Source organism: Arcobacter lacus (genome assembly GCF_003063295.1).
Classification (GTDB): Bacteria; Campylobacterota; Campylobacteria; order Campylobacterales; family Arcobacteraceae; genus Aliarcobacter; species Aliarcobacter lacus.
Window position 1 is genome coordinate 57672 of sequence record NZ_MUXF01000005.1, and the last position, 115343, is coordinate 173014.

Consider the following 115343-nt stretch of genomic DNA (forward strand, 5'->3'; position numbering starts at 1 on the left):
CTGCATTTTTAATTGAAAATGGTTTAGAATCATTTGAATTTGAAGGTTTAGGATATAACGATTTATTGGATTTATTCAAAATTGTTTCAAAATATAGAGCTATGTTAGAACAATTAGGAAAAAGATACTCTTTACTTGAAGTTTTAAAACACTTGATTGAAAATAGTGATTTAGTAAATTTAGAGTTTAAAGATTTATATGAAAATATAAAAACTTTTATTGAAGAAAAAGGTTATAACATTTTATCTAAAACAATACTTGAAGATAGAATTCAACTTTTTGTACAAACAAATGAAGGTTTAGAAGAATTAATAATTGATGAAGAATTATTTGCATCACCATATTTTAGTGAAGCAACTTATATTTTTAGTAAATTAAAAGAGAGAGATTTATCTGTATTTGAAGGTAAAGATTTAATAGAATTATTAGAAGAAATTGAAACTCTAGCTAAAAAAGGTGCTTATATTCAAAGATATAAAGGTCTTGGAGAGATGAATCCAGAGCAATTATGGGAAACTACAATGATTCCTGATAATAGAAGACTTTTAAGAGTTAAAATAGAAGATGCTGAAGTAGCTAGTGATACATTTACTCTATTTATGGGTGATGAAGTAGAGCCTAGAAGAAATTATATTGAATCTCATGCAAAAGATGTTGAACACTTAGACGTATAGAAATTTTCTATACGTTTTTATTCGAAATATTATTTATTATATGATAACCATGATTTAAAGCAATAGCAATAGATCCTTCACCTTTAGAAGCTATATCACCTGCAATATAGATACCTTTTGTAGTTGATTCGAAATTTTCATCACAAATAGGATGAGAGTTTTTATCTATTTTTACACCACAGGATTTCAGAAAATCAATTGGTGTAGTTCCTCCAATAGCGTATATTATTCTATCAAAAACTTCACTACTTTCATCAGTGTATATAACTTTTACTTTTTCATTTTCATCTTCTAATTCTTTTATCTCTTTATTCATTTTTATAGTTAATTTTTTATCATTTTGATATTGCATAACAAATTCTTCATTTATAGAATTTAATCTTGTAAAAACTGGTTTTCTACATGCTAAAGTTACATTATTTTTTTCATCGGATAAAAAACAGGCATATTCAGCTGCACTATTTCCTCCACCAACAATTAAGATTTTTTCATTTGTTGTACAATCATCTAAGTTGAAATTGATATATTTTTTTATATTTGTTGGAATTTTATAATCAGGTTTATTTGGTTTTCCCATTTTGCCTATACAAATAATGGCATATTTTGTTTGATAAATTTTATTTAAAGTATGAACTTCAAAAAGATTTGTATTTTCATTTTTTATGATTTTTTCAACTTCAGTATCATAAATGGGTGAAATATTATATTCATTTAATAATTCATCAAAATAGTTAAGTGTTGATTCTTTTGTTCCATCAATAAAATCAATATTTCCTTCTAGATTAGTTATTTGATTTTTCCAATCTTTATCTACTCTTTTACCATCTTTATAAAATTTTCTAATAGTTTCTGAATGATTTGAAGTTTTTTCAATAAGCAAAGTATTTTCAATATTTTTAAGTTTTGCTTCAATAATACAGGCTATTCCTGCACTTCCAGCTCCAATAACTATAATATCATAAATTTTTTCATTCATTTAGAATCCTTAACCATTTAAAACTATCTTACAATTATATCTGATAAAGCTTAGTAATCTTTATAAGTGAGTTTTGGGTAAAATAGCCACTTAAGACAAAAAATAAGGTTGTAAGATGGAAATAAAATATGGTGAAAAAGAGATATTAGAGTTTGATATTAATAATGAAGAAAATTTTTGGCCAAATGAAAACTCAAAAAATTATATTATAGATATTGAATTACCAGAATTTATGGCAAAATGTCCAAGAAGTGGTTATCCAGATTTTGCAACAATAAAAATACAATATACTCCAAATAAAAAAGTTATAGAGCTAAAAGCACTAAAAATTTATATTAACTCTTTTATGAATAGATATATTTCTCATGAAAATTCTGCAAATGAAATATTTGATACTCTTTATACTAAATTAGAACCAAAATGGCTTAAAGTAATTGCTGATTTTAAACCAAGAGGAAATGTTCATACAGTTATTGAAATAGATAGCGCAAAGTTATAGGAAATAGTTTTGGAAAGATTAGTTACAACAGCACAAGCAGCTGAAATCTTGGGCTTATCTTTACAAGGAATACACTATCGTATAAAAAAAAATCAACTAAAATCTTTGAAAAAAGATGGAAAAGTGTATGTTTATGTTGATGATACACAAAAATATAATTTTGAAGAAAAAACAGAAAATCATAAACAACAAAATAATATAAATGAGATAATTGAAGTTAAAAATGAACAAATAGAACTTCTAAAAAAATCTATAAAATGGATGAAAAAACAATATATTTCAGAAATTTATAGACTTGAAAAAAATCAAAAAAGGATTATTGAAGTTTTTAATAGTGAAATAAAATTACTTCAAAGTGCTTTTAATGAAATGAAAGGTATTTATAAACCAAAATTAGAAAATAAAAATCAAACTAATAGTAGTGATTTTTTACCTTTAAAAGAGTTTTTTGTTATTATGAAAAGAGCAAATAAAACAGATGCTGAAATAAAAAATATTATATTTAAATCTATAAAAAATGGTGATAAAAGATTTATTTATAACAAAAAAGAAAAAAAACTTTTGATTTTAAATGAAGATTTTAGTGATTTGATATAAAGAGTACTAAAAGTACTCCTCTCCAGATACCCAAACACAACACTAAAAAAGGTGCCTTGCTATGTTCCCATCCTGGGGCGGTGTCTTTAGAAATGCTTGAAAGGGTCTAAAGAAGAGCATTCAAAATATCAAGATATTCTCAATGTTCTTCTTTAAAGGCTCGAATTATAACTTAGCAATGTTTAATCTATTATAAAAGAAGTATATTTATGGTCTATTTAACACTATTTTTCGTAAGTTTTATATCTGCAACTTTGTTTCCACTTGGAAGTGAAGCTTTATTAATTTATGATATAAAAGAAGGTTACAATATTTATTTATTGCTATTTTTTGCTACATTAGGAAATAGTTTAGGTTCTATTGTAAATTATTATTTAGGTTTAAAAGGTGAAGAATATTTAATAGAAAAAAATCTTATAAAAGAGAAATATATAAATATTTGTAAAAACTACTTTGATAAATATGGATTTATAACTATTCTTTTTTCATGGTTACCAATAATTGGCGACCCAATCACTTTTGTTGCTGGTATTTTAAAATATGATTTTAAAAAATTTGTAATTTTAGTTACTATTGCAAAGTTATCAAGATATATATTTATAGTTGCAATTATTTAAATTTAATAATTGATTTTAAAAAAAGTTATTAAATAAATGGTATTATTTTAAGATTTTAGAAAGGAACCTAAATATATGGATATAAATTTACTTTTAACGTATTTTATTTTAACAACAGTTTTTAGTTTTTTAATAGGTTTGGAATTAAAAGCGTATAAAATGAAGTTTCATGCCAATGATTCAAAAATATTTTTAGGAACAACAAGAACTTATACTTTTATAGGAATTATTGGATTTATATTTTATAAAATTGAGCCAAATAATTTTTCAGTATATATTGCTGGATTTTTAGCTATTACACTACTTTATTCAATGCTTTATTATAGACTTTTAGCAGAAAAAAATAGCATCGTGTTATATCTTGTTGCTGTTGTTGTTTATAGTTTTGGACCTTTAACAAATCTTTTTCCTTTTTGGCTTAGTTCATTAATCTTTGTGGTTACTATATTTTTATTAAATGCCAAAAAGAGATTATTAAATTTTAATTTGAAAATAAATATTTATGAAATAGAGACTTTAGGTAAAATGATACTTCTTTCAGCTGTTGTTTTACCACTTCTTCCTGAAGAAAAAATCATTCCTTATTTAGGGATATCTTTATATAAAATTTGGCTTACTGTTGTTGTAATTTCTGCTATTTCTTATGCAGGATATATTGTACAAAAGTATCTTTTCCCTTCAAAAGGTATTTTTTTAACAGGAATTATAGGTGGTATTTATTCATCAACTGCAACAACTGTTGTTTTATCAAAAAAAGCACAAGGTTTAGAAAAAAATCATCTAATAACAGCTTCAGTTATTGCTGCAACTTTGATGATGTATTTAAGACTTATAATAATTTCATATATTTTTAATGTTGAAGTTGTAAAAACAATATTAGTACCTTTTTTAGTTTTGTCTTTTATTTGTTTAATAATTACTTTTATATATTATAAAAAGGCTTCAAGTGGTGTAAGTACAATTGAAGTTGAAGATTCAAATCCTTTAGAGTTAGGAACGGCATTTATTTTTGCATTTTTATTTATTATTACTATGTTAATTACAAATTTTGTTGTAGATAGTTATGGTTCAACTGGATTAAAATTTTTATCAATAATTATTGGATTTACAGATATTGACCCTTTCATTTTGTCTTTATTAACAGGAAAATATTCTATTGATTCATCAGTTATTGCTTCAGCTATAATAATTGCTGCAGGAAGTAATAATATTTTAAAAGCCGTATATACAATTTGGTTTGGGAAAGATAAAACAATTTCTAGCTTTGTTTGGCTCTCAATTTTAGGTATTTTGACAATTTTAGTAGGCTTTTTTATATAATTCCTTACTAAAGTGTTACCATTTGATAAAATTTTTAAATTAAACTTGAAAACTAATCAAAAATAAATGAAAAATAGATATAATCACTCATACAAAAATATTGATAATCGATGAGTATAAAACTTACAGCAGAAGTTTAACTAAAACACCTATACTCATCGCTTATTGATTACTATTTAGATAATTCTTTTATATATTTTACATAATCTTCTTCATATTTATTTAATACTTCATCACTTAGTTTATATTCTGTTCCATAAGTTATAAATGGTTTTTTATAATCCATTTTTATATAATTTGCTGTGCCAAAGAATGGAAAAAGATACTCTTCAACACTTTTTTTATCTTTTCCTGTTTCACTAAATGCTTTTTCATCTCCTCCACAACTAACAGCAACAGCAAAAGCTTTATTTTCTAATTTATAATTAGCTCCATAAGCAAAATCATATTCAAGAACAAAATCAAACCACTCTTTTAAAAGTGCAGGCGAACTAAACCAATACATTGGAAATTGAAAAACAATAACATCATGATTCAACAATAACTCTTGCTCTTTTTTTACATCTATTTTAAAGTTTGGATAGTTTGTATATAAATTGTTTATAGTTACATTTTCTAATTTACTAATTGCATTTATAAGTTTTTTATTTACAACTGAATTCTCAATATTTGGGTGAACTAAATTTACCAATATTTTTTTCATTTTAAAGCCTTTTTTTATAAATTTTGATAGGATTATATATAAATATAAAATAAAATGTAAGTATGTACTTTTGTGTAATATACTATCAATTAGGAAAGTATCTATGAAAAAAAATGAAGAAAATAATATTACAGAAACGCCATTTGGTTATACTTTATCTTTAATCTCTGGAAAATGGAAAATGATAATTTTATACTTATTATCAGAGTATGAAGTTATAAGATACAATGAACTACAAAGAAAAATAGGAAGCATCACTTATAAGATGTTAAGCTCCCAATTAAAAGAATTAGAAGCAGATAAATTAATCACAAGAAAAGAGTATCCAATGATTCCTCCAAAAGTTGAATATAGTTTAACACAAAGAGGAAAATCTCTTATTCCTATTTTAGATGCGATGTGTTATTGGGGTTCAAAGGAAAGACCTGAATTAAATCTTTGTGTAAAGTAGGATATTTTATAATTCCAAATTCTTTAAATAGTCACTAATTTTTGGAATATAATCTTTTCTACAAACTAAACAAGTAGGTATGTAAGCCTCTTTTTTAGGTAAAACAGTGATTTTTATATCTTTATCATAACCCATCTTTTTTACAATACTTGTAGGAAGTAAACTTTTTCCCATTCCTACTTTTATACAAGAAAGAATTGTTTCTAAACTTCCAAAAGATAGAGATTTTTCTACATAAATATTTTTTTGTTTGTAATAATCTTTCAAGAATTCATCATAAATACAGCCTTCTTTAAAAGTTAAAGTTACATTTGGAGTATTATCTCCTTGTGGTTCAAGTATCGCTATTTCTTCTTCATATTTTTTTAAAACCATTAAAGAATCATTTTTTGGTTCACCACTAATAAATGCAATATCAACTTTATAATCTAAAATAAGTTGAGTAACACTTTTTGTAGTTCCTGTAAAAAGTTCAAGTTGCATTTGAGGAAAATCTTCATGAAGTTTTAATAAAAAAGGAGAGATTCTTACAACAGCATTACAATCAGTTGAACCAATTTTCAAAGAATTTATCTCATTTTCATTCGTAAGACTTGAAATACAATTTTCCATTTTATGTATTAGTTCTATTGCTTGAGGATAAAACTTTTCACCTGATTTTGTGAGAATCACACCTTTTGGAACTCTATGAAAAAGTTCTAAGTTTAAAATCTTTTCTAATTGTTTTACTCTTGAAGTTACATTTGATTGAGTACATTTTAATTCATTTGATGCAAGAGAAATACTTTTATTATTTGCAACACTTACAAAAACTTTTAATAAATTCAAATCCATATCATTTTTCCTTATATCACCTATCATTATTGATTATTTGACACTAGATTACTATTCGTGATATTATAACAAAATTTGAGAGAGATAGGATTTTAAGATGAGTAGATTGTTTGATAGGAACGATAATCTAGCAATTTTAATTGCAGGGATTTTTTCAATTATTATAGGAATTGGAGTAGCAAGATTTGCTTTTACAGGTCTTATTCCTCCAATGCTTGAAGATCATTTAAGTATTAAATTTGTAGGTATTTTGGCTTCATTAAATTTTGCAGGATATTTAACAGGTTCGATTTTATCTGTATTTTTAAAAGATATAAATCAAAAAGTACTTTTTTATAGAATGGGAATAGTTTTAGCAATAGCAACTACTTTTGTTTTAGGTTTTAGCACAAATGATACTTTTTGGATGATTTCAAGAGTTTTAGGTGGATTTGCAGGAGCAATGGCTTTAGTAGTTGGTTCAGCTATTGTTATGACAAAACTCAAAATGGAAAGTAAAACGAAAGCTATGGGAATTCATTTTAGTGGTATAGGATTTTCTATTTTAACAACAGATTTAATAGCAAGATATGTTTTGAGTTTGGGATATACTTGGCAAGATTCTTGGATAGTTTTATCAATATTTGCAATAGTTTTAGCAAGTTACGCAATGTATATTTTATCTTTTGATAAAGAAGTTAAACAAAATGTTGTAAAACATAAATTTGATTTTTCTATTTTTACTTTTTTTGTGATTTTATTGATTATGGCTTATTTTACAGAAGGTGTAGGATTTGTAGTTCAAGCAACATTTTTACCTGATATTGTAAATACTCTTCCTGGACTTGAAGGTTATGGAAGTTTAACTTGGACTTTAGTTGGTCTTGCTGGAATACCATCTTGTATAATTTGGATGAGATTAGCTCATAATTACGGAAGTATAAATATGATTATTATAGCTTTACTTCTTCAAGCAATTGGTATTTTAATTCCGGCATTTACAAGTAATATTTATTTAAATTTATTAAGTGGGGTTTTGTATGGTGGTACTTTTATAGGTTTAGTGGCGCTTTTTATGAATTTAGGTGGACAATTATCTCATGGAAATCCAGTGATTTTAATGGGTGCTTTAACTACTTCTTATGGTGTAGGACAAGTTATTGCTCCTTTATATAGTGTATATTTAATTGAAAAGTTTGGCAATTATGATTATGCTTTATATCTTACTGCTCTTATTGTTTTGGGTGGAATATTGTTATTATTTATTGCAAAAAAGTTCGAAAAAGAGAGAATTTAATGTAAATATCACCCTAATGGGTGATAGACAAAGCAAAAAAAATAAAATATAATCTTACTAATAAATTAACAAAGGAGAGCTTATGTCTCAAGTAGGAATAGTTAAAACTTTAGAAGGAGGAGTATTTTATGCAAAGGATTCTTCTGGAAATATTAGAGAACTAAGTATTGGAGATATAATATCTGAAAATGAAATCGTATTTGGCGATAGCTCAAATTCTCCATCTGCAAAAGCAGAAGTGGAATTATCAGAAAATGATGTAATAGTTTTAAACCAAGCACAACAACAATTGATAGACGCTTCTTTAAATGAAGTAACTTTTGGAAATGAAGAAGTAACTTTTGCAAAAAATGATGTACAGAATGCATGGAATAACACAGCAGATGATGTAAGTGATGATATGGAAACAGCTGCAGGTGATCCAACACAACAAGAGACACAAGCTGGACAAGAAGAACCAACAGAAGAAGGAAGAGTTTCTGCTAGATTTAGCTCTAGAGATGGAGATTCTACAAACGTTGTAAGTGATTTAAGAGATGCTTCTTGGACAGAAGAACAAACTACTATTATTCCTGATTTAGAAAATAAATTAATAGAACAACCATTACCAGTTGCTTTTACAATTATTGATGGAGATAATATAGTATGGGAAGGAAATACTGCAACTTATACTGTAAAAGTTGTAGATGCTGCTGGAAATCCAATTATTGTTAATCAAGATACAATAGTATATGTTAGATATACAAATATAGAAACAGATGACAATGATACACAATACACACATAACACAACAATAGCTGTTGTTGTTAAAGCAGGAACTAGTGAATCTACATTTACTGTAGAAACGAAAGATGATTATCTAGCAGATAATGGTGAAAGATTTAATCTAGAAATCACAGGTAATAATTCTACAGAATTTGATATGAGAACAGGAAATCAAACTGGTGGACAAACAAATGTTGATACTGCAATATTAGATAATTCAAATCCAACAACTCCAGGAGGAGAAGATAATGGTTTTGGAGCAGAAGATACAGTTTTTGCAATAATAGAAGGAACAGCAACAGTAAATGAAGGTGATTCAGCTCAATATGTTGTAAAATTAGTAGATAAAGATGGAAATCCTGTAACTGTAACAAAAGATACAGAGGTAACTATAAAATATACAAATAAAACAACTCAAGATGGTGATACAGAATATAATAACAACGATACAATAAAAATTACTATTAAAGCTGGTGAAAATTCATCAGATAAATTTGATGTTGATACAATTGATGATTATTTAGCAGATAATGGAGAAAAATTTAATTTAGAAATTACAAATGTTGATGATCAAGGACAATTTGAGAAAGTAAATATTGGTGATATAAATGGCGATAAAACAAATGTTGATACTACAATCTTAGATAATACAACTGATAAACCAAATGAAAATAGTACAGTAGAAAGTAATCAAGAAAATGTAATTTTAAAAATAGTAGCAGTTGGAGAAGATGGAAATCCAATAATTAAAGATGGTAAATATACATTTGAAAATAATGTAGCTGAAGGTTCAAATGCAAAATATATGGTATTAGCATTTAAACCAGGTACAACAGAATTTAAAACAACAGATGTAGTTGATACTCAAGGTGGAACAGTTACTATAAAAACAACTGATGATACAGCAAAAACAACTGGAACAAAAGATAATGCAGAACTTGATTATGTATCTGAAACTTCAAAAATTGTAACTGTTGGAGAAGTATTTGAGATAAAAACTTTAGATGATTATTTATCAGATGATGGAGAAAAATATAAAGTATCAATAAATGATAAAACTTATGAACATCCAGCATCAGGTGCAATTTATGAAAATGTGGTTACAAATACTGATCCAGTAACAACAACAATAAAAGATAACACAACACCAAATACAGAAACAAATGTAGAAGATGTAAAAATAGTACTTGTAGCTGTATCATCTGCTACAACTACAATTGCTGATATTACAGATACAACAACTGGAAAATTAATAATTGATAATACAAATGAAACGCCAGAAGGTGGAAAATTATATTATATTGCAGTTGCAGTTGATAAAGATGGAAAACCTTTAGCTACTCAAGGTGGAGATGTTACAATAAATTATGGAACTACATCAACTACTTCAGATAAAGATGCAACAGCTGACATAGATTATGATACTACAAAATTAACTACAAAAGTAGGAGAGGTATTTGAAGTAAAAACAAAAGATGATTATTATGCTGAAGGAGATGAAAACTTTACTGTAAAAATTACAGATTTAGAGAATTCACCATATGAAACACCATCTATTGATACAACAAAAGATACTGTAACTTCAACGATAAAAGATAATGCACCAACAATAAATGGAACAGTTGTTTCAGGTGGTGAAGATACAGATGGAAATACTTATGGAGCAGAAGATACAGTATATGCAATCATTACTGGAGAAACAACAGTAAATGAAGGAGGAGAAGTTACATATACAGTTAAACTAGTTGATAAAGATGGTAATACTGTAATTCCAACAAAAGAAACGACAGTTACTGTAACTTATACAAATATTGGAACAACATCAACAGATGATACAAATAAAACGAATAATCAAGAAATAGCTGTAAAAATAGATGCTTCAGGGAAAGGAACATTTACTGTAGAAACAAAAGATGATTATTATGCAGAAGCTGATGAAAACTATAATGTAAAAATTACAAATGTACAAAATACGGGTGAATTTGAAAATGTAAAATTTGATAGTTATCCAAATACTATTCCAAATAGTCCATCAAATAATGTTACTACAACGATTAAAGATAATCCATCAAAAGTTGAACAACCAGATACTGGAACAGGAAATGATGATCCAATAAATGGAAGTTATGGAAAAGAAGATACCGTATATGTAAAAATTGAAGGTAATCCAACTGTAGTTGAAGGTGGAAAATTATCACATACTGTAACACTTGTAGATAAAGATGGAAAAGCTGTAACTATTCCAGCTGGAGAAAGTGTAACAGTAACATTAACTTATACTATTAAACAAGATGGTGGTAGTTCAGATGATTATGTTACAAAAGAAGAGACAATTATTATAAAAGGTGGAACATCTTCAACAACTTTTGAAAATATTACAAAAGTAGATTTTGTGACTGAAGGTAAAGAGATTTATGAAATCACAATATCAAAAGTTGAACAAAGTGGTGCTTTTGAAAATGTTGCTATTGATTCTACAGCAAATAAAGTAACAGATACAATCCTTGATGGTATTACATTAACAAATCCTCAAAATGCTTATGTTGATGAAGATAACTTCTATACAAATAAAAATGATGGAACAAATTCAACAACTAAAAATAGTAATATAAATGATACAAAAAGTTTAGGATTTACAATTCCAGCAAATTATGAAACAGAAGTTGGAACTTTTAGTGTTAATTTTGTGAGTGCACCAACAGTTACAGTTGATGGAAATAATTATCCATTGACTTCAAATGGAGTAGCAATTACATATACAGTTAATGGAAATACAATTACTGCAAACGCAGGAAGTACAAAAGTTTTTGATATTGTTTTAAGCAAAGACGGAACATACACATATAAACAATATGCAAATATTGACCATCCAAACAGTGGAAATGCAAATACAGATTATGAAAATGTTAATACAAATGATAATATAAATTTAAATTTTGAATTTAATATTACTACAACACCTAAAAATGGAGAACCTTCTACAACAAGTCCTACTCAAGGCTTTACAGTTACAGTAAATGACTCTACTCCAGATGCAGGAACAAGAACAGAAACAGTAAATGAAGATGGAACTTTAACTATTGTTTTAAGTGATGAATCATTTAAAAATGGATCTATTGAAATAGATAATGGAAAAGATGGATATCAAACTATTGCTAAAAATGGAACAGTTAATATTTATGATGGTGATGAAATTATTGGAACACTTACAAATAAAGGAAATGGGACTTTAACTTTTAAACCAAATGCAGATTATAGTAAATATGAAGCTGATAATGGTTATTTACCAAATTTTAAATATAAAGTTAGTGATACTGATGGAGATTATGCGCAAGGACAAATCAATATTCATGTTAAACCAGTAGCTGATGGTACAACTATTAAAGTAGAAAATGTAACAACTCATGAAGATAATAAAAATACTCAAGAAGGGCAAAATTCTGTATCTTTAGGATTAGTACAACCAACTATTAAGGATAATACAGATAAAAATGACACTGCAAAAGGTGACCATGGTGAAAGAGTTGATTATATTACACTTAAATTTACAAATGGAACTTCTGTAAAAGGTGCCGTTTTAGAAAAAGCTGATGGTACTGATATTGCTACAATTTCTAATAATAATCAAACTGTTAAAATAGTTATTGTTAAAGATGATGGAACAGGAAAAATGATAGTAGACACAGATTTCCATCATTCAAATATTACTTTGGGACAATCTGGAGTAGTTTATCTTACAAAAGAGGAATATGAAGGATTAAAAATCCAACATGCTGAAGATAATGATACAGATATAGTAATTAATATCTCAACAAGAAGTTATGAAGTTAATGATAGTGGAGAACCTTTATCTGGTGTAAATTCAAAATCAAATAATTCAAATATGACTGTAGTTATTAAACCAGTAACTGATGATATTAGTTTAAAATGGAATGATGAGAGTGCAGGAACAATATCTGATAGTGGAAAAACTTACACATTTAATGATATAGATGAAGGAAATCCTACTATTGATTTAAAAGCACTTCTTACAAAAACAAGTGGAACAGAACTAAATGATGAAACGGCTGGAAACAAAGCTGATTTAGATGGAAGTGAAAAAAGAACATATACAATTTCTGGTATTCCAGAAGGTACAGTTGTAACTTTAGGTGGACAAACTGCTGTTGCAAATGATAAAGGTATTGCAACTATAGTATTTAATGATACAAATAATAAAAATGCAGATCCAGATTTCTCTATGAAATTCCCTGAAAATTACTCTGGAACAGTCGAAGGAAAGATTACTTTAAGTGTTTATGATAATGGTGTAGAATCTGGACAAAGAGATACAACAGATTATGGAAATGGTGCAAATGGCATTAAAACTGCTGAAGTTGATTTTAAAGTAAATGTGTATCCTGTTGCAAATGAAGCTACACTTAAAGTTAGTCAAGCTGTAGGTTATGAAGATGCTGGAAGAAGTCAAGGAAATATTTCAAATGGAAGTGATGCTTCAAAAGTTGATCAACCAGAAAAAGGAATTTCACTTGATATAAAAGTTAGTTCTACTGATACAGATGGAAGTGAAACAATTACTATCAATATAAACAAAATACCAAGTGGTGGATATATCTACTATAAAGGTGGATTGTATGATGAAAATGGTTTTGTAAGTGGTACTAAAACTGATGCTATAAGTATTACAAAAACAGGAAGTACTTGGTCAATAACTGTTCCTGAATACAACAATGAAAGTCCAAAATTTATTCCTCCTCATAATAGTGATGAAGAATATAATTTAGAAGTTACAGCACAAACAGTAGATACTGCTATTATTGATGGTCAAGAAGTTGTTGAAACTTCAACTATTTCATCTCCTAAAATTATAGAAGTTATTGTAAAAGGTGTAGCAGATATTCCTGTTGGAACAGAATTAAACAATGATGGAAATGAAAATGCTTATACTGTTGGTGAAAATGATTTAGATAGTAGTGGAAATAAATTTGATTTAAAAGTTATTTATAAAGATGCTTCTAAATTAGATTCTTATGATAATGATGGTTCTGAAGAACTTTCAATTGTAATAAAAGGTCTACCAGATGGATTTAGCGTAGAGGGAGCACTACCTACAGGTGATGGAGAATGGGCATTTAATGCAAAAGATTTAGATAAAATCAAAATTACAACACCTTCAAATTTTAGTGGTGAAGCTTCATTTACGTTAACTTATGTGACAACAGAAAGAGAAGGAAACAGTAAAGTTCATTATACTCAAGATGTAAATATCTACATAAATCCAGAAATTGATTCAACACTTAATGGTCAATCAGTTGGAAATGAAGATGAAGTAGTAACTATAAATTTAAATCTTATTCATAATAATGGTGATGCTGATGAAACTTTAGAAGAAGTAAAAATTAGTGTAGATGATGTTACTGGAAAAGATTTTACCTTATTTATAGGTGGAGTAGATATTAAAGATGCTGGACTTACAATAAAAGATGGTTATTATGTGTTAACACCAGCTCAAGCAAAAACTATTACAGCTCAAGGAAAAGAAAATATTTCTGGTGAATATGAATTTGATGTAAAATATACAGTTAAAGATGTAGCAAATGATGGTAAAGCTGAAATAAAAGAATTTGATGCAACTCATAATTTAGTTATTAATCCTGTAACAGATCAACCAACTATTGATTTTGGAACAATAGAGGTAACAGGAAGTAATATAACTGTAAATGGTACAGATATAAAAATCGTTGGAGATAAAAAATCAACTATTGAAATTCCAGTTGAAACAACAAGTCTTGATACAGATGGTTCTGAAAAAGTTGTAGAAATTAGAATAGAAGGAGTTCCTGCTGGAGTAAAAGTTGTAGGTGGTGAATCTTCAACTGAAGCATTAGAAATTAGCCAAAATAATGGTGTTTGGACAATAAAAGTTGATGAAACTATAACAGATATCAATGAAATTATCAAAAATATAAAATTCGAAATAGATTCAGACGCAAAATTCTCACATAGAGAAATCACTATTACAACTGTAACTCAAGATAAAAATGCTGAAACTAAAGAAGCTAGTAAAACTATAACTATTGATTACGATAAAGCACCTGGAACTGGTGGTGGAACAGGAGAAGCTGCAAACTTTAGTTTAGTAGCAAAAGATTTTATAGTTACAGAAGATAAAGAGTTTAGATTAACAAATTTATTTGATATAAAAACTAATGGTGGAGAGGTTGAAGGTACAAGTTGGACTATTACGCTTACAGATTTACCAGAAGGTACTATTATAAATGGAACAGTTATTGGAGCAGACGGTAAATATGTTATAGAAAGTAAATTAGATGGTCAAGATATTTATGATATAGAATCAATTATCTCTAGTATCAAAATAACTCCACCAGCAAATTTAAATGATTATGATAATAGTACAAAATCTATGACAATTACTGCAACAATTGAAACAAAAGTAGGTCAAACTGTAATTTCTACAAGTGAAGTAGAAAATGATTCTACAATTTTACCGGTAACAGATAAAATGACGGTTACTGTTGATGCAGTAAATGAAATAGATGAAAGTGGAAGCTTTGAGTTTGGAATTACTTTATCAAGTACGGGTGATAATGAATCTAGAACAGATATAGTTGGAGAAACTATTGTTATTACAGTTTCTGAAAACTTCGAATCAGGAGAAACAGCAACAGGTGAATTGCTTTACAATGGTCAAGTATTAACACCAAATACAAATGGACAATATGAGATAGAAGTTCCAACTGGATATAAATTTGGTGATAAAATTGAAGGATTAGAGTATAAATCAGGTGAACAAAGACATGGTAATGTAACTATTACAGCTTCAATTAAACATCAAGAAACAGAAGCACATGATAATTATGAAACAAATGTAGAAAATGCAAGTGGAAGTGCAACTGTAAATGTAAAACCAGTTTTAGATGCAAATCCAGATGATATAAAAATAACAGCAAATTCTGTTGAAGATACTATCATTGATGTTAAAATTGAAGATACTCAGTTTATTACAGATAATTCTGAAAATTTAATAAATGTAATTTTTAATGATATACCAAAAGATTTTATAGTTTACTATAAAGATGCAAATGGAAATACAAAAATGGCTGTAAACACAGGAGATGGTAAATGGTTAGTTCCTGTTGTTAATGGAAACCTTCCTGATGGAATTCAAATCAAAGCACCAGAGAATTATAGTGGTGAATTTAAATTTAATATGGATTTCTATATCAAAGAAGAAGGATTAGATTTACAAAAAATTACAAAAGAGGCAACAGTTAATGTAACACCAATAGCGGATGGTGTTACTATTGACCCTACTCTTTCAGGTATTCAAGATGATGGTAGTTACGCAAAAGCATTTGAATGGACAGATTTAAATTTAAATGCGAATATGAAAGATGTTGATGGAAGTGAAACTTTAACTCTAAAATTTGATGGTTTAAGTCAAAATGCACAATTTAGAATTTTAGCTGAAGATGGAACAGCAAAATCAGTAGATGCTCTTTATGAAAATGGAGAATGGACAATCAATGGAATAAACGTTGATGATATAAATAATATTCAGTTATTACATGATAAAGAAGCAACTGTAAAAGTTACAGCAAGCACAGTTGATACAGCAACTGATGAAAATGGAAATCCAGTTGGAAGTTCAAGTACATCAACAGAAGTAGAAAGCACATTTGATTTAAGAATTGATTCATCTGATATTGATAATGGTAAATTTACTTTAGGAAAAGAAGTAAATATAGATTTCTCTAAAATTGAAAATGGAGATATAAAAGATATAAATACAATTGATTTAGGTGCAGAAGGTAAAAATGAACTTTTAAATCTTACACTTCAAGATGTATTAGATATAGGTGAAAAAGATGGAGATGGAAATATCAATCTTACAATTCTTGGAGATGATAAAGATGGTGTTTCTTTTGCGAAAAATGATGGTTGGCAAAAATCTGAAATAACACAAACTATAGGTGATAAAACATTTGAAGTTTGGTCAAATACAGGAGATAATACTGTTACGGTTAAAGTAGAACAACCAATTTCAGATGGAATTACAAACTAATTTCATCTTGAAGTATTGTTTTTAAAGGTAAGGATTTTTTCCTTGCCTTTTTTTATTTTAGAAAAATTCTTTATATAAATCTTTATTTTTAGAATATATTTTGTAAATAATACCTTTATATTCAAATTCTAAATAATTTGCATGAAGCCATAATCTATGTGATTTTGTGACTTTAAATCTATCCTCTTTACTTAAAGTTTTATTTAGATAATTTTCTGCATTTTCATCATCTACTCCATAAATTGGATCACCTAAAATTGTATGTCCTATAGAGTGAAGATGAACTCTTATTTGATGTTGTCTTCCTGTTAGAGGAAGAGCTTCTACTAAAGTTAGATTTTTTTCTTTATCATAAATTATTGGTTTTATTATAGTTACTGATTCTTTTCCACCCTCTTCTTTTGTACAGACTTTCATTCTTACTCCAATAGCTTTTCCCTCTCTATCTAGAGCTTTATCTATTTTTATTTCTTCTTTTATTTCTCCTTGAACAATAGCTAAATATGATTTATGATATTTTTTTTCTTGAAACATATCTTTTAATTCTATTTCACTTTTTTTATTTTTTCCAACAATTACAAGACCAGAAGTTTCTGCATCTATCCTATGAATTAGGTTTGCATTTTCACCAAAGTGGTATCTAATCTCATCAAGTAAAGAATAAGAAGTATTTTTTGAAATTGGATGAACCATAAGATGAGTTGGTTTATCAAAAATAGCAAAATTTTCAAATTCTAAAAGTGGTTTTAAACCTTTTGTTTGACCCTCAAAAACAGCTATAAAAATGTGCTCTGTTGGGATTTCATCGCCTGCATTTATTTGATTCATATTTTCATCAAAGATTCTTCCTTTTGAAGTCAGCCTTTGCCCTATTTTAGGCTCAATCTTAAGGTTTTGTATTAAAAAAAGTTGTATTTTTTTGCCTTTTATTGCATCATATTTTCTAAGTGTGAATGCCAAAATTTATTTCCTATTTTTATCTTATATTTTGTTCTGATTAGATATAGTTCAAATTCAAAATAACAACAATTTTATAATAAAATTTATACAAATATGATTATAAGGGATTTTTTATGGTTGAGAGATATGCTAGAAAAGAGATGAGTTCAAAGTGGACTCAAGAAGCAAGATATGCAGCTTGGCTTGAAGTAGAAAAAGCAGCAGTTAAAGCTTGGAATAAACTAGGATTAATTCCTGATTCTGATTGTGAAAAAATTGTAAAGAATGCAACTTTTTCAGTTGAAAGAATCGAAGAAATCGAGGCTATTACAAAACATGATTTAATTGCATTTAATACAAGCGTATCTGAATCATTGGGTGAAGAATCAAGATGGTTCCATTATGGTATGACATCTTCAGATGCTGTTGACACAGGTGTTGCACTTCAAATGAGAGATTCTTTAAAAATTATCATTGATGATGTAAAAATGTTAATGGAATCTATTGAAAAAAGAGCAAAAGAACACAAATATACACTTATGGTAGGAAGAAGTCATGGTATCCATGGTGAACCTATTACTTTTGGTTTAACTTTAGCTGTTTGGTATGATGAAGTGGCACGACATCTTAAAAATCTTGAAGATACTATGGATGTTATTGCTGTTGGACAAATTTCAGGAGCTATGGGTAACTTTGCTCATGCACCACTTGAACTTGAAGAGTATGCAATGGCAGAGCTTGGTTTAAAACCAGAACCTTGTTCAAATCAAGTAATTCACAGAGATAGATATGCTAGACTTGCAACTGCTTTAGCACTTTTAGCATCTTCTGTTGAAAAATTTGCAGTTCAAGTAAGACATTTACAAAGAACAGAAGTTTATGAAGCTGAAGAGTATTTTGCAAAAGGGCAAAAAGGAAGTTCGGCTATGCCTCATAAAAGAAATCCAATTTTAACTGAAAATATAACTGGACTTGCAAGAATGATTAGAGCTTATGCAATTCCAGCTATGGAAAATGTTGCACTTTGGCATGAAAGAGATATTTCTCACTCTTCAACTGAAAGATTTTGGTTGCCAGATGCATTTATAACAACAGATTTTATGTTACATAGAATGAATAGTGTAATTGCAAACTTAACAGTTATGCCAGAAAATATGATGAAAAATCTTAACTTAACTGGTGGATTAGTATTCTCTCAAAGAGTTTTACTAGAGTTACCACTTGCTGGTGTTAGTAGAGAAGATGCTTATAGAATTGTTCAAAGAAATGCTATGAAAGTTTGGGAAGAGATTCAACAAGGAAAATCAACTACAAATGAAAAAGGTGAATCTTTATATCTTCAATATCTATTAGGTGATGAAGAGTTAAGAGCATCTTTAAGTGAAGAGCAAATTAGAGAGTGTTTTAACTTTGATTATTATACAAAAAATGTTGATGCAATATTCAAAAGAGTTTTTAAATAAAGGGTAACCAATGTCAATTATGATTCAAAAAAGAAATGGTCGTAAAGAACTTTTAGACATTACAAAAATTCAAAAAATGTCTATGGAAGCAACAAAAGGTTTAGAAGGTGTTAGTCAAAGTGAACTAGAACTTGATGCACATATAAAATTTATTGATGGTATGCACTCTAAAGATATTCAAGATGCATTAATTAAAACTGCAGTTGAAAAAATCGATATTGATGTACCAAATTGGACTTTTGTTGCAGCACGTCTATTTTTATTTGATTTATATCATAGAGTAGGAATTGCAACTCATGGTGTAAAAGGTGAAGCATATTGTCATTTTAAAGATTATATAAAATATGGAATTGAAGCTGGAAGATTAATACCAAGTATTGCAGATGGTTACGATTTAGATGAACTAAATGCATATATTGACCCTTCAAGAGACCTTTTATTTAACTATTTAGGAATAAAAACTTTATATGATAGATATTTAATAAAAAATAGAAAAGCTGAACCAATAGAGTTACCACAACAAATGTTTATGGCAATAGCTATGTTTTTAGCTCAAAATGAAAAAGATAAACAATCAAAAGCAAAAGAGTTTTATGATGTAATTTCTAAATTTGAAGTTATGTTAGCAACTCCAACTTTATCAAATGCTAGAACAAATAGACATCAATTAAGTTCTTGTTACATTGGTTCAAGTCCTGATAATATCGAAGGTATTTTTGATGGTTACAAAGAGATGGCACTTCTATCTAAATATGGTGGTGGAATTGGTTGGGATTGGAACCAAATCAGAAGTTTAGGTGGAGTTATTGATGACCACAAAAGTGCTGCTGGTGGAACTGTACCATTTTTAAAAATTACAAATGATTTAGCTATTGCAGTTGACCAATTAGGTACAAGAAAAGGAGCAATTGCTGTTTATCTTGAGCCTTGGCATATGGATATAGTTGATTTTGTTGATTTAAAGAAAAACTCTGGAGAAGAAAGAAGAAGAGCACATGACTTATTCCCTGCTCTTTGGATTTCTGATTTATTTATGGAAAGAGTAATGGAAGACTCTTATTGGACTTTATTTGACCCTTATGAAGTAAGAGATTTAAGTGAAACATTTGGTGATGAGTTCAAAGCAAAATATATAGCTTATGAAAATGATGAATCTATCACAAAAGATAGAATGAAAGCAAAAGATTTATGGAAAAAAATCTTAACTTCATATTTTGAAGTTGGAAGTCCATTCTTATGTTGGAAAGATACAGCAAACAGAACAAATCCAAACTCTCATGTAGGACATATTAGAAGTTCAAACCTTTGTACAGAGATTTTCCAAAATACAAATCCAAACCACTATAAAATCAAATTAGAGTTTGAAGATGGTACAGTTTCTACTTATGAAGAGACAGATTTAGTAGTTGTTGATGGTGGAGTTACTAAAAAAGCAAATAAAGTTTCTGCACTTGATAGTGTAAATGGTAAAAGAGTATTTATTGTTGAAAAAGAGAAAATTGATGGAGATACAGCAGTTTGTAATTTAGCTTCTATAAATCTATCAAAAATAAATACAAAAGAAGACATAGAAAGAGTTGTTCCAACTGCAATAAGAATGCTTGATAATGTAATAGATTTAAACTTCTATCCACTTAGAAAAGTAAAAGCAACAAACTTAAAATCAAGAAGTATTGGTTTAGGTGTTATGGGTGAAGCAGAGATGTTAGCTCAATATCAATTAGCTTGGGGTTCAACTGAACACTTCAAAAAAGTTGATCAAATTATGGAAGCAATTTCATATAATACAATTAAATCAAGTTCAGATTTAGCAAGTGAAAAAGGTGTATATCCTACATTTGAAGGTTCAAAATGGAGTAAAGGTATTATGCCTCATGATTTAGCTCCTCAAGCTGTTAATGCACTTGTAGATAAAGATTTATTTGATACAAGTTATGATTGGGATAGTTTAAGAGAAAAAGTTAAAAAAGACGGTATGAGAAATGGTTACTTAATGGCTATTGCTCCTACTTCTTCTATTTCTATTCTTGTAGGAACTACACAAGCAATAGAACCTGTTTATAAAAGAAAATGGTTTGAAGAGAACTTATCAGGATTAATTCCAGTTGTTGTTCCAAAATTAAGTCCAGAAACATGGGCTTATTATACACCTGCTTTTGAAATTGACCAATTACAAGTTATCAAAGCAGCAGCAATTAGACAAAAATGGATTGACCAAGGGCAATCAACAAATATTTTTATGAGTTTAGATAAAGCAAGTGGAAAATATTTACATGAAATTTATACATTAGCTTGGAAATTAGGACTTAAATCGACTTACTATTTAAGAAGCCAAAGTCCAGAAGCAAAAAATGATGTAGAAGATAGAAGTATGGAGTGTGCAGGCTGCCAATAATTGCCTGCTTAAAAAAATATAAAGGACTTTAAATGGAAAGAAAAACTAATTATAACCCTGATTCTAAAGAGAGCTTAAACGATAGAAGAGTTTTTGGTGGAAATAGTGATGGAATGATCAATTTCACTAGAATGAAATATCAATGGGCTTTAAATCTTTGGGATACAATGGAGGCAAATACTTGGTTTCCAAGAGAAGTTCAAATGACAGGTGATGCAAAAGATTATAAGTTTTTAACACCTGCTGAAAAAAGAATGTATGATTTAGTTTTATCTCAACTTATCTTTATGGATTCTTTACAAACAAATAATCTAATGGATAATATAAATCCTTATATTACTGCTCCTGAAATAAATGCTTGTTTAGCAAGACAATCTTACGAAGAAGCAAATCATAGTAAATCTTACGCAGTTATGGTTGAATCAATTTCTGATAACACAGATTTGATTTATGATATGTGGAAAAATGATGCAAAATTAAGAGAAAAAAATACATATATTGCTGAAGTTTATAAAAATCTTTCAGGTGAAATTGATGATAGAAAAATTCTTTTAGCACTTTTTGCAAATCAGATTTTAGAAGGTTTATATTTTTATGCTGGATTTGCAGCTATTTATGCTCTTGGAAAATCAGGAAAGATGCTTGGAAGTTCTCAAATGATTAGATTTATTCAAAGAGATGAAGTAACACACCTTTTATTATTTCAAAATATGATAAATAGTGTAAGAAAAGAAAGACCTGATTTATTTACAGATGAAGTAGAACAAACTGTAAGAGCTATGTTTAAAAAAGCTGTTGATTTAGAGGCTTCTTGGGGAGCATATATCACTCAAGGACAAATTCTAGGATTTACAGATGGAATTATTAGACAATATATTGAATATCTTGCTGATAGAAGACTTGAAGCTGTTGGATATAAACCAGAATATGGAGTAAAACATCCAATTCCATGGGTTGATGGTTATGCTTCATTTAATGACCAAAGAACGAATTTCTTTGAAGGGAATGTTGTAAATTATTCTAAAGGTTCTATTGACTTTGACGATTTTTAAAAAAAGAAGATTTTCTAATCTTTCTTTTTGCCAATCTCTGCGTTGGCACTCGTATTTTAAGGACTCACTTACACCAGTAAGCTCATCCCTAAAATCCAATCACCGCCTTGACCTTAACAAAAATAAAAATCATAAAATCTCTTTTTGGAGGAATTGAAATGAGAAAGAAATTTTCTGAAAGAAATGGCTATAAAAATCCAAGAGATGCTTTACAAGTAGAATTTATAAATGACGATTTGAGAAATAGATTATGGAATAATATAAAAATGACATATCTTGATGGTTTGAGTACTCAATATAACTCAGAGGATTTAAATTTAAATGATAATTTAGAAATATATAAAATTAAACAATTATATGATTCTTTCTTTAAAACACATGAAGAACCACCTAGGAATAGGAGACAATTAAAAAAAGATATTAAAAATAAATATTTCTTGTTAAAATGGTTTGAAATCTATGATTTAGTAGAATATTTACCTGAATTATTTAAAAGAGAATTTTCAACTTTTTGTGAAGATATTAATGAAGTTTTAGAGGAAGAGAATTCAGGATATAGATTTGTAGAAGGCTTAATTGTACAAATTATCGATGAAGTTGAAATAAAAGAAATTGAAGAAGTTTTTGAATCTAAATATGTTACTGCAAAAGGGCATTTATCAAAAGCTTTAGAGCTTTTAAGTGATAGAGAAAATCCTGATTATCAAAACTCAATAAAAGAATCTATAAGTGCAGTAGAATCAATTGTAAATTTAATTTCAGGAAAAACAAATGTGGCATTAAATAAATGTTTTCAATATATTCCTTTTGAAATTGATGAAAATTTTCAAAGTGGGATGATGAAACTTTATAATTGGACTTCTTCTTCTGATGGAATTAGACATGCTTCTAATGGAAATGAAATTAAAAGTTCATTTGCTGAAGCAAAATATATGGTAGTTTCATGTTCAGCTTTTATTAATTATTTAATATTAAAACAAGAAGAAATTAAAAATTAAATTTATATTTTTCGATTGGAGAGAAATAATGTTAACACAAAATATAATGCCAAGATTTAGCGAAACAGATGCTTTAGGACATATAAATAACAATACTTATGGAGTTTGGTTTGAAGCAGCAAGGGAGCCAATATATAAGCTATTTTTACCAAATTTAAATATAAAAAAATGGTGTTTAGTTATGGCACATAGTTCAAACGACTTTTTAAAAGAAGTTTTTTGGGGTGATGAAGTTATTGTAAAAACTGCTGTTTCAAAGATAGGAAATTCATCTTTTGAGCTAAAACACGCAGTTTATCAAAAAGGTGTTTTATGTACATCTTCAAAAACAGTTTTGATTCATTATGATTTTGATTCAAAAATAGCTATAAAAATTCCAGATAACATAAAAGCAAAATTAGAAGAGCATATTTTTACAGATAACTGGGATTTAAAAATATAATAAAAAGGAATAATTAATGCCAATTTCAAGAGTAAAAGATTTTTTAGAAAATGAGTTAGAAAATTTAGACAATTTTTCTTATACAATAGATAAAGATGATAATCATATTTATGTAATATTTTCAATAATTTTAGGTGAAAACTCAAATAAAGAGTTAACTTTTAAACTTTTAAATAATATTTTATATTTGCACTCTATAACTTATGGATGGAAGCCTGTAGAAAAAGGAAGTGCAAATAAATACTTTTGGATAGAAGTTTTGAAATAATTTTTAACAAAATTTTTATAATTATGATATAATAAAATAATTTACTGTGAGGTTTTCCTAATGTCAATTTTTGGTAAGATTATTTTATTATTATTTATATTTTTACTTTTAAATTTTATATCTATTTTCACTTTCGATTACGATGAATATTTTAAAGATAAAAGTCATAATCTTTCTTTTGAAAATAAAAGTAATTTTGAATTTTTTCATAAAACAGAATATAAACCTTCAGATTTTACTATAACAAAAATTGATAATCTTATTGAATTAAGTGGTACTTTTGAAAATCACAATATTGTGCTAGATGTTATTCAAGCCTTAGGAATAAATAAAGAAGGTACATTAACTTATGAAAACAATGTTGTAGTTGATAAACAAGTATTAGAAACAATTTTTCTTTTAATCGTACCATTTAAAGATTTTTTTGCAGATAACTCAAAAATATCAGTTGTAAACAACGAAATATTACTTTCTGGTGAGTTAAAAAATAAAATGTATAAAAATCTAATCGATACAATTATTTTACAAAAAAGCAATAACATCACATTAAATACACAAATCTCTATTCCAGAAGAAAATCCAATAAATAATGAACAAAATGAAAATAATAACGAAGAACATATAACTACTGGCACAATTTTAAAATTATCTGATATTCAGTTATTAATAAACAATATTTTAAAAGATAAAAAAATAAGTTTTGAAAGAAAAAGTTCTATTCCTACTACAGAATCACAAAATACTCTTCATGAAATTGCGAAAATTTTAAATGAAAATCCAAATTTTAAAGTTGAAGTAGCAGGACATACAGATTCAAGAGGAGAAGCTGCTTTAAATAAACAAATTTCTCAAGATAGAGCAAATAGTGTAAAAAATATTTTAGTAAGCAATGGAGTAAATGAATCTAGAATCACAGCAATTGGTTATGGAGAAGAATTTCCTATTGCAAAAGATGATGAAAATGGATTGTCGGAAATTAATCGTAGGGTGGAATTTATTATAGGAGAGTAGTAAGTGTTTGAAATTGTGCCATTTATAGTTATTAATCTAGTTATTGCTTTGATTATAGGAGTTTTGATTGGTTATTTAATAGGAAAAAGAAACAATTCTTTTAAAACTATTAAGTCGGATAGTGATGAACAAGTAGAAAATAAAAAAGTAAGATTTAAAATAAATCCTATTTTTAATAAAAGTTCATCTTTAGATTATAAACCAATGGTTTTGAGTTCATCTAGTAAAATAGATAATTTCAAGAAAATAAAAGGAATTAATTCTCAAATTGAGAAAAACTTATACAGTTTAGGAATTTTCCATTACGAACAAATATCAAATTGGACAAATAAAAATGTAGAATGGATAGAAAGCTTTTTAGAGTTACCATTCCATGTAAGAAATAACCAATGGGTTGAACAAGCAAGAATCTTAAAAAATGGAAATGAAACAACTTACAGTCAACAAGTTGAAAATGGTGAAATAGAAGTAGATTAAATAATCTACGATTCTATTTTTACTACATATCTTCCAGTTACTTCTCCTGAAAGTAGTTTTTGACAAACTTCTTTTATTTCATTTAAAGTAATTTCCGTTGTAATCTCTTTTAAGTTATCTATTTTCCAACTAGCTGCAAGTTTTTCCCAAATTAGTTGTTTTTTTGACAGTTTGCATTCAACTGAATCGATACCTATTAATCTAACACCTCTTAAAATAAATGGATAAACATTTGTATTTAGCTCATAAGATGCTGTAAGACCACAACAAGTAACCACTCCATCATATTTTACTTGTTTTAGTGCTTGAGCAAGAATATCTCCACCAACAGTATCCACAATACCAGCATATTTTTCTTTTAATAATGGTTTTTTGATATTTTCAAGAAATTCATCTCTAAAAATTACTTCATTTGCACCAATGCTTTTTAAGTAGTTAGCTTTTTCTTTTTTTCCTGAAAGTGCAACTACATTGTAACCCAATTTATTTAGTATAGATACAGCAATAGAACCTACTCCTCCTGTTGCTCCTGTTACTAAAATATCTCCTGATTCTGGTGTTATATCATTTAATATTAGTTCATTTATGCTAAGTGCAGCTGTAAGCCCTGCTGTTCCATATATCATTATGTCTTTATCACTAATAGAATCAGGAATTCTAGCTACCCAAGAAGCTTTAACTTTTACATATTCACTATGTCCACCATCACTATTCATTCCTAAATCATAGCCAGTAACTACGACTCTTTCACCAACTTTAAATATTGAAGAATTTGATTCAAAAACTGTTCCCGCTACATCAACTCCTGTAATATGAGGAAAATTTCTTGAAACTCCAGGATGTCCGATTGAACTTAATGCATCTTTATAATTTAAGCAAGAATAAGTAGCCTTTATAATGATTTCATCTTTTTCACATTTTGGTTTAGCTATATCTCTCACATCACAAATAAATTTATCATCTGATATTTTATCAACTACGAAAGCTTTCACAATCTCTCCTTTGTTTTACTTTGTATGAAACTTTAGCTAAAATGATTTATAATAGCAAGAACTATCTTTTAAGAAATGTACTTACTAAAAAGATACTTTTGGAGTAAAATATGACTAAAAAAATAAACCAAGATAATATAGATACTGAGTTTAAATGCCCTGTAGAAACGGCTCTTGATGTATTAGCAGGAAAGTGGAAGATATTGATAATTTGGTATTTAAAAGATGAGAAAAAAAGATTTAATGAATTACAAAAATTATTACCAAAAGCTACTCAAAAGATGTTAATACAAAAACTAAGAGAGTTAGAAAATGATGGAATAGTTCATAGAGAAGTTTATCCAGTTGTTCCTCCAAAAGTTGAGTATTCTTTAACTGAATATGGAAAAAGTTTAAAACCAATTATAAAACAGCTTTATCTTTGGGGAGATAACCATAAAAAAAGATAGATTAATTTTTAAGTAAATCTTTTAAACTATCTTTAGGATTTTTACCATTTAGTATGAGTTTTACCTCATTTGCTATTGGTGTGTAGATTTTATATTTTTTTGAAAGTTTATCGATTGCATCAGCAGTTTTCACACCTTCTGCAACTTCTCCTAGTTCTTCTAAAATATCTTCTAATTTTTTATTTTGTGATAGTCCAAGCCCTACTCTAAAGTTTCTACTCATTGTAGAGTTTGCAGTTAAAAATAGATCACCAGCTCCACTTAATCCTAAAAAAGATGATTTTTTAGCACCAAAATATTTTCCAAATCTTTGCATTTCTACAAGTCCTCTTGCAATTAGTGAAGCTTGGGCATTTTTACCAAGTTGTAATCCTTCACAAATTCCACTTGCAATTGCTAAAACATTTTTATATGCTCCTGCTATTTCAGCTCCTATAACATCTTTACTATAATAAGTTTTGATAAAATTAGGGAAAAATGGTTGAAATAAGTCATATAAATTTTTTGATGTAGAGTTTATTACCAATGCACAAGGTAACCCTTTTATCACTTCAGCTGCAAATGAGGGACCAGATATAAATCCTATGTTTTCATCTGGAACAAATGAGGCATAAATTTCATTTAAAAACTCACCACTTGAGGCTTCTATTCCTTTTGAGGCAACAAGTATTTTTTGTCCTTTAAATACAAAGTTCTCTTTTAACCAAGTTCTTATCTCTTGTGCTGGAATAGCAATAACTAAATACTCACAATCCATTGCAGTTTCTAAATCAACAAAATTGTCAAGTTCTCTTTTAGTTCTTGAAGTTATATAACATTTTTGTTTTTGGTTTAGTGCAAAATGAAGCGCTTGTCCCCATTTTCCTGCACCAATAACTGCAATAGAATTATTTTGCATTTTAAGATAATCTTTCTTTTAACAAATCATTTACTCTGTTTGGATTTGCTGTACCTTTAGAAGCTTTCATTGTTTGCCCAACAAAAAATGCAAACATTTTTTCTTTACCAGCTTTATACTCAGCTACTTTGTCTTGATTTGCATTTAAAATTTCATCAATAATAGCTAATAAAGCTCCATCATCACTTACTTGTTTTAAACCTAATTTCTCAATAGCTTCATCAACACTTGAGCTATTTTCCATTAAATAATCTAAAACTTCTTTTGCTGCTTTTCCAGAGATTGTATTATCTTCAATTCTTTTTACAATAGTTGCTAAAGTTTTTGAAGTAATAGGAGATTGTTCAATAGTAACACCCTCTTTTAATCTTCCTTGTAATTCAACAGTTAGCCAAGTAGTTGCATTTTTAGCACTAATTCCTTCTTTCATCATCTCATCAAAGTAGTTTGCCATTTCAAGCGATGATGTAATAACAGAAGCATCGTACTCTTTTATTCCATACTCTTTTACAAATCTATCTTTTTTCTCATCTGGAAGTTCAGGAATTTTTGAATATTCACTTATCATCTCATTTGTGATGATTAAAGGAAGTAAATCTGGGTCTGGAAAATATCTATAATCAGCCGCATCTTCTTTTCCTCTCATACTTCTTGTTTCACCAGTATTTGGATCAAAAAGTCTAGTTTCTTGAACAATTTCAGTTGAGTGAACACCATCTTCCCAAGCTTCAATATGTCTATTTACTTCATAATGAATAGCTTTTTCAATAAATCTAAATGAGTTCATATTTTTGATTTCACATCGTGTATATAAGTTTGTATCACCTTTTGGTCGAATAGAAACATTCACGTCACATCTAAAACTTCCCTCTTGCATATTAGCATCACTAATACCTAAATATCTTACTATTGAATGAAGTTTTTTAAGATATAAAATAGCTTCTTCTGCACTTCTCATATCAGGTTCACTTACTATTTCAAGCAAAGGAGTTCCCGCTCTATTTAAATCAACTTGAGAAACATTTCCACTATGAATATTTTTTCCAGCATCATTCTCTAAATGTGCTCTTGTAACACCAATAGTTTTTTGTCTTCCATCTGGAAAATCAATAGTCAATTCTCCAAGACCAACAACTGGTACCTCAAATTGAGATATTTGATAACCACTTGGTAAATCTGGATAAAAGTAATTTTTTCTATTAAAAATTGATTTTTGGTTGATTTTTGATTTTAAAGCAGTTCCAAGCATAATAGCTTTATGAACAGCTTCTTTATTTAAAACTGGTAGTGCTCCAGGTAATCCTAAACATGTTGGACAAACATTTGTATTTGGTTTTTCACCAAAACTTGTTGCACAAGAACAAAATAGTTTACTTTTTGTATTTAGTTGTGCGTGAACTTCTAAACCAATTATTACTTCAAACATACTTGACATCTATACCCTTTTTTATCTAATTACTTTTATATCTGCTGTTAATTTTTGTTTTTCAAAATAGTCTTTAAGATATTTTTGTTCTCTATTCATCATAATATCGTTAAAAATTCTAGCTTTTACACTTTCGTAAGCTAAAGGTGCAGTTCCCTCTTTTTTTGTTACGAAGAAAGTTATATACTGTTTGTTAGCTGTAAATATTGGTGTAAATGAATTTACTTTTGTACCATTTAACAAATATTGTAACTGAGCTTGAATTTCTGCTGTATTTAATTTTAGAGAAGTTCTTTGAACATTACTCGGAATAATTATTGGATTTTTTGCAACTTCTACTAAAGATTCTTTACTTGTAGAACTATATTGTGTTACATCAAAAGTTTTTGCAGTAAGGTATTTATTTTGATTTTTTTCATAATATAATTGCATATCTTCATCAGTTGCAATTGCTAATTGACCTTTTACAAGTTTTTGAACAAGTTTTTGTCTAATTACAGTATTTTTTGCTTCATTCTCAAAAACAGAATAATCAGGATATTCTTGTTTTATAATAGCTTTGAAAGCATAAATATCCATACCATTTGAGTTTGCAAGTTTCTCAATATAATCATTTATTTCAAAAATATCAGCTGTGATATTATACTCTTGAACTAATTGGTCGTACAAAATTTTGTCTATTAGATAACTAACGGCTTCATTTTTAGGTATTTTGTTTACAACCATAGTTCTTTCTATGTCATAAAGTGTAATAGGTTCTTCATTTACTAGTATTGCTACACCATTTACCATTGAAGCAAAGCTAAGAGTTGAACCTAAAAGTAGTGATAATAAAAGTTTGTGCATTTTTATTCCTTTTTTAATAAAGTAGATATTTTACCAAAAAAAATGTAAATATCAAGTTTGAAAGGAATAAAGATTTTTAACTCCTTTCTTTTGTAACTCTATTTATTAGATAAAAAATAGAGTTATAATCAAGCCCAGATTTTTCACTCAATCCTATTTCACAAGTTTTACTTGTAGAAAATGCCATTTTAGCACCATTTGTTTGCTCTTTTAAATATCTAAGCGCTGAATCATTTAATTCTGGGAAATTAAATCCTCTATCACCTGCAAATCCACAACATTTTACATCAGCAGGAATTATTACATTTGTTGAACATAAAAGTGCTAGTTTTTTGAACTTCTCTTCAAGTCCCATTTTTCTTGAACTACAAGTTGTATGAATAGTAATTGCTTCATCTATTGGAGTAAACTCTAAATCTTTTGTTAGGAAAGTTAAAGCAAAATCTATTGGTTCATAAATCGATAATTTATGAGAGAAACTCTCCATCATTTTTTTAGTACATGGACTTGTATCACATAAAATTGGATACTCTCCAAATTCACTTGCATTTAAAAGTGCTTCTTCTAACTCACTTGATTTTGTATGTGCTGCATCATTAAATCCTTTTGAACTAAAAGGCATTCCACAACAAAGATTTGATAAGTTTTGTGGGAAGATGATTTGGTAACCAGCTTTTTGTAAAAGTTCAGTTGTTACCTCAAAAAGTTGTTTTTCTTCTTTTGACATATCATTTAATCCCATAGTTCTACTAATACATGATGGGAAATATACAACTTTTTTATCTTTTACTTGTTGTTCAAAATTTAAATCAACATTTGTACCTTTTGGCATATATGTTGACCATTTAGGGAAACTCTTTCTACTTAAATCTCTCATAGTTTTAGTAAATACTTCCATACTTGGAGTTCCTAAAACTTTGTGCATAAAGTTTGCACTATGAAGACCAAATCTTATACCTTTTAATGTTCCACTAAAATTATTTGCAACAAAATTAGAAATAGAAATAGCCCCGTTAGTTAATTGTTCAGCTCTTAAATGTTTTGTTAAACTTCCAGTATCTATTTTAACTGGACATGCGCTTGAACATAAACTACAAGTTGCACAAGTCTCTATTCCATCATATTGATAAAGTTTTTTATACTCTTTTGCCTCTTTATGATTTCCAATACTTTCTAGTCTTGAAATCTCTCTATTTATTACAATTCTTTGTCTTGGTGTTAGAGTTAATTCATTTGAAGGACATGTTGGTTCACAAAAACCACACTCAATACATTTATCAACAATTTCATTTGTAGCTGGAAGTGTTTTAAGATTTTTTAAGTGGGCTTCTTTATCATCATTTATAATTACCCCTGGATTTAATAAACCTTTTGGATCAAATAATGATTTGATTTTTTTCATTATGGTATAAGCTTCTTTACCCCACTCTACTTCAATAAATGCAGCCATGTTTCTTCCAGTTCCATGTTCAGCTTTTAAGCTCCCTTGGTATTTAAGAGCAACTGAATTAACAACTTCATTCATCAAATCATCATATCTTTTTACTTCTTTTATATCTGAAAAATCTTGAGTAAATACAAAGTGGAAATTTCCTTCTAAAGCGTGACCAAAGATTAAAGCTTCAGAGTAACCATATTTTTGGAATAATCCTTGAAGTTCTAACGTAGCTTCAGCTAAAACTTCAATTGGATAAGCAACATCTTCAATAATAACAGTCGTTCCTGTAACTCTTACAGCTCCAACAGCAGGAAATAATCCTTTTCTAATTTTCCAATAAAGTGTATATTCTTGTTCATCTTTTGTAAAATATAAATCTCTTACAACACTAAACTCTTTTAAAAGTTCTTCAATTTGTTCTATTTGAGTATTTAGTTTTTCATCACTTATTGCTCTAGTTTCTATTAAAAGTGCAGTTACATTTTCATCAAAATCTTTGATAAATTTTGGCATAGCTGGATCTTGTTCAATACTTTTTAAAGCTGCTCTATCCATAAGTTCAACTGCATCAACAACAATTTGTTTTGAATCACGAGCAAGTTTTAGTTTTGTAACCGCATGACAAGCTTCATTCATATCTTTAAAGTAAATAAGTGCACTTGCTTTATCTTTTAAATCTTCAACTGTATAGTAAGTTATCTCTTCAATAAATGCTAAAGTTCCTTCACTTCCTATGATTAAGTGTTGAAGAATTTCAAACTCATCTTCAAAATCAATCAGTGCATTTATTGAGTAACCACATGTATTTTTAATTTTAAATTTTTTCTCTATTTTTGCTCTTAACTCTTCATTTGATTTTGTCTCATCTGAAAAGCTTTTTAAATCTTTTAAGAAATCTCCATGAGTTTTTCTAAATTCATCTTTGCTATTTTCATCTGCTGTATCAAGTTTTGAACCATCTGCAAAAATTAGTTTCATAGATTTCAGAGTTTTGTATGAGTTTTGTGAAATTCCACAACACATTCCTGAAGCATTATTTGCAGCAATTCCACCAATCATAGCTGCATTTATACTTGCTGGATCTGGACCTATTTTTTTAGAATAACGTGCAAGTAATCCATTTGCTTGAGCACCTGTAAGGGCAGGTTCAAGACTGATTGTACTAGCATCTGGAGCTATTTTAAAGTTTGAGAAGTTTCTTGAAGTTATAACTAAAATAGAATCACTAATTGCTTGCCCTGAAAGTGAAGTTCCACCTGCTCTAAAAGTGATACTTAAATTCATAGAGTTTGCAAGTTCAATAATGTCTTGAACCTCTTTAGAATTATCAGTTTTGATTACAATCTTTGGAATTAATCTATAAAATGAAGCATCAGTTCCATAAGCTAAAGTGTGAAGTTTATCTGTGAAGATTTTATCTTTTGAGATTTTTAATGAAATTTCATCAAAAAATTTTTGGTAACGACTTTCTAACATATTAGTTCTCCTAGGATTCATAAAATATAAATTTTAACTTTACGAAATGATAATAATATGATATTTATAAAAGAATAATTTTATTTAGGAAAAATACCTAAATAAAATTAATATATAGTTATGGAATCATCCATGTTAAAACGTAAGCTTGAGTCATAGTTATAAGTCCCATAATTACTACAAGAATTAAACTATGTTTAACTGTAAATCTAAATAAATCAGACTCTTTTCCAACAATTCCTGTTGATGCACAAGCAATAGAAATTGATTGAGGAGAGATCATTTTTCCACAAACCCCACCAGTTGTATTTGCTGCAACCATCAATGTTTCATTAAGCCCTAATTGTTGAGCAGTTTGTTGTTGTAATCCGCAGAAAAGTGCATTTGATGAAGTATCTGAACCTGTTAAGAATACTCCAAGCCATCCAAGAAACGGAGAGAAAAATGGGAATAAGAAACCTGTATTTGCTAAAACTAATGCCATAGTTGAAGACATACCTGAATAGTTCATTACAAATGCGAAACCAAGAACCATACCAATTGATACGATAGCCCATTTTAATTCAAATAGTGTTTCACCCATTGTTTTTGTAGCTGTTGATATATTTAATCTAAAAATAAATAAAGTGATAATAGCTGTTAAGAAAATAGCTGTACCTGTTGCTGAAATAGGATTAAATGTATATACAACATCAAAAGACTTTGGTGCACTAGTAATTGGAGGCATTTTGAAAATCATATTATGAATAGCAGAGAATTCAAATTTGAAAATAGTACTTGCTAAAACTTGACCTTTTGCAAAAAAAGCTTTAAACCAACCTGTTGTCCAAATTGTAACCATTACAGAAAGAATAATAAATGGAGACCATGCTTTAAATACTTGAGCACTTGTATGTGATGATGAAACAACCTCATCTAATTCTACTGTTTTCATAATATTTTTTGGTTTCCAGTATTTTAAAAAGATTGTTGTTGAAACAATAGAAACTATAGCAGAAGTAACATCTGGTAATTCTGGACCTATAAAGTTTGATGTGAAATATTGAGAAATAGCAAAACTTGCACCTGCAACTAAAGCTGCTGGCCAAACTTCTTTTATACCTTTCCATCCATCCATTATTGCAACTAACCATAAAGGAATAATTAAAGATAATAGTGGTAACTGTCTACCTGCCATTGCTCCAATTGTAAAAGCATCAATTGAAGTTACTTGTCCTGCAACAATAATTGGAACTCCAAGTGCTCCAAAAGCAACAGGTGCTGTATTTGCAATAAGACATAATCCAGCTGCATATAATGGTTTAAATCCAAGTCCTACTAAAATTGCAGCTGTAATTGCAACAGGTGCACCAAAACCAGCAGCACCTTCTAAAAAAGCACCAAATGAGAAACCAATTAAGATAACTTGAATTCTTTGATCTTCAGTTATTGAAATAATTGAATTTCTAATAATTTCAAATTGTCCACTTTTTACAGTTAATTTGTATAAGAATACTGATGCGACAATAATCCAAGCGATTGGCCATAAACCGAATAAGAAACCATATTCAGCAGATGCAAATACCATATTAACTGGCATTTCAAATCCAAAAACTGCTACAATCATCGATAATGCTAATGTGATGATTGCTGCATAGTGACCTTTCATTCTAAATACAGCAAGCGCCAAAAAGAAAAAAACGATAGGAATTAGTGCTACAAGTGCAGATAAACCTAAACTTCCTCCAATTGGTGCATATACTTGTTGCCAAGTTTGCATATAAACCTCCTTAATTAAAATAATTACAAGGATATTAATAAAATGATATGAGATTTATATGATTTTTAATAGCTTAAAATAGAAGAAAGAACTAAATATTTTTAAAAATATAGCCTGTATCAATAACTGTTTGAATAAACTCTTTGTCTAAGATTTTTCTTAGCCTTCTTATTAAACTTCTTATAGATTCTAATGTTACAAAGTTTCCTTCCCAAACATAGTTCTCTATTGTTTCGTAAGTAATAACTTGATTTTTTTTACTAAGAAATAGATTCATAAGAAGTTTCTCTTTTTTTGTTAATCTTATTTCTTCATCATTTATAGTTATTGTTGCAGAGATAAAGTCAAAATATGAGTTTTCATCAAAATAGATTTTATCATTTTTTATTTGACAGAGTTTTTCTATTTTTATCTCTAATTCATCTATAAAAAAAGGCTTTTTCAAATAATCATTACAGCCAAAATCGTAAGATTGTTTTATGATATCTAGTTCAACACTTGCACTTATTATAATAACTGGAACAATTTCATAAAACTCTCTAATTTTTTTTAAAATATTTATTCCATCAACATTTGGAACATTGATATCTAATATAAAACATGAAAAACCTTCTGTTATTTTTTCATAAGCTTCTGCTCCATCTGTAAAAGATATTACATTGTAGTTTTTCATTTTTAATCTTTTAGTGATAGTTTCATTTAACTTTTGGTTGTCTTCTAAAAGTAAGATTTTCATTTTAAGCCTTTTTAAACGGAAGTTTTATTGTAAAAATAACACAATTTTTATCATTTCGAACACTAATAGTGCCTTTCATTTTATCTTCAATAATTATTTTTGCCATATAAAGACCTAAACCCATTCCATTTTCTTTTGTTGTAAAATAAGGTTCGAAAATTGAATTTATGATTTTTTCATCAATTGCTCCAGCATCATCAATAATTTCTATCATATTACAATTTTCACATCTTTGAATGTTTATGTTTATTTCTCCTTTTTTATTTAAAGGAAGATTCTTTTCAACAATTTTATTTTTTGCATTATTTATAATGTTTAGTAAAACTTGTTTGAATTCGTTCTCATATCCATAAATTAGAAGTTCTTCATTTTTATTTTTATAGTTAAAATTCATATTTATATTTGAATAAAAAACTTGTTTCCCTATAATTTCATTTATTTCATTTAAGGCTTTTGAAATTGAAAAAAGGACTTTTTTTGTTGAAGGTTTTAGAAAATTTCTAAAATCACTTAAAGTTTTAGACATATATTTTATTTGAATCATAGAATCATTAACAAAATTTTTTACATCATTATCTTTTAATTCATTTAGCAAATAAGATGTTTCAATATCTTGAACAAGTGCAGATAATTCAACTAAAGGCTCATTCCATTGATGCGCAATCGCTGCAATCATATCTCCCATCTCAGCCAATTTACTTTGTTGGATTAAAAATTGTCTTTGTTGCGTTCTTTCGGTCATATCGTCCATAATACAAACAATTCCACCAATAGTTCCATCTATGTTTTTATATGCTGCTTTATTTAAAACGATATGTTTCATCTCATTTGATAAAGTGTAAAAAGTAAATTCAAAACTAATTGTATTAAAAGTTTTTAATACTTCTTTATCAATTTGTGTATTTATTGTGGCAATTTCTGTTGGGAAAAAGTCAAAAGCTGTTTTTCCTATAATTTCTTCTTTTGTAGAACTCACTAAAGATGCAAAAGCTGTATTACAGCCTAAAAAGTGACCATCAACATTTTTATAATAAATGGCATTAGGAATGGTATCTAAAAGTACTTTATCAAACTCTATTCTATTTGAAAGTTCACGTTCGAGTTTTTCTCTTCTTTGGATATTAACTTTTAAAATTACAACTATTGCAGTTAAAAGTGAAATTGTAAGAATTGTGATAATAAAAAAGTTTTTATGTTCTTTATATATTGAGCTAGGTTCATTGATAATTATAGGATTTTCAATATAATCTGAAACATCAAGCTTAAACTTTTTTAGTTCATTATAATCAAACATATAAAGATTTGGAGATTTTTCTATGATAGGAATATTTTTTATATCTTTTCCATTAAGCACATCTATTGCCATTTTAGATACAGTATCTCCTTGTGCAATTGCTGAAGTTAATAACCCTCCAACCATTCCACTATTTAAATAAAAATCCCAAAGACCATAAATTGGTACTTTACTTACTGCTTTCACTTCTTCAAAACTTTGTTTATATGTAAAATATTTTCCTGTTGTATCTTTAAATAAAAGTACAAACAAAATTGCACTATCTTTTTTTTCAAGGTTTGATACTTTATTTTTTAAATCAGTTATTTCTAAATTATCTGTATATTCTATATTGAATTTTTTTGAATATTTTTCAATTATCGGATTTAAATCTTTTTTTACAGCTAAACCAGTTATAGATTTATCATTTATGATTAAAAGGTTTTTTAAATTTGGATGTAATTTTGAGATTAGTTCAAAGTTTTTTTCAATATCAACTTCTTCTGCAACTCCTGAAACTTCTTTGAGAGGTAATTTATCTAGTATTGTTTTATTGTAGTTATTTATTCCACAAAATAGAACAGGAGCATCTTTGAACAAAAAATTATAATATTTGGATATAAAATCAAAAGCATTATTATCGCTAATTATTATTAAATCAAATTTACGATCAGAAAATTGTTCTTTATATAATTTTGCTAAGTTATCTAGATAAGAAGAATCATCTATTCTTTTTGTATCCATATAAACAGTTGTTAGTTCAACATCTTTATATTTTGAAAAGTTTTTTTCAATAGCTTTTGATATATCATCTGTCCAAGCATATCCTTTATGATATGAATGAATTAATAAAACTTCTTTATTTTGACTTGCATATAATATATTAAAAAAAAGTATGCTAAATAGTAAAAAATATCTCATTATTTCTCCTATTTAGCAATTATATCAAGATTTGATAAAAATCACATATCCTGATTTTGGACCGTGTGCTCCAATAACAAGCGATTGTTCAATATCAGCAGTTTTTGAAGGTCCAGAAATAAATACTCCAAAACCAGCTTTTTCAAAACTAAGTTTTTCATACGCTTCATGCATATTGTTTACTATTTCATCTTCATCTATTACAATAACAATATTTTGTGCAATAAAATATAAAGATCTATGTCTATTTGATTCATCTTTCATCCAAATTGCACCATTTTCTGCAACTGCAAAATTACCTTTTACAATAGCTAAATCAATATCTTTTAGATTATGAGCATCATCTTGTGAATTTGAATCAAAATTTCCTGAACTACAAAAATTTACGTTTGAAGCAATAACTTTTTCATCTGGATATAACTCTTTTATTGTTTTATCTAAATCTTCTTTTTCAATAACTAAAGCTTTACCACCAACACTTTCGAGCATTGTAGAAAATGTTTCAAATTTATTATCAAATTTTATTCCAAAATTTTCATAAGAAGGAAGTTTTACATCTTTTACAATATTATTTTCTCTAATAGAATTTAAAATTTTTTCTTTACTAGTCATCTAAATCTCCATCTTTAAACATCTCTTTGAAACTTTTTTTAGGGAATTTTGGTAAGTCTCTTTGTTTTCCCCACGCATTTGCTTTATTATAAATTATAGAATTTGGAAGTTTTGGAACAATAAATCTTGCTGTTTTTCCAAGAAAATCAAATAATATAGGTTTACTCATAAGCCAAGTGGTTACTTTCATAGCCATTTTCTTTTTGCTGTCAATTAAATCAGCTTCTCCTAAATCTTGTCTTAAACTATAAAGTTGTGAATCTAAATCTATTTTAACTGGACAAACATTTGTACAAGACCCGCATAATGTACAGGCAAATGGTAAACTATTGTGAGCTTCTGGATGTCTAGCACTTCCTAAAATAGAACCAATTGGTCCTGGTATTACATACTCATAAGAGTGACCACCACTTCTTCTATAAACTGGACAAGTATTCATACAAGCACCACATCTAATACAATTTAATGCTTTTTTATTTTTTTGAGAACTCAAGAATTGACTTCTTTTATTATCAACGATAATAACATGCATCTTTCCACCTTCGACACTTCCATGAAAATGTGAAGTATATGAAGTAATTGGTTGTCCCGTTGCACTACGTGCTAATAATCTTGTAAATACACTTAAATCTTCAAGTCTAGGAATAATTTTTTCAATTCCCATTGAAGCAATATGAAGTTTAGGAACACTAGCTCCCATATCTGCATTTCCTTCATTTGTACAAACTACAACACCACCTGTTTGTGCAATTGCAAAATTAACTCCTGTTAATCCAGCATCAGCTGTTAAAAAGTCTTCTCTAAGTGCAGCCCTTGCAGCACGTGTAAGATAAGTTGGGTCATAGTTTCCTTTTTCAGTACCTAATTTTTCATGGAAAGTATCTGAAACATCAGATTTTTTTAGGTGAATTGCAGGAAGAACTATATGAGAAGGTGGTTCATGTCTTAGTTGAACTATTCTTTCACCTAAGTCTGTATCAATAACTTCAATTCCCCTACTTTCTAAATAAGGATTTAAGTGACACTCTTCTGTTAACATTGATTTTGATTTAACAAGTTTTTTTACGTTATTTTCACTTAAAATTTTATGTACTATTTCATTATGTTCTTTTGCATCACAAGCGAAGTGAACTGTTATTCCTTTTTCTGTTGCATTTTTTTCAAATTCTAATAGATATTTATCTAAATTTGCCATCGTATGAGTTTTGATTTGATTTGCATACTCTCGTAAATTTTCCCATTCAGGAATAGATTTACTAGCTCTATCTCTTTTTTCTCTTACAAACCATAATGCTTGGTCATGCCAATGCATTCTTTCATCATTTGCTACAAATTTTGTTGCATTATCTGAGTGGTTGTGATTTGTGCTCATGGTCTAACTCCTGCTAGAATTTCAACAATATGCATAACTTTGATTGGATTTTTATCTCTATTTATGATTCCATCCATGTGCATAAGACATGACATATCAGCACCTGTAATTATTTGTGCATTAGAATCTAAATGGTCTTTTATTCTATCTTTTCCCATTGCAACTGAAATTGCTTCTTCTGCAACACTAAATGTTCCACCGAATCCACAGCACTCATCTTCTCTTTTTAAAGTTACTAATTCAATGTCATTTACTTTATTTAAAAGATTTTTTAATTTTGAATCGTATGGAATATTTAACTCACTAGCAGTTGCAAGTTTTAAAACTCTATGCCCATGACATGAATTGTGTACTCCAACTTTGTAAGGGAAAGAGTGATCAAATTTTATATTTTCAATTTTTATAATATCGTGTAAAAATTCACATACTTCATAAATAGAAGCTTTTACTTTATTGTAATCATTGTCATCATTAAAAAATTCAGCATAATGTTCTTTTACCATAGTAACACAAGAGCCACTAGGAGCAACAATATAGTCATACTCTTTAAATGTTTCTACAAAATTTATTGCGAGAATTTTTATATCTTTTGCACAGCCAGAGTTTGCCATAGGTTGTCCACAGCAAGTTTGACTTAATGGATAATCAATGTTTAAACCTTGATTTTTTAGTAGTTTATATGTAGCTTTACAAATATCGGGATATAGTTCATTCATAAAACATGGTATAAAAAGACCAATTTTCATATTTTCTCCTTCTTATTATTGAGGTAATTTTATAGTTAAAATATGAAAAATTTATGATATTTTACTTTTTAGAAAATAAAATCTTTTTATTCATCAATATTTCGAATTTGTTCTATAATAACACCATTGTCTTTTATAAATTTTGAAATTATTTCAGAGTTTGTATGTTCATAAGCTTTTTCGTACACTATTCTTTTTATTCCACTAGCAATTAAATTTTTTGAACATTCACTACAAGGTTCAAGTGTTACATAAATAGTTCCACCTTCTATACTTATACCTTTTCTTGCTGCCCAAATAATAGCATTCATTTCAGCATGAATCTCATAAGTTTTTGACCATTCATGGTGATCTTTTGTATATTCACCTTTCCAATGTTCGCTACAATTTATGTATCCTGCTGGTGTTCCATTATAGCCTGTTGATAAAATTCTTCCATCTTTTACTATAACCGCACCCACTTGTTTTGATACACATTTTGAGGCAAGTGCTATCTCTTTTGCAATATTTATAAAACTTCTATCATTTAACATAATTTTAGAATCCTAAATCAAAAATTTTTTTATTATAACAAAAAAGAAATTTTATCTTTATTCTTAAATAAAACTTATTTTATATAGGTAAAAATTTATTTATTAGAAAAATTTTGATATTATGAGGAAAATTTTTTACTAAAGTAAAGGCAAAATATGGATTTTAAAGATATAAAAGAGTTAATTAGAGTTTTCGATAAAAGCGAACTTAATAAACTAAGAATTAAAGAAGCAGATTTCGAAATCTCTATGCAAAGAGGTTTTGAAGGTGGTGTTACAACTGTTACAACTGCACCTGCTGTTGCAGTTTCTGCTCCTGTTGCACAAGTTGCATCTTCTGTTGTTGCTCCTGTAGCTGTAACTTCGGGTGAAGGAAGTTTATTAAGCAAAGGTGATACAATCAATGCTCCAATGGTAGGAACATTTTATTCTTCTCCATCTCCAGAATCTCCAGCATTTGTAAAAGTTGGTGATACAGTTAGAAAAGGTCAAACACTTTGTATTTTAGAAGCAATGAAAATTATGAATGAGGTTGAAGCTGAATTTGATTGTAAAATTTTAGAAATTTTAGTTCAAGATTCTTCTCCAGTTGAATATGATATGCCGATTTTTGTTGTAGAAAAAATATAAGAGTTTCATATGGCAGAAATTAAAAAAATTTTAATAGCTAACAGAGGAGAAATCGTTCAAAGAGCTGTTAGAACAATTAGAGAAATGGGAAAAAAATCAGTAGCAATTTATAGTGCTGGTGATAAAAATGCTTCATATTTAAAACATGCAGATGAAGCTATCTGTATTGGTGGTGCAAAATCTAGTGAATCTTATTTGAATATACCAGCAATTATAACAGCAGCCGAAATAACTGGTTGTGATGCAATTTTCCCTGGTTATGGATTTTTATCAGAAAATCAAGATTTTGTAGAAATTTGTAAGCTTCATAATATTAAATTTATCGGACCATCTGTTGAAGTAATGGAAAAAATGGCTGATAAATCTAAAGCTAAAGAAGAGATGATAAAAGCTGGAGTTCCTGTTGTTCCAGGAAGTAAAGGTTCTGTTAAAACTTTAGACGAAGGTAGAACAATAGCAAGAGAAATTGGATATCCAATTATGGCAAAAGCTGCTGCTGGTGGTGGTGGTAGAGGAATGAGATTAATAAAAACAGAAGAAGAATTTGACCAAAACTTTATGGCAGCTTCAAGTGAAGCGCTTGCAGCATTTGGTGATGGTACAATGTATTTAGAAAGATTTATTAATAATCCAAGACATATTGAAGTTCAAGTTGTTGGAGATTCTCATGGAAATGCTATTCATATAGGTGAAAGAGATTGTTCTTTACAAAGAAGACATCAAAAAGTTATAGAAGAATCACCTGCTATTTTATTAAATGATGAAACGAGAGCAAAACTTCATGAAGTTGCTGTTAAAGCTACAAAATATTTAAAATATGAAGGTGCTGGAACTTTTGAGTTTTTAGCAGATGATAAACAAAATATCTATTTTATGGAAATGAATACAAGACTTCAAGTTGAACATCCAGTTTCAGAAATGGTATCAGGAATAGATATTGTTGAACTTATGATTAAAGTGGCTGAAGGTGAAAAAGTACCACCACAAGAGTCAATTAAATTTAGAGGACATGCAATAGAGTGTAGAATTACAGCTGAAGATCCAAATACATTCTTACCTTGTCCTGGAAAAATAGTTCAATGGATGGTTCCTGGTGGAAGAAATGTAAGAGTTGACTCTCATATTTATACAGGATATATCGTACCTCCATATTACGACTCAATGATAGGAAAACTTATCGTTTGGGGAAGAGATAGAAATAAAGCTATCAACATTATGAAAAGAGCTTTAAATGAATTTGAAGTAGAAGGAATAAAAACTACAATTCCTTTCCATAAAAAAATGATGGAAAATAAAGATTTCATTTCAAATAACTATGATACTAAATACCTTGAAAACTACAAAGGTTTAGATGACTTATAAGAATTAGAGCACTGCTCTTTTTCTTAAAGCAAAGCTTAATATAAACTTAGATACAATCCTCAAAATTATACACATTTATATGCCCATTTTATTTTGGTAAATTACCAAAAATTTAGACTAGCTTACTTGCATGATTCAAATTCAATTTTAATTGTACATTTATGGGAAGAGGTATCTTAAGATATAAGAGTGTATATTTTAAATATATACTAAGGTAAAAAATGACTTTTAACGATTTTAATTTTAAAGAATTATTGCAAAAAGCAATAGATGAAGCGGGATTTAAAGAACCAAGTCCTATTCAAGAACAAGCTATTCCTCATATTTTAGATGGAAAAGATATAGTTGGACAAGCACATACAGGAACTGGAAAAACAGCAGCGTTTGGACTTCCAATTTTAAATAAAATAAAAGCAAAAACAGGAGTTGAAGCAGTTGTTATTGTTCCAACAAGAGAATTAGCTATGCAAGTTTCTGATGAGCTTTATAGATTTGGTAAACTTTTAGGAATAAATACAGCTACGGTTTATGGTGGTCAAGCTTATGCTAGACAAATAAAACTTATTGAAAGTTCAAGTGTTATTGTAGCAACTCCTGGAAGATTTCTTGATTTATTAAGAGGTGATAAAATCTCTATAAAACCAAAATTTGTTGTTCTTGATGAAGCAGATGAAATGCTTGATATGGGATTTTTAGATGATATAAAAGAGATTTTTACTTTCTTACCAGAAAATAGACAAACTTTATTATTCTCAGCAACAATGCCAACAGCTATTAAAAACTTAGCAAAAACAATTCTAAAAGAGCCAGAATTTGTTACTTTAACAAAATCTGATGTAACTAACTCAAAAATCACTCAAACTTTTTATGTTGTTGATGAAAAAGAGAGAGATGATGCTTTAATTAGATTATTTGATTTCAAAAATCCAAAAAAATCAATAATCTTTTGTAGAACAAAAAAAGATGTTGATAGATTATCAACTTTTTTAGTTTCTCAAGGTTTTATGGCAAAAGCACTTCATGGTGATATGGAGCAAAAACAAAGAGAAGAAGCAATAAAAGCTTTTAAATCTTCAAAATTAGAGATTTTAATAGCAACGGATGTTGCTGCAAGGGGACTTGATGTAAATGATGTAACGCATGTATTTAACTATCATTTACCATTTGATTCTGAGTCATATGTTCATAGAATTGGAAGAACTGGACGAGCAGGAAAAGAAGGAATGGCTGTTTCAATAGTTACTCCTCATGAATTTAGAATGTTACAAAAAATTGAAAAATCAATAGGAACTAAATTAGAATCTAAAGTTGTACCAAATATTGGTTTAGTTAAAAAGAAAAAATTTGCAGAACTTAAACAACAAGTTTTAGAGCAAGAGATTAAAGATTACGCATTAGAATTAGTTGAAGAATTAAAAGAAGAGTTTGATGTTTCTACTATTGCATTTAAACTTGCTTCTATACTTTCATCAAGTACTTATGTTCAAGGTAATAACCATATTGGTAAATCGGAATCAGATATCCAAAAACTTATAGAATATGCTTCAAAATCTGGTGATAGAGATGGAGATAGAAGAAGAAATAATTCTAGAGGTAGAAGCCGAAATGGTGGTGGTAATTCTAGATTTAGAGATGGTGATAGAAATAGAGAAAATAAAGATAAAAACAGAAGTGATAGAACTGATAGAAATACAGATAGAAGAAGAACTTCTTCATCTTCAAAACCAAGAAGTGAAAACTCAAATAGATCAAGAAAAAGAGACTAAATAAGAAACCAAATTTATTTGGTTTCTTATTACTTACAAATTTTAAATACTCATAATAATTATAAAAAATAACTTTTCTTCTCATAAATATTCTAAAATGCCCTTTTTTAGGTATATCTAATATTATAATAAGACTAAATGAACTATAATAGAACATAGTTTGATTACAAAATAACTACAAAAGGGACTCTAATGGATATTAAAACACTCAATACGTTGGATAAAGCGACCCAGGATACGATGCCAAGTTTTGCAAAGTTTAGTTTATCTTTACTTTTTATCTTGATGGTATTTTTATGGACTTACACTTCTCATGGTACAATTCCTGATAATGCATTTTTAATTGTAGGTGCTGTTTTTGGTGCGTATATGGCTATTAATATTGGAGCAAATGATGTTGCAAACAATGTGGGACCTGCTGTTGGTGCTAGAGCTTTAACTCTTACAGGTGCTGTTATAGTTGCTGCAATTTTTGAAGCTGCAGGAGCTATAATTGCTGGAGGTGATGTTGTTAATACAATTAAAAGTGGAATAATAGATCCTACTTTAATCACTGATCCTCATGCATTTATTTGGGCCATGACAGCTGGTCTTTTGGCAGGTGCAGTTTGGCTAAATTTTGCTACTTCAATAGGAGCTCCTGTTTCTACAACTCATGCAATTGTTGGTGGGGTAATGGGTGCAGGAATTGCTGGAGTTGGTTTTTCTATCGTTAATTGGAGTAGCATGGGAAGTATTGTTGCTTCTTGGGTAATTTCACCTTTATTTGGTGGAATTATTGCTGCAGGATTTTTATTTTTTATTAAAACAAAAATTATCTTTTGTGAAGACAAAATTGCTGCTGCAAACAAATTTGTGCCAATTTTAATTGCAGTTATGACATGGGCATTTTCAACTTATTTAATATTAAAAGGTTTAAGACAAGTTATTAATATTGGTTTTATACCTGCTTCTCTTTTTAGTTTAGTTTTTGCAGTAATCGTATATTTTGTAGTAAAACCTACAATTTTTTCTAAATCAAAAGATTTAAAAAATGATAGAACAAGTGTAAATAGCTTATTTACAATACCATTAATTTTTGGTGCTGCTCTTTTATCATTTGCCCATGGTGCAAATGATGTTTCAAATGCAATTGGACCACTTGCTGCTATTAATGATGCAGTTTTAACTTTAGGGGAAGGTGTTTTACCTCATGAAAAAGTTGGTATTCCTTTATGGATTATGGCTGTTGGTGCAAGTGGAATTGTAATAGGACTTATTTTGTATGGACCAAGACTTATAAGAACAGTTGGTTCTGAAATTACTGAACTTGATCAAGTAAGAGCTTTTTCTATTGCAATGGCTACTGCAATTACAGTTATCGTTGCAAGCCAATTAGGTTTACCAGTTTCTTCTACTCACATTGCAATTGGTGGAGTTTTTGGTGTTGGATTTTTAAGAGAAATTATGGATTCAAGTGAAAAGAAATATATTCAAGATGCTAGAGAAAAATTTAAAAAACATAAGAAAAAACTTGAAAATATGCAAATTGAATTAAGAAAACTTGAGTTGGTTAAAGATAAATCAAAATCAGATTATATTAAAATTGTTGATCTATTTAAAAAAATAGATGAAGTTGAAGCTGTAGTTGATCAAGAGAAAAAAGATTTTAAAGAAGCAAAAGGTGTAAAATACGTAAAAAGAGACGCAGTTAAAAAAATAATTGCAGCTTGGGTTATCACTGTTCCTGCTTCTGCTCTTCTTGCTGCTGGTATTTTTTATATGATTAAAGGTATCGTTATTGTGTAAGTAGAAAAATCTACTTACATAACCTATTTGACTTCTAATTTTATATTAGGAATTTATTATCGAAGCTATATTTTCTGTTTTACCTATTTATTTTTTTATTTTTTTAGGTTTTATCGCAAAAAAAAGATTTACAACTCAAATTGATGATAAAACATTAGTTTTATTGTCTTTATATTTTTTTCAACCAATTTTAATTGTTTGGGGATTGACAAAAACTCCTATAAATTATGAGTTTGTTATGTCTCCAATTTTCTATGTTGTTGTAGTTTTTATTACTTTATCTTTTTTAATATTTTTTAGCAAAATTTTATTTACTTCAAGAACAGATGAATCAATTTATTTAGGTACTGCACTTATTGGAAATACAGGAAATCTTGGAATTCCTCTTGGAATTGCACTTTTTGGTGTAGAATCTGTTCCTTATACAAGTATAATAAATATCGCAAATGTATTTTTTATGTATACAATTTCAGTATATTTTTTTGCAAGAGAACAATTCTCTTTAAAACAAGCAATTATTTCAATATTTAAAATACCTGCTATTTGGTTTGCCGCTTTTGCTTTATTTTTAAACTATTATCAAATACCAATAAATGAACATATTACAACTGCTTTAGATATGGGAGCATACACTTCTTTAACTATTCAACTTTTTATATTTGGTGTTTATCTTTATAATGTAAAAATTAAAACAATTCCTTGGAAATTATCTTTACATATAAGTTTTGCTAAACATATTTTATTACCAGTAATTGGTATTTTTGTAATTGTATTGTTTAGTGATTTTAACTCATTTGTTGCTTCAATTTTAATAATGGAATTGATGATGCCATTAGCTGTAAACAATGTAAATTTTGCAGTTTTATATAATTGTAAACCTTTTGATGTTGCTGCAACTATTTTAATATCTTCAATTGTATTTGTTTTATTTTTGTATTTCTATATTGAAATTATAAATTATTTTATAAAGTAGGTTTTTATGTGTGGAATTATTGGAGCAAATTTTATATCAGATAAATTTGATAAATCATTAGAATTTTTACATCATAGAGGTCCTGATTTTCAAAATTCAATTAAGATAGAAAATAAACAATTTGGACATACAAGACTTGCAATAATTGATTTAGATGAAGAAGCAAATCAACCAATGATATTTGATGATGTTTTGCTTGTATTTAATGGAGAGATTTACAATTATAAAGAATTGATTCACGTGGAACATTTAGAGTGTAAAACAAAAAGTGATAGTGAAGTATTAATCAGACTTTATCAAAAGTATGGATTTGATTTTTTAAATAAATTAAATGGAATGTTTTCTTTTTGTATTTATGATATGAAAAAAGATTTATATTTTTGTGCAAGAGATAGATATGGTAAAAAACCATTTTTTTACTATTTTAAAGATAATAAGTTTATATTTTCATCAAGTGTAAAATCAATTTTAAATTTACTTGATTATAAACCAAATCTAAATAAAGTTGCTCTTTCTAAATATATGCAATATTTTGTATCTTTTGGTGAAGATTCTTTCTATCAAGACATTTTTAAACTTGAAGCTTCTACATATATGATTTATGAGCCAAATAAAGCCCACGAGCTTCAAAAGAAGAAATATTATAAGATAAACACCTATAAAGCTATAAAAGATGAAAAACAAGCTTTAAATGATATTGAGGAGCTTTTATTTAAAAGTGTTGAGTATAGATTAAATAGTGATGTTGAAGTTGCTTCACTTTTGAGTGGTGGAATTGATAGTTCATTGATATCTGCACTTTATACAAAAATTTCTGGAAAAAAAATAAATACCTTTAGTATTGGTTATGATGAATATAAAAATTATTGTGAGTTAGATTATGCACAAATTACAGCAAGTCATATAAACTCAAATCATCATCCAGTAGAAATAAATCAAAAAGAGTATATCAATTATTTTGAGCAAACACTTGATATGTTAGAAGAGCCTCATGGAGATAGTGCAGCAATTCCTTTAAATATCTTAACAAAACAGATACATAAAGCTGGAATAAAAACTGTATTGTCAGGTGAAGGAAGTGATGAAATATTTTTAGGTTATGATAATTATGCAAAGTTTTTAAAATATTATGAGTTTGAAAAGAGTTTATCAAATGAACAAAATCTTTTTTTAAATGATATTATTGGAGCCTTACAAAATAATACAAAAGAGAGTGAATATTTAAGAAGAATTGTAAAAAAACAAAATCTATATAACTCTTTTGGAGAAATTTATACAGATATTCAAAGAAAGAGATTATTTAAGAAAGTTCCTTCATATAAAAGTGAAACAGCAAAACAAGATCCAGTTGATTGGATGAGTTATATTGATTTAAAAATATGGCTAGGTGAATCTCTTTTATCAAAAGTTGATAGAATATCTATGGGAAACTCTTTAGAAGTTAGAACGCCTTTTCTTGACGTTAATTTAGTAAATTATATGTTTAGTGTTGAATCAGAGATAAAAGTTGGTGATACAAATAAATATTTACTCAAAAAAATAGCTTCAAAATACATCCCTGAAACGATAATAAATCGAACAAAAAAAGGATTCAATTCACCTTTTAATGAGTGGTTAAATAAAGAGTATAAAAATAAGATTCTTGAAGTAATAGTTGAAGTAAATAATCAAACAAATTTATTTAATCATGAATATATTTTGCATATTTATGAGCTTTCAAAATCAAATAAATTTAAACAACATCTTTATTCTCTTTTTGTTTTTTCTTTATGGTATAAGAAAGAATATTTGTAGGATTTTTATCTAGTTGTCTTTATTTTCTTTATGTTTCACGTGGAACATTTTTCTTTAATACCCTATTTTATGAATTCTCTTTAAATATATAAGGTAAATAAAGACTTTATATATTTAATATAATTAGTCTTTATCCCAGAACTCTTTTAGAGTTTCATCTTTATCTTTTTTTAGTTCACTATTATCAGTAAAGAATTCTAAATCATCAATTTTATTTAATGCAGCTTGAAAATCTTCATCTTCAATATTTTCTTTTTTAGATATATTTTTATCACTTTTTACCGTTTCATTTTTCTCAGATTCAATAGAAGGAATTTCAACTATATCTTTGCCTTTTAATTTAAGATAGTCAGTCATAATCTTTTCATACTCTTCAAAATCTAGAAGAATAGTATTTGGTTTCCCATCTCTTAATATGATTGCTTTTTCTATCTCTTTTCTATTTAATTTATCAAAGATGTTTTTACTTTTTCTTACAAGTTCAGTTGATGAAAACATCTCTTTTGATGTATATTGTAATAGCGACATTTTAATCCTTTACATATTTTAATATGTATTATAACACAATTTAGGAAAATCATATTTATCAAAATAGATAAATATTAATAAATTTTAGATTCACTTATATAGCTAATATATAAATTTATTGGGATTTAATATGTAATAAATACTTAATATTAATTTGATAGCGATTAACAAGTTTCAAAATAATAGTTTTAAATTATTGAGTTTTTATAAGTTTATTAATAGAGAATAAATTTGTTTTTTAGTTTGATTTTAAATAAGTTAAATAATTAACTACATGAAAAGATTCTGTAGTTAATTATTTTGAGAAGATTTGTTCAGCCCACTCAGTAATAGGACCTCTTAAAACTTTTTCTAATTTTATTGCGAAGATATTTACAAGGTTATCTTCGTTTTTAGTTGATTTTAAAAGTGTAGTTAAAGCATTTGTGTATTTATTTACATAGAAATTATCTATTTGTTTATTTGAACCAAGAACTACAACTTTACAACTGCTATCTATTCTTGATAGAACCATTTGCATAGTTTTATTTGACATATTCTGAGCTTCATCAATAATGATAAATGAGTTTGATAGAGTTCTTCCTCTCATTTCTCCTACCCACATAGTTTCTATTCCATAGTTTGATATCATCTGCTCTATTCTAGCAGTAACTTCACTATCATCAAGTTGTTGAAAAACTACATCGGGAGCTTTTTTATTTCTTTTTCTTTTATGTTCAGTTCTTATAATGTAATCTAAACTATCCATCAAAGGATGATTATAGATTTTAAATTTTTCTTCAAGTCCAGGTAAATAACCAACATCTTCACCTTTATCAAGTGATTCAATAGAGTTTCTAATATATATAATCTTTTGAAAAAACTTTTGCCTTACTAGTTTTAGAGCACCACTTAATGCAAGCAAAGTTTTTCCACTTCCAGCTTTTGCTTCTATAATCAAAACATTGTAAAAATGATTTATTATAGCATCACTAAAAAAAAGTTGTTCTTTATTTAAAGGCGTTATAACTTGATCTCTAATTTCTACTTCATCAAGTAATTTTATTTTTTTATTTTGGATATTTGCTAAAAGTACTTGATCAGAATGTCTTACTTTAAAACAATATGAAAAGTTATAAGGTTTATACTCTTTGTCAAATTTTATTATCTCTTCATTATCAAGATATTCTAAATCTTCAAAATCTATATCTATATATTTAATAAAATCTAAATCAAAAATATCTTTATCTTTACCTAATAGAGAATTAGTTTTTATATCTAGAGAAATGGCTCTTGTTCTAGCCATAATATCAAGAGAGATAAATTCAACTTTATGTTTATAATAAGTATTTGCAAAAGTTGAAATCTCAAGTATTTTTCTATCATTTATGATATTTAATGATACATTCTTACTATTAATTTCATATTCATCTTTTGAGATTATATCAATAACAGTATCTTTATTATTTATTTTTAATCTTATGATTTTATATAAATCTTTTTTTGTAGAACTGATGATATTAGAATCTTCAAGTATTCTTGCAAACTCTCTTGCTTGAAAATTTATCTCATCAAAACCACTTTTTTTTGTATCTATTTCATCAAGTACAGTTTCTGCTAAGATAATTAAATTTTTTCCATCTTGAGATAATTTATAAATATTTGTAGCATCTTCAAGTAAGATATTTGTATCTAGAACATAGTATTTATCAAACATCAGCTTTTACCTTTTTAGGTTTTAATATTTTGTATGAAATAAATGTAAACAATAAAATTATTAATAGAGTAAAAATAATAGAAAAGCTTTTTGTGATAACATAAGTAACTATTAAAATAGCTAACATTGTTGGCATTTCATTGTACATTCTAAAAAACTTTCCATCTTTTGTACAGCAATCATCTGCTAATTGTTTTCTATATTTTGCTAAAGACAAAGAGTAAATAATAAGTAAAATAATAGCAGTTATTTTTGCATACATCCAACCAAATTGGAATAAAGAAGGATTTATTGCTAACATTGAGATACCTGAAATAATTGTTACTAACATCGCAGGGTGACCTATGTAATAATAGATTTTGTATTCTTGAATTTTCACTACTTCTACAAACTCTTTTTTATCAATATTTTCTATATGATAAACAAAAAGTCTTGGAAGATAAAATAACATTGCCATCCAAGATAAAACAGCAATAATATGTAAGCTTAACATCCAAGTGTAATATTCCATTTTTAATCCTTGTTTTTTATTTTTTCTATCCAATCATTTAGAGTTTTTTCAAAACCAATATTTGAACTTTGATAAAGATTTAAATCTTCTTTCAAATATTCTTGTTCAACATATCCACCAAAATCATGAGGATATAAATAGCCTATATGCTGCGAATCTAAATGTTTAGGTATATCTAGTATCTTACCATTTTTTATTTGTTCTAGAGCTTTATTTATAGCTTTATAAGCACTATTTGATTTTGGACTTGATGCGAGATAAATTGCACACTGTGAAAGCATAATTCTTGATTCTGGATAACCTATTTTATTACAGGCCATCATAGTATTTACTGCAAGGTTTAAAGCATTAGGATTTGCATTTCCTATATCTTCACTTGCAAATATTACAAGTCTTCTAGTTATGAAATCTACACTTTCTCCACCATTTATTAATCTTGCCATATAATAAAGTGCTGCATCAATATTTGAACCTCTTAGAGATTTTATCATTGCACTGGCTAAATCATAGTGAGTATCAGAAGATGAAACTCCATCCCCTATTACATTTTCTCTTAACTCTTTTAATAAATCAATATTAATATCTTTTGATACTTTATATGAAAAATTTAAAAGTGTTAACATTGCTCTTGCATCTCCAGAACTGGAAATTATCAAATACTCTTTTGCTTCATCACTTATATTTATATCAATATCTTTTAAAGCAATATAAAGAATTTTATTCATTTCATATTTTGTAAATGGTTTAAATTCATATAAAAAAGATCTTGAACGAATAGCATTTGTTAAAGTAAAAAATGGGTTTTCTGTACTAGCTCCAATGATAATTGCATCATAGTTTTCCATTATTGGAAGTAAAACTTCTTGTTGATTTTTTGATAATCTATGAACTTCATCTATAAAAATTAAAGGTTTAATTAACGCACCTTTATATTTATCAAATACTTTTCGTAAGTCTTCTACTTTAATAGATGTTGCATTAAAATAATAGTAATCTGTTCCTATCTCTTTTGCAATAATTTTTGCTAAAGTTGTTTTCCCAGTTCCAGGTTTACCATAAAAAAATAGATGTGGAATATCTTTTTGTTTGATTAATTTATATAAAGCTTTATCTTTTGAGATAATATGAGATTGACCAACAAAAGTTTCTAAACTTGTTGGTCTAAGTTTATTAGATAGATCTATCATCTTCGTTCATAAAAATTCTAAGATTTTTATATTCTTCTTTTGTTAGATATCTTGATTTACCTGTTGGAAGATTATTTAAAGATATTCCACCATATTCTAATCTTTTTAAATCTAAAACATCAAGATTAAAATGAGCAAAGAATCTTCTTAATTCTCTGTTTTTCCCTTCATTTATAACAACTTTAATTTTAGAGTGTTTTGTTCCATTTGTTTGAATATCATAAGCTAAAAAAGGAGCAAAGCTCATAGATTTGATTTTAGTACCTTTATAAGCTCCTGAAGTCGCATCTTCGATTGTAATACCACTTTGCATTGCTTGTTCAACTGCAGGCGTAATAATACCATTTAATTTGATTTTATACACCCTTTCTAAATCTGAGTGCATTAAAGCATTTACTATATCAACACTATCAGATAAAAGAAGTAATCCTTCACTAGAATAGTCAAGTCTACCAACACTTAAAAAGTGTTTATATTTATGTTCTAAACCATCATAGATTGTTTTTCTTCCTTGTGGATCTTTTTTTGAAACAATTTCACCTTTAGGTTTATTATAAACAATAACTGTATATAACTTGTTTTTTTCTTCTTTGATAAGTTTTTTACCAATTTCAATTTTATCAGTAGACTTTACTTTTGTGGCTAAATCTGTAACAACTTTATTGTTTACTCTAATTTTGCCCTCTTCTATTAGTTTATCTGCTTCTCTTCTTGAATAATTACTATTATGTGATAAGAATTTATTTAATCTAATTAATTCAAACTTTGGTTCTTCTACTTTTGTTGTAGATTTTTTTGTCTCTTTTTTCATTTTATACCAGCTTCTATTAGGTCATGGATATGTAATAAACCAATTAGTTTATTATTTTCATCTGTTACAATTAATAATTGTATTTTATAATTTTCAATGATTTGAAGTGCATCACTTGCAAGTAAATCTTTATTTTTTAAAGTTTTTGGATTTAGAGTAGCAATATCTTCAACATTACAATTGATAGAAAAGTTTTCATTCATAAGTGCTCTTCTTAAATCTCCATCACTTAAAACTCCATATACCGTTCTATTTTCATCAACTATAATTACATTTCCAACTCTTCCTTCACTCATAACGATAATTGCATCTTTAAGTTTTGTTTCACGTGAAACTGTAGGAAGGTTATCTTTTTTTAATAAATCATCAACTTTAACAAAAAGTTTTTTGCCAAGACTTCCACCTGGATGAAAAGATGCAAAATCCTCTTTTTTAAAATCTCTTTTTTTCATAAGGCAAACTGCAAGAGCATCTCCCATTGCCATAGTCAATGTTGTAGAAGAAGTTGGAGCAGTATCTAAAGGACATGCTTCTTTGTCAACAGCAATATTTATAAAAACATCTGCATATTTTGCTAAAGTTGAGTTTTCACTTTTTGCCATAGCAATCAAAGGAATATTAAGTCTTTTTAAGTGTGGCAAAATTTGGATTAATTCTTCACTCTCTCCACTGTATGAAATACCAAGGACAATATCATCTTTTCCAATCATTCCCAAATCGCCATGCATAGCTTCTGTTGGATGAAGAAAAAATGAACTAGTTCCTGTACTTGCTAGTGTTGCAGCAATCTTTGCTCCAACAAGACCAGATTTTCCAACACCAGTCACTATTAATTTACCTTTTGAATTTACAATTAAATCAATAGCTTTTTCTATATCAAAAGATATTTTATTTGCTGTTTTTTCTAACTCTTTTGCTTCAGTTAATAAAACATCTCTAACTATCTCTTTAAAATTCATGTATAGTCCTTATTATTGTACAAATATAGTAGGAACAATCATCGGATATTTTTTATATTTTCTAGTACAATGTTTTCTTACAACTTTTCTTAATTCATCTTCTAAAATTCTATTATTTTTTAGAATACCAGGTTTAACATTTTCTAAGAATATACCTAAAATATCTTCAATCTCTTTTACAAAATATTTATCTTGTTTATCAGAAACCAATCCAAATGACGAAACTTTTGGCTTCTGAGCTAATGTTCTATCATTTTCATTAATTTGAGCTACAATCATAACGATACCTTCTTTAGCCATAGTTTGTCTATCTAAAACTACATCATCAGAAATTCTATGATTTAATTGATTGTCTATATAAACTTTTCCAGATTTAACTGTTTTTACTTTTTTAAGATATTTTGGAGTAACTTCGATTTGTTCTCCATCACTCATAATATAAACGTTTCTTTCTAATACACCACAATCAACTCCAGTTTGACCATGTTTTAAAGCATGATTATATTCACCATGAACTGGTAAAAAGAATTTTGGTTTAACTAGTCTTAGCATAAGTTTTTGTTCTTCTTGTCCAGCATGTCCTGAAACGTGAATATCTGGGAAGTCTTGATAAGCAACTTTTGCACCAGCTTTTAATAAGTGATTTATAATTTCAGAAACACTTGCTTCATTTCCTGGAATTGCTTTAGATGAAAGTATAATTTGATCTTCTGGTTTAATTTTAATATGTCTATGTTCATGAATTGCCATTCTATATAAAGCACTCATTGATTCACCTTGACTACCTGTTGTTACAATTAAAACTTCTTTATCATTATATTTATTTACTTCGTGAGCTTCTATAAATTGATCTCTTGGGAATTTGATATAACCTAAATTCATAGCTATTTCTAAATTCTTTTCCATAGATCGTCCAATTACACAGATTTTTCTTCCATAAATTAGTGCTTTTTCAATAGCTTGTGCAACTCTGTGAATATTTGAAGAGAAAGTTGACATCACAACTCTACCTTTTGCACTAGAAAAGATTTTATCAAAAGTTGGTCCAACAGTTTTTTCTGTTCTTGTAAAACCAGGTGAATGAGAGTTTGTTGAATCAGAAGTTAAAACTAAAACACCCTCTTCTCCATAATGAGCAAGTCTATGTAAATCTGTAGGAAATCCATCTATTGGAGTATGATCTATTTTAAAATCGCCTGTGTGAATCATTGTTCCAGCTTCTGTTTTAATAGCAACTGCTGATGAATCAATAATTGAGTGAGTAATATGCATCCACTCTACTTCAAAATCATTTCCTATTTTTATTGGAGTTCTTTTTGAAATTGCTCTAAAATATCCTCTATGCTCTCTCATTTTATGTTCATCAAATTTTGAACCAATCATTTCAAGAGGTAATGAAGTTCCATAAACTGGGAATTGCATCTCTTTAAATAGATATGGCATTGCACCAATATGATCCTCATGTCCGTGTGTAATAATAACACCAACAATTTTATCTTTAATCTCTCTAATATAAGTAAAATCAGGGATTAAAATATCAACTCCATGCATTTCACCATCAGGAAAACTCATACCAACATCTACAATTAGTGCTTCATTTTCAGTTTCAACAACCATCATATTTCCACCAATTTCATCTAAACCACCAAGAGGAGTGATTTTTATTTTGGCACTTGTATTTAGATTTAATTTATAGTGAGGATTTAATCTATCTTTATGAATTTTTTCATTTATTAAATATGCTTTTTTAAGATCACTTACCCAACCTTCTCCACTTTTCTGATTATTATTAGGATTAGTTAAATTATCCTTTGGAGTTTTTGGTTTAGGTTTTCTTTTTTTAAAAGGAGGTTTTTTAGTAGTAGTTCCTTCTTCTACATTTGAACTATTTTCATTTTTTATTACAACTGTGAATTCTTCTTTATTTATTTCTTCCATTTTTTACCTTTGTATACATTTGGCTATACAAAGACGAACTTACTTCATGAGGTCTAACATTATCATTTATATTTAGCTCTTTATAGATTTCAGAAATGATATTTTTATCAAAAATAGTTGTAAGATTTTTAGACAATTTCTTCCTTGGCTGAATAAAACAGGCCTTTAAAAATTTATTAAAATCTTTATCAAAAATCTTTGATATATCTTTTTTGATATAAAGAATTGAAGAAGTAACTTTTGGAGGTGGGTCAAATGCTTCAGCAGGAACATCAAAAAGTATTTTAGAATTAATAGAAATTAACTCAGTTATTATACCTAAAGATGAATATTCCTTATCATTTGTTTTTGCAGTAAATTTTTCTGCTACCTCTTTTTGAACCATAACAATAATATGCTCACATAGTTCATCTTCAAATGCTCTTAAAATAATATTTGTTGCAATATAGTATGGTAAGTTTGATATTAAATCATATTTACCATTATGTAGGTTTTTTAGCTTATCCCAAGCCTCTAAAACATCAGTGTGGATCAGTTTTAGTTTACCTTCTTTAATTTCTATTGCAAATTTAGACTTTAAGATACCGATTAAATCAGTATCAACTTCATAAGCAGTTAAATCTTTGTACTTGACTAAATTTTTGGTCAAATCACCTAATCCAGGCCCAATTTCAACTATATGATTATTGTTGTTGGGCATCGATTGGATGATTTTATCCAAAATAGTCGAATCTTTTAAAAAGTTTTGTCCGTATTGTTTTTTTGCTTTAACTTTTTCCATAATTGCGACGAGTATATCTGTTTTTAACTTACAATTAGATAAGATAATTTTCAGTTGTTACCAAAGGATTTTTATTTTGAGTAGTTTTGCAAAAAGAATTATTCCATGTTTGGATGTAGATAATGGAAGAGTTGTTAAAGGTGTTAATTTTGTTGGACTTAGAGATGCAGGAGACCCTGTTGAAGTTGCTAAAAGATATAACTCAGAAGGTGCAGATGAGATAACTTTTTTAGATATTACTGCAAGCCATGAAAATAGAGGAACTATAGTTGATATTGTAAAAAAAGTTGCTCAAGAAGTATTTATTCCTTTAACTGTTGGAGGAGGAATAAGAAAACTTGAAGATATATACTCTTTACTAAATGTTGGTTGTGACAAAGTTTCAATTAACTCTTCAGCTGTTACAAATCCAAACTTAATAAATGAGAGTTCAAAAAGATTTGGTAGTCAATGTATAGTTGTTGCAATTGATGTAAAAAGAGTCGCTGATGGTTCTTACCACGTTTTTGTAAAAGGTGGAAGAGAAGATACTGGACTTGATGCGTTATCTTGGGCAAAAGAAGTATATGATAGAGGAGCAGGTGAAATCCTTTTAACTTCTATGGATACTGATGGAGCTAAAACAGGTTTTGAATTAAATATAACTAAGCAAGTTTCAAATTTAGTAGATATTCCAGTTATTGCAAGTGGTGGAGCTGGATCTATGGAACATATAAAAGAGGCTTTTGAAAATGGTGCAAGTGCTGCATTAGCTGCATCAATTTTCCACTTTAAAGAGATTGATATTATGGATTTAAAGAGATATTTAAGAGAAAATAATATACCAGTAAGGATTTAAAATGAAGAAATTAATTTTTAATATGATGTTATTACCAGTTTTAGGATTTTCTTATGAATTAGATTTTAATAAAAGTTTTTCAAAAATTGTTAATCCAGATTTATTAAGTACAAATGTAACAATTAGTGTTGAGAAAAAAGAAGAAAATAAAGTAAATAGTGAAATAGAAAAATTTAATAATTTTATAAAAGATACTAAAAGTGTAACTATAAAAAATGGAAATTATACTTTAAGCCCAAAATATGAATATAAAGATAATAAAACAGAGTTTAAAGGTTATGTTGGAGATTTAAGATATACAGCACAATCAAAAGATGCAAAAAATATAAATAAATTTATAAATGATTTACTTGTTTTAAAAGATCAAATAAAATCAGCAGATATAAAACTTGATATCTCAAATATTTCATGGGAAGTAAGTCAAAGTTTACAAAATAAAAATTCTGACGAATTAAGACTTGAGGCTATAAATTGGATAGAAGATTACTCAAATAGTTTATCTTCAAAATTATCAAAAAGATGTGAAGTAAAAAATATAAACATAGATGATAATGGTTCAAATATTGTATATGCAAGAAGTAGTAAAATGGCATTGTCATCATCTTTTGAAATGAGTGATGTTGTTCCCGTTAGTAGTGAACAAAATATTACTATAAATCCAAGATTTTTATTGGAGTGTAGATGATAATATCTGCAGGGAGAAATGAAACTTTTCCTTTTGCACAAACTATTGGCGTAGGATTAGTAGAGACTGCAATAAATCTTACAAGATTATGTTTGTTTGATAAACCAGAATATCTACTTTTTATTGGAAGTGCTGGAAGCTACGGTGAACACAAAATTTTTGATATAGTCGAATCAAAAAGAGCTTCAAACATAGAACTTGGATTTTTAACTGGGAGTGCTTATACTCCACTTGATAATGTACTTGAATCTGAAAACAAATTTGCAAGAAATGATACAATAGTAAATTCATCAAATTATATTTCAACAAATGAAAAACTTTGTAAAGAGTTTTTAGATTATGGTGTTGGAATTGAAAATATGGAATTTTTTTCAGTTTTAAGTGTAGCAAAAGAGTTTGAAATTCCAGTTGCTGGGATTTTTATAGTAACAAATTATACAAATGAAAATGCGCATGAAGATTTTATAAAAAATCATAAAGAAGCGATGGAAAAATTAACAAATTATTTAATAGAAAAAAATATTATAAAATAGAAAGAACAAAATGGCAAAAGAAGGTTTACCATCTATATATGATTACACATTAGATGAATTAAAAGAGATTTTAAAACCATCATTTAGAGCAAAGCAAGTTTATAATTGGCTTTATAAAAAATATGCAAGTTCTTATGATGATATGAAAAATTTACCAAAAGAGTTGGTAGAAAATTTAAAAGAAAACTATCCAATAGATATTATGCAAATTGTAAAAAAAGAACAAAGTAGAGATGGAAGTATTAAATATCTTTTTAAATTAAGAGATAATCATACTGTTGAAGCTGTACTTCTTTTAATGAAAGATAAAAAAATAGATGAAGATGGACAAATAGTAAGAAGTGAAAAATACACTGTTTGTATCTCTTCTCAAGTTGGCTGTAAAGTTGGCTGTAGTTTTTGTCTGACTGCAAAAGGTGGGTTTGTAAGAAATCTTACAGTTGGAGAATATATTGCACAAATTGTAAATATAAAAAGAGATAATGACATAGCTGAAAATAAAGCTTTAAATATCGTTTATATGGGAATGGGTGAACCGCTTGATAATTTTGATAACTTTACTAAAGCAGTTGAAATTTTCTCAGAACTTGATGGTTTGGCAATAAGTAGAAGAAGACAAACTGTTTCAACTTCAGGAATTGCAACAAAAATAAAAAAATTAGGTGAAAAAGATTTACAAATTCAACTTGCTATTTCACTTCATGCTGTTGATGATGAGTTAAGAAGTGAGTTAATCCCTATGAACAAAGCTTATAATATTGCTTCAATTATTGAAGCAGTTAAAGCTTTTCCTGTAGATACAAGAAAAAAAGTTATGTTTGAATACTTGGTTATAAAAGATAAAAATGACTCGATTGAAGCTGCAAAAAAACTAGTTAGTTTATTAAATGGAATTCAAGCAAAAGTAAATTTAATTTATTTTAATCCATATCCAGGAACTTCATATCAGCGCCCACAAGAAAAAGATATGCTAAAATTCAAAGATTTTTTAAACCAAAAAGGTGTAATTTGTACAATTAGAGAATCAAAAGGTCTTGATATAAGCGCAGCTTGTGGACAATTAAAAGAAAAGGAAGCAAATGGGAATTCTTGAAATATCGTTGCTAGTATTTATTGTAACAGTTGTAGTTGTTACAGGCATAGGTTTTTATATACAAAATAAAAAAGAGGAGAAATAATTAATGGCTATTACAAGATTTGCCCCAAGCCCTACAGGATACTTACATATTGGTGGATTAAGAACTTCATTATATAGTTATTTATGGGCTAGAAAAACAGGGGGAGAATTTAGATTAAGAATCGAAGATACGGATTTAGCTAGAAATAGTGAAGAAGCAATGAAAGCTATTATAGATGCTTTTGATTGGGTTGGACTTAATTATGATGGAGAAGTATTTTATCAATCAAAAAGAACAGATATTTATAAACAATATATTGATAAGTTATTGGAAAGTGGAAATGCTTATAAATGTTATATGAGTAAAGAAGAACTTGATACTTTAAGAGCAGCTCAAGAAGCAGCAAAACAAACACCAAGATATGATGGAACTTGGAGACCAGAACCTGGAAAAGAGTTACCACCAGTTCCCGTTGGAGTTGAACCTGTAATTAGAATAAAAGCTCCAACAACTGGAACTATCGAGTTTGATGATGGTGTAAAAGGACATATGAAATTCGATGCTAATCAAGTTGATGATTATGTAATTGCAAGATCAAATGGGATGCCTACATACAACTTTGTTGTTGCTATTGATGATGCTTTAATGGGAATGACAGATGTAATTAGAGGTGATGACCACTTATCTAATACGCCAAAACAAATAGTTGTTTATAATGCCTTAGGTTTTAAAGTTCCAAAATTTTACCATGTACCAATGATAAATAATCCAGAAGGTAAAAAACTATCAAAAAGAGATGGTGCTATGGATGTTATGGATTATAAAAGACTTGGATATTTACCTGAAGCTTTATTAAACTTTTTAGTAAGACTTGGTTGGTCAAATGGTGATCAAGAGATTTTTTCTATGAAAGAGATGTTAGAACTATTTGATCCATCAAATATAAATAAATCAGCATCTTCTTATAATGGAGAAAAACTTTTATGGCTAAATAGTGAATATATAAAAGCTGTATCAAATGAAAGATTAATTGAAGAATTGAAGTTTTTTGATTTAGATTTATCAAATTATCCTAAGAAAAATGAAATTTTAGATTTAGCAAAACAAAGAGCTCAAACTTTAGTTGAATTAAAAAAATCAATAACAGATATTATCGATATTCCAACTTCTTATGAAGAATCTGGAGTTAAAAAGTTTATAAAAGAAGATACAAAAGAACTTTTAGAAAAATATTTATTATTATTAGAATCAAATAAAAATTCTTTAGATAGTGTTGAAAAAATAGAAGAATTTACAAAACCTTTTATAAATGAAAATGGTTTAAAATTCCCACAATTGTTCCAACCTATAAGAATTGCATTAACTGGAGGAACACAAGCTCCATCTGTTTATGACATCATTTTTATACTTGGATTTGATGAAGTTTCTACAAGAATAAATGAGGCTTTGAAAAGAAATTTTCAAAATACTTGATTATTTGAAAATAATCAGGCATAATGTCCAAACTTTTAAAAAGGACAATAGAAATGAACATTTACGTAGGAAATTTATCATACAGAATGAATGATAAAGAGTTAGAAACTGTTTTCGCTAAATTTGGTGAAGTAAAAAGTGCAAAAGTTATCATGGATAAAGAGACAGGAAGATCAAAAGGTTTTGCTTTCGTTGAAATGGCAGATGCAAAAGCTGGTAAAGATGCTATCGAAGCTTTAAATGGTAATGATTGTGAAGGAAGAACGTTAAGAGTTAACGAAGCTAAACCTAGAGAAGAAAGACCAAGAAGACAATTCTAAGAAGTTTTTGTAGTGCTTTTGCACTACATACTTTAATACCCACACAATTTTTTAATACTAATCACAATTTTTTATAATACAATTTCAAATTAAGGAATTTGTATGAAGATTTTATTACTCGAAGATGATTTAATTTTAAATGAAATTATTGAAGAATATTTGATTTCACAAGAACATGAAGTTATTACTACTTTTAGTGGTAATGAAGCACAAGACTATTTATATTCGCAAATTTTTGATTTATTAATTTTAGACGTAAATGTTCCTTTTGTAAGTGGTTTTGAATTATTAAAAGAATTACGAACCAAAAATATTAAAACACCAACTATTTTTATAACTTCTTTGAATATGGTCGAAGATATGCAAAAAGGGTTTGATAGTGGTTGTGATGACTATTTAAAAAAACCTTTTGAATTAAAAGAGTTAGACTTACGAATAAATAATATAAAAAGACTTTTCAATATAACACCTAAAGAGTTAATAAATATATCAAAAGACACTTTTTTAGATATTCAAAATTTATTAATAATAAAAAATAATCAAAAAATTCATTTAGCAAAAAAAGAGTGTGAGGTTTTGCAATATTTGATAAATTCTTCAAAAACTGTAAGCATAGAAGAGTTAAGTTTAAATCTTTGGGCTTATGAAGATAATCCAAATGATTCTACTATTAGAACATATATAAAGAATTTACGAAAAATTTTAGGTGAAGAAAAGATAATAAATATAAGAGGAGTTGGTTATAGATTTAACAAAGAATGAAAAGATAACCTTTTTTAGGTTTTTATTTTTATATTTAGGTTCATCATTTATTTTGATGTTTATAGCTGCATTTTTTTATTATCAAAATGAAAAAATTTTATATATTGATTTAGTTAAATCAAACATGCAAAGTATCGTATCAAAAGCTTCAAATGAAGTTATAGTATCACATATGATGAATGAAAAATTTGATAAAGAAAAATACTTAAATTCGCATGAATATAAAATCTCTTTTTATGATAAAAATAAAAGTAAATTATTTGGGAATTTAGAAGAAAACATAGATTTAAATGAAAAGTTTATCTTTGATAATGAATCGATTATTTTAGTAGATAATTCAACTGTAGGGCATTTAGGTATTGAATATATTGCTTTGAAAGATACTAGTTTATTTGATAAGTTAGAAAGACTTAAAATATCAATAGTTATATTCTTTTTAGTATTTTATTTTATCATTTCTTTAATAGGAATTTATTTAGCAAAACTATTTTTAAAACCAATAAAAGATGAAAGAAATAAATTAAACAACTTTATAAAAGATACAACTCATGAATTAAATACACCGATAAGTGCAATAATGATGTCAAGTGAGAATGAAAATTTATCATCAAAACAAATCGAAAGAATACGATATAGTGCGAATAGATTATCTGAAATATACAAAGATTTAACATATATATTTTTAGAAAATATTGAAGTTAAAGTAGCTGAAGAATTGGAATTATCTAAAATAATAAAAGAACAAATAGATAGTTTTGAACCAATATTTTCAAGAAAGAAATTAAAAATAAAAATAGAACTAGAAGATACTTTATATAAGATGAATAAAGATGATTTTATAAGACTTTTTAACAACGTTTTTTCAAATGCAATAAAATACAACAAGATAAACGGTGATATAGAAGTCATCTTAAAAGATAAAAAACTAAGCATAAAAGATAGTGGAATAGGAATAGATAAAAATAAAATAAAAGATATATTTAAACGATATTATAGAGCAACAAATCAAAGTGGTGGTTTTGGATTGGGTCTAAATATCGTAAATATGATATGTCAAACTTACAAGATAAAAATCGAAGTTGAGTCTATTGAAAATCAAGGAACAACTTTTATTATATATTTTTAAACTCCACATAAACTACACAAAACTTTAGATAGATTTTCATATATCAAAAAATAAAGGATATTTATGAAAAATTTATTCAAAGTGTTTTTAGCACTATTTCTTACAGTTGGCTTTTTAAATGCACAAAGCTTAAATCAAAAAAATCAAGTTGATGGATATGATGTTGAAATTACAAGTACAAGAGATTTAAGTGCTGGTTCAAATGAGCTTTTTGCAAATATTACAAAAGATGGAAAAGCTGTAACAACTGCTAAAGTTAAAGTTAAATTCTTTATGCCAGAAATGCCAGGAATGCCATATATGGAACACGAAGGTGAAGGAAGTTTATCTGGTGATAAATATAAAATGACTATTAATTTTTGTATGAATGGAACTTGGCAATATCAACTAAAATTTAAAACAGATGATGGTGTTGTTCATACAGTTAAAAGTAGTGTAAATTTCTAATGTTAAAGATTTTATTTAGTTCATCTTTAGTTATCTCTTTATTGGGAGCTGTTTCTATTGATGAATTAGTAAATGATAGTTTTGAAAAAAATTATGACATTAAAAGCTTAGAAAAATCTATTGAAATTGCAAATCATCAAATAGCAATCGCAAAAAATTGGGAAAACCCAATGATCGCTTTTAAAACAAATGAAATTATGTTTGATAAACCTTTATCAAATCAAAAAGAGTATGGAGTAGAACTTTCTCAAGCTATTCCTATTGGAAAAAAACTTGATATTGAAGAAAATATTGCAAAAAATGATAGAAATATTCAAATATATAGTTTAGAAGATAAGAAGCTTGAGTTAGAATCAAAAATATATGAATACTCTTACAATATTTTGATTTTTGAAAAAAGATATGAATTACTCAATACTTACCAAAAAAATTTAAAGAAATTAGAAAATCTAAATACTTTATTACAAAAATATGAAAAAGCAACTTTAAATGAAGTAATAGATACTCAAATCTCATCTTTAGATTTAAAATTAGAACAAGAAAATCTAAAAAATAGTATTGATAATTTGTACTTAAATTTAGAACAAATCACATATAAAAAAGTTGATTCAATAACTCAAAATCTAGATATAAAAAGAGTTGATAAAGAAAAAGCAACTTCAAATCTTAGTTCTCATCCTCAAGTAAAAACTTTAGAAGAAAATAGTACAAAATATAGTCAGATGGCATCTTTAGAAGATGCTAAAAAGTTTTCTAGTGTGACTTTAAGTTTAGAATATATGCAAAATAAAGAGCAAGATTATGGAAATGTAACAGTTGCTATTCCTCTTCCTATTTATAAAACTGAAAATGTAAATAGAATAAAAGCAAAGTTAAATGCAAATGAAACAAATGATAAATTGGATAGTTTACTACACAATTTATCTTTAGAAACACAAATTTATGTAAATAATCTAAATCAAAATGTAAGAAACTATGAAGTAATCCAAAAAGAGATAATTCCTCTAAAACAAAAGATTCAAAAAAACATAGAAAACTATAATAGTTTTGAAAAATCAAATCCACAAGATAGTATAAAAAATCTAAATGAGTTAATAACTTATGAATTAAAAGCCTTAGATGAAGTTCAAAAATATTATGAAAACTACTCTAAACTACTCTATTACTCTAACAAAGGTATAAAATGATAAAAAATGTATTAATACTTATTTTACTTCTAGGAAGTTTTGTAAATGCCGAAATTTTAGATGCAAAACAGTTATTTAATAAAAAAATTGCAAAAGTAAAAAAAGAAGAGATACTTTTGAGTAAAAGTTTTTATGGAATTACAAAAATAGATGAAAGTTCAACTTTTGATATTGTAAGTAGATTTGATGGTTATATTACAAATTTAAATGCGAATAAAAGTTATATGACTATAAAAAAAGGTGAGCCTTTATATTCTATTTATTCTTCTGATATTTTATCTATTCAAAATGAACTTCAAATATCAAAAGAGTTAAATCAAAATATTTATCAAAGTACACTTTTAAAATTAGATAATTTAGATATTCCAAAAGAAAGCCAAGAAAAGATAAAAAATGGTAAATTAAATAACAATGGTTTAGTTGTAACTTCACCTACAAATGGAATATTGTTACAAAAGAATATAAACAATAAAAGTTCAGTTTCAAAAGGAACTACCCTACTTCAAATAGCATCTTTAGATAAAATTTGGTTTATTGCTTCTGTTTATCAAGAAGATTTAGCTTTTATAAAAAAAGATAAACAAGCTACAATTTATATTGATGGATTAAATACAAGTTTTAATACAAAAGTTGATTTCATTTATCCTATCTTTGATGATAAAAGTAAAACAGTTGATGTTAGATTTATTTTAGATAATAAAGAGTTAAATTTATTGCCTAGTATGTTTGGAAAAGTTGATATTATAGATAAACAAAAACAGCTTTTGACTTTACCTAAAACAGCAGTATTGAAAAAATCTGATAGTTTTTACGTATTTAAATATGTATCAAATGATGAATTTAAACCTGTTAAAATTGAAGCAAAAAGAATAAACTCAAATAAATATGAGATAATTAGTGGATTAAATGAAAATGATGAGGTTATAGATAATGCCTTATTTTTACTTGATTCAGATGCTTTGACAAACTCTTTGTATGAATCAGATAATGAAGATTGGTAAAATATTATGATAGAAAATATAATCTCATATAGTGTGAAAAATAAGTTTATTATCCTTTTTGTTGTTTTTATTTTGACACTTTCTTCTATTTGGGCTGTTAAAAATACAAGTTTAGATGCATTACCTGATTTGTCTCCTGCGCAAGTTATCATTCAAGTTGAGTGGGATGGACAAAGTCCAAAAACAATAGAAGAACAAATCTCTTATCCTCTTATTTCAAATTTGATGAGTTTGCCAAATATCGAAACAGTTAGAGCAATGAGCTCTTTTTCAAATGCAATGATTTATATCATATTTAAAGATGGAACAAATTTATATGATGCAAGAAGTCGAATTTTAGAGCAACTTTCTACTTTACAAGGAACTTTTCCTAGTGGTTCAAGTGTTCAGCTTGGAGTTGATGCAACTGGTGTTGGTTGGGCTTATGAATACGCATTAAAGTCAAAAACAAAAAGTTTAGAAGAGTTACGAACTTTACAAGATTATTTTTATAAATTTGGGCTTTTAGGAGTTGATGGAGTTAGTGAAATAGCAACAATTGGTGGTTTTATAAAAAATTATGAAATTACATTAAACCAAGACAAATTAGTTCAATATGATTTAAATATAGAAGATATTAAAAAAATTATTGAAGCAAACAATGATGACAAGGGTGGAAGAATTGTTTTAGAAAATGGTTATGAATATATAATTACTGCTCGAGGTTATCTAAAATCAGTTGTTGATATTGAAAACATAACAATACAAACTGAAAATAATATACCATTGAAAATAAAAGATATAGCAACAGTTAATATAACAAGTGAAAATCGAAGAGGAATGGTTGATTTAAATGGTGAAGGTGAAACTGTTGGTGGAATTGTTGTTGTTAGATTTGGAGAAAATCCATATAAAGTTATAAAAGCTGTAAAAGAGAAACTTAAAACTTTAAATGTTCCAGATGTTGAAATTGTTGAAGTTTATGATAGAACTTCACTAATTGATAAAGCAATAGATACTCTAAAAAGAACTTTGATTGAAGAATCAATTATTGTTATGATAGTTGCAGGACTGTTTTTATTTCACTTTAGAAGTGCTTTAATCATTATCATAACTTTACCAATAACAGTTCTTATTAGTTTTTTACTTATGAAGTTATTTGGCATTGGTTCAAATATTATGAGTTTAGGTGGAATTGCAATTGCAATTGGAGCAATGGTAGATGCAACAATTGTTATGGTTGAAAATGCACACAAACATCTTCAAGGAAAAGATAATCTTACAAATGAAGAAAGAACTTCTATAATTATAAAATCAGCAAAACAAGTTGGTCGCCCTATTTTCTTTGCCCTACTTTTAGTTGTAGTTTCGTTTTTACCAATTTTTGCTTTAACAGGACAAGAAGGAAAACTTTTTTCTCCTTTAGCATTTACAAAATCTTTTGCAATGATGTTTGGAGCAATTTTATCAATTACAATAGTTCCTATTTTGATGATATTTTTAATTCGAGGAAAGATTTTAAAAGAAGATAACAATATCTTAAATAGATTTTTTATAAATATCTATTCTCCACTTTTACATTTTGCTTTAAGATTTAAGTATTTCGTTGTAGCCATATTTTTTGTAACTTTAGTTCTAGCAGTAACCATTTATCAAAAACAAAAATGGGAATTTATGCCTATGATGAATGAACAAACTTTTATGTATATGCCTGTAACTCCTTATGGAATTGGAATAGATTTAGCAAAAGAGTTAGCACAAAAAACAAATATGGTTATAAAATCTTTTCCAGAAGTTGAAACTTCTTTTGCTAAAGTTGGACGAGCATTAAGTGCAACAGATCCAGCTCCATTATCTATGATAGAAACAATTATTACTTTTAAACCAGAAAATGAATGGCGAGAAGGAATGACATATAAAAAGTTAATGGAAGAGATGGATAAAAAACTTCAAGTAAATGGTTTGATTAATTCTTGGACTTATCCAATTCGAGGAAGAATAGATATGTTAATGACAGGAATTAGAACGCCTTTAGGAATTAAACTTTATGGAAATGATGCAAAAATTCTCCAAGATATTTCTACAAAAATAGAACAAAAGTTAAAAAAATATGAAGGAACATTGAGTGTTAGTGCAGATAAAATAAATTCTGGATACTATCTAAATATAAAAATAGATGATGAAAAAATATCACGATATGGTATTTCAAAAAATGATATTTTAGAAACGATATCTTTAGGAGTTGGTGGAGCTAAAATATCTACTTATTTAGATAAGTTAGAAAGATATCCAATAAGTTTGAGATTTGAAACAACACAAAGAGAAGATTTGACAGTTTTACAAAATCTTCAAATTAAAACAAAATTAGGTTGGAAACCTCTAAATTTATTTGCAACTTTGAGTTACGAAGAAGCACCTTCAGTTATTCAATCTGAAAAGGCTTTAAATGTGGCTTTTGTTTATATTACTCCAAAAAATGGATTTTCTACAAAAGAGTATAAAGATGAAGCAAACAAATTATTAGAAGAGATAAAACTACCAAATGGTTACTATTTTGAATGGTCAGGACAAAGTGAATTTCTTGAACTTGCTATGAACAAATTAGTTTATATCATACCAATTACTTTTATGATTATATTTATTTTAATATATTTTGCATTGAAAAATATTACTTATACTCTAATAATATTTTTTACTCTACCTTTTGCAATAACTGGTGGAATATTTTATATAGAGTATTTAGGTTTTAATATTTCAATAGCTGTAATTGTTGGATTTTTAGCACTTTTAGGTGTTGCAGCTGAAACATCTATTGTTATGCTTTTATATCTGGATGTTGCAATGAAAGAATTCAAAGAAAAAAATGAAGAATATAGTGATAAAAATATCATAGAAACTATTTATAAAGGAGCAGTTTTAAGACTTCGTCCAAAACTTATGACTTTATTTACAATTTTAGGAGGATTAGTTCCTATTATGTATATACATGGAGTTGGAAGTGAAGTTATGCAAAGAATTGCTGCTCCTATGATAGGAGGAATGATAAGTTCTACCTTTTTGACACTTTTTATAATTCCAGCAATTTTTTATATAGTTCTAAAAAGAAATAAAGAATTTGGATTAACTAAACATTAACTTTATATAAATAGAATAGATTAATTTATTAAAAGGAGTCAAAATGAGTATAGTTTCAAAAATTACAAGCGCATTACTTTTAACAGGAAGTTTATTAATGGCAACTGAGTATAAAGTAGATAATGCACATTCAAATGTTGGATTTACAGTAAAACATATGATGATTACAAATGTAAATGGTAATTTTAAAACATATGATGCAAATATTGATTATGATGAGGCAACAAAAACTTTTAAAAAACTTAGTGCAACAGTAGAAACAAAAACAGTTAATACTGGAATCGAAAAAAGAGATGATCACTTAAGAAGTGATGATTTTTTTGCTAGTGAAAAATTCCCAAAAATGACTTTTGAGATGACATCATATAAAGCTGATGGTGATGAAGGTAAAATGACAGGTAATTTAACTATCAGAGGTATTACAAAACAAGTGACTTTAGATGTTGAGGACATAGCATCTATGGGAAATAAAATTGGTTTTGCACTTGAAGGAAAAATCAATAGAACAGACTTTGGTTTAAAATGGAACAAAGCTATTGAATTAGGTGGAGTTGCAGTAGGTGAAGAGGTTAAAATCAAAGTTGATGTTGAAGCTGAAAAAAAATAGCTAAAAAAAGAGACTACACTTTAGTCTCTTTTTAAAATTTAATAACAATAGTAGTATATGGATTATATAGTACATTTGCTCCCGATTGGATTTTTACATTTCTTCTTTGTGTATAGTCCACTTCATAAGTTCCACTAAAATCAACTGAAAATTTTGCACATAAAGTCGCAGCTTGAGTTATAATTGATTGAGGTATCTCTTTTTTTGTGTTTTGCACTATTACATGGCAAGAAGGTCTATCTTTTAGATGAAACCAGAAATCACTGGCTTTTGAATTTTCAAGTAGATAAATATTTTCTCTTTGGCTTGTACCTAAAAGTATTTTATAACCTTCAAAAAAGAAAATCTCACAAGTTTGTGATTTTTTTGTTTTTGTTTGATTTCGCTCTTTTTTAGGTAATAAAAATTCACACTCTTCAAGAGAAGTTGCATTTTTTATACTATTTATTAGTCTTAATAAATATTCTAATTTTTGTGTTAGATTATCTTTTTCTAAAGAGATATTTGAAGCTTTTTGTTTTGCTCTTTTTGCTTTTTTAAATAAATCATTTGAATATTTAGATGCACTTTGTTTTGCTTCTAAATCTAGTTCTACTTCAATTCCTTCATAATTATAAACTTTCAAAGATTTTTGATAAGGTTTTATATTGTGTAAGTTTGACAAGATAAGATTTGCTTTTTCATAAAGTTCATTTGATTCCTTTTCCAAATCCTCTTTTTTTGGTAAATCTTCTATTGTTGATTTTAGTTTTTTTGCCTTTTTATCTATTTGAGAAATTTTTTGTTTTTTTAGATTTTCTAAATTTTCTTTCTCTTTTTGCTCATAAACTTGATATAAATAACTCTCTATATCTTCTATTTTTTCAATTTTAGGAATAAAGTTCTGCTTTGGAACCTCATCTAACTTATGCCCTACTTTTACAATTCTACTTGATGAAAACTCATCAATATGTCTTAAAGCTTCTAAAACTACTCTATTTTCATCTAAAACTATAATATTTGTATATTTGCCTGTAAATTCTAATTGTAAAATTGTAATTTGCTTTTTATATGAAGATGAAGATGAGACTTTTATGTTTATAATTTTATCATCATTGTATAGTTCAATACTCTCTATTTTTGAGTTATTGAATCTTTTTTGAAGTATCACATCAAATGGTGCATTAAAATCTTTTTTTGAAGATAATATCTTATTGTGTTTAAAAATTATTGAATTTGATTTAGAAATATCAAAGTATAAAATATTTTTATTATTAAATTCTATTATGATTAAATTATTCTCAATTCTTCTTATAGACTTTATATTATAGGCATTTGAAGATAGATAATCAACAATCTCTTTTAGTATAAAATGTTTCATTTTTGTCCAAAAATATAAGTTTTTTTGAAATTTTTAAGAGATTTTCAACTCTGTTAGATATAATTATAGCTAATCTTAAATTAGGAGTGTAATATGAAATTATTAAAAATATTAGTTGCTAGTAGTTTAGCTTTAGGTCTTTCAACATCTTTAATGGCAGATGCTGTAAAAGGACAAAAGTTTTATATCAAGTTATTAAAAGAGCCTTGTGGTATGGATGGAGCAAAATTTGCAGCTAAACATACTCAAGATGAGTGGAAAGGTATAGCTGATTCTGGAAAATTTGAAGAAGAAGTTATCAAAATTTGTCCAAATGTAAAAGCTGGAGATCTTAAAGCTAATGCTCAAAAAGAAATTGTTGACTTTTTGATTGAATATGCAAGTGATTCTGGAAATGTTCCATCTTGTTAAAAAGTTTAAAGGGTGATTTTATCACCCTTTTTTTATGTTAAATATTATAGTTAGGAAAGAGTTAATATGAAAAAAAATTTAATCGCGATGTCTGTTGTTACTGCACTTGCAACAACTTCTTTTGCATCTGATATGAATAAAGAGATGTATAATCAAATACAAGCTTTAAAAGCACAAATTGAAGCTTTAGAAAAGAAAGTAGCACAACAAGAGGCTAAAGATAAAGAGGCTCAAAAAGCTATTACAAATGTAGCACCAACTCAACAAAAAGTTGCTGTTGATGAAAAAAGAATTGAAAATATTGAAAAAAAACTTGAGACTGTATCAAAAACTGCTACAACTGCAAAAATTCAAAGTGCACAAGATAATATAAAATGGGATGTTGATTTTAGAACACAAGTTGATAATATTCAATATAAACATGTTGATGGTTCAAAATCAAAAAATGATGCACTCTTAACAAATAGACTTTGGTTAGGGGCAAAATATAAAGCTGATGATAATTCATCATTTTTTGGAAAATTATCTTATAACAAAGCCTTTGGAGACACAGCAGATCATTCTCAATCAAATACAAATCCAGGTTATGCAAATTTTGATTGGGTTACAAATGAAAATGCAACAGACAATTCAATAAAAGTAAAAGAAGCTTATTGGTTATATCAAAATGAAAAATTATTTAGTTCTGATATTCCTTGGTCAGTTTCTGTAGGTCGTCGTCCTTCAACTGATGGTTTACCTATAAATATTAGAAATGATCAAAAACCAAACTCTCCACTTTCTCATACTATTGATGTTGAATTTGATGGATTCTCATTTAAACTTGATACAGAAGGTGTTACTGGATTTACTGGTTCTTGGTTAAAAATCTGTGGAGGACGAGGTTTAACAAATGCAACTCCAAGATTTGACATGTTCAAACCAGCATATTCAACAGATGATGAAAAAAATGATGATGTTGATATGTTAGGATTAATAGTTGTTCCTTATGATGATGGACAATATTCTGTTCATATGCAATATTCACATGCTTGGAATTTGATTGGTTATAGTGCAGATGCTATGGGTAAATTTAATAATGCCTATGGTGCTTATACAAATAATCCAGATGTTACTAATGCATATAATTTACAAATGGCAAAACCTTCATTTGAAGATGTTGGTGATATTGATTTGGCAACAGTTTTATTTAAAGCTGAAGGTATTGGAGATGGAATTTCTGAAACTTTAGATAATACAACTGCCTTTGCATCATTTGCTATGAGTAAAACAAATCCAAATTCTAAAGGAATGTTAGGTTCAACTGATTCTGAAACTGGTTATTCTGTTTGGTTAGGAGTAAATACTGCTTGTCCAATATTACCTGATAGTGCAAGAATTGGATTTGAATGGAATAAAGGAAGTAAATACTGGAGATCTATGACTTATGGTGAAGATACATATGCTGGAAGTAAAATAGCTGCACGTGGACAAGCTTTTGAAGTTTATAGAACTCAAAAATTAACTGAAGCTTTAAGTTTTGGTGTAAGTTATGTATATATAGACTACGATTATACAGGTTCAAACTCATTCTTTGGAGCTGATGGAGAGCCTATGAGTATGTCAGATGCTCAAGCAAATGGACAAAATCCAGTAAAAGAAGCTCAAGATATTAGAGCTTATATGAGATATAAATTCTAAAAAAAGGTGATTTTCACCTTTTTTTACTATCTAAGATTATATTTATCGAAATTATAAATAACTCTTTCAGCCAATTCAATCATTTTTATATTTAATTTTTTAAATTCAGCGTCTTTCATATTCACAAGAAATTTATCATAAACTTGAAAATATGGATACAAAATAAAATATATATACTCTTTTGAAGTAGATTCTTTATTTAATTCTTTAAACCATAAAGCAAGTAAAGAAAAATACAACATTGAAGGATTAAAAGACTCATTCTCTTTTAAATTTTTTGAAATTTCATTATTTATAAAGTTATAGCCATTCAAAACTGCTTTTATACGATAGTGTTTTGCATTTTGAACATAGTAGTTTTGAGGGAATGTTACATTTAAAATTTGTTTTAACATATCCGCTCCAATATTATTGAATTCCTCAACAATATCTTTATCTAATTCAGATTCATTTAAATTAACCTTATCTTTATAAGATAAAATCAAATCTTTACAAAATAGTAGTAGGCTTTCAGTTTTTATTTTAGATATATTCAAAATCATGCTAAATTGTAACTAAAATTTACTAAATTAAATTTATATTTAAATAAATTAAGTCACTTTGAGATAGAATAATTGTAAATTTATAAATTATTGAATAGAAAAAGGAAATTATTGGAACCTATTGGAATATTAAAAGATGGTCAAATATATGACCTTCAAACTGCGGAAGCTTTGAATATCCAAGGAGATGAGATTAAATCTGATGATTCAAAAGAGTCTTTAGATATTTTAAGACACTCGTGCGCTCACCTTATGGCACAAGCTATCAAAGAACTTTACCCTGAAGCAAAATTTTTTGTTGGACCTGTTGTAAAAGAAGGATTCTATTACGATTTTAAAGTAAATAGTAAGATTTCAGATGATGAATTACCAACTATTGAAAAGAAAATGAAAGAAATAGCAGATAGAAAACTTCCTATAACAAGGCATGAAACGACAAAAGAAGAGTTTTATGAAAAATTCAAAAATGATGAGTTAAAACAAGCTGTTTTAAAAAATATCAAAGATGATGTTCTAACTATTTATCGACAAGGTGATTTTGAAGATTTGTGTAGAGGTCCTCATTTACCAAATACAAGAATGATTAGAAGCTTCAAATTAACAAGAGTAGCAGGTGCTTACCTTGGTGGTGATGAAAAAAATGAGATGATTACAAGAATCTATGGAATTGCATTTTTTGATAAACAAGCTTTATTTGATTATACAAGAATGCTTGAAGAAGCAAAAAAAAGAGACCATAGAAAATTAGGAACAGAATTAGAATTATTTACTTTTAATGATGATGTAGGAGCAGGACTTCCTATGTGGTTACCAAAAGGTGCTAGACTTAGAAGTAAATTAGAACACCTTTTATATAAAGCTCATAGAATTAGAGGTTATGAACCTGTTCGAGGACCTGAAATTTTAAAAGCAGAAATGTGGAAAATATCAGGGCATTATGCAAACTATAAAGAAAATATGTATTTCACTACTATTGATGACCAAGAGTATGGTATAAAACCAATGAACTGTGTTGGACATATTCAAATCTTTAAAAATAGTCTAGTTTCATATAAAGAATTACCAAAAAAACTTTTTGAATATGGTGTTGTTCATAGACATGAAATGAGTGGTGCAATGCATGGGTTATTTAGAGTTAGAGAATTCACTCAAGATGATTCACATATATTTTGTACACAAGATCAAATCAAACAAGTAATTTTTGAAGTATTAGAATTTGTTGATACTTTATTAAAAGTTTTTGATTTTAAATATGAAATAGAAGTTTCTACAAAACCAGAAAAAGCAATTGGTGATGATATTTTTTGGGAAAAAACAACAAAAGGTATTATGGATGCTTTAGATGAAAATAATATCTCTTATGGAATTGATGAAGGTGGTGGAGCTTTCTATGGTCCAAAAATTGATATTAAAATTCTTGATGCTATTGGAAGAAAATGGCAATGTGGAACAGTTCAAGTTGATATGAACTTACCTTCAAGATTTAATGTAGAATATATAAATGAAAAAGGTGAAAAAGAACAACCAGTTATGATTCATAGAGCAATACTTGGTTCTTTTGAAAGGTTTATTGGTATTTTAACTGAGCACTGTGCTGGAGAATTTCCATTTATAATTGCTCCAACACAAGTTATTTTTGTTCCAATTGCAGATTCTCATGTTGAGTATGCAAAAGAGTTACAAAAAGCCCTTTTAGAAAATGATTTAGACTCAGAAATTTATAATATGAATGAAAGTTTAAATAAAAGAATTAGAATGGCAGAAAAACAAAGAGTTCCTATGATAGTTGTTATTGGAGATGAAGAAGTAGAAAATAAAACAGTTGCACTAAGAAATAGAAGAACAAGAGAGCAATCAAATATGAGTAAAAATGAGTTTATCTCAATGCTAAATGAAATCAAAAACGGGAGTAGAATTTGAGTAAAGACAAAAGAAAAGATGATGTAATCATGAATGAAATGATTACAGCTAAAGAAGTTAGGTGTACGAGTGATGAAGGGACAAATTACGGAATTATAAGCACTAATGACGCATTAAATCTTGCAGATGAAATGGGTTTAGATTTAGTTCTTATTGCACCTGATGCTAAACCACCTGTTGCAAAAATCATGGATTATGGTAAATTTAGATACCAACAAGAAAAAAAGAAAAAAGAAGCTAAAAAAAATCAGAAAGTTATTGTTATAAAAGAGATAAAACTTTCAGTAAAAATTGCTGAAAATGACGTTAGCTATAAAGTTAAACATGCTAGAGAATTTTTAGAAGAAGGAAATCATGTAAGATTTAGAGTTTTTCTAAAAGGTAGAGAAATGGCAAATCCTCAATCAGGAATTGACGTTTTAAATAAAATTTGGCCAATGGTTGAAGATATAGCTGTTATGGACAAAGAACCAAAACTTGAAGGAAGATATGTTAATTTATTAGTTCTTCCTAAAAAAGATTAACCTCAAATTATAAGAAGAGATATTCTCTTCTCCTCCTCCCCTATTTTTAATTTATTTAATAATAAACTAATTCTAATTTCAGTATAATCCAAAACTTTTTCACTATGAAAAATGCAAATTTATATGAAAGGATTTCTTTATGCCAAAAATGAAAAGCGTTAAAGGTGCTGTTAAAAGATTTAAAGTAAAGAAAAACGGAACTATTAAAAGAGGTTCTGCTTTTAGAAGCCACATTTTAACTAAAATGAGTCAAAAAAGAAAAAGAAACTTAAGAGGACCAAAAACTGTACATAGTACAAATGTTGCTGGTATTCTTTCAACTTTGTGTAAAGCGTAATTACTTAAATTAAGTAATTTTTGTCCCTCCATTTTAAAATGGACAAGTTCAGCTAAAGCTGACACCTTATTAAAAATAACGGTTAAGAAAGGAAAAATATGCCAAGAGTAAAAACTGGTGTTGTAAGAAGAAGAAGACACAAAAAAGTATTAAAAGCTGCTAGAGGATTTTTTAGTGGTAGAAGAAAACACTTTAGAAAAGCTAAAGAACAATTAGAAAGAAGTCTTGTTTATGCTTTCAGAGATAGAAGACAGAAAAAAAGAGACATTAGAAAATTATGGATCATAAGAATCAATGCAGCTTGTAGATTAAATGATATTAACTATTCAAGATTTATGAATGGATTAAAATTATCTGGTTTAGAGTTAGATAGAAAAATTTTAGCTGATATGGCTATGAATGATTCTGCTGCATTTGCATCTTTAGTAGCAACTGCTAAAGCAGCACTTAAATAATAAATTTGCAAAATAATAAAAAAGGGAAGGTTTATTAACCTTCCCTTTTTTTATCTATAAAAAATAGTAGAGACTTTATTCTAAAGGCTCATTTACATCAATTTTACAATTATTACCTTTGCAAGTGATATTTGCATCAAAGTAGTAAATTTCGCTCATATCATACTTATTAGAATTCAATTTCATCCAAGCTTCTAGTGATCTTGAACCAGCTGTACAATGAAACACAATAGTTTTATTTTTAGGTAGTTTTTCATATAACTCTTTAGCGCTTAATTTACCTGCTTCGATATTTATTGAACCTTTTATATGACCATTTTTAAACTCTTGCTCATTTAAAATATTAACTATTTGAATATATTCAGGAACTTTGTTTTCAAGTATTAACGCTTTTAGCCATTCTCCATCTACGCTACCTTGATCTTTTCCTAGTTTTAGTCCATTTTTACTAAATTCATCTTTTTTTATAGATGTTTGTGCATTTTCGTCTTTTGAAGCTTTTGCAAAAGAAGTTGTTTTTAATCCAGCTTCTTTCCATGCTGGAAGTCCTCCTGCATAAACTACAACATTTTTATATCCTAAAGAATACAATTTATTTGCAACTATATTTGATTTCTCACAATTAAATCCACTACAAAAAATAAGGATTTTTTCATCTTTATTTATAGGAAATCTTCCTAATAATTTATCAAAATCTGTGTCAGGAACAGAAATAGCTCCAATAATTGTTTCTTGTAAATATTTAGCAAAAGGTCTTGCATCTACAAGTAAAGCACTATTATTTTCTTGATATGATTTTGTAACAATAGTATCTACTTCTAAATAGTTTTTTATTGACCATTCAGGTTCCCCTGCACTATAAATCTTTACATTTTTATGCCCTTTTTCTTTTAGCTTTTGAGCAACAATAGGACTTTTCTCACAAGAATAACCTCCACAAAAAACAATTAGTTCTTTGTCTTTAGGAATATCGCTAATTGCTTTATAGTATTCATCAAAATTTGTATCAGGAATATTGTAACTTGAAGGAATTGTTCCTTTTTGGTACTTCAAAGCTGGTCTTGCATCTATTAAAATAGAAGAAGCAGAACTTCTATTTCCTAAACCAATAGATTTTTTTACATACTCATAATCTACTTGCTCTAAATTATATTTATTAATTAAATCATAAACAGCTTTTGTAGGTTCTTTAAGATTTAATTCTTCTTGTGCATAAATATTAAATGTAGTCAAGATAGAAGCTAATATAAGGCTATTAATTACTTTTCTCATTTTTTTTCCTTCTAAGTAGTTTAATAATTAATCTGGGAGCTAATAAAACAATATAAACAGTGAAAGAGAATACAATAGGATGAAAAATTCCAAATCCATATGCTGATGAATTTGGAAAATTTTTTATATGAGCAATTGGATAATTTAAAAACTCTTTATAGTGTATTAATACTGTTAAAACAATAAAAATACCTATAAAGACAAATAACTCTTTTTTCAAAAGAGTTTCCTATGCTTTACCACTTAGCATACCGTGAATAGTCATAGGTTTTAGTAAATAAACTTTTAGTAACCACCAAATATATCTTTCTTGTGTTGGGTCAAGAGGGAATGATGGAGTTGGTTTTGCTGTCCAATCAAATTCTGCAAGCATAACTTTACCAATATCAGTAATTAGTGGGCAAACAGTATATCCAGCATATTTAGCAGTTGGTTCTTTACCTTCCATAACTGAAATTAAATTATCAACTAATACTTTATATTGTTTTCTTACACTTCCTCCAGTTTTTCCCATAGGAACAGCTGCAATATCACCTAATGCAAAGATATTATTATATTTAACATGTTGTAAAGTTTCTTTATTTACTGGAATCCAACCTTTATCTGAACCAATAGCAGAATTTCCAATTTCAGTTGGAGCTTTTTGAGGAGGAGTAATATGTAAGAAATCAAAAGGAACATCAACATTTTGATGTTTTGTAACCATTTCATATTCTTCTAAATCTTTATCAAAAGCACCTTTTTCTTGCCAATATTTATCAAATGTTGCTACTTTATTTTTAACGTCAACAGCAATTAAATTGTGATTAAAATTCCATTTCATATCTCTTGCAATAAATTGTTTTTCGATAGCATCTGCATATTCTTTAACACCAAATAATTTACCACTATCTGCATAGAAGTTTAACTCTGCATTAGCTCTTGCTTTTGCTTCATTTAATCTTGCATTTGTTAAATACATAACTTTTTTTGGAGCACCTCCACATTTAATTGCTGTATTTGGATCAGTAAATACACCTTTAACTTTTTGTCCATCTTTTGCTTTTTGAACAAATTTTTGCATTTGATTCCACATTTCTACAGCAGAATCTATGTTATAAACAGAAGTAACTCCACTATCACCAAATACTTTTAATATTTTTGAAGCATCACCTACACTATATGCTTCTCCAACTTCTTCCAATCCTTTAATTGCTCCATAATTTAAAACAATTCCAGCAGCAACAATTAAAAAATCGTAAGATAAAACTTCACCTGATTCTAAAGTAACTTTATTTGCTTCAGGATTAAAATCAACAGCTTTATCTTTTATTAATGTTACACCTTTTGGTAAATAATCTTTTGTTTCATACATAAGTTCATCTTTTGAAGCATAAACTCCTGAAGCAACTAATGTTGTTCCTGGTTGATAAGAAACTGACTTAGGATTTGGTTCAATGATTGTAATATCAGGCTCTGATAAAGAGTTTACTAATCTAGCAGCTGTAGAAATACCTGCTAATCCACCACCCACAATAACAATTTTTGCTTTTGCATCACTTGCTTTTGCAACAGTTGCAGCTTCAGCTTCATTTCCACCTAATAAAAATGCAGCTCCTCCTAAACCTGCTACTTTAAAAGCTTCTCTTCTTGATAGACCAGTTTTTTTTATTTCTGCGTCAAATATTTCTAAAGCTTTATCTAGCTCATTCTTTTTCATTTTACTTTCCTTAGTTTAAAAAATTTATAACTAAAGATAACAAAAAAGATATAATAACAAACTTATGAATTAGTGTAGTTTGGTTATAAGAATCATAATATTTTTTTATATAACATAAATAATATTTATATTTTATCTTAATATTAATATTTATAAAAAATTTATAATTAAATAAATTTATTATATTTATATGTAAATGTCATAAAGAATAACTTGATTTTATCGAAGAGATTAAAAAAGAAGGAAGAAATGATTTTCTTCCTTTGAGATATTATAAACTTCTAGGATCAGTAATGTATCCAGAAATTGCACTTGCAGCTGCAACTGCACTATTTGCTAAATAAATTTTAGAACTTCTTGAACCCATTCTTCCAACAAAGTTTCTATTTGTTGTTGAAATACAAACTTCACCATCTCCTAAAATTCCCATATATCCACCTAAACATGCTCCACATGTAGGATTTGAAACAACAGCACCTGCATCAACTAAAGTATCAATATAACCTAACTTTGTTGCTTCTCTAAGAATTTTTTGAGTTCCTGGAGTCAATATTAGTCTTACATGACGTGCAACTTTTTTACCAGCTAAAATTTCAGCAGCCATTTTAAAGTCACTTAATCTTCCATTTGTACATGAACCTATAAATACTTGATCAACTTTTATGTTATCAGTAACTGCTTGAGAAACAGAGTGTCCATTTGATGGTAAGAAAGGATATGCAATTACTGGTTCTAATTTAGCAACATCTATTTCAATAACTTGACAATAGTTTGCATCATCATCTGAGTAGTGAATTTTTGGTTCAGCTCTTAATCCACCATTTGCAATTCCAACTTTATCTAAAAACTCTTTTGTAATTTCATCATACGCAACAATACCATTTTTAGCTCCTGCTTCAATAGCCATATTACATAAAGAGAATCTATCATCCATTGATAAATATTGGATTGTATCACCTGTAAATTCTAAAGCTTTATATAAAGCTCCATCAACACCTAAAATTCTAATAATTTCTAAAATTAAATCTTTTCCAGTTACAAATGGTGCTGGTTTTCCTTTGAATACAACTTTGATTGATTCAGGAACTTTAAACCAGTTACCACCAGTAATCATTCCAAATGAAATATCTGTTGAACCCATACCAGTACTAAATGCTCCTAACGCACCATGAGTACATGTATGTGAATCTGCTCCAATAATTACATCACCAGGGATTACTAGACCTTTTTCAGGTAAAAGTGCGTGTTCAATTCCCATATCTTTTTCATCAAAAAAGTTTTTTAAATTGTGTTTCATTGCAAAATCTCTTGAGATTTTTGCTTGATTTGCACTTGCTATATCTTTTGCTGGAATAAAGTGATCTAAAACTATCGCAAAACCATCTGGATTTGCTAGTTTTTCAAAGCCACCCTCTTCAAATGCTCTAATTGAAATTGGAGTTGTAATATCATTTCCAATTACCATATCAATTGGACTTCTTACGATTTCTCCTGCATAAACTTTTTTCCCTACATGTTCACTAAAAATTTTTTCTGTTATTGTTTGACCCATATTTTTTCCTAATATATTTTTAGACTTTGGTTTGGATTATATCGAAATTTATTTAAAGCTATTCAAAACTAAGACTTTATCTCTTTATCTTTTTTTGATTGTCTTAGCTGTTTATAGATGATTATTACTACGGCTAAATCTATTATTACATCTGCAAAATTAAAGATTGCAAATTCAAAACCATAGTGCCAATAGAAGTAATCAACAACTGCACCATAAGTAAATCTATCTAAAATATTTGACAAACCACCTGCATATAAAAGCGCAATTGGAAGGTAATACTCTTTGAACACATCTCTATTTTTCAGTAAATATAAAGTCGCTAATATCACGATAACTAACTGGATGTATTTTAGATTTTGATCTAAAAATGAAAACATAGAAAAAGCTACACCATAGTTATATGCAAGTTTTAAAGACATATATGGTCCATCAACATCCCAAGCTAAATTTGCAAATCCAAACTTAACGATTTGGTCTATTATAAAAATAGCAACAAATATTGTTGCTGCTAGTTTTAGTTCTCTTCTCATAGGGCTTTTTTGAAAAATGCAATTAGTGTTTGCATTGCATCTTCTACATCTTTTTTATTTTTACCTTCAAGCAAAAGTCTGATTTTATTTTCTGTTCCAGAGTATCTAATCAAATCTCTTAAACCTTTTTGTCTAATTGGTTTTAAAACTTCTTCTAGTCCAGTGATTTGTTCTAAAGGAATTTTTTCCGTAACTTTCATATTATGTAAAATTTGAGGGTATAAACTAAATGGATTTAAAATCTCACTTGCTTTTTTACCTGATTTTATAATTAGTGCTAAAACTTGTAAAGCAGAAGCCAATCCATCACCAGTTTTTGCAATATCAGAGAAGATTATATGTCCACTTTGTTCTCCTCCAAAATTTATACCTTTTTCTTTCATAACTTCTAAAACGTATTTATCACCAACATTTGATCTAAATAAAGAGATTTTATTTTTTTGTAAATAGTCTTCTAATGCTTTATTTGACATAACTGTCGCTACACAAGCATCACCTTTTAAAAGATTTTCATTTTTTAAATAAACACTCAATGCTCCAAGAAGGTTATCTCCATCGACAATTTCACCTTTTTCATCAATCACAACCAATCTATCAGCATCACCATCAAGTGCAAGTCCAATATCTGCTCGATACTCTTTTACTAAGTGTGAAACAGCTTCTGGGTGCATTGCTCCACAATTTTCATTTATATTAAAACCATTTGGTTTATTGTTTATTGTTATAACATCTGCACCTAACTCTTCTAAAATTGTTGGACCTACTTTATAAGCAGCACCATTTGCACAATCAAGAATTATTCTTAAACCTTTTAGTGTTAAATCTTTAGGAAAAGAACTTTTAATTGCAACTATGTATCTTCCGATAACATCATCAATTCTTTTTGAAGAACCAATATCTCTACCAGTAACTTGTTCGCTTTGCATTAAATCCATATCATTAAATATGTTTTCGATTTCTTCTTCACAAGTTGTATTTAATTTATTTCCATGATTATCGAAAAATTTTATACCATTATCTTCAAAAGGATTGTGTGAAGCACTTATCATAATTCCAGCATCACATCTCATGCTTTCAGTTAAATATGCAATTGCTGGAGTTGGCATTGGTCCTATTTGTATAACATCATATCCAACAGCAGTTAATCCACTAACAAGGGCATTTTCAATCATATAGCCACTTCTTCTTGTATCTTTTCCTACAAGTATTTTATTTGTTGTAGAGTGCTTTCTAAAGTAAATTCCCGCAGCTTTTGCCAATTTTAAAACTGTGATTGCATCTAAAAAATCACCAGCTTTTCCTCTAACGCCATCAGTTCCGAATAGTTTCATTAAATCTTCCTAAAATTAAACTCAATTTAAGTTATATTGGGTAATATTCTATCCTTTAAATTTTTACAAAGAGGTTAAATAAAATGGCAAATCATAAATCTTGCGAAAAAAGAGCTAGACAAACGGTTGTTAAGACTGAAAGAAATAGATTCTACAAAACAAGAATCAAAAATGTTACAAAAAGTGTATTATCTGCAGTAGAACTTGCTGATAAAGAAAAAGCTGTTGAAGCTATGAAAGCTGCAAATCAATATTTCCACCACTGCGTTTCAAAAGGTATTTTGAAAAAAGGTACTGCTTCTAGAAAAGTAAGTAGATTACAATTAAAAGTAAACGCTATATAATTAATGTTAAAAGACAAACTTCAACCATTTATCAATAGATTCGAAGAAATCAATCAATTATTGATGTCTTCTGAAATAACTAGTGATATAAAAAGAATGACTGATTTATCAAAAGAACAATCAAGCATTCAACCTATTGTTTCTAAAGCAAAAGAGTATATAAAAGTACTTGAAGATATCGAAGAAAATAAACTTATGTTAGATGATCCTGAACTTGGTGATTTAGCAAAAGAAGAATTAAAAGAGTTAGAAACAAGAAAACCAGAATTAGAAGAAGAGATAAAAGTTCTAATGATTCCAAAAGATCCAAATGATGATAGAAATATCTATTTGGAATTAAGAGCTGGAACTGGTGGTGATGAAGCTGCTATATTTGTGGGTGATTTATTTAGAGCTTATTTAAGATATGCAGAAAATAATGGTTGGAAAGTTGAAATAATGAGTTCAAGCGATAGCGAATCTGGTGGTTACAAGGAAATAGTTATTCTTGTAAAAGGTGACCATGTATATTCAAAATTAAAATTTGAAGGTGGTACACACAGAGTTCAAAGGGTTCCTGCTACTGAATCTCAAGGAAGAGTTCACACTTCAGCAATTACTGTTGCAGTTATGCCAGAAGTTGATGATGTTGAAATCGAAATAAATGAAAATGATTTAAAAATTGATGTTATGAGAGCTAGTGGAAATGGTGGACAATCTGTAAATACTACAGACTCGGCTGTTAGAATCACTCATATTCCATCTGGTATTGTAGTTACTAACCAAGACCAAAAATCTCAACATAAAAATAAAGATAGGGCTTTAAAAGTTTTAAAAGCAAAACTTTATGAAATTGAGATGGAAAAGAAAATGGAAGCAGAAGGTGCTACAAGAAAAGAACAAGTAGGTACTGGTGATAGAAGTGGAAGAATTAGAACATATAATTATCCACAAAATAGAATTAGTGACCATAGAATAAACTTGACTTTATATAGACTTGATTACATCATGAATGATGGTTTATTTGGTGAAGTAATTGATCCTCTTATTGCTGATCATCAATCTAAACTTATCGAAGCTAATGGATTATAAATCTATTAGCTTTTTTATTAAATAAAATCTCACAAAAAATCTTATAGTAACCAAAATGTAATCAACAGTTATTAAACTTCCAATGTATAAAAATTTATTGGAGATAAAAATGACTTTCAAAAAAACATCTATGGCTTTAATAGCAAGTGCATTATTAACAACTACATTAAGTGCAAGAGATCAAATTAAAATAGTTGGTTCGTCAACTGTTTATCCTTTCTCATCTTCAGTGGCTGAAGAATTTGGTGCAACAACAAAATTTCCAACTCCTGTTGTAGAATCAACTGGAACTGGTGGTGGAATGAAACTATTTTGTGCAGGAGTTGATTTAAATACTCCAGATATTGCAAATGCTTCAAGAAAAATGAAAGACAAAGAGTTTGAAACTTGTAAAGAAAATGGTGTTACAGATATAACTGAAGCATTAATTGGATTTGATGGTATTGCTATTGCTCAATCAACAAAAGTAAAAAGTTTTAATGTAACAAAAGAGCAATTAGCTTTAGCAGTTGCTGAAGAAGTTCCATCAAAAGATGGTAAAACATTAATCAAAAATCCATATAAAAAATGGTCAGATATTGATGCATCTTTACCAAATAGAGAAATTATTGTTTACGGACCACCAAAATCATCTGGTACAAGAGACTCTTTTGAAGAGTTAGTATTACAACATGTATTTGAAAAAATGCCAGTATATACTGATTTATTTAAAAAAGATGAAAATGCTAACAAAAAATATAAAGCATATTCTGTTATAAGAACTGATGGAGTTTATGTAGAATCTGGTGAAAATGATAACTTAATTGTTCAAAAACTTACAAAAAATGAAGCTGCAATTGGTATTTTTGGATATTCATTCTTAGCAGAAAATAAAGATAAAGTTTTAGGAATTACAGTTGATAATATTTCACCAACAGTTGAAACTATTGCAAGTGGAAAATATCCAGTTGCTAGATCTATGTATTTTTATATCAAAAATCAACACTCTAAAGATGTTCCAGCTTTAAAAGAGTATACAAATCTTTTTATGTCTGAAAAAATGATAGGTGATAATGGAATTTTAAGTGAACTTGGACTTATCCCTTTAACAAGTGATGTAAGAAGTAAAGCAAGAAATAAAGTTCTAAATAGTGAAAAATTAACAATAGAAGAATTAAAACACTAAAACAAAAAATAAAAAGAAGTTATAACTTCTTTTTATTTACTCTTTTTAAAAACTTCATTTAGGAAACTCATGCCAAATTGGACTGAAATAATAGAAAAATTAGATTATGCTTTTCAGCCTATAATTTACTCTCATAGTGGCAAAATTTATGCTGTTGAAGCACTACTTAGAAATGTTCATGAAATACCAGGATTGATGAGTATTGATGACTTATTTGATTTAGCATTTAATGATGATTATTTGTATGAATTGGATTTACAGCTAAGAGAAAAAGCGATAAGTAAATTTGCAAAAATAAAACAAAGCAATTTGAAACTTTTTTATAATTTAGATAATAGAATAATTTATAACAAAAATTATTCTCAAGGAAATACTGCAAAAATACTAAAAAAGTATAACTTGAACAAAGATAGTATTTGTTTTGAATTAAGTGAAAAAGGTACAGCAATAGAGCAAAATGCTTTATCAACAATGTTACAAAGATATAAAGAAAGTGGTTACAAAATAGCTATTGATGATTTTGGAATAGGTGTATCAGGACTTAAACTTTTGTATTTTAGTGAAGCACATATTATAAAACTTGATAGATTTTTTATTACAAATATTGACCAAGACTCTAAGAAAAAACTTTTTTGTTCCTCGATAATTGAAATGGCTCATATTATGGGAATGCAAGTAATTGCAGAAGGTATAGAAACAGCAAAAGAGTTTTATACTTGTAAAGATATTGGAGCAGATTTTATACAAGGATATTTAGTTCAAAAACCAACAACAAATATTGATAAAATAGAAAAGATTTATAATAATATTTGCTCTTTGATATCTGAAGATAAAAGAGCAAGCCAAAATAATTTTATTGATGAAAAATTTATAGAAAATATTTTACCTTTAAATGTAAATACCTCTTTATATGATTTATTTTTGCATTTCAAAGAAAATACTAAAAGCCATTTTGTACCTATAACTGACGAATTTGGAAATTTTTTAGGAATAATTTATGAAAGTGATATAAAAAAAATATCTTACTCTCAATATGGTTTATCTTTAGCTCAAAATAGAACATTTTCATCAACTTTATTAAAGTATATAAAACCAGCTTTAAGTGTTGAAATCTCTTGGGGAATTGATAAAATTTTAGAAATTTATAATCTAAATTCAAATAACTCTTTGGGAATATTTATAACATCTTCAGATAAATATATAGGATTTATAAATCTAAACTCTTTATTAACACTTTCTTATAAAAGAAATATTGAAATTGCTACAAATCAAAATCCTCTTACAAAACTCCCTGGAAATAATCAAATAGAAAAATTTATAGATAAAAGTTTTAAGAAAAATCAAAAAGATATAACTCACATAATTTATTTTGATTTTAATGATTTTAAACCTTTCAATGATATTTATGGATTTAGGCAAGGAGATAGGGCGATTTTAATATTCTCAGAACTTTTGCAAAAAAGATATTCAAAAGACTCTTTTATCGCACATATTGGTGGAGATGATTTTTTTGTTGGACTAAAAAATAAAGACAAAGAAGATGTATTTGAATTGACGTCAAATGTACAAGATGAATTTAGAAATAGTGCAAAAAATATCTATTCAAAAGAGGATAAAAAAAATGGTTTTATTATCTCAAAAGATAGATTCAATGAAAAAAGAAGATTTGAATTACTATCTGTTTCAGCTGCGATTATAGAGATAAATTCAAAATCTGACATTTCAAATTTTGATAACACTTTAAATATAGTGAAAAAAGCTTCAAAAAATTCAAAAAAACCTATTTATAGTGTTTTGTAACTATTTTGTAATCAACTTCCTTTAGAATTTTATGAAAATTAGCATAAAGGCAAAAGGGTTGAATAGTTTTGAATCACGAAAAAAACAAAGAGAACTCAACGAAAAATTAATAAAAATTGCACTTATATTCGCAGCTGCAATCTCAATATTAACTACTTTTGGAATTTTGTTTTCGATTTTATTTGAAGCAATAGAGTTTTTTAAATTAAGAAGTTTCTGGTACTTTTTAACTGGAACAGTTTGGAGTCCAGGAGTTGCAGGAAGTCAATTTGGTGCATTACCAATTTTTGCAGGTACATTTGTAATAACAATTATAGCTTTACTTGTGGCAATTCCTATTGGTCTTGGAAGTGCGATTTATATGAGTGAATATGCAAGTCCAAAATTAAGAGATTATTTAAAACCACTTTTAGAAGTTCTTGCTGGTATTCCAACTGTTGTTTATGGATTTTTTGCTGCTGTTACAGTGGCTCCATTTGTTGTAAAAGTTGCAGCAATTTTTGGTTTAGAAGCTACATTTAATAGCGCATTAGCTTCTGGAGTTGTTATGGGAATTATGATTATTCCTTTAGTTTCTTCACTTTCTGATGATGTTATAAAAGCAGTTCCTGATTCTCAAAGAAAAGCAGCTTTTGGACTTGGTATGACACATGGTGAAACTATTAAAAATATTGTTTTACCTTCAGCAATGCCAGGAATTATTTCAGCTTCACTTTTAGCTCTTTCACGTGCTCTTGGTGAAACAATGATTGTTGTTATGGCAGCAGGTTTAAGACCAAATCTTTCTTGGAATCCACTTGAAGACATGACGACGGTTACAGTTACAATAGTAAACTCTTTGGTTGGAGATTTTGAATTTAATTCGCCTGAAACTCTTTCTGCTTTTGCTTTAGGATTGATGTTATTTATTGTAACTTTGATTTTAAATATGATTTCATTGTCAATGATAAGAAAATTTAAAGAAAAATATAAAGTGAATACATTATGATAAAAAAGAAAAAAAATAAACAAAATAATCCATTTTATGATCCAACACTAAAAAGTAGACATACAAGTGCAGCTAGATTTAAGAAATTTACACTTACTTCTTTGATATTTTCAATTGCATTTTTAGCTTTTTTCCTTTTCGATATGATTACTAAAGGAGTACCAGCTTTTAATGTTGCATATGTAAAAGTAGATGTAACATTTAGTGAAAAATCTTTAGAAGATACAAGATTTGCAGTTGATAAAAAATATAGAGATATTGTATCAAGAGCTTGGCTTAGAGATATTCCTAATTTATTAAAAGAAAATCCAGATTATATGAATACAACGCAAAACCTTTGGGTTTTAGCTGATGACCAAGTTGATCAATATATAAAAAATCACAATAATAATCTAAAAGATAAAGAAATAATTATTGTAGATGAATTATATTCTCAAGGTTTAATTGAAAAAAAATTTAATGCAATATTTTTCAAAAATGGTGATTCAAAAATACCTGAATATGCAGGAATTTTTTCAGCAGTTGTTGGTTCGATTTTAACTTTGATTATAACAATGCTTGTAGCATTTCCAATTGGAGTTATGACAGCTATTTATCTTGAAGAGTTTGCAGGTGATAATAAATTTACAAGATTTATTGAAATAAATATTAATAACCTTGCAGCTATTCCATCTATTTTATTTGGACTTTTAGGACTTGCAATATTTATAAACCTTTTTGGAATGCCAAGAAGTTCACCTTTAGTTGGAGGTTTAACTTTAGCACTTATGACTTTACCAATTATAATAGTTAGTTCAAGAGCGGCACTTAGAGCAGTTCCTGATAGTATAAGACAAGCTGGATATGGTTTAGGATTAAATAAAATCCAAGTTACACGAGATCACGTTTTACCTTTAGCATTTCCTGGAATTTTAACAGGTTCAATTATTGGTTTAGCACAAGCTATGGGAGAAACAGCTCCTTTAATTATTATTGGAATGATAGCCTTTATTCCTGATGCTCCAACGATGGTTACTCAAGCTGCAACAGTTATGCCAGCACAACTATTTACTTGGGCAGGAATGCCAGAAGGTATGTATATAGAAAAAACAGCAGCAGGAATTTTGGTTTTATTAACAATCTTAATTTCATTAAATGCAATAGCAATTTATCTTAGAAAAAAATTAGAAGTAAAATGGTAAAAGGAAAAAATAAAAATGAATACAGATAATAAAATTAAAATAGATACAAAAAACTTAAATCTATTTTATGGCTCAAATCAAGCTTTACATGATATCAATGTTAGTTTATTTGAAAATAAAATCACAGCATTAATTGGACCATCAGGTTGTGGAAAATCAACATTTTTAAGATGTATAAATAGAATGAATGATTTAATTCCAATAGTTAAAATAGATGGTCAAATAATAATAGATAATAAAAATATCTACGACAAAGATGTTGATGAGGTGAGTGTTAGAAAAAAAATAGGAATGGTTTTTCAACAACCAAATCCTTTTCCAAAATCAATTTATGACAATGTAGCTTATGCTCCACTAAAACATGGAATTGTAAAAAAAGGTAAAGAGTGTGATGAGTTAGTTGAAAGCTCACTTATTAAATCTGGACTTTGGAATGAAGTAAAAGATAAATTAACACAACCAGGAACTTCACTTTCAGGAGGCCAACAACAAAGACTTTGTATTGCTAGAACAATTGCTGTTCGTCCAGAAGTTATTTTAATGGATGAACCAACATCTGCACTTGACCCAATAAGTACTGAAAAAATAGAAGCACTTATGCTTGATTTAAAACAAGATTATACGATTATTACTGTAACTCACAATATGCAACAAGCAGCGCGTGTTGCAGATTATACGGCATTTTTCCATTTAGGAAAACTAATAGAGTATGATATAACAGAAACTATTTTTGTTAATCCACATAATAAAAAAACAGAAGATTACATCACAGGGAGATTTGGATAATGTTAAAACCATATGAAACAAAATTACAAAATATTAAAGAAGAGATTCAACAAATTGGAGTATCAGTTATTGAAGCATTAGAAATTTGTCTAAAAGCTTTAAATGATAGAAGAATTGAAGATTTAAGCAATGTTGAAATTAGTGAAAAAAAGATTTTATTAAAATCAAATGAAATTGATAACATTATAGTTGGAACTTTAGCTTTATATTCACCAGAAGCAAAAGATTTAAGAAGATTGGTGTCTTTTTTAAAGATTACAAATGAACTTGTAAGAACAGGTTCAAATGCAAAAGATTTTGCAAAAATGTTTAAAAAATCCTATTCACAAGATTTGGATACAGCTATTATTTTAGAATATGCGATTCCTCTTTTAAAATCAGCATTATTGTCTTTACAAACGGCAACTTCTATTATTGATGAACATGATGAAAAACAAATCGAAGAAAAATATCATAGAGTTGTTGTTGAAGAGAGTAAAACTGATGATTTATATTTGATGATAGAAAAAAATATTTTAAAACTAATTACAAAAAAACTTGATTTATCAAAAGAATATTTTGATATTTTAAGTAGTTTAAGAAGATTAGAAAAAATAGCTGATCGTGCTGTTTCTATTGCAAAATTATTGCAGTTTGCTCAAGTAGGTGGAGATATAGTTCAATCATAAATTCTTTATGATATAATTTTTTTATGAAAAAAGCTATAAACAAAATCTCAAATTACTTTAGTTCGAACTTTGAAGTTTTAGTTGCAACAATTATCTTTTTAACGATACTTGTTGCAGGGCATGACTTTTATAGAGCAATTATTCTAATGTTAGAATTTATTGTTATTATGGAAGTTGTAAAAATGATCTCGGATTTTATAAAAAAAGAAACATTAAGACTTAGATATGTTTTGGATATTTTTATAATATTTTTGATTCGAGAAGTTGTTATTTTATCTGCAAATAAAAATAGAGATTATATTGATATAACATTTTTACTTTTTGTAATCTTTGTATTTTTTATATTTAGAATTCTTGCGATTAGATACTCTCCTGGACCTAAAGATGGAAATGAAAAAACAAATAAAGCTATAGAAAATGACGAATAACAAACTTATTTTAATTATAGAAGATGAAGAAGATATTTTAGAACTTCTTGAGTATACATTACAAAAAGAGGGTTATGAAACTATTGGATTTTTAACTATTGATAAAAATGTAAAAAAAGTTTTAGATGAAGAACAAATAGATTTAATATTAATGGATAGAAATCTACCAAATATTGAAGGTACCACTTTTATAAACGAAATAAAAAAAGAGGGTTATACTAATCCTGTTATTTATCTAACTGCAAAAGATAAAGATGAAGATATTTTAGAAGGTTTTGAGTCTTATGCTGATGATTACATTACAAAACCTTTTAACATAAAAGAGTTATGTGCTAGAGTAAAAGCAGTAATAAAAAGAACTTCAAAAGAGCTTGATATTTTAAAAGTTAAAGATATGGTTTATAATGCTTCAAATAGAAAGTTTTATATCGAAGATAAAGAGATTGACCTAACTCACCTTGAACATGATTTACTTTTAGAATTTATTAAAAATAAAGATATTTTGATGACAAGAGAACATCTGTTAAATATTGTTTGGCAAGACTCTTTTGATAAAAAAGAGAAAACAGTAAATGTTGCAATTAAAAGGTTAAAAGCCAAAATTGACCCTGATGGAACAAAAAATTATATTCGTTCAGTTAGAGGTGAAGGTTATATTTTTTGTTAAAAATTCATCAACTATTTTTACGAACTTATTTCACTATTTTTGTTGCGATTTTAATAACTTTGACTTTAGTTACTTATTTTTGGGCAAAAAATTTATATATAAATCAAATAGAAAAAACTCTTATTCAAAATATTGATACTTTATCTATTGTTTTAAAAGACCAAAATAATTTATCACATATAAAAAATATTGTAAGAGATTTGCATAGTGAATTAAATTTAAGAATTACTATAATAGATGAACAAGGTGAAGTAATCGCCGAAAGTGATCAAAATCTAGCTTTTATAAAAAATCATGCAAATAGACCAGAAATAATTCAAGCTAAAAATGTAGGTTGGGGAAAAGATAAAAGAAACTCTGAAACTATAAAAAAAGAACTTTTATATATTGCAAAAAAATTTGAAACAGATAATTCTACTTATTATATTAGAATGGCAGATTATACAAATAAAATTGCTGATAATTTTATGAAATTAACTCTTGAAATTTTTATGTATATTACATTTTTTCTAATAATTGCATTTTTAGCAACATATTTTATAAGCCTTAAAATCAAAAAAGAAACAGATACTATTTTATATTTTCTTACGCAACTAACAAATAAAAAAAGTTTAATTCCTTTACGTTCAACTTATACATATGAGTTTTATAAAATCACAAAACTATTAAATAAAGTTGCTATCAAATTATCAAAAAAAGATAAACAAAAGTCAAAACAAAATGCAAAACTAAAACTAGCAAATAGACAAAAAGATGAGATAATATCAGCAATCTCTCATGAGTTTAAAAATCCAATTGCGATAATTTCTGGATATAGTGAAACTATTTTAAATGATAAAGATATGCCAGAACTTATGAAAGTAAAGTTTTTAAATAAGATTTATTCTAATTCAAATAAAATGTCACATATTATTGATAAATTGAGATTAACTTTAAAATTAGAAGAGGGCAAACAAGAACTGCTTTTAGTTCCTTGTTCTACAAAAAAAATAGTAGAAAATTGTGTGAGTGATTTAAAAGATAAATATAAAAATAGAGAGATTGTAATAAAAGGGGAAGATGTTTTAATAAAAGTTGATGAAACTTTGATTTCTATGGCAATTTCAAATTTAATAGAGAATTCATTAAAATATTCACAAAAAGAGGTTATTGTCGAGCTTTCAAAAGAGTATATTTGTATTATTGATAAAGGTATTGGAATAGAAAAAAAAGAGTTAGAGAATATCAATCAAAAATTTTATAGAATATCAAATAATGGATGGAATAACTCTTTGGGATTAGGATTATTTATCGTTCAATCAATACTAAATTTACATAATTTTAAACTAGAAATTGAATCTGAAATAAATATCGGTTCTAAATTTTATATAAAATATTAATTTACACTTAATTTAAGTGTTTTTTAAGTATTACTTCACTAATATTTCAACTCATTAAAAAAGCGGAGAAAATAAATGAAATTTACTCAAATGGCACATGCTAACGAAATCAAAAGAGATTGGATAGTAGTTGATGCAACTGATAAAGTATTCGGAAGAATTATTACAGAAGTAGCTACTATTTTAAGAGGTAAAAACAAACCTTGTTTTACACCAAATGTAGACTGCGGAGATTTTGTTGTAATTATAAATGCATCAAAAGCAAAATTTTCTGGTAAAAAATTAGAAAGTAAAAACTATTTTACTCACTCAGGTTATTTTGGTAGTACAAAAACTCACAAAATGTCTGAAATGTTTGAAAAAAATCCAGAAAAACTATACAAATTAGCTACAAGAGGGATGCTTCCAAAAACTACTCTTGGTAAAGAAATGTTAAAAAAATTAAAAGTATATGCAGGAAGTGAACATCCTCATACTGCACAAATTAAAGGATAATAGTAATGGCAAAAGTATATGCAACTGGAAGAAGAAAAACATCAATAGCTAAAGTATGGTTAGAGTCTGGAAATGGACAATTAACAATTAATGGTCAAACTTTAGATGCTTGGTTAGGTGGACATGAGTCTATCAAAAAAAGAGTTATTCAACCATTAAATGTTTCTAAACAAGAAACTTCTGTAAACATTGTAGTTAAAACTTTAGGTGGAGGATATTCTGCTCAAGCTGACGCTGCAAGACACGGAATTTCAAGAGCTTTAGTTGCTTTTGATGAGCAATTCAGAACTATCTTAAAACCTTATGGTTTATTAACAAGAGATTCAAGATCTGTTGAAAGAAAAAAATTCGGAAAGAAAAAAGCAAGAAAATCTTCTCAATTCTCAAAAAGATAATTGGAATTTTCAAAGAGTATATTTCTTATTCTCAAAAAAGGAGCGACGAAAGTTGCTCCTTTTTTTATATCATTTTTATAAAAAAACTATACAATACGATATGAAATTTTTAACTATATTCACAATCTTAATAACTTTTTTAAATGCAAGTACACTAACTTTGAGTATGACTTCAAGTCCAAGTAGGTTAAATCCAATATTATCAAATGATAGCGCAAGTACAGAGATATCAGATTGGCTTTTTAATGGACTTTTTAAATACGATAAAGATGGAAATGTAACTACTGATTTAGCAAAATCATATTATTTTGAAACACCAACAAAATTAGTCATAAAATTAAAAGATAATGTTTTATGGCATGATAAAGTAAAACTTTCTTCAAAAGATGTCGTATTTACTTACGAACAAGTTATAAATCCTAAAGTTTTTAATTCTATAAAATCAAATTTTCAAGAAGTTGAGAGCGTAAAAGCAATAGATGATTTGACGATTGAAGTAAATTATAAAAAACCATATTTTAAAGCAATTGAGACTTGGATGGTTGGTCTTTTACCACATCATATTCTAAAAGATGAAAAAGATTTGATGACAAGCTCTTTTAATAAAAATCCAATAGGAACAGGTTCATATAAGTTAAAAGAGTTTAAAGTAGGGCAAGATATAGAACTTATTGCAAATGAAGATTATTTTGAAGGGAAACCAAAAATTGATAAAATTTTATACAAGTTTCTACCTGATTTAAATACATCTTTTTTATATTTGAAAGAAAAAAAACTTGATATTGGTTCGTTAGATGCAATTCAAGTTGATAGACAAATTGATGACAATTTTAAAAATGATTATACAATAATACAAAAACCAGCTTTTACATACAGCTATTTAGGTTTTAATTTAAAGAATGAAAAATTTAAAAATAAAAAAGTTCGAGAAGCTATATCTTTAGCCATAAATAGACAAGAATTAGTTGATATTTTATTTTTTGGTTATGGGCGAGTTTGTAATGGTCCTTTTATGCCAGATTCTTATGCTTACAATGAAGAAGTAAAAGATATAAAACAAGATGTAATAAAAGCAAAAGAACTTTTAAAAGAAGCAGGTTATGATGAAAATCATCCTTTTACTTTTGAAGTTGTAACGAATACAGGCAATGATATAAGAGTAAATGCTGCTCAAATTTTACAATATCAACTTCAAAAAGTTGGTGTAAATATGAAAATTAGAGTTATGGAATGGCAAGCTTTTTTAAATACAGTTGTTCATCCTAGAAATTTTGAATCTATACTTCTTGGTTGGTCTATGCCTTTAACCCCAGACGCTTATCCTCTTTGGCATAGTTCAAGTGATAAATTAGGTGGATTTAATCTTCCTGGATATAAGAATGAAAAAGTTGATGCTTTGATAGAAAAAGGAATAAGCACAATAAATAAAGATGAATTATCAAAAATCTATAAAGAGATTTTTAAACAAATAAGTGATGATTTACCGTATTTGTTTTTGTATATTCCAGATGGAATAACAGCTGTTAATAAAAAAATAAAAAATATTGAACCTGCATTTACAGGAATAACACACAATCAAAAAGATTGGGAAATAAAAGAATAAAGGAAAAAATTGAATAAAATAATACTTTTTGACTTAGATGGAACTTTGATAGATTCAACAGATGCGATAGTATCTACTTTTAGATTTGCTTTTAAAGAACAAGGATTTGATTTTAGAGGAAGTGATAAAAATATAAAAGATTTGATAGGTTACCCTCTTGATATTATGTTTGAAAGACTTGGAGTTTCAAAACAAAAAGTTTGGGACTATGTTGATAGTTATAAAAATAGATATAGAGTTATTTCTGTTGAACAGACAACTTTATTGGAAAATGCTTTTGAGGCAGTACAATTAGCTTCTAAAATAGCAAGAGTTAGTGTGGTTACTACAAAAACAAGAATGTACACTATTCCAATACTTGATAATTTTAATATTACTCAATATTTTCAGATAATAACAGGTAGAGAAAATGTTGAAAATCCTAAACCACATCCAGAACCAATTTTAAAAACATTAGCTCAAATGAATTATGATAAAAACAAAGATGAAGTTTATATGATAGGTGATACAAAACTTGATTTAATTTGTGCAAATGAAGCTAAAGTAAATGCAATAGGGGTTTTATGTGGTTATTCTGATGAAGAAGAACTTTTAAAATATACAAATATTGTAAAAAAAGATGCTTTAGAAGCTATAAAATATATTTCAACTTTATAGATGATAAATATTTTAAAAATGCTATTAGCTTTATTAATAGCAGTTTCAGGCTCAATTTTATTTATCTTTTTGCATCTTCCTTTACCTTGGCTTTTAGGTGCAATATTTGCTACAACTATTGCTATTAGATTTCAAAGTATTCCTATTTCTAGTCCAAAGTTATTTTCAGCTCCTGCTAGGATATTAATAGGGCTTACTATTGGAAGTGCATTTACTCCTCATATTTTACAATATATTCCACATTATATTATGAGCCTTTTATTAGTAATTCCTTTTACAATCTTAGTTATATTTTTTGGAACATATTACTATCATAAAGTTTTAAAATATGATTTAAAAACTTCCTATTTAGGTTCTATGCCTGGTGGTGTAATAGAGATGGTTATTATTGGACAAGAACTAAAAGCTGATACTTCAAAAATCACTTTAATGCAAAGTTCAAGACTATTTTTTGTGGTTGTGTCTTTACCATTTATTATTCAATATATTTTTCAAATAGATATTCGTGGTAACCAGCTTTTGACAACTCCTATAAAAGATATAAATTTATTTGAATTCTCATATATTTATATTCTAGGTATGGTTGGTGCAATCATCGCAAAAAGATTAAAACTGACAGCTGCATATTTAATAGGACCTATGATTGTTAGTATAATTTTGTATTCTACTGGATTTGTTAACACACATATTCCTGATGAATTATTAAAATTCATACAAGTTATTTTTGGAACTATTATTGGCTTTACTTTTAAAAATGTAAGTTTAAAAACTATATCAAAAACATTTTTAGCGACTTTGGGGCATTTTGCTATTTTGATTATATTATGTGCTATTTTTATTTTTATAATATATAAATCTTTGGATTTTAAAGCTTTAGATATTTTATTGGCTTTTGGACCAGGTGGACAAACAGAGATAAATTTAGTTGCCATTTTAATTGGAGCAAATCTTCCTTATATAACTTTACATCATATAGTAAGACTTTTTATTGTTATGAATATCGCTCCAATAATTGCAAAAAGGTTAGATAGAAATAATAGTATTTAATAAACTATTTGTAGATTCTTCAAGTCCTTTATTTAAAGCTTTTACAAAACCATAAGCATCATTTGTTTCACATAAAACATTTTTATCAAAACTTATAGTTTTGATAATTTTTTTATCTTCAATTAAATCAAATTTTATTTTCAAAATTGCGTAAGATTTATCTTCTTTAAACTCATGATAAAGTTTTATAATATCAGTTTTTAAAGTGTATTTATGCTCTATTTTTGAATCTTTTGATATCACATTTGAAAAAATATTACTTGCTATAAAAGAGTCGATTAGTTGATTATAAATCATATTTGAAGGAAGATTTATCCACTTGTTTTTTGCATACTCTTCAAACAAATACGGTTTTGTATTATAATAAATTGATGTTAGATTAAAACTTCGATTTACATTTGGTTCTTCTATAAAAATCGAAGACAATTTAGCATTTTGAGATATCTTTTGAGTTTTAAAATCTATTGAATAATGATTTATATCTATTCTTTGTTGTTTAAAAGTACACCCTGTAAATAACAAAAAAATTGTTAATATTAAAATACTATTTTTCATTCTTTTTCTCCTGGGCCATATTTTATATTTTTTTGTTTTAGTAGTAAGTCACTTGGGCTTTCATTTATATTATTTATTAAATCTTGAGTTAGATTCAAATTATTTTCAAGGTTTTTTAATAAACTATTTAAGTTCTCAAAACTTTCAATACTCATTCCTTTTAGATTAAAAGTTCCTTTGTCAAACTCTTCTTTTATTTTTGTTGTTAGTTCTTTAAAACTATCAGCAGATGTTTTAACACTTGCAAATGATGAATTTCCTGTATTAGCAAAGTTCTTCATACTATTGATAAGTTCATCTATTTTTTTTTCATTTTTAACTAAATATGCAGAAAATTGCTCTATGTTTTCCATGCTTTTTTCACTTTTTGATAAAAGTGAAGAAAAATTTGAGATATTTTCATCATTTAAAACTTTTTTCATTTGACCTAAAAGAATGGTTATCTCTTTTGTAATATCTTCTGTTGAATCAACAAATGTTGTCAAGGCAGATGTTTTTGATTTTATGACTTTCATTCCATATTGATTTTCGCCTAAAAGTTTTGAGTTATTACTTCCACCTTTTAATTCAATATATTTTAATCCAGTAATTCCAAGGTTTCCCAAAATAGCAAAATTGTCCTCTTTTATTGGAGTTCCTTTTTGTATTTGAATATCTATTTCTATCTCTTCCGAATTATATGGATTTATTTTGATATCTTTTACAGTTCCAACTTCAAATCCCATAAATTTTATAGAAGAGCCGATATTTAGTCCTGAAACTGATTCTGAAAAAAAGATTGAATAATCATCATATTTTTTATCTTCTAGTCCATATTTTCCAAGCCAAAAAATAAATATTACTAAAAGAGTAAATAGTGAACTTACAAATAATCCTATTTTAAAAAAGTTAATTTTAGTATCCATTAAGTAGCCTTTTTATTTGTTAAAAAATCTTTGATAAACTCATCTTCGCTTTTTAAAGCTTCTGTTATATTTCCATCAAAGATTTTCTCTTTTTTTATTATGATAAATCTATCAAGCAAAGTTTTTATCGTATCTAAATCGTGTGTTATTATAACCGTTGTTATATTTAAACTATTTTTTAAATAAAGCAATAGTTCATTTACACTTTTTGTACTAGCTGGATCTAATCCACTTGTCGGTTCATCTAAAAATAAGATTTTTGGTTGCATTGCTAAACTTCTTGCAAGTGCAACTCTTTTTTTCATTCCACCACTTAATTGTGAAGGATATAGTTTTGCTACACTTTTTGGAAGTCCAACTATATCAAGGTTTGTATATGCAATCTTTTCTATCAAATCTTTTGGTAGGTTTGTGTACTCTTTTAGCATCACACTTATATTTTCAATCACATTTAAAAATGAGTACAAAGCTCCAAACTGGAAAAGATAAGAAAACTGAAGTTTTAATTCTTCCGTTTGTTTTAATGACAAAGTAGAAATATCTTTATCAAAGATTTTTATATTTCCTCTTTGAATTTGATTTAGCATAACTATCTGTTTTACTAAAACACTTTTCCCTGAACCACTTCCACCTAATATTCCAAATATTTCACCTTCATTTACACTAAATGAAATATCATTATGCACTACATTTTCGCCAAAAGCTGTATAAAGGTTGTTTACTTCTATGATTTTCATTTATATTCCCATTTGAGTAAAAATTATAGAGAAAACTGCATCTATCAAAATCACTACAAATATAGCATTTACAACACTCATTGTTGTAAACTTTCCTATACTTGTTGTATTGTTTTGCACTTGAAAACCTCTATAACATCCGATAATTGCAATAGCAAAACCAAAAAATAATGCTTTGAAAACTCCTAAGATAAGATGTTTTAGTGGAACTTCATTGTGAAGTCTATTTATAAACTCGATAAATGTTACATCTAAACTAGAACTTGCTATTACCATTCCTCCAAAAACTCCTATAATATCTGCAAAAAAAACCAAAAGTGGCAAAGAGATACATAAAGCAAATATTCTTGGAAGCGTTAAAAACAAAGTTGGCTCAAAATTCATAGTTTTCATAGCATCAATTTCTTCTGTTATTTTCATAGCTCCTATTTCAGCTGTATATGAACTTGCACTTCGTCCAGCAATTACAATAGCAGTTACAAGTGGAGCAATTTCTCTAAACATTGTTATACTTATCATCTCAACGATAAATATATTTGCTCCAAACTTTTCAAGTTGAACACTTCCTTGATAAGCAATAACAACTCCAACTAAAAATGAAGTAACCGCAACAATCAAAAGTGCATCAAAAGCAGAAGTTTCGATATATTTTAACATCGCTTTAAATCTTATTTTTGATGGATTAAAAATCGCATAAATAAAAAAATAAAAAACTTTTCCTATAAAGCCAATAAACTCTTTTGATTCTTTATAAATGTCATAGGTTTTTTTACCTAAATCTTCAAAAAATAGGTTTTTTTTCTCTTCTTCAAAAAGTTTAGTTTGATAATGTTTTTTATAAAAATCAAATATCTTTTCATGGTTTTTATTATTTAAAATAGTGATGTTTTTTTTTTCAAAAATATTTAAAAATGAGATTAGATAAATAATCGCACTACTATCGCACTCTTTTAGGTCTGCAAAATCAATGCTGAGCTTACTGTTTTTTGAGAAATTAAGAAGTTCTATTTTTTTTATAATATTTGGAAGTGTTTGTTTATCCCAAATATTTAATAAAGTTAGTTTATAGTTATTTTCATTTTTTTCTAACAAAAAATAGTCACAATTTTCCATAACACTACTTTCTTTTATAAAATGCTTTATGGTATCTAAAATTTATAAAAATAATCTTTTTATAAAAAGTGAGTTTGATTATATTGAAAAAAATTTATTATTGATTTTATAAATCATCAATAGGCTTGAAAAACTCTTCAACAGGAACTTCTAATGCTTTTGCTATTTTATAAAGATGGATAAGATTGAATCTTTTTCCTTTAGTACAATTTTCAGCACATGCAATAAATCCAGAACCTTTTTGTCCAATTGTTAAAGCTAAATCAAATTGATTTACACCTTTTTGTACTCTGATTCTTTTTACATTTTTTGAGATAGTTTCTAAGAATTTATCTATCTCTTCATCACTTGCAATAGAGGGTATTTCAAAAATAGCCAAAAAAAGCTCCATTAAAAAATTTTTTAAGTTTATTATGTTACTATCCAATTATCAATTTTCCATAGATTTATATCTATAGGTAAGTAAGAGTATTGTTTAAAAGAAATACAAAATATTTTTTATATTGAAGGAAATAAAATGAAAAAGATTTTTTTTATAAAATATAGTTGTTTAAAACAAATTAGTAACTATTAAATTTGAGATTTAATATGAAAATATTAGCAAACACAAAGATATTATTTTTAAGTGATGATTTATCAGTTAGAAATAGTATAAAAGAGAAATTTGTAAAGTTATTTGAAGAAGTAAAGTTTACTTCAAGTTATGAGGAAGCGTTAAAACTTTCTTTAACAAATAATTACGATTTAGCAATTGTAGATATTGATTTAAAAAATAGTTCTTTTTCAGAATTGTCTTCAAAATTAATAGTTATATCAAGTTCACATAGTAATGAAAAAGTATTGACAGCTATAAACTTAGAAGCATATACCTTTTTAGTAAAACCTTTAAATTTAATAGATTTAAAATTAGCTATCTTAATGTGTCTTAATCAAATGAAAAGAGTTGATAAAATAGAGTTTGATCAAGGTATTTATTTTGATGAATATAGAGATCAATTTTTTAAAAAAGATGGAGAAATGATAGATTTTACAAAACTAGAAAAATCATTTTTAAAACTTTTAATAGCGAGAAGAAATAAAATTACAGATTATGATATGGTAAAAGATATAGTATGGAAAGGGAAAGAGATGTCTATTTATACTATGAGAAATATAGTAAATAAAATAAGACAGAAAACTTATTATGAGATTATCAAAAATCATTCTAGTAAAGGTTATATCTTAAATTATAAACAAGTATTATAAATATTTATTAGTACTCATTTAATAAACTTTCGATACAATCTGGCTTATTAAAAAAAGGAATTATTATGCCATTATTAGATAGTTTTAGAGTTGACCATACGATTATGCCTGCACCTGCAGTTAGAGTTGCAAAAACAATGAAAACTCCAAAAGGTGACAATATTACAGTTTTCGATTTAAGATTTTGTGTACCAAATAAATCAATGATGAGTGAAAAAGGAACTCACACTTTAGAGCACCTTTTTGCTGGATTTATTAGAGCTCATCTAAACTCTCCAACAGTTGAAATTATAGATGTTTCACCTATGGGTTGTAGAACTGGATTTTATATGAGTTTGATTGGAACTCCAAGTGAACAAGAAGTTGCAGTTGCTTGGAAAAAAGCTATGGAAGATGTTTTAAAAGTTGAAAAACAAAGTGATATTCCAGAATTAAATTTATATCAGTGTGGAACTTGTGCTATGCACTCACTTGATGAAGCAAAAGATATTGCAAGAGATATTTTAAAATCACAAATCGGTGTTATGTCAAATAAAGAACTTTATCTTAGTGAAGAGAAATTAAAATCTTTAGGAAACTAAAATGCAAGAAAAACTAGACCTTTTCAAAGGCTTATTTAGTGACTATACAAATATTTCGATTTTGCATATAGATAACTCTTTGGGTTTAGTTAATAGCACTTTAGAAGAGATAAAAGAACAGAACAAAGGAAATATAAAATATATCTCTTTTGAAGACGAATCAAGTGCAAAATTATCAAGTGCAAGAGTTTATGAATATATAGTTTTGAGTGATATTTTATCTTATTGTGAAAATAAAGAAGAGATATTAAAATCTCACTATAAAGCTTTGGAAAATTCAGGAAATATCATAATCTTAGAAAAAATATCAAACGACAATAGATATGAGATTTTAGATATGTTGGAAGAGATAGGATTTCAAGCACCAAATGCGATAGAACTTTTTGATGAGGTTTTGATATTTACTGCAAAAAAAATGCACCATTGGGGTTATGGACTTTAATATTGGAAAATAATCAAAATATTTTAGTAACCACTTTGGATGGTTCAAATACTCTTTTTTCTACAAAATATAATCAACACTTTCATAACACAGAAGATGGTGCGATAAATGAAGCTTTGAGTAAACATATTATCCCAACATTTTTTTATCATCAAAATAAAAAAGAGTTAAATATTTTGGATATCTGTTTTGGAATAGGGTACAACACTTTTTCAACTATCTATTATATTTTAAAAAACAATCTTGATATAAAGATAAATATTTTTTCTCCTGAATTAGATGAAAATTTAATAAAATCTCTAAAAGATTTTCCTTTTCCTAAAGAGTTTGAAAATATAAAACATATCATAAAAGCTATTTCTACTACAAATAAATATGAAGATGAAAAAATCAAAATAGAAGTTTTTATAGGTGATGCTAGAGCTTATATAAAAAATTTTGAAAAAAACTTTTTTGATATAGTTTTCCAAGATGCTTTCTCAAGTGATGTAAATAAAGAACTATGGACAAAAGAGTATTTTGAAGATATTTATAAAATCTGTAAAGAAGATAGTATTTTAAGCACTTATGCCATAGCAACGCCAATAAGATTATCTTTATATGAAGCAAAATTTTATATACATGAAACAAAATCCACAAAAAGAAAAATTACACTTGCAACAAAAAGTGTGAAAAATGATATTGGAAAATATATAGATATGGAGCTAAAAAAGCAGAGAAATCAAGACGCAAAAGCTTTATATGATAAATAAAAGTTTTTTTTTATATAATCTTCTTCGAATTTTTTTAAATGGAAACAATCATGAAATTTTTACTATCTGTGCTTATTTTAATTTTTACTCCGATTATGGCTTTTTCTTATACAGAAGCAAATGTTTTTCAAAAAATAGAAAAAGATTTGGATTCAATTATTGTTAAAGATTTAACTAAAAAACAATTGATTTTTTCAAAAGATGCAAACCAGCAAGTAAGTCCAGCAAGTCTTACAAAAATTATGACAGCTATTCTTGCAATAGAAAGTAATAAAATGGATAGTGTTGTAACTATTACAGCTGATATGAAAAAAGTTGAACCAACAATTTTAGGATTTAAAGTAGGAGAAAAAATCTATTTAAGAGATTTAGTAAATGCTGCTCTTATTCGTTCAGCAAATGATGCTGCAAATGCTATTGCTATTTATTTAGGAAATGGTGATAAACAAAAATTCGTGAATATGATGAATGCAAAAGCAAAAAAACTTGGTATGACAAAAACTACTTTTCAAAATCCATGTGGATTTGATGCAAAAAATCATAAAAGTACAGCAAGTGATTTATTGAAACTTACAGAATATGCTATTAAAAATAGTACTTTCAATGCGATTGTTAGAAAAAACTCTTATTCATTTAAAGCAATAAATACAAAAAGAACTTATACAGTATATACAAGCAACAAACTTCAACCAAAAGAAAAATATATGATAGGTGTAAAAACTGGTTATACAAACCAAGCTGGACCTTGTCTAATTGCTCGTGCAAAAGAGGGTAAAAAAGATATTTTACTTGTAATGTTAAATTCTCATAATAGATGGGAAAATACTAAGTTAGCTTTAGACACAATTTTAAATAAATAAATTAACAGCTTTAATTAGCAGTTAATTTATCTAAAATATATCTTTCTAAATCTTTTTTTGTAACTTCTTCTTTCATAGCTTTTTCAAAGATATCATCTATTTTTATAGAGTAATCTTCGTAAGAAAAAAATGGAAAATGTAACTTCCAAGATTTTTTGATTAGCTCTTTAGTCATAATATCTCTCATCTTATCCCTAAAAAAGTTAAACCCTATAAAAATTACAGCAGTTATTACCATTCCACCTAAAATAGAGATATGTGGATCTATTTTTGCCAAAGGTTTGTGTGTTAAAAGAGAAATAGGAACTAAAATACCAAGAACAATTAGTATATATAAAAAATATGCACGAGCAAGTTTTAAACGAAAACCTAACTTCCCTGGATCAACTTGCATTCCATTGTTAAATTGTCTATTTGCAATTAACATATCTTTTAACAAGATTGGTTGTTTTGAAGTAGTATATATATATTCTAAAATTTTATTTTTAATACTCTTTTCTTTAAACATCGAATTTTCCTACTAATGATAATGATAAATATTTTATCTTAGTTTGTTATAATATAAAGTTAAATTTATAGGTTAATTGGTTTATCTATGAATAAAATTTTAATATAAGGATAAAAATTATGAGATGTTGTGAAAATAAACTAGAATCTATTTTAAATGAAGATATTGGTAAATTGATTTTAAGAGTTTCTATTGCTGTTTTAATGCTTTTTCATGGGTTTTCAAAATTACAAAATGGAATTGATGGAATAAAATTTTTAGTTACAAGTGCAGGTTTACCTGAATTTTTTGCTTATGGTGTATTTTTAGGTGAGGTTGTTTTCCCTATTTTAATTATTCTTGGATTATTCACTAGAATTTCATCATTCTTTTTTGCATTTACAATGGTTTTTGCTATTTTCTTAGCTCATAGCGCTGATATATTTACTTTAGGAAAAACTGGTGGTCCAGTTATTGAATTACCACTTATTTATCTTTTAGTTTCAATTGCTATCATGTTTTTAGGTGCTGGTAAATATAGCCTTGATGCAAAGTGTAAAGCAAAGGCTTGCTCAATATAAGTTAAATGTATAAGAGTTAACTCTTATACATTATAATAATTAGCTTCAGGATTTGTAACAACTATTGCACAAGTTGTTTGTTCAGGGTGCATTTGGAATGTTTCACTAAGTTCTATTCCAAACTCTTCAGGATTTAATAAATCAAAAATATCTCTATTCATCGCTAAATCTGGACAAGCTGCATATCCAGGAGAATATCTACAACCAACATATTGTTTCATTTGAACATCATTTAAAGTGTGCCCTTCGTTTGGTACAATATCTAAGTCAAGTCTTATTTGTTTGTGTAAAACTTCTGCTAATGCTTCAGCAAGTTCAACTCCAAGTCCATGAACTTGATAGTATTTTGTAAATTCACCTTTGTCGTATAAACTTCTTTCATAATCAGTGATTTTAAGTCCAGCACTTGCAAGTGTGAAGGCAACTACATCAAGTCTATCATTTGCAAAAAAGTCAGGTATACATCTAAATGGTTTTCTTTTTTGTCTTGGAAATTCTAATACTTTTATAGCTTCACTTAGAGGAGGAATATTTTTTGACTCTTCAAGCGAATTAAACAGATATTTTTTATCAAAAATATAAAGTTTATTATCAAAAGATATACAAGGATAATAAGCATAAATCGCAATTGGGTCAAAAATATCTTTATCAACTAATTCAGCTTTTAAAGCTTCATAAGTTGGTTCAACTACATCTCTTTCATATTTCATAAAAGCTTCTGGAGTCTGTTTTCCTCTTTTATATCCCCATCTTTGTCTAAATAAAACTCTGTGATTTATCCATTTAAAAATCAACTCTTTATTTAGTTTTTCACCTCTTCTTGTTACTCTATCCCAAATTGGAGGAAAAACAAATTTTCCACGTTCTGGCATAGATATTTCTTCATAAGGAGGTATTTCAATCTCTTCTTTTTCAACTCTATCGCTTGTATCTATTCTTTCAATTAAATCAGCTGCAAGTGCAGTATTGTTTTCATCACCTTTTTCAATTCTTTGCATAGAAACAACACCATCAAAAGCATCTCTACAGTAAAAAATAGGACCATCATAAAATGGTCGGCAATATTCATCAATAAAATTTTTTGTAAGTGCTGCACCTCCAAGAAGTACAGGAACTTTAATACCTAATTTTTGCAATTCTTCAAGATTTTCTTTCATAACTGCTGTTGATTTTACAAGTAATCCACTCATTCCAATAGCATGAGCATTATGCTTATTTAGTTCTTCAACAAATTGTCCTAAATCGGCTTTTATACCTACATTTACAACTTTAAATCCATTATTACTTAAAATAATATCAACTAAATTTTTACCAACATCGTGAACATCGCCTTTAACAGTTCCTAAAATAAGAGTTGTTTCACTTGCTTTTTCTTGTTTTGGTAAGTATGGATTAAGTGCATCAACTGTTGCTTTCATAGTTTCAGCACTTTGAAGTACAAATGGTAATTGCATTTGACCACTTCCAAAAAGTTCACCTATTACTTTCATTCCATCAATTAACCACTCATTTACGATAATTTCAGGTTGAATCGTATGTCTTAATTCTAAAGCTAAAGGGATAAGTCTCTCTTTATCTCCATCAAGAAGAAGTTTTTTTACTTTTTCAATTGGTTCGAGTTTTTGGTACTCCTCATCGCTTTGCTCTTCTTGTCCTTCTACATTTGAAAAATGTTCAATAAATGCAAAAAGTGGGTCAGCACCATTTTCCCAAATATTAAAAATCAAATTATCACAAGCTTTTTTATCTTCTTCACTTATTTTGTTTAGTGGTAAAATGTGTTTTACATTCACAATAGCACTTGTAAGTCCAGCTTTTACACAATGGTCAAGATAAATAGAGTTTAGATAAATTCTAGCATTTGTTGCTAAACCAAAAGAGATATTTGAAAGTCCTAAAGTCGTTCCTACTTCAGGATGTCTTATTTCGAACTCTCTTATTGCTTCAAGCGTTTCAATTCCCGCTGTTCTATATTCATCATCTCCAGAACCAATAGTAAATGTAAGCATATCAAATACTAAATCAGCAGGATCAAATCCATGTCTATTTACACATAAGTCAAAAATTCTTTCTGCAACTTCTAATTTTCTCTCTTTTGATTTCGCCATTCCAATTTCATCAATTACAAGACAAACAAGTGCAGCTCCAAATTTTTTTGCTAAAGAACAAACAGCATCAAATTTTTCAATACCATCTTCAAGGTTTACAGAGTTGATTATACATCTTCCACCAATTTGTTTTAGTGCTGCTTCCAGTGCTAAAATTTGCGTTGAATCAGGCATAAGTGGAAGTGCAATTTTTTGTGAATAAAGTGAAACAACTTCATCCATATCAAATCTTTCATCTCGTCCCGCAAATCCAACAGATACATCAATTACATGAGCTCCTGCACGAACTTGTTGTTGAGCAACACTTAATGTTCCTTCATAATCATTAGCTTTAAGTAACTCCCTAAAAGCTTTACTTCCTGTTGCATTACTTCTTTCTCCTATTAGTAAAGGGGCTGGTTCTTGTTTTAATGGAACGATATTAAATAAACTTGCTAATGAAGCTTTTAAAAATCCACAAGGTTTTAGTGGAACTTCATTTTCAATAGCCTTTGCCAAAGCTTCAATGTGGTCAGGTGTCGTACCACAACAACCACCTAAAAATGCAACTCCATTTATTTTTAAAAACTCTTTTTGTAAAGCTGTAAACTCTTCTGGTTGCATCGGATAATAAGTTTTTCCACCTCTATTTTGAGGAAGTCCAGCATTTGCATGGACTGAAATAGGAAATTTACAAACTTGACTTAATGTTTTAACATGTTTATGAACTTGTACAGGACCAGTTCCACAGTTAAATCCTAAAGATAAGATATTAAAAGGTGCCATAATAGCAGCAATTGTCATAGCATCTGTTCCAATAAGCATTGTTCCAGAAAGTTCAATAGTTACTGATACCATAATTGGAATTTGAGGTGCTACATCATTTAGTGCATGAAGCGCTGCTTTTATTTGAAGTGGATCTTGACAAGTTTCAAGTAAGAAAATATCTGTTCCACCATCAACAAGCCCTTTTGCCATAATTTTATAACCTTCATACATCTCATCATATTTAATGTGACCTAAAGATGGAAGTTTTGTTCCAGGACCAATTGATGCTACACAAAATCTAGGTTTCTCTTTTGTAGTATATTTTTCACAAGATTTTTTTACTAAACTAGCACCTAATTTTGACAATTCATAAGACATATGTCCAATATTATACTCATCTAAAACCCAAGGCATTGAACCAAAAGTGTTTGTACAAATTAAATCTGCACCTGCTTTTGCATAGTTATCATGAATAGTTTCCAATATATGAGGTGCAGTTAAATTTAAAAGCTCATTACACCCTTCTAAATCTAAATCTTCAAAAAGCCATTCTTCTTGTTTTATATCTGCTATTTGAAGCTGTGTTCCCATTGCTCCATCGATGATTAAAACTTTTTTACTAATTAAATCTTCTATTAACTCTTTCATTAATTCTCTACTTTTATAAATTATAATTGTTTTTAATAATATTCATTAGATAGTATATTTAAAGAGTGGTTAAAAGCTGTTAAATTAAACCTTTTTGATTAAAAAAATTAATTTTAGAATCAAGATTTTAATTATCTTTTGGCTAGAATATTAGTTAAAATAAATAAATTATTAGGAAATAATTAAGATGACTGAATCAAAATATATATGGATGGATGGAGAATTTGTTGCTTGGCATGATGCAAAAGTTCATGTTTTAAGTCATACATTACATTATGGAAATGGTGCTATTGAAGGAACAAAAGCTTATAAAACTGTTGATGGAAGATGTGCAATTTTTAAATTAAATGAACACACAAAAAGATTGTTAAATTCATCAAAAATGACTTTAATGGATGTGCCTTTTTCTTTAGAAGAGTTAAATAAAGCACAAGTTGAACTTCTACAAAAAAATGAATTAACGAATGGTGCATATTTAAGACCATTAGTTTATTTAGGTTATGGTGTTATGGGACTTTATCATAAAGATGCTCCTGTAAAAGTATCTCTTTCTGCATGGGAATGGGGAGCATATTTGGGAGAAGAAGGTTTAAAAAAAGGTGTTAGAGTAAAAATTTCATCTTTTTCAAGAACTCCAAATACTTCTGGAATGGGAAAAGCAAAAGCAGTTGCAAATTATTTAAACTCTCAAATGGCAAAATATGAGGCTGTTGAGGCTGGATATGATGAAGCTTTATTAAAAGATGATCAAGGATATATTGCAGAAGCTAGTGGTGCTTGTTTCTTTATCGTTAGAGATGGAGTATTAATTTCTCCACCAAATGATAACTCTTTAGAGTCTATTACTCAAGCAACAGCTATTGAATTAGCAAAAGATTTAGGAATTGAAGTTGTAAGAAGAAGAATTACAAGAGAAGAAATATATATCGCTGATGAAGCGTTTTTTACTGGAACTGCTGCTGAAATAACTCCAATTAGAGAAGTTGATGCAAGAGTTATTGGTTGTGGTTCAAGAGGACCAATTACTGAAAAAATTCAGTCTGCATATTTTGATGCAGTTACTGGAAAAAATGAAAAATATATTAAGTATTTAACTTACATTAACTAATCTTAATTATTATAAGTTATTAAAATATTTAAATAAGGAAAGATATGCCAATAGACAATGACTATTTTAAAAACAGACAACAAAATAATAATGGTGGAGGAAATGGTGGTAATTTTCAACCTCCATTTGAAACACCAGAATTTTTTAAAAATTTTGGGAAAAAAGCAGGTATGCTTTATGCAATAATTATAATTATAGGGGTTTTATTTATTTTTAAACCTTTTGTAATTATTGAATCAGGACAAGTTGGGATTAAAGCAACAACAGGAAAATATGATAAAGAGCCATTAAATCCAGGTTTTCACTTCTATATTCCAGTACTTCAAAAAGTTATTGTTGTTGATACAAAAGTTAGACTTTTAACATATATGAATACACAAAATATAGGTTCTTTTGATCAAAGTATCAAAAATAATCCAGCGATTAATGTTCTTGATTCAAGAGGTTTACCTATTTCTATTGAACTAACTGTTCAATATAAAATAATAGCTGAAGGTGTTCCTGAAACTATTGCAAGCTGGGGACCATCTTGGGAAGATAAAATTGTTAACCAAATTGTTGGAGAAGTAGCAAGAAGTGTTCTTGGTGGATATAATGCAGAAGTTCTTCCAATGAAAAGAAATGATGTTGCTGAAAGTCTTGATAGATTGATAAAAGAAAAAGTAACAGAAAGATCTCAAGCAGCAGTTATAGTTGAATCTGTGCAACTTAAAGAGATAGTACTTCCTGAAAAAATTAAAGAACAAATAGAAAAAGTTCAAATTGCAAATCAAGAAGCAGAAAGAGTAAGATACGAAGTTCAAAGAGCAAAACAAGAAGCAGAAAAAAGAGCTGCCCTTGCAACAGGAGAAGCTGAAGCTAGAAGAATTGAAGCTCAGGGTAGAGCTGATGCTGTAACTATTGAAGCAAAAGCACAAGCTGAAGCAAATAAAGAGATAGCTCAATCTTTAACTCAAAATTTATTGCAAATGCAACAAATTGAAGTTCAAGGTAAATTCAATGAAGCTTTAAGAGAAAATAAAGATGCAAAAATTTTCTTAACGCCAGGTGGTGCAACTCCAAATATTTGGGTTGACACAAAAGATAAATCAAGAGATACAATTTTAAATCAAAAATAAAAAGAGGTAGTTTTAACTACTTCTTTATAAAGAAAAGTAGTATGAAAAAACGAAAACTATTTATAATAATTAATCTTTTTTTTATCTCAACAATTTATGCACAAGAGATAGAATCTGTTTTGAGAATTAAGCCTGAACCAAAATATGATAATATTTTAAAATATAATCAAAATGTAAAATATGAAGATATTTTAGAATATAAAGAAAAAAAAGAAGAAGAAAAAGAAAGTGATTATAGTTTCGGATTTAATTTAGATATAAATCAAGAATTGATGACTATAGAAGGATTTAAAATAGATGTCGGTACAAAATTTAAAGGTATAAACTGATGGAACAATTAAATAAAATTGACTGGGAAAAAATGAATAATTTAATTCCTGTTATTACTCAAGATGCAAAAACAAATGAAGTTTTGATGCTGGCTTATATGAATAAAGAAGCCTTAGAACTTACTATAAAAACAAATTATGCTCACTATTTTAGTAGAAGTAAACAAAGAATTTGGAAAAAAGGGGAAAGCTCAAATCACCTTCAAGAAATTGTAGAAATATTCGTTGATTGTGATAATGACACACTTTTATTGAAAGTAAATCAAACTGGAGTTGCATGTCATACAGGTAGAAAATCATGTTTTTATACAAACCTAAAAACTGATGAAATAATTAGTGGCGTTGAAATAAATACTACAGCTGCTTATGGAGTTATTGATACTTTATATCACACTATTTGTGAAAGAAAAGATGAAGATGTTTCAAAATCATATACAGCAAAATTACTTAAAGGTAATCAAAATTCTATGCTTAAAAAAATTGTAGAAGAAGCTGGAGAATTTACATTTGCAGTGAAAGATGATAATGAAGAAGAGATTATTTATGAAGCAGCTGATATTACATATCATGTTTTAGTAGCACTTGCAAGTAAAAATATAAATCCAGATAGAGTAAAACAAGAGTTAGCAAGAAGGTTTGGAATCTCTGGAATTGAAGAAAAAAATTCTAGAGTTAAATCTTAAAAATTTTAAAATTTCTTATACAACTAAGTTGCATTTAATAATCGATTGTTATAATGCGAGAATTAAAAAATAAATAAAGGAGTATAAATATGACAAATAGTTGTCAATACTGCTCTAAAAAAATTCCAATATCAAAGGTTTTTTGCTCAGCTGAATGTAAAGAAAGCTATTTCCAAAAAATTGCTATTTCAGTGCCAAAACCTTTTGTTAAGAAGTTATATTTTTTCTGTTCTGAAGAGCAAAAAGAGTCTGAAATAAAGACATTTGCACAAAGACATAATTGGAACGAAAAACTAGTAACAGAAAAAATTAAAGAGGTATTTGAAGAGTACTACCAATGTGGGTAAAAAAGAGTAAAACTCTTTTTTATTTTATTATCTTAGTGACAACCACATCCACTTCCACAACTTCCATTTGATTTTTTAGCTTCATCATATTGTGCTTTTATTTTTTGTCCTTCAGTTGAACATGCACTAACACCTGCTGGCATTATTGGTTGAATTTCAGCATTTGAAACTTCATTTTGTGAATTTAAAAATGAAATTAATTTATCCGCAGCTATCATATATCTTTTTGCTGTTATTGATTCTGGATCAAAATATACAATAGGTTTTCCGCTATCTCCACCTTTTCTGATTGCTGGTTCAATTGGAAGATTTCCTAATACTTGTGTATTATACTGTTTTGCTAATTCTTCACAAGTTCCCATTCCAAAAATATCAGATTCAGTATTACAATTTGGACAAATAAATCCACTCATATTTTCTATTATTCCAGCTACAGGAATATGAAGTTTTTT

At 27.6% G+C, this 115343-nt stretch carries 109 protein-coding genes and 1 other RNA gene (2 of these 110 cut by a window edge); 69 read left to right on the top strand and 41 right to left on the bottom strand.

Going from position 1 to position 115343, the window contains the following annotated elements; genetic code table 11:
- Window positions 1-674, top strand: partial view of a DNA topoisomerase (ATP-hydrolyzing) subunit B gene (gene gyrB, locus B0175_RS03715; protein WP_108527338.1) — the 3' end only. It extends 1648 nt beyond the left edge of the window; the window shows 674 of its 2322 coding nt (coding positions 1649-2322); its start codon lies off the left edge, out of view; its stop codon occupies window positions 672-674.
- Window positions 675-681: 7 nt separating this feature from the next.
- Here gyrB and B0175_RS03720 read toward each other — a convergent pair whose 3' ends face one another.
- On the bottom strand, window positions 682-1650 hold the full coding sequence (locus B0175_RS03720; protein WP_108527339.1) for an NAD(P)-binding domain-containing protein: 969 nt from the start codon (window positions 1648-1650) through the stop codon (window positions 682-684).
- A 121-nt stretch (window positions 1651-1771) separates the two neighbouring features.
- Here B0175_RS03720 and queF point away from each other — a divergent pair, with 121 nt between their 5' ends.
- Together queF and B0175_RS03730 are read left to right on the top strand one after the other, a co-directional pair.
- Window positions 1772-2149 (top strand): preQ(1) synthase, encoded by a 378-nt coding sequence (gene queF, locus B0175_RS03725; protein ID WP_034226946.1) that lies wholly within the window; start codon window positions 1772-1774, stop codon window positions 2147-2149.
- A gap of 9 nt (window positions 2150-2158) precedes the next feature.
- Window positions 2159-2746 (top strand): MerR family transcriptional regulator, encoded by a 588-nt coding sequence (locus tag B0175_RS03730; protein WP_108527340.1) that lies wholly within the window; start codon window positions 2159-2161, stop codon window positions 2744-2746.
- Window positions 2747-2762: 16 nt separating this feature from the next.
- Here the strand turns inward: B0175_RS03730 and ffs are convergent.
- An RNA gene (ffs, locus tag B0175_RS11400) (signal recognition particle sRNA small type) lies at window positions 2763-2859 on the bottom strand.
- Window positions 2860-2955: 96 nt separating this feature from the next.
- On the opposite strand from ffs, the gene B0175_RS03735 reads away from it, so the two are divergent.
- Together B0175_RS03735 and B0175_RS03740 are read left to right on the top strand one after the other, a co-directional pair.
- Window positions 2956-3363, top strand: coding sequence for a YqaA family protein (locus B0175_RS03735; RefSeq protein ID WP_108527341.1), 408 nt, complete (start codon window positions 2956-2958; stop codon window positions 3361-3363).
- Window positions 3364-3438: 75 nt separating this feature from the next.
- Window positions 3439-4683: an MgtC/SapB family protein gene (locus tag B0175_RS03740; protein WP_108527342.1), complete on the top strand. Its 1245-nt coding sequence runs from the start codon at window positions 3439-3441 to the stop codon at window positions 4681-4683.
- A 172-nt stretch (window positions 4684-4855) separates the two neighbouring features.
- Here B0175_RS03740 and B0175_RS03745 read toward each other — a convergent pair whose 3' ends face one another.
- Window positions 4856-5386: an NAD(P)H-dependent oxidoreductase gene (locus B0175_RS03745; RefSeq protein ID WP_108527343.1), complete on the bottom strand. Its 531-nt coding sequence runs from the start codon at window positions 5384-5386 to the stop codon at window positions 4856-4858.
- Between the two features lie 103 nt (window positions 5387-5489).
- On the opposite strand from B0175_RS03745, the gene B0175_RS03750 reads away from it, so the two are divergent.
- Window positions 5490-5837, top strand: coding sequence for a winged helix-turn-helix transcriptional regulator (locus B0175_RS03750; protein WP_108527344.1), 348 nt, complete (start codon window positions 5490-5492; stop codon window positions 5835-5837).
- Between the two features lie 6 nt (window positions 5838-5843).
- Here B0175_RS03750 and B0175_RS03755 read toward each other — a convergent pair whose 3' ends face one another.
- Window positions 5844-6671 carry a LysR family transcriptional regulator gene (locus tag B0175_RS03755; protein ID WP_108527345.1) on the bottom strand — a complete coding sequence of 276 codons (828 nt, stop codon included), beginning with the start codon at window positions 6669-6671 and terminating at the stop codon, window positions 5844-5846.
- Between the two features lie 97 nt (window positions 6672-6768).
- On the opposite strand from B0175_RS03755, the gene B0175_RS03760 reads away from it, so the two are divergent.
- Both B0175_RS03760 and B0175_RS03765 read left to right on the top strand, forming a co-directional pair.
- Entirely contained in the window at window positions 6769-7947 is a 1179-nt protein-coding gene (locus B0175_RS03760) for a YbfB/YjiJ family MFS transporter (protein ID WP_108527346.1), read from the top strand.
- A gap of 82 nt (window positions 7948-8029) precedes the next feature.
- On the top strand, window positions 8030-16798 hold the full coding sequence (locus B0175_RS03765; protein ID WP_108527347.1) for a hypothetical protein: 8769 nt from the start codon (window positions 8030-8032) through the stop codon (window positions 16796-16798).
- Window positions 16799-16855: 57 nt separating this feature from the next.
- Here B0175_RS03765 and B0175_RS03770 read toward each other — a convergent pair whose 3' ends face one another.
- On the bottom strand, window positions 16856-17758 hold the full coding sequence (locus B0175_RS03770; RefSeq protein WP_108527348.1) for an RluA family pseudouridine synthase: 903 nt from the start codon (window positions 17756-17758) through the stop codon (window positions 16856-16858).
- 113 nt (window positions 17759-17871) lie between these two features.
- Between B0175_RS03770 and purB the strand changes: the two genes are divergently transcribed.
- The 8 genes from purB (at window position 17872) to B0175_RS03810 (ending at window position 25843) form a co-directional block, all read left to right on the top strand.
- Window positions 17872-19200: an adenylosuccinate lyase gene (gene purB / locus B0175_RS03775; RefSeq protein WP_108527349.1), complete on the top strand. Its 1329-nt coding sequence runs from the start codon at window positions 17872-17874 to the stop codon at window positions 19198-19200.
- Window positions 19201-19210: 10 nt separating this feature from the next.
- On the top strand, window positions 19211-21595 hold the full coding sequence (locus B0175_RS03780; RefSeq protein WP_108527350.1) for a ribonucleoside-diphosphate reductase subunit alpha: 2385 nt from the start codon (window positions 19211-19213) through the stop codon (window positions 21593-21595).
- A gap of 32 nt (window positions 21596-21627) precedes the next feature.
- Window positions 21628-22647 (top strand): ribonucleotide-diphosphate reductase subunit beta, encoded by a 1020-nt coding sequence (locus B0175_RS03785; protein WP_108527351.1) that lies wholly within the window; start codon window positions 21628-21630, stop codon window positions 22645-22647.
- A 158-nt stretch (window positions 22648-22805) separates the two neighbouring features.
- Window positions 22806-23645: an AbiJ-NTD4 domain-containing protein gene (locus B0175_RS03790; protein WP_108527352.1), complete on the top strand. Its 840-nt coding sequence runs from the start codon at window positions 22806-22808 to the stop codon at window positions 23643-23645.
- A gap of 28 nt (window positions 23646-23673) precedes the next feature.
- Window positions 23674-24087: an acyl-CoA thioesterase gene (locus B0175_RS03795; protein ID WP_108527353.1), complete on the top strand. Its 414-nt coding sequence runs from the start codon at window positions 23674-23676 to the stop codon at window positions 24085-24087.
- 16 nt (window positions 24088-24103) lie between these two features.
- The gene (locus B0175_RS03800) at window positions 24104-24355 is read left to right on the top strand and encodes a hypothetical protein (RefSeq protein WP_108527354.1); all 252 of its coding nucleotides are present in this window, start codon (window positions 24104-24106) and stop codon (window positions 24353-24355) included.
- Between the two features lie 60 nt (window positions 24356-24415).
- On the top strand, window positions 24416-25366 hold the full coding sequence (locus tag B0175_RS03805) for an OmpA family protein (RefSeq protein WP_108527355.1): 951 nt from the start codon (window positions 24416-24418) through the stop codon (window positions 25364-25366).
- A 3-nt stretch (window positions 25367-25369) separates the two neighbouring features.
- Window positions 25370-25843 (top strand): hypothetical protein, encoded by a 474-nt coding sequence (locus B0175_RS03810; protein ID WP_108527356.1) that lies wholly within the window; start codon window positions 25370-25372, stop codon window positions 25841-25843.
- A gap of 5 nt (window positions 25844-25848) precedes the next feature.
- Here the strand turns inward: B0175_RS03810 and B0175_RS03815 are convergent, their stop codons facing one another.
- Window positions 25849-26835, bottom strand: a complete 987-nt coding sequence (locus B0175_RS03815; RefSeq protein ID WP_108527357.1) for a YhdH/YhfP family quinone oxidoreductase — start codon at window positions 26833-26835, stop codon at window positions 25849-25851.
- A gap of 110 nt (window positions 26836-26945) precedes the next feature.
- Between B0175_RS03815 and B0175_RS03820 the strand changes: the two genes are divergently transcribed.
- Complete coding sequence (locus tag B0175_RS03820) at window positions 26946-27284, top strand: winged helix-turn-helix transcriptional regulator (protein ID WP_020847130.1); 339 nt, start codon at window positions 26946-26948, stop codon at window positions 27282-27284.
- Between the two features lies 1 nt (window position 27285).
- Here the strand turns inward: B0175_RS03820 and B0175_RS03825 are convergent, their stop codons facing one another.
- From B0175_RS03825 to B0175_RS03875, 11 genes are all read right to left on the bottom strand, one after another.
- Window positions 27286-28182, bottom strand: coding sequence for an NAD(P)H-dependent glycerol-3-phosphate dehydrogenase (locus B0175_RS03825; RefSeq protein ID WP_108527358.1), 897 nt, complete (start codon window positions 28180-28182; stop codon window positions 27286-27288).
- A gap of 1 nt (window position 28183) precedes the next feature.
- Window positions 28184-29608: an Asp-tRNA(Asn)/Glu-tRNA(Gln) amidotransferase subunit GatB gene (gatB, locus tag B0175_RS03830; RefSeq protein ID WP_108527471.1), complete on the bottom strand. Its 1425-nt coding sequence runs from the start codon at window positions 29606-29608 to the stop codon at window positions 28184-28186.
- 21 nt (window positions 29609-29629) lie between these two features.
- Window positions 29630-30454: a peptidylprolyl isomerase gene (locus tag B0175_RS03835; protein WP_108527359.1), complete on the bottom strand. Its 825-nt coding sequence runs from the start codon at window positions 30452-30454 to the stop codon at window positions 29630-29632.
- Window positions 30455-30530: 76 nt separating this feature from the next.
- Window positions 30531-33368, bottom strand: coding sequence for an FAD-binding and (Fe-S)-binding domain-containing protein (locus B0175_RS03840; protein WP_108527360.1), 2838 nt, complete (start codon window positions 33366-33368; stop codon window positions 30531-30533).
- A gap of 118 nt (window positions 33369-33486) precedes the next feature.
- Window positions 33487-35127, bottom strand: a complete 1641-nt coding sequence (locus tag B0175_RS03845; protein WP_108527361.1) for a lactate permease LctP family transporter — start codon at window positions 35125-35127, stop codon at window positions 33487-33489.
- A 91-nt stretch (window positions 35128-35218) separates the two neighbouring features.
- Window positions 35219-35863, bottom strand: a complete 645-nt coding sequence (locus B0175_RS03850; protein ID WP_108527362.1) for a response regulator transcription factor — start codon at window positions 35861-35863, stop codon at window positions 35219-35221.
- Window position 35864: 1 nt separating this feature from the next.
- Window positions 35865-38057 carry a sensor histidine kinase gene (locus B0175_RS03855; RefSeq protein WP_108527363.1) on the bottom strand — a complete coding sequence of 731 codons (2193 nt, stop codon included), beginning with the start codon at window positions 38055-38057 and terminating at the stop codon, window positions 35865-35867.
- Window positions 38058-38081: 24 nt separating this feature from the next.
- Complete coding sequence (locus tag B0175_RS03860) at window positions 38082-38669, bottom strand: LutC/YkgG family protein (RefSeq protein ID WP_108527364.1); 588 nt, start codon at window positions 38667-38669, stop codon at window positions 38082-38084.
- Window positions 38662-40041 carry a lactate utilization protein B gene (locus B0175_RS03865; RefSeq protein WP_108527365.1) on the bottom strand — a complete coding sequence of 460 codons (1380 nt, stop codon included), beginning with the start codon at window positions 40039-40041 and terminating at the stop codon, window positions 38662-38664. The genes B0175_RS03860 and B0175_RS03865 overlap by 8 nt, the downstream gene beginning before the upstream one ends.
- Complete coding sequence (locus tag B0175_RS03870; RefSeq protein WP_108527366.1) at window positions 40038-40787, bottom strand: (Fe-S)-binding protein; 750 nt, start codon at window positions 40785-40787, stop codon at window positions 40038-40040. Before B0175_RS03870 ends, B0175_RS03865 begins: the two co-directional genes overlap by 4 nt.
- Window positions 40788-40873: 86 nt before the next feature.
- The gene (locus tag B0175_RS03875) at window positions 40874-41320 is read right to left on the bottom strand and encodes a deoxycytidylate deaminase (RefSeq protein WP_108527367.1); all 447 of its coding nucleotides are present in this window, start codon (window positions 41318-41320) and stop codon (window positions 40874-40876) included.
- A gap of 156 nt (window positions 41321-41476) precedes the next feature.
- On the opposite strand from B0175_RS03875, the gene accB reads away from it, so the two are divergent.
- The 6 genes from accB (at window position 41477) to asnB (ending at window position 49633) form a co-directional block, all read left to right on the top strand.
- A complete protein-coding gene (accB, locus tag B0175_RS03880) occupies window positions 41477-41950 on the top strand; it encodes an acetyl-CoA carboxylase biotin carboxyl carrier protein (RefSeq protein ID WP_108527368.1) in 474 nt (157 codons plus the stop codon).
- Between the two features lie 9 nt (window positions 41951-41959).
- A complete protein-coding gene (locus B0175_RS03885) occupies window positions 41960-43312 on the top strand; it encodes an acetyl-CoA carboxylase biotin carboxylase subunit (protein ID WP_108527369.1) in 1353 nt (450 codons plus the stop codon).
- A gap of 221 nt (window positions 43313-43533) precedes the next feature.
- On the top strand, window positions 43534-45078 hold the full coding sequence (locus tag B0175_RS03890; protein WP_108527370.1) for a DEAD/DEAH box helicase: 1545 nt from the start codon (window positions 43534-43536) through the stop codon (window positions 45076-45078).
- 192 nt (window positions 45079-45270) lie between these two features.
- Entirely contained in the window at window positions 45271-46866 is a 1596-nt protein-coding gene (locus tag B0175_RS03895) for an inorganic phosphate transporter (protein ID WP_108527371.1), read from the top strand.
- 67 nt (window positions 46867-46933) lie between these two features.
- Window positions 46934-47839, top strand: coding sequence for an AEC family transporter (locus B0175_RS03900; protein WP_228156065.1), 906 nt, complete (start codon window positions 46934-46936; stop codon window positions 47837-47839).
- A gap of 6 nt (window positions 47840-47845) precedes the next feature.
- Window positions 47846-49633 (top strand): asparagine synthase (glutamine-hydrolyzing), encoded by a 1788-nt coding sequence (asnB, locus tag B0175_RS03905; RefSeq protein WP_108527373.1) that lies wholly within the window; start codon window positions 47846-47848, stop codon window positions 49631-49633.
- A 123-nt stretch (window positions 49634-49756) separates the two neighbouring features.
- On the opposite strand, the gene B0175_RS03910 is transcribed toward asnB, so the two are convergent.
- The 8 genes from B0175_RS03910 to rsmA all read right to left on the bottom strand — a co-directional run bounded on the left by B0175_RS03910 (window position 49757) and on the right by rsmA (window position 58044).
- Window positions 49757-50161 carry a hypothetical protein gene (locus B0175_RS03910; protein WP_108527374.1) on the bottom strand — a complete coding sequence of 135 codons (405 nt, stop codon included), beginning with the start codon at window positions 50159-50161 and terminating at the stop codon, window positions 49757-49759.
- 295 nt (window positions 50162-50456) lie between these two features.
- Window positions 50457-51857 (bottom strand): PhoH family protein, encoded by a 1401-nt coding sequence (locus B0175_RS03915; RefSeq protein ID WP_108527375.1) that lies wholly within the window; start codon window positions 51855-51857, stop codon window positions 50457-50459.
- Complete coding sequence (hemJ, locus tag B0175_RS03920; protein ID WP_108527376.1) at window positions 51850-52368, bottom strand: protoporphyrinogen oxidase HemJ; 519 nt, start codon at window positions 52366-52368, stop codon at window positions 51850-51852. Before hemJ ends, B0175_RS03915 begins: the two co-directional genes overlap by 8 nt.
- A gap of 2 nt (window positions 52369-52370) precedes the next feature.
- Window positions 52371-53555: a replication-associated recombination protein A gene (locus tag B0175_RS03925; RefSeq protein WP_108527377.1), complete on the bottom strand. Its 1185-nt coding sequence runs from the start codon at window positions 53553-53555 to the stop codon at window positions 52371-52373.
- Complete coding sequence (locus tag B0175_RS03930) at window positions 53539-54366, bottom strand: pseudouridine synthase (RefSeq protein ID WP_108527378.1); 828 nt, start codon at window positions 54364-54366, stop codon at window positions 53539-53541. The genes B0175_RS03925 and B0175_RS03930 overlap by 17 nt, the downstream gene beginning before the upstream one ends.
- Window positions 54363-55325, bottom strand: a complete 963-nt coding sequence (locus tag B0175_RS03935; protein WP_108527379.1) for a KpsF/GutQ family sugar-phosphate isomerase — start codon at window positions 55323-55325, stop codon at window positions 54363-54365. Before B0175_RS03935 ends, B0175_RS03930 begins: the two co-directional genes overlap by 4 nt.
- Window positions 55326-55337: 12 nt before the next feature.
- Window positions 55338-57263, bottom strand: coding sequence for a ribonuclease J (locus B0175_RS03940; protein ID WP_108527380.1), 1926 nt, complete (start codon window positions 57261-57263; stop codon window positions 55338-55340).
- Window positions 57247-58044 (bottom strand): 16S rRNA (adenine(1518)-N(6)/adenine(1519)-N(6))-dimethyltransferase RsmA, encoded by a 798-nt coding sequence (gene rsmA, locus B0175_RS03945; protein ID WP_108527381.1) that lies wholly within the window; start codon window positions 58042-58044, stop codon window positions 57247-57249. The genes B0175_RS03940 and rsmA overlap by 17 nt, the downstream gene beginning before the upstream one ends.
- Window positions 58045-58120: 76 nt before the next feature.
- Here rsmA and hisF point away from each other — a divergent pair, with 76 nt between their 5' ends.
- The 13 genes from hisF to B0175_RS04010 all read left to right on the top strand — a co-directional run bounded on the left by hisF (window position 58121) and on the right by B0175_RS04010 (window position 71255).
- Window positions 58121-58882, top strand: a complete 762-nt coding sequence (hisF, locus tag B0175_RS03950) for an imidazole glycerol phosphate synthase subunit HisF (protein ID WP_108527382.1) — start codon at window positions 58121-58123, stop codon at window positions 58880-58882.
- Window position 58883: 1 nt separating this feature from the next.
- A complete protein-coding gene (locus B0175_RS03955; protein WP_108527383.1) occupies window positions 58884-59567 on the top strand; it encodes an SIMPL domain-containing protein in 684 nt (227 codons plus the stop codon).
- Window positions 59564-60100, top strand: a complete 537-nt coding sequence (locus B0175_RS03960) for a phosphorylase family protein (protein WP_108527384.1) — start codon at window positions 59564-59566, stop codon at window positions 60098-60100. Before B0175_RS03955 ends, B0175_RS03960 begins: the two co-directional genes overlap by 4 nt.
- A gap of 10 nt (window positions 60101-60110) precedes the next feature.
- Complete coding sequence (gene rlmN, locus B0175_RS03965) at window positions 60111-61193, top strand: 23S rRNA (adenine(2503)-C(2))-methyltransferase RlmN (protein WP_108527385.1); 1083 nt, start codon at window positions 60111-60113, stop codon at window positions 61191-61193.
- An 88-nt stretch (window positions 61194-61281) separates the two neighbouring features.
- Window positions 61282-62691, top strand: coding sequence for a glutamate--tRNA ligase (gene gltX / locus B0175_RS03970; protein WP_108527386.1), 1410 nt, complete (start codon window positions 61282-61284; stop codon window positions 62689-62691).
- A 53-nt stretch (window positions 62692-62744) separates the two neighbouring features.
- Entirely contained in the window at window positions 62745-63011 is a 267-nt protein-coding gene (locus B0175_RS03975) for an RNA recognition motif domain-containing protein (protein WP_034226812.1), read from the top strand.
- Window positions 63012-63113: 102 nt separating this feature from the next.
- Window positions 63114-63773 carry a response regulator transcription factor gene (locus B0175_RS03980; RefSeq protein WP_108527387.1) on the top strand — a complete coding sequence of 220 codons (660 nt, stop codon included), beginning with the start codon at window positions 63114-63116 and terminating at the stop codon, window positions 63771-63773.
- A complete protein-coding gene (locus B0175_RS03985; RefSeq protein ID WP_146175179.1) occupies window positions 63748-64899 on the top strand; it encodes a sensor histidine kinase in 1152 nt (383 codons plus the stop codon). The genes B0175_RS03980 and B0175_RS03985 overlap by 26 nt, the downstream gene beginning before the upstream one ends.
- A 63-nt stretch (window positions 64900-64962) precedes the next feature.
- Window positions 64963-65346, top strand: coding sequence for a FixH family protein (locus B0175_RS03990; protein WP_108527388.1), 384 nt, complete (start codon window positions 64963-64965; stop codon window positions 65344-65346).
- Window positions 65346-66533 carry a TolC family protein gene (locus B0175_RS03995; protein WP_108527389.1) on the top strand — a complete coding sequence of 396 codons (1188 nt, stop codon included), beginning with the start codon at window positions 65346-65348 and terminating at the stop codon, window positions 66531-66533. The genes B0175_RS03990 and B0175_RS03995 overlap by 1 nt, the downstream gene beginning before the upstream one ends.
- On the top strand, window positions 66530-67534 hold the full coding sequence (locus B0175_RS04000; RefSeq protein WP_108527390.1) for an efflux RND transporter periplasmic adaptor subunit: 1005 nt from the start codon (window positions 66530-66532) through the stop codon (window positions 67532-67534). The genes B0175_RS03995 and B0175_RS04000 overlap by 4 nt, the downstream gene beginning before the upstream one ends.
- Before the next feature lie 6 nt (window positions 67535-67540).
- Window positions 67541-70648, top strand: coding sequence for an efflux RND transporter permease subunit (locus tag B0175_RS04005; RefSeq protein ID WP_108527391.1), 3108 nt, complete (start codon window positions 67541-67543; stop codon window positions 70646-70648).
- Between the two features lie 43 nt (window positions 70649-70691).
- Window positions 70692-71255, top strand: coding sequence for a YceI family protein (locus B0175_RS04010; RefSeq protein ID WP_108527392.1), 564 nt, complete (start codon window positions 70692-70694; stop codon window positions 71253-71255).
- Between the two features lie 31 nt (window positions 71256-71286).
- On the opposite strand, the gene B0175_RS04015 is transcribed toward B0175_RS04010, so the two are convergent.
- A complete protein-coding gene (locus B0175_RS04015; protein WP_108527393.1) occupies window positions 71287-72615 on the bottom strand; it encodes an NFACT RNA binding domain-containing protein in 1329 nt (442 codons plus the stop codon).
- 93 nt (window positions 72616-72708) lie between these two features.
- On the opposite strand from B0175_RS04015, the gene B0175_RS04020 reads away from it, so the two are divergent.
- Together B0175_RS04020 and B0175_RS04025 are read left to right on the top strand one after the other, a co-directional pair.
- On the top strand, window positions 72709-73026 hold the full coding sequence (locus B0175_RS04020) for a hypothetical protein (RefSeq protein WP_046994256.1): 318 nt from the start codon (window positions 72709-72711) through the stop codon (window positions 73024-73026).
- Between the two features lie 66 nt (window positions 73027-73092).
- Window positions 73093-74706: a DUF3373 family protein gene (locus B0175_RS04025; RefSeq protein ID WP_108527394.1), complete on the top strand. Its 1614-nt coding sequence runs from the start codon at window positions 73093-73095 to the stop codon at window positions 74704-74706.
- Between the two features lie 26 nt (window positions 74707-74732).
- On the opposite strand, the gene B0175_RS04030 is transcribed toward B0175_RS04025, so the two are convergent.
- On the bottom strand, window positions 74733-75248 hold the full coding sequence (locus tag B0175_RS04030; RefSeq protein ID WP_108527395.1) for a hypothetical protein: 516 nt from the start codon (window positions 75246-75248) through the stop codon (window positions 74733-74735).
- A gap of 111 nt (window positions 75249-75359) precedes the next feature.
- On the opposite strand from B0175_RS04030, the gene thrS reads away from it, so the two are divergent.
- The 4 genes from thrS to rplT all read left to right on the top strand — a co-directional run bounded on the left by thrS (window position 75360) and on the right by rplT (window position 78484).
- Window positions 75360-77168: a threonine--tRNA ligase gene (gene thrS / locus B0175_RS04035; RefSeq protein ID WP_108527396.1), complete on the top strand. Its 1809-nt coding sequence runs from the start codon at window positions 75360-75362 to the stop codon at window positions 77166-77168.
- A complete protein-coding gene (gene infC, locus B0175_RS04040; RefSeq protein WP_108527397.1) occupies window positions 77165-77692 on the top strand; it encodes a translation initiation factor IF-3 in 528 nt (175 codons plus the stop codon). The genes thrS and infC overlap by 4 nt, the downstream gene beginning before the upstream one ends.
- A 139-nt stretch (window positions 77693-77831) precedes the next feature.
- Window positions 77832-78029 carry a 50S ribosomal protein L35 gene (rpmI, locus tag B0175_RS04045; RefSeq protein ID WP_004510116.1) on the top strand — a complete coding sequence of 66 codons (198 nt, stop codon included), beginning with the start codon at window positions 77832-77834 and terminating at the stop codon, window positions 78027-78029.
- Window positions 78030-78127: 98 nt separating this feature from the next.
- Complete coding sequence (gene rplT, locus B0175_RS04050) at window positions 78128-78484, top strand: 50S ribosomal protein L20 (RefSeq protein ID WP_004510117.1); 357 nt, start codon at window positions 78128-78130, stop codon at window positions 78482-78484.
- A gap of 75 nt (window positions 78485-78559) precedes the next feature.
- Here rplT and B0175_RS04055 read toward each other — a convergent pair whose 3' ends face one another.
- From B0175_RS04055 to glmM, 6 genes are all read right to left on the bottom strand, one after another.
- Window positions 78560-79756 (bottom strand): rhodanese-like domain-containing protein, encoded by a 1197-nt coding sequence (locus B0175_RS04055; protein WP_108527398.1) that lies wholly within the window; start codon window positions 79754-79756, stop codon window positions 78560-78562.
- Window positions 79740-79976, bottom strand: a complete 237-nt coding sequence (locus B0175_RS04060; RefSeq protein WP_108527399.1) for a hypothetical protein — start codon at window positions 79974-79976, stop codon at window positions 79740-79742. The genes B0175_RS04055 and B0175_RS04060 overlap by 17 nt, the downstream gene beginning before the upstream one ends.
- A 9-nt stretch (window positions 79977-79985) precedes the next feature.
- The gene (locus B0175_RS04065) at window positions 79986-81455 is read right to left on the bottom strand and encodes an NAD(P)/FAD-dependent oxidoreductase (protein ID WP_108527400.1); all 1470 of its coding nucleotides are present in this window, start codon (window positions 81453-81455) and stop codon (window positions 79986-79988) included.
- A gap of 271 nt (window positions 81456-81726) precedes the next feature.
- Window positions 81727-83007: a 3-isopropylmalate dehydratase large subunit gene (locus tag B0175_RS04070; protein WP_108527401.1), complete on the bottom strand. Its 1281-nt coding sequence runs from the start codon at window positions 83005-83007 to the stop codon at window positions 81727-81729.
- Between the two features lie 68 nt (window positions 83008-83075).
- Window positions 83076-83540, bottom strand: a complete 465-nt coding sequence (gene lspA / locus B0175_RS04075; protein ID WP_108527402.1) for a signal peptidase II — start codon at window positions 83538-83540, stop codon at window positions 83076-83078.
- Complete coding sequence (gene glmM, locus B0175_RS04080; protein ID WP_108527403.1) at window positions 83537-84871, bottom strand: phosphoglucosamine mutase; 1335 nt, start codon at window positions 84869-84871, stop codon at window positions 83537-83539. The genes lspA and glmM overlap by 4 nt, the downstream gene beginning before the upstream one ends.
- 83 nt (window positions 84872-84954) lie before the next feature.
- Between glmM and rpsT the strand changes: the two genes are divergently transcribed.
- The 16 genes from rpsT (at window position 84955) to B0175_RS04160 (ending at window position 99545) form a co-directional block, all read left to right on the top strand.
- A complete protein-coding gene (rpsT, locus tag B0175_RS04085; RefSeq protein WP_004510127.1) occupies window positions 84955-85215 on the top strand; it encodes a 30S ribosomal protein S20 in 261 nt (86 codons plus the stop codon).
- A gap of 3 nt (window positions 85216-85218) precedes the next feature.
- Entirely contained in the window at window positions 85219-86286 is a 1068-nt protein-coding gene (prfA, locus tag B0175_RS04090; RefSeq protein ID WP_004510128.1) for a peptide chain release factor 1, read from the top strand.
- A 109-nt stretch (window positions 86287-86395) separates the two neighbouring features.
- Complete coding sequence (locus tag B0175_RS04095) at window positions 86396-87451, top strand: substrate-binding domain-containing protein (RefSeq protein WP_108527404.1); 1056 nt, start codon at window positions 86396-86398, stop codon at window positions 87449-87451.
- A 69-nt stretch (window positions 87452-87520) separates the two neighbouring features.
- Window positions 87521-89251, top strand: coding sequence for a GGDEF domain-containing protein (locus B0175_RS04100; RefSeq protein WP_108527405.1), 1731 nt, complete (start codon window positions 87521-87523; stop codon window positions 89249-89251).
- Between the two features lie 58 nt (window positions 89252-89309).
- A complete protein-coding gene (pstC, locus tag B0175_RS04105; RefSeq protein ID WP_108527406.1) occupies window positions 89310-90239 on the top strand; it encodes a phosphate ABC transporter permease subunit PstC in 930 nt (309 codons plus the stop codon).
- The gene (gene pstA / locus B0175_RS04110) at window positions 90236-91420 is read left to right on the top strand and encodes a phosphate ABC transporter permease PstA (RefSeq protein WP_108527407.1); all 1185 of its coding nucleotides are present in this window, start codon (window positions 90236-90238) and stop codon (window positions 91418-91420) included. The genes pstC and pstA overlap by 4 nt, the downstream gene beginning before the upstream one ends.
- Window positions 91421-91435: 15 nt before the next feature.
- Entirely contained in the window at window positions 91436-92206 is a 771-nt protein-coding gene (gene pstB, locus B0175_RS04115) for a phosphate ABC transporter ATP-binding protein PstB (protein WP_012011992.1), read from the top strand.
- Window positions 92206-92874, top strand: coding sequence for a phosphate signaling complex PhoU family protein (locus tag B0175_RS04120; protein ID WP_012011993.1), 669 nt, complete (start codon window positions 92206-92208; stop codon window positions 92872-92874). Before pstB ends, B0175_RS04120 begins: the two co-directional genes overlap by 1 nt.
- Window positions 92875-92897: 23 nt before the next feature.
- On the top strand, window positions 92898-93302 hold the full coding sequence (locus tag B0175_RS04125) for a phosphate-starvation-inducible PsiE family protein (RefSeq protein ID WP_108527408.1): 405 nt from the start codon (window positions 92898-92900) through the stop codon (window positions 93300-93302).
- Entirely contained in the window at window positions 93292-93969 is a 678-nt protein-coding gene (locus B0175_RS04130) for a response regulator transcription factor (RefSeq protein ID WP_108527409.1), read from the top strand. The genes B0175_RS04125 and B0175_RS04130 overlap by 11 nt, the downstream gene beginning before the upstream one ends.
- A complete protein-coding gene (locus tag B0175_RS04135) occupies window positions 93963-95348 on the top strand; it encodes a sensor histidine kinase (protein ID WP_108527410.1) in 1386 nt (461 codons plus the stop codon). The genes B0175_RS04130 and B0175_RS04135 overlap by 7 nt, the downstream gene beginning before the upstream one ends.
- A 75-nt stretch (window positions 95349-95423) precedes the next feature.
- Window positions 95424-95843: a 50S ribosomal protein L13 gene (gene rplM, locus B0175_RS04140; protein WP_004510140.1), complete on the top strand. Its 420-nt coding sequence runs from the start codon at window positions 95424-95426 to the stop codon at window positions 95841-95843.
- A gap of 5 nt (window positions 95844-95848) precedes the next feature.
- Window positions 95849-96238: a 30S ribosomal protein S9 gene (gene rpsI, locus B0175_RS04145; protein WP_108527411.1), complete on the top strand. Its 390-nt coding sequence runs from the start codon at window positions 95849-95851 to the stop codon at window positions 96236-96238.
- A gap of 100 nt (window positions 96239-96338) precedes the next feature.
- Window positions 96339-97841 (top strand): peptide-binding protein, encoded by a 1503-nt coding sequence (locus B0175_RS04150; protein WP_108527473.1) that lies wholly within the window; start codon window positions 96339-96341, stop codon window positions 97839-97841.
- 9 nt (window positions 97842-97850) lie between these two features.
- On the top strand, window positions 97851-98498 hold the full coding sequence (locus B0175_RS04155) for an HAD family hydrolase (protein WP_108527412.1): 648 nt from the start codon (window positions 97851-97853) through the stop codon (window positions 98496-98498).
- 18 nt (window positions 98499-98516) lie between these two features.
- Window positions 98517-99545 (top strand): AbrB family transcriptional regulator, encoded by a 1029-nt coding sequence (locus tag B0175_RS04160; RefSeq protein ID WP_228156062.1) that lies wholly within the window; start codon window positions 98517-98519, stop codon window positions 99543-99545.
- On the opposite strand, the gene B0175_RS04165 is transcribed toward B0175_RS04160, so the two are convergent.
- From B0175_RS04165 to B0175_RS04185, 5 genes are all read right to left on the bottom strand, one after another.
- Window positions 99522-100100 (bottom strand): ABC-type transport auxiliary lipoprotein family protein, encoded by a 579-nt coding sequence (locus B0175_RS04165; protein ID WP_046998045.1) that lies wholly within the window; start codon window positions 100098-100100, stop codon window positions 99522-99524. The two genes, B0175_RS04160 and B0175_RS04165, sit on opposite strands and share 24 nt — an antisense overlap.
- Window positions 100097-101005: an MlaD family protein gene (locus B0175_RS04170; protein ID WP_108527414.1), complete on the bottom strand. Its 909-nt coding sequence runs from the start codon at window positions 101003-101005 to the stop codon at window positions 100097-100099. Before B0175_RS04170 ends, B0175_RS04165 begins: the two co-directional genes overlap by 4 nt.
- A complete protein-coding gene (locus B0175_RS04175) occupies window positions 101005-101742 on the bottom strand; it encodes an ABC transporter ATP-binding protein (protein WP_050071039.1) in 738 nt (245 codons plus the stop codon). Before B0175_RS04175 ends, B0175_RS04170 begins: the two co-directional genes overlap by 1 nt.
- The gene (locus B0175_RS04180; RefSeq protein WP_108527415.1) at window positions 101743-102855 is read right to left on the bottom strand and encodes an MlaE family ABC transporter permease; all 1113 of its coding nucleotides are present in this window, start codon (window positions 102853-102855) and stop codon (window positions 101743-101745) included.
- 106 nt (window positions 102856-102961) lie between these two features.
- Window positions 102962-103234 (bottom strand): helix-turn-helix domain-containing protein, encoded by a 273-nt coding sequence (locus B0175_RS04185; RefSeq protein ID WP_228156063.1) that lies wholly within the window; start codon window positions 103232-103234, stop codon window positions 102962-102964.
- Window positions 103235-103443: 209 nt separating this feature from the next.
- On the opposite strand from B0175_RS04185, the gene B0175_RS04190 reads away from it, so the two are divergent.
- The 5 genes from B0175_RS04190 (at window position 103444) to B0175_RS04210 (ending at window position 106735) form a co-directional block, all read left to right on the top strand.
- On the top strand, window positions 103444-104100 hold the full coding sequence (locus B0175_RS04190; RefSeq protein WP_108527416.1) for a response regulator transcription factor: 657 nt from the start codon (window positions 103444-103446) through the stop codon (window positions 104098-104100).
- A 65-nt stretch (window positions 104101-104165) separates the two neighbouring features.
- Window positions 104166-104681: an S-ribosylhomocysteine lyase gene (luxS, locus tag B0175_RS04195; RefSeq protein ID WP_108527417.1), complete on the top strand. Its 516-nt coding sequence runs from the start codon at window positions 104166-104168 to the stop codon at window positions 104679-104681.
- A 1-nt stretch (window position 104682) separates the two neighbouring features.
- Window positions 104683-105123, top strand: a complete 441-nt coding sequence (locus tag B0175_RS04200; protein WP_004510153.1) for a hypothetical protein — start codon at window positions 104683-104685, stop codon at window positions 105121-105123.
- A gap of 2 nt (window positions 105124-105125) precedes the next feature.
- Complete coding sequence (locus B0175_RS04205) at window positions 105126-105875, top strand: tRNA (5-methylaminomethyl-2-thiouridine)(34)-methyltransferase MnmD (protein ID WP_108527418.1); 750 nt, start codon at window positions 105126-105128, stop codon at window positions 105873-105875.
- A 50-nt stretch (window positions 105876-105925) separates the two neighbouring features.
- Window positions 105926-106735 carry a D-alanyl-D-alanine carboxypeptidase family protein gene (locus B0175_RS04210; protein ID WP_228156064.1) on the top strand — a complete coding sequence of 270 codons (810 nt, stop codon included), beginning with the start codon at window positions 105926-105928 and terminating at the stop codon, window positions 106733-106735.
- A gap of 10 nt (window positions 106736-106745) precedes the next feature.
- Here the strand turns inward: B0175_RS04210 and B0175_RS04215 are convergent, their stop codons facing one another.
- Window positions 106746-107243: a hypothetical protein gene (locus B0175_RS04215; protein WP_108527420.1), complete on the bottom strand. Its 498-nt coding sequence runs from the start codon at window positions 107241-107243 to the stop codon at window positions 106746-106748.
- A 119-nt stretch (window positions 107244-107362) separates the two neighbouring features.
- On the opposite strand from B0175_RS04215, the gene B0175_RS04220 reads away from it, so the two are divergent.
- Window positions 107363-107803, top strand: coding sequence for a DoxX family protein (locus B0175_RS04220; protein ID WP_108527421.1), 441 nt, complete (start codon window positions 107363-107365; stop codon window positions 107801-107803).
- Between the two features lie 23 nt (window positions 107804-107826).
- Here the strand turns inward: B0175_RS04220 and metH are convergent, their stop codons facing one another.
- Window positions 107827-111306 (bottom strand): methionine synthase, encoded by a 3480-nt coding sequence (gene metH / locus B0175_RS04225; protein WP_108527422.1) that lies wholly within the window; start codon window positions 111304-111306, stop codon window positions 107827-107829.
- 187 nt (window positions 111307-111493) lie between these two features.
- Between metH and B0175_RS04230 the strand changes: the two genes are divergently transcribed.
- From B0175_RS04230 to B0175_RS04250, 5 genes are all read left to right on the top strand, one after another.
- Window positions 111494-112414: a branched-chain amino acid transaminase gene (locus B0175_RS04230; RefSeq protein WP_004510160.1), complete on the top strand. Its 921-nt coding sequence runs from the start codon at window positions 111494-111496 to the stop codon at window positions 112412-112414.
- Window positions 112415-112458: 44 nt separating this feature from the next.
- A complete protein-coding gene (locus B0175_RS04235) occupies window positions 112459-113532 on the top strand; it encodes an SPFH domain-containing protein (RefSeq protein ID WP_108527423.1) in 1074 nt (357 codons plus the stop codon).
- Between the two features lie 41 nt (window positions 113533-113573).
- The gene (locus tag B0175_RS04240; protein ID WP_108527424.1) at window positions 113574-113861 is read left to right on the top strand and encodes a hypothetical protein; all 288 of its coding nucleotides are present in this window, start codon (window positions 113574-113576) and stop codon (window positions 113859-113861) included.
- Window positions 113861-114544 carry a bifunctional phosphoribosyl-AMP cyclohydrolase/phosphoribosyl-ATP diphosphatase HisIE gene (hisIE, locus tag B0175_RS04245; protein WP_108527425.1) on the top strand — a complete coding sequence of 228 codons (684 nt, stop codon included), beginning with the start codon at window positions 113861-113863 and terminating at the stop codon, window positions 114542-114544. The genes B0175_RS04240 and hisIE overlap by 1 nt, the downstream gene beginning before the upstream one ends.
- Window positions 114545-114633: 89 nt before the next feature.
- Window positions 114634-114891: a hypothetical protein gene (locus B0175_RS04250; RefSeq protein WP_108527426.1), complete on the top strand. Its 258-nt coding sequence runs from the start codon at window positions 114634-114636 to the stop codon at window positions 114889-114891.
- A gap of 32 nt (window positions 114892-114923) precedes the next feature.
- Here B0175_RS04250 and B0175_RS04255 read toward each other — a convergent pair whose 3' ends face one another.
- On the bottom strand, window positions 114924-115343 hold the final stretch of the coding sequence (locus B0175_RS04255; protein ID WP_108527427.1) for an Mrp/NBP35 family ATP-binding protein. Its footprint extends 762 nt past the window's final position; the window shows 420 of its 1182 coding nt (coding positions 763-1182); the start codon falls outside the window, past its right edge; it ends in the stop codon at window positions 114924-114926.

Coding starts and splice junctions, on each gene's coding strand:
- B0175_RS03720 (WP_108527339.1), bottom strand. CDS start 1,650: ATGAATGAAAAAATTTATGATATTATAGTTATTGGAGCTGGAAGTGCA.
- B0175_RS03735 (WP_108527341.1), top strand. CDS start 2,956: ATGGTCTATTTAACACTATTTTTCGTAAGTTTTATATCTGCAACTTTG.
- B0175_RS03740 (WP_108527342.1), top strand. CDS start 3,439: ATGGATATAAATTTACTTTTAACGTATTTTATTTTAACAACAGTTTTT.
- B0175_RS03745 (WP_108527343.1), bottom strand. CDS start 5,386: ATGAAAAAAATATTGGTAAATTTAGTTCACCCAAATATTGAGAATTCA.
- B0175_RS03750 (WP_108527344.1), top strand. CDS start 5,490: ATGAAAAAAAATGAAGAAAATAATATTACAGAAACGCCATTTGGTTAT.
- B0175_RS03755 (WP_108527345.1), bottom strand. CDS start 6,671: ATGGATTTGAATTTATTAAAAGTTTTTGTAAGTGTTGCAAATAATAAA.
- B0175_RS03760 (WP_108527346.1), top strand. CDS start 6,769: ATGAGTAGATTGTTTGATAGGAACGATAATCTAGCAATTTTAATTGCA.
- B0175_RS03765 (WP_108527347.1), top strand. CDS start 8,030: ATGTCTCAAGTAGGAATAGTTAAAACTTTAGAAGGAGGAGTATTTTAT.
- purB (WP_108527349.1), top strand. CDS start 17,872: ATGGTTGAGAGATATGCTAGAAAAGAGATGAGTTCAAAGTGGACTCAA.
- B0175_RS03780 (WP_108527350.1), top strand. CDS start 19,211: ATGTCAATTATGATTCAAAAAAGAAATGGTCGTAAAGAACTTTTAGAC.
- B0175_RS03785 (WP_108527351.1), top strand. CDS start 21,628: ATGGAAAGAAAAACTAATTATAACCCTGATTCTAAAGAGAGCTTAAAC.
- B0175_RS03790 (WP_108527352.1), top strand. CDS start 22,806: ATGAGAAAGAAATTTTCTGAAAGAAATGGCTATAAAAATCCAAGAGAT.
- B0175_RS03795 (WP_108527353.1), top strand. CDS start 23,674: ATGTTAACACAAAATATAATGCCAAGATTTAGCGAAACAGATGCTTTA.
- B0175_RS03800 (WP_108527354.1), top strand. CDS start 24,104: ATGCCAATTTCAAGAGTAAAAGATTTTTTAGAAAATGAGTTAGAAAAT.
- B0175_RS03805 (WP_108527355.1), top strand. CDS start 24,416: ATGTCAATTTTTGGTAAGATTATTTTATTATTATTTATATTTTTACTT.
- B0175_RS03820 (WP_020847130.1), top strand. CDS start 26,946: ATGACTAAAAAAATAAACCAAGATAATATAGATACTGAGTTTAAATGC.
- B0175_RS03825 (WP_108527358.1), bottom strand. CDS start 28,182: ATGCAAAATAATTCTATTGCAGTTATTGGTGCAGGAAAATGGGGACAA.
- gatB (WP_108527471.1), bottom strand. CDS start 29,608: ATGTTTGAAGTAATAATTGGTTTAGAAGTTCACGCACAACTAAATACA.
- B0175_RS03835 (WP_108527359.1), bottom strand. CDS start 30,454: ATGCACAAACTTTTATTATCACTACTTTTAGGTTCAACTCTTAGCTTT.
- B0175_RS03840 (WP_108527360.1), bottom strand. CDS start 33,368: ATGTTAGAAAGTCGTTACCAAAAATTTTTTGATGAAATTTCATTAAAA.
- B0175_RS03845 (WP_108527361.1), bottom strand. CDS start 35,127: ATGCAAACTTGGCAACAAGTATATGCACCAATTGGAGGAAGTTTAGGT.
- B0175_RS03850 (WP_108527362.1), bottom strand. CDS start 35,863: ATGAAAATCTTACTTTTAGAAGACAACCAAAAGTTAAATGAAACTATC.
- B0175_RS03855 (WP_108527363.1), bottom strand. CDS start 38,057: ATGAGATATTTTTTACTATTTAGCATACTTTTTTTTAATATATTATAT.
- B0175_RS03860 (WP_108527364.1), bottom strand. CDS start 38,669: ATGACTAGTAAAGAAAAAATTTTAAATTCTATTAGAGAAAATAATATT.
- B0175_RS03865 (WP_108527365.1), bottom strand. CDS start 40,041: ATGAGCACAAATCACAACCACTCAGATAATGCAACAAAATTTGTAGCA.
- B0175_RS03870 (WP_108527366.1), bottom strand. CDS start 40,787: ATGAAAATTGGTCTTTTTATACCATGTTTTATGAATGAACTATATCCC.
- B0175_RS03875 (WP_108527367.1), bottom strand. CDS start 41,320: ATGTTAAATGATAGAAGTTTTATAAATATTGCAAAAGAGATAGCACTT.
- accB (WP_108527368.1), top strand. CDS start 41,477: ATGGATTTTAAAGATATAAAAGAGTTAATTAGAGTTTTCGATAAAAGC.
- B0175_RS03885 (WP_108527369.1), top strand. CDS start 41,960: ATGGCAGAAATTAAAAAAATTTTAATAGCTAACAGAGGAGAAATCGTT.
- B0175_RS03890 (WP_108527370.1), top strand. CDS start 43,534: ATGACTTTTAACGATTTTAATTTTAAAGAATTATTGCAAAAAGCAATA.
- B0175_RS03895 (WP_108527371.1), top strand. CDS start 45,271: ATGGATATTAAAACACTCAATACGTTGGATAAAGCGACCCAGGATACG.
- asnB (WP_108527373.1), top strand. CDS start 47,846: ATGTGTGGAATTATTGGAGCAAATTTTATATCAGATAAATTTGATAAA.
- B0175_RS03910 (WP_108527374.1), bottom strand. CDS start 50,161: ATGTCGCTATTACAATATACATCAAAAGAGATGTTTTCATCAACTGAA.
- B0175_RS03915 (WP_108527375.1), bottom strand. CDS start 51,857: ATGTTTGATAAATACTATGTTCTAGATACAAATATCTTACTTGAAGAT.
- hemJ (WP_108527376.1), bottom strand. CDS start 52,368: ATGGAATATTACACTTGGATGTTAAGCTTACATATTATTGCTGTTTTA.
- B0175_RS03925 (WP_108527377.1), bottom strand. CDS start 53,555: ATGATAGATCTATCTAATAAACTTAGACCAACAAGTTTAGAAACTTTT.
- B0175_RS03930 (WP_108527378.1), bottom strand. CDS start 54,366: ATGAAAAAAGAGACAAAAAAATCTACAACAAAAGTAGAAGAACCAAAG.
- B0175_RS03935 (WP_108527379.1), bottom strand. CDS start 55,325: ATGAATTTTAAAGAGATAGTTAGAGATGTTTTATTAACTGAAGCAAAA.
- B0175_RS03940 (WP_108527380.1), bottom strand. CDS start 57,263: ATGGAAGAAATAAATAAAGAAGAATTCACAGTTGTAATAAAAAATGAA.
- rsmA (WP_108527381.1), bottom strand. CDS start 58,044: ATGGAAAAAGTTAAAGCAAAAAAACAATACGGACAAAACTTTTTAAAA.
- B0175_RS03955 (WP_108527383.1), top strand. CDS start 58,884: ATGAAGAAATTAATTTTTAATATGATGTTATTACCAGTTTTAGGATTT.
- B0175_RS03960 (WP_108527384.1), top strand. CDS start 59,564: ATGATAATATCTGCAGGGAGAAATGAAACTTTTCCTTTTGCACAAACT.
- rlmN (WP_108527385.1), top strand. CDS start 60,111: ATGGCAAAAGAAGGTTTACCATCTATATATGATTACACATTAGATGAA.
- gltX (WP_108527386.1), top strand. CDS start 61,282: ATGGCTATTACAAGATTTGCCCCAAGCCCTACAGGATACTTACATATT.
- B0175_RS03975 (WP_034226812.1), top strand. CDS start 62,745: ATGAACATTTACGTAGGAAATTTATCATACAGAATGAATGATAAAGAG.
- B0175_RS03980 (WP_108527387.1), top strand. CDS start 63,114: ATGAAGATTTTATTACTCGAAGATGATTTAATTTTAAATGAAATTATT.
- B0175_RS03990 (WP_108527388.1), top strand. CDS start 64,963: ATGAAAAATTTATTCAAAGTGTTTTTAGCACTATTTCTTACAGTTGGC.
- B0175_RS03995 (WP_108527389.1), top strand. CDS start 65,346: ATGTTAAAGATTTTATTTAGTTCATCTTTAGTTATCTCTTTATTGGGA.
- B0175_RS04000 (WP_108527390.1), top strand. CDS start 66,530: ATGATAAAAAATGTATTAATACTTATTTTACTTCTAGGAAGTTTTGTA.
- B0175_RS04005 (WP_108527391.1), top strand. CDS start 67,541: ATGATAGAAAATATAATCTCATATAGTGTGAAAAATAAGTTTATTATC.
- B0175_RS04010 (WP_108527392.1), top strand. CDS start 70,692: ATGAGTATAGTTTCAAAAATTACAAGCGCATTACTTTTAACAGGAAGT.
- B0175_RS04015 (WP_108527393.1), bottom strand. CDS start 72,615: ATGAAACATTTTATACTAAAAGAGATTGTTGATTATCTATCTTCAAAT.
- B0175_RS04020 (WP_046994256.1), top strand. CDS start 72,709: ATGAAATTATTAAAAATATTAGTTGCTAGTAGTTTAGCTTTAGGTCTT.
- B0175_RS04025 (WP_108527394.1), top strand. CDS start 73,093: ATGAAAAAAAATTTAATCGCGATGTCTGTTGTTACTGCACTTGCAACA.
- B0175_RS04030 (WP_108527395.1), bottom strand. CDS start 75,248: ATGATTTTGAATATATCTAAAATAAAAACTGAAAGCCTACTACTATTT.
- rpmI (WP_004510116.1), top strand. CDS start 77,832: ATGCCAAAAATGAAAAGCGTTAAAGGTGCTGTTAAAAGATTTAAAGTA.
- rplT (WP_004510117.1), top strand. CDS start 78,128: ATGCCAAGAGTAAAAACTGGTGTTGTAAGAAGAAGAAGACACAAAAAA.
- B0175_RS04055 (WP_108527398.1), bottom strand. CDS start 79,756: ATGAGAAAAGTAATTAATAGCCTTATATTAGCTTCTATCTTGACTACA.
- B0175_RS04065 (WP_108527400.1), bottom strand. CDS start 81,455: ATGAAAAAGAATGAGCTAGATAAAGCTTTAGAAATATTTGACGCAGAA.
- B0175_RS04070 (WP_108527401.1), bottom strand. CDS start 83,007: ATGGGTCAAACAATAACAGAAAAAATTTTTAGTGAACATGTAGGGAAA.
- lspA (WP_108527402.1), bottom strand. CDS start 83,540: ATGAGAAGAGAACTAAAACTAGCAGCAACAATATTTGTTGCTATTTTT.
- glmM (WP_108527403.1), bottom strand. CDS start 84,871: ATGAAACTATTCGGAACTGATGGCGTTAGAGGAAAAGCTGGTGATTTT.
- rpsT (WP_004510127.1), top strand. CDS start 84,955: ATGGCAAATCATAAATCTTGCGAAAAAAGAGCTAGACAAACGGTTGTT.
- prfA (WP_004510128.1), top strand. CDS start 85,219: ATGTTAAAAGACAAACTTCAACCATTTATCAATAGATTCGAAGAAATC.
- B0175_RS04095 (WP_108527404.1), top strand. CDS start 86,396: ATGACTTTCAAAAAAACATCTATGGCTTTAATAGCAAGTGCATTATTA.
- B0175_RS04100 (WP_108527405.1), top strand. CDS start 87,521: ATGCCAAATTGGACTGAAATAATAGAAAAATTAGATTATGCTTTTCAG.
- pstA (WP_108527407.1), top strand. CDS start 90,236: ATGATAAAAAAGAAAAAAAATAAACAAAATAATCCATTTTATGATCCA.
- pstB (WP_012011992.1), top strand. CDS start 91,436: ATGAATACAGATAATAAAATTAAAATAGATACAAAAAACTTAAATCTA.
- B0175_RS04120 (WP_012011993.1), top strand. CDS start 92,206: ATGTTAAAACCATATGAAACAAAATTACAAAATATTAAAGAAGAGATT.
- B0175_RS04125 (WP_108527408.1), top strand. CDS start 92,898: ATGAAAAAAGCTATAAACAAAATCTCAAATTACTTTAGTTCGAACTTT.
- B0175_RS04130 (WP_108527409.1), top strand. CDS start 93,292: ATGACGAATAACAAACTTATTTTAATTATAGAAGATGAAGAAGATATT.
- rplM (WP_004510140.1), top strand. CDS start 95,424: ATGAAATTTACTCAAATGGCACATGCTAACGAAATCAAAAGAGATTGG.
- rpsI (WP_108527411.1), top strand. CDS start 95,849: ATGGCAAAAGTATATGCAACTGGAAGAAGAAAAACATCAATAGCTAAA.
- B0175_RS04150 (WP_108527473.1), top strand. CDS start 96,339: ATGAAATTTTTAACTATATTCACAATCTTAATAACTTTTTTAAATGCA.
- B0175_RS04160 (WP_228156062.1), top strand. CDS start 98,517: ATGCTATTAGCTTTATTAATAGCAGTTTCAGGCTCAATTTTATTTATC.
- B0175_RS04165 (WP_046998045.1), bottom strand. CDS start 100,100: ATGAAAAATAGTATTTTAATATTAACAATTTTTTTGTTATTTACAGGG.
- B0175_RS04170 (WP_108527414.1), bottom strand. CDS start 101,005: ATGGATACTAAAATTAACTTTTTTAAAATAGGATTATTTGTAAGTTCA.
- B0175_RS04175 (WP_050071039.1), bottom strand. CDS start 101,742: ATGAAAATCATAGAAGTAAACAACCTTTATACAGCTTTTGGCGAAAAT.
- B0175_RS04180 (WP_108527415.1), bottom strand. CDS start 102,855: ATGGAAAATTGTGACTATTTTTTGTTAGAAAAAAATGAAAATAACTAT.
- B0175_RS04190 (WP_108527416.1), top strand. CDS start 103,444: ATGAAAATATTAGCAAACACAAAGATATTATTTTTAAGTGATGATTTA.
- luxS (WP_108527417.1), top strand. CDS start 104,166: ATGCCATTATTAGATAGTTTTAGAGTTGACCATACGATTATGCCTGCA.
- B0175_RS04200 (WP_004510153.1), top strand. CDS start 104,683: ATGCAAGAAAAACTAGACCTTTTCAAAGGCTTATTTAGTGACTATACA.
- B0175_RS04210 (WP_228156064.1), top strand. CDS start 105,926: ATGAAATTTTTACTATCTGTGCTTATTTTAATTTTTACTCCGATTATG.
- B0175_RS04215 (WP_108527420.1), bottom strand. CDS start 107,243: ATGTTTAAAGAAAAGAGTATTAAAAATAAAATTTTAGAATATATATAT.
- B0175_RS04220 (WP_108527421.1), top strand. CDS start 107,363: ATGAGATGTTGTGAAAATAAACTAGAATCTATTTTAAATGAAGATATT.
- metH (WP_108527422.1), bottom strand. CDS start 111,306: ATGAAAGAGTTAATAGAAGATTTAATTAGTAAAAAAGTTTTAATCATC.
- B0175_RS04230 (WP_004510160.1), top strand. CDS start 111,494: ATGACTGAATCAAAATATATATGGATGGATGGAGAATTTGTTGCTTGG.
- B0175_RS04235 (WP_108527423.1), top strand. CDS start 112,459: ATGCCAATAGACAATGACTATTTTAAAAACAGACAACAAAATAATAAT.
- B0175_RS04240 (WP_108527424.1), top strand. CDS start 113,574: ATGAAAAAACGAAAACTATTTATAATAATTAATCTTTTTTTTATCTCA.
- hisIE (WP_108527425.1), top strand. CDS start 113,861: ATGGAACAATTAAATAAAATTGACTGGGAAAAAATGAATAATTTAATT.
- B0175_RS04250 (WP_108527426.1), top strand. CDS start 114,634: ATGACAAATAGTTGTCAATACTGCTCTAAAAAAATTCCAATATCAAAG.